94 protein-coding genes and 5 pseudogenes (2 of these 99 cut by a window edge) are annotated in these 115,343 nt (G+C 63.7%); 61 read left to right on the top strand and 38 right to left on the bottom strand.

From position 1 onward, the window contains the following. Together ACOJB8_RS05510 and ACOJB8_RS05505 are read right to left on the bottom strand one after the other, a co-directional pair. Positions 1-240, bottom strand: partial view of an NAD-dependent succinate-semialdehyde dehydrogenase gene (locus ACOJB8_RS05510; protein ID WP_368619646.1) — the 5' end (the start) only. Its footprint begins 1,221 nt before the window's first position; 240 of the gene's 1,461 nt are visible here — the first part of the coding sequence; it begins with the start codon at positions 238-240; its stop codon lies beyond the left edge, outside the window. A gap of 9 nt (positions 241-249) precedes the next feature. After that, entirely contained in the window at positions 250-1,398 is a 1,149-nt protein-coding gene (locus ACOJB8_RS05505; protein WP_069267194.1) for an aromatic ring-hydroxylating oxygenase subunit alpha, read from the bottom strand. A 397-nt stretch (positions 1,399-1,795) separates the two neighbouring features. Between ACOJB8_RS05505 and ACOJB8_RS05500 the strand changes: the two genes are divergently transcribed. The 6 genes and pseudogenes from ACOJB8_RS05500 (at position 1,796) to ACOJB8_RS05475 (ending at position 9,021) form a co-directional block, all read left to right on the top strand. Continuing rightward, complete coding sequence (locus tag ACOJB8_RS05500) at positions 1,796-3,241, top strand: purine-cytosine permease family protein (RefSeq protein ID WP_475011390.1); 1,446 nt, start codon at positions 1,796-1,798, stop codon at positions 3,239-3,241. A gap of 33 nt (positions 3,242-3,274) precedes the next feature. Continuing rightward, the gene (locus ACOJB8_RS05495) at positions 3,275-4,417 is read left to right on the top strand and encodes a porin (RefSeq protein WP_475011644.1); all 1,143 of its coding nucleotides are present in this window, start codon (positions 3,275-3,277) and stop codon (positions 4,415-4,417) included. Then, positions 4,417-4,554 (top strand): annotated as a pseudogene (locus ACOJB8_RS05490) (LysR family transcriptional regulator); the annotation flags it as partial. The gene ACOJB8_RS05495 and the pseudogene ACOJB8_RS05490, both read left to right, overlap by 1 nt. Positions 4,555-4,608: 54 nt before the next feature. Continuing rightward, entirely contained in the window at positions 4,609-5,826 is a 1,218-nt protein-coding gene (locus ACOJB8_RS05485; protein ID WP_342948077.1) for an aromatic ring-hydroxylating oxygenase subunit alpha, read from the top strand. Between the two features lie 274 nt (positions 5,827-6,100). Then, positions 6,101-7,690, top strand: coding sequence for an amino acid permease (locus ACOJB8_RS05480; RefSeq protein ID WP_342948076.1), 1,590 nt, complete (start codon positions 6,101-6,103; stop codon positions 7,688-7,690). 62 nt (positions 7,691-7,752) lie between these two features. Next, on the top strand, positions 7,753-9,021 hold the full coding sequence (locus ACOJB8_RS05475; protein ID WP_475011386.1) for an NAD(P)/FAD-dependent oxidoreductase: 1,269 nt from the start codon (positions 7,753-7,755) through the stop codon (positions 9,019-9,021). Positions 9,022-9,171: 150 nt separating this feature from the next. On the opposite strand, the gene ACOJB8_RS05470 is transcribed toward ACOJB8_RS05475, so the two are convergent. Next, complete coding sequence (locus tag ACOJB8_RS05470) at positions 9,172-9,315, bottom strand: alpha/beta hydrolase fold domain-containing protein (protein ID WP_428995980.1); 144 nt, start codon at positions 9,313-9,315, stop codon at positions 9,172-9,174. A gap of 228 nt (positions 9,316-9,543) precedes the next feature. Between ACOJB8_RS05470 and ACOJB8_RS05465 the strand changes: the two genes are divergently transcribed. Then, positions 9,544-10,962, top strand: a complete 1,419-nt coding sequence (locus ACOJB8_RS05465) for an MFS transporter (RefSeq protein WP_475011385.1) — start codon at positions 9,544-9,546, stop codon at positions 10,960-10,962. Further along, positions 10,959-12,203, top strand: coding sequence for a metal-dependent hydrolase family protein (locus ACOJB8_RS05460; protein WP_475011384.1), 1,245 nt, complete (start codon positions 10,959-10,961; stop codon positions 12,201-12,203). Before ACOJB8_RS05465 ends, ACOJB8_RS05460 begins: the two co-directional genes overlap by 4 nt. 57 nt (positions 12,204-12,260) lie before the next feature. Here ACOJB8_RS05460 and ACOJB8_RS05455 read toward each other — a convergent pair whose 3' ends face one another. Both ACOJB8_RS05455 and ACOJB8_RS05450 read right to left on the bottom strand, forming a co-directional pair. Then, complete coding sequence (locus tag ACOJB8_RS05455; RefSeq protein WP_475011383.1) at positions 12,261-14,000, bottom strand: glycerol-3-phosphate dehydrogenase/oxidase; 1,740 nt, start codon at positions 13,998-14,000, stop codon at positions 12,261-12,263. Between the two features lie 15 nt (positions 14,001-14,015). Continuing rightward, entirely contained in the window at positions 14,016-15,533 is a 1,518-nt protein-coding gene (locus ACOJB8_RS05450; RefSeq protein WP_475011381.1) for an FGGY-family carbohydrate kinase, read from the bottom strand. 181 nt (positions 15,534-15,714) lie between these two features. Here ACOJB8_RS05450 and ACOJB8_RS05445 point away from each other — a divergent pair, with 181 nt between their 5' ends. From ACOJB8_RS05445 to derI, 12 genes are all read left to right on the top strand, one after another. Beyond that, the gene (locus ACOJB8_RS05445; RefSeq protein ID WP_475011379.1) at positions 15,715-16,692 is read left to right on the top strand and encodes a sugar-binding transcriptional regulator; all 978 of its coding nucleotides are present in this window, start codon (positions 15,715-15,717) and stop codon (positions 16,690-16,692) included. After that, entirely contained in the window at positions 16,692-18,314 is a 1,623-nt protein-coding gene (locus ACOJB8_RS05440; RefSeq protein WP_368684996.1) for an FGGY-family carbohydrate kinase, read from the top strand. The genes ACOJB8_RS05445 and ACOJB8_RS05440 overlap by 1 nt, the downstream gene beginning before the upstream one ends. A gap of 20 nt (positions 18,315-18,334) precedes the next feature. Beyond that, positions 18,335-19,843, top strand: coding sequence for a glycerol-3-phosphate dehydrogenase (locus tag ACOJB8_RS05435; protein WP_475011377.1), 1,509 nt, complete (start codon positions 18,335-18,337; stop codon positions 19,841-19,843). Between the two features lie 47 nt (positions 19,844-19,890). Beyond that, positions 19,891-20,823: a sugar phosphate isomerase/epimerase family protein gene (locus ACOJB8_RS05430; protein ID WP_368729186.1), complete on the top strand. Its 933-nt coding sequence runs from the start codon at positions 19,891-19,893 to the stop codon at positions 20,821-20,823. A gap of 12 nt (positions 20,824-20,835) precedes the next feature. Beyond that, positions 20,836-21,858 (top strand): dihydroxyacetone kinase subunit DhaK, encoded by a 1,023-nt coding sequence (locus ACOJB8_RS05425; protein WP_475011374.1) that lies wholly within the window; start codon positions 20,836-20,838, stop codon positions 21,856-21,858. Further along, positions 21,855-22,508, top strand: coding sequence for a dihydroxyacetone kinase subunit DhaL (gene dhaL, locus ACOJB8_RS05420; protein WP_475011372.1), 654 nt, complete (start codon positions 21,855-21,857; stop codon positions 22,506-22,508). The genes ACOJB8_RS05425 and dhaL overlap by 4 nt, the downstream gene beginning before the upstream one ends. 51 nt (positions 22,509-22,559) lie before the next feature. Continuing rightward, on the top strand, positions 22,560-23,216 hold the full coding sequence (locus ACOJB8_RS05415; RefSeq protein ID WP_475011371.1) for a DUF2291 family protein: 657 nt from the start codon (positions 22,560-22,562) through the stop codon (positions 23,214-23,216). Continuing rightward, positions 23,213-24,769, top strand: coding sequence for a sugar ABC transporter ATP-binding protein (locus ACOJB8_RS05410; protein ID WP_475011368.1), 1,557 nt, complete (start codon positions 23,213-23,215; stop codon positions 24,767-24,769). Before ACOJB8_RS05415 ends, ACOJB8_RS05410 begins: the two co-directional genes overlap by 4 nt. 27 nt (positions 24,770-24,796) lie before the next feature. Continuing rightward, positions 24,797-25,888 carry an ABC transporter permease gene (locus tag ACOJB8_RS05405; RefSeq protein WP_475011364.1) on the top strand — a complete coding sequence of 364 codons (1,092 nt, stop codon included), beginning with the start codon at positions 24,797-24,799 and terminating at the stop codon, positions 25,886-25,888. Between the two features lie 69 nt (positions 25,889-25,957). Beyond that, positions 25,958-26,908 (top strand): D-ribose ABC transporter substrate-binding protein, encoded by a 951-nt coding sequence (locus ACOJB8_RS05400; RefSeq protein ID WP_069267210.1) that lies wholly within the window; start codon positions 25,958-25,960, stop codon positions 26,906-26,908. A 110-nt stretch (positions 26,909-27,018) separates the two neighbouring features. After that, complete coding sequence (locus ACOJB8_RS05395; RefSeq protein WP_069267211.1) at positions 27,019-27,780, top strand: triose-phosphate isomerase; 762 nt, start codon at positions 27,019-27,021, stop codon at positions 27,778-27,780. A 43-nt stretch (positions 27,781-27,823) separates the two neighbouring features. Then, positions 27,824-28,279, top strand: coding sequence for a D-erythrulose-4-phosphate isomerase (gene derI, locus ACOJB8_RS05390; protein WP_069267212.1), 456 nt, complete (start codon positions 27,824-27,826; stop codon positions 28,277-28,279). 32 nt (positions 28,280-28,311) lie between these two features. On the opposite strand, the gene ACOJB8_RS05385 is transcribed toward derI, so the two are convergent. Together ACOJB8_RS05385 and ACOJB8_RS05380 are read right to left on the bottom strand one after the other, a co-directional pair. Further along, on the bottom strand, positions 28,312-28,968 hold the full coding sequence (locus tag ACOJB8_RS05385; protein ID WP_069267213.1) for a methionine ABC transporter permease: 657 nt from the start codon (positions 28,966-28,968) through the stop codon (positions 28,312-28,314). A 42-nt stretch (positions 28,969-29,010) separates the two neighbouring features. After that, positions 29,011-29,826 carry a MetQ/NlpA family ABC transporter substrate-binding protein gene (locus ACOJB8_RS05380; RefSeq protein ID WP_475011360.1) on the bottom strand — a complete coding sequence of 272 codons (816 nt, stop codon included), beginning with the start codon at positions 29,824-29,826 and terminating at the stop codon, positions 29,011-29,013. Positions 29,827-30,119: 293 nt separating this feature from the next. On the opposite strand from ACOJB8_RS05380, the gene ACOJB8_RS05375 reads away from it, so the two are divergent. Continuing rightward, a complete protein-coding gene (locus ACOJB8_RS05375; RefSeq protein WP_256094936.1) occupies positions 30,120-30,848 on the top strand; it encodes a basic amino acid ABC transporter substrate-binding protein in 729 nt (242 codons plus the stop codon). Between the two features lie 62 nt (positions 30,849-30,910). Beyond that, positions 30,911-31,693 (top strand): amino acid ABC transporter permease, encoded by a 783-nt coding sequence (locus ACOJB8_RS05370; RefSeq protein ID WP_069267215.1) that lies wholly within the window; start codon positions 30,911-30,913, stop codon positions 31,691-31,693. A 63-nt stretch (positions 31,694-31,756) separates the two neighbouring features. Here the strand turns inward: ACOJB8_RS05370 and speB are convergent, their stop codons facing one another. Further along, complete coding sequence (gene speB, locus ACOJB8_RS05365; RefSeq protein ID WP_368729177.1) at positions 31,757-32,710, bottom strand: agmatinase; 954 nt, start codon at positions 32,708-32,710, stop codon at positions 31,757-31,759. A 326-nt stretch (positions 32,711-33,036) separates the two neighbouring features. On the opposite strand from speB, the gene ACOJB8_RS05360 reads away from it, so the two are divergent. From ACOJB8_RS05360 to ACOJB8_RS05310, 11 genes are all read left to right on the top strand, one after another. Next, entirely contained in the window at positions 33,037-34,731 is a 1,695-nt protein-coding gene (locus tag ACOJB8_RS05360; RefSeq protein ID WP_475011353.1) for a 5-guanidino-2-oxopentanoate decarboxylase, read from the top strand. Continuing rightward, entirely contained in the window at positions 34,728-36,221 is a 1,494-nt protein-coding gene (locus tag ACOJB8_RS05355; RefSeq protein WP_475011351.1) for an aldehyde dehydrogenase family protein, read from the top strand. Before ACOJB8_RS05360 ends, ACOJB8_RS05355 begins: the two co-directional genes overlap by 4 nt. A gap of 146 nt (positions 36,222-36,367) precedes the next feature. After that, entirely contained in the window at positions 36,368-37,465 is a 1,098-nt protein-coding gene (locus tag ACOJB8_RS05350; protein WP_342948060.1) for an ABC transporter substrate-binding protein, read from the top strand. A gap of 5 nt (positions 37,466-37,470) precedes the next feature. After that, positions 37,471-38,397, top strand: coding sequence for an ABC transporter permease (locus ACOJB8_RS05345; RefSeq protein ID WP_475011349.1), 927 nt, complete (start codon positions 37,471-37,473; stop codon positions 38,395-38,397). Continuing rightward, a complete protein-coding gene (locus ACOJB8_RS05340; protein WP_475011348.1) occupies positions 38,394-39,236 on the top strand; it encodes an ABC transporter permease in 843 nt (280 codons plus the stop codon). Before ACOJB8_RS05345 ends, ACOJB8_RS05340 begins: the two co-directional genes overlap by 4 nt. Positions 39,237-39,277: 41 nt before the next feature. Then, a complete protein-coding gene (locus ACOJB8_RS05335; RefSeq protein ID WP_475011346.1) occupies positions 39,278-40,351 on the top strand; it encodes an ABC transporter ATP-binding protein in 1,074 nt (357 codons plus the stop codon). Positions 40,352-40,438: 87 nt separating this feature from the next. Continuing rightward, positions 40,439-41,233, top strand: a complete 795-nt coding sequence (locus ACOJB8_RS05330) for a transporter substrate-binding domain-containing protein (protein ID WP_475011641.1) — start codon at positions 40,439-40,441, stop codon at positions 41,231-41,233. Between the two features lie 43 nt (positions 41,234-41,276). Beyond that, positions 41,277-42,035, top strand: a complete 759-nt coding sequence (locus ACOJB8_RS05325) for an amino acid ABC transporter permease (RefSeq protein WP_475011344.1) — start codon at positions 41,277-41,279, stop codon at positions 42,033-42,035. After that, positions 42,035-42,691: an amino acid ABC transporter permease gene (locus ACOJB8_RS05320; protein WP_069267222.1), complete on the top strand. Its 657-nt coding sequence runs from the start codon at positions 42,035-42,037 to the stop codon at positions 42,689-42,691. The genes ACOJB8_RS05325 and ACOJB8_RS05320 overlap by 1 nt, the downstream gene beginning before the upstream one ends. A gap of 39 nt (positions 42,692-42,730) precedes the next feature. Beyond that, entirely contained in the window at positions 42,731-43,456 is a 726-nt protein-coding gene (locus ACOJB8_RS05315) for an amino acid ABC transporter ATP-binding protein (protein ID WP_321922437.1), read from the top strand. A 34-nt stretch (positions 43,457-43,490) separates the two neighbouring features. Continuing rightward, positions 43,491-44,387 (top strand): LysR substrate-binding domain-containing protein, encoded by an 897-nt coding sequence (locus ACOJB8_RS05310; RefSeq protein WP_069267224.1) that lies wholly within the window; start codon positions 43,491-43,493, stop codon positions 44,385-44,387. Between the two features lie 25 nt (positions 44,388-44,412). Here ACOJB8_RS05310 and ACOJB8_RS05305 read toward each other — a convergent pair whose 3' ends face one another. The 9 genes from ACOJB8_RS05305 to ACOJB8_RS05265 all read right to left on the bottom strand — a co-directional run bounded on the left by ACOJB8_RS05305 (position 44,413) and on the right by ACOJB8_RS05265 (position 55,104). After that, positions 44,413-46,053 (bottom strand): Na/Pi cotransporter family protein, encoded by a 1,641-nt coding sequence (locus tag ACOJB8_RS05305; protein WP_475011343.1) that lies wholly within the window; start codon positions 46,051-46,053, stop codon positions 44,413-44,415. Positions 46,054-46,124: 71 nt separating this feature from the next. Next, on the bottom strand, positions 46,125-46,922 hold the full coding sequence (locus tag ACOJB8_RS05300) for an ABC transporter permease subunit (protein ID WP_368619674.1): 798 nt from the start codon (positions 46,920-46,922) through the stop codon (positions 46,125-46,127). Continuing rightward, a complete protein-coding gene (locus ACOJB8_RS05295) occupies positions 46,906-47,802 on the bottom strand; it encodes a 2-aminoethylphosphonate ABC transporter permease subunit (protein ID WP_069267227.1) in 897 nt (298 codons plus the stop codon). Before ACOJB8_RS05295 ends, ACOJB8_RS05300 begins: the two co-directional genes overlap by 17 nt. Beyond that, complete coding sequence (locus tag ACOJB8_RS05290; RefSeq protein WP_475011341.1) at positions 47,795-48,949, bottom strand: ABC transporter ATP-binding protein; 1,155 nt, start codon at positions 48,947-48,949, stop codon at positions 47,795-47,797. The genes ACOJB8_RS05295 and ACOJB8_RS05290 overlap by 8 nt, the downstream gene beginning before the upstream one ends. Next, positions 48,949-49,980 (bottom strand): 2-aminoethylphosphonate ABC transporter substrate-binding protein, encoded by a 1,032-nt coding sequence (locus ACOJB8_RS05285; protein ID WP_069267228.1) that lies wholly within the window; start codon positions 49,978-49,980, stop codon positions 48,949-48,951. Before ACOJB8_RS05285 ends, ACOJB8_RS05290 begins: the two co-directional genes overlap by 1 nt. Positions 49,981-50,069: 89 nt before the next feature. Further along, the gene (gene phnY, locus ACOJB8_RS05280) at positions 50,070-51,518 is read right to left on the bottom strand and encodes a phosphonoacetaldehyde dehydrogenase (protein WP_475011339.1); all 1,449 of its coding nucleotides are present in this window, start codon (positions 51,516-51,518) and stop codon (positions 50,070-50,072) included. An 88-nt stretch (positions 51,519-51,606) separates the two neighbouring features. Beyond that, positions 51,607-52,878: a phosphonoacetate hydrolase gene (gene phnA, locus ACOJB8_RS05275; protein ID WP_475011338.1), complete on the bottom strand. Its 1,272-nt coding sequence runs from the start codon at positions 52,876-52,878 to the stop codon at positions 51,607-51,609. 11 nt (positions 52,879-52,889) lie between these two features. Beyond that, the gene (locus tag ACOJB8_RS05270; RefSeq protein ID WP_475011337.1) at positions 52,890-54,050 is read right to left on the bottom strand and encodes a 2-aminoethylphosphonate--pyruvate transaminase; all 1,161 of its coding nucleotides are present in this window, start codon (positions 54,048-54,050) and stop codon (positions 52,890-52,892) included. 232 nt (positions 54,051-54,282) lie between these two features. Beyond that, positions 54,283-55,104: a DeoR/GlpR family DNA-binding transcription regulator gene (locus ACOJB8_RS05265; protein ID WP_475011336.1), complete on the bottom strand. Its 822-nt coding sequence runs from the start codon at positions 55,102-55,104 to the stop codon at positions 54,283-54,285. Positions 55,105-55,394: 290 nt separating this feature from the next. Here ACOJB8_RS05265 and ACOJB8_RS05260 point away from each other — a divergent pair, with 290 nt between their 5' ends. The 6 genes from ACOJB8_RS05260 to ACOJB8_RS05235 all read left to right on the top strand — a co-directional run bounded on the left by ACOJB8_RS05260 (position 55,395) and on the right by ACOJB8_RS05235 (position 64,179). Continuing rightward, positions 55,395-57,875 carry a GcvT family protein gene (locus ACOJB8_RS05260; protein WP_475011335.1) on the top strand — a complete coding sequence of 827 codons (2,481 nt, stop codon included), beginning with the start codon at positions 55,395-55,397 and terminating at the stop codon, positions 57,873-57,875. Between the two features lie 71 nt (positions 57,876-57,946). Further along, a complete protein-coding gene (locus tag ACOJB8_RS05255; RefSeq protein WP_069267234.1) occupies positions 57,947-58,810 on the top strand; it encodes a LysR substrate-binding domain-containing protein in 864 nt (287 codons plus the stop codon). 83 nt (positions 58,811-58,893) lie between these two features. Beyond that, a complete protein-coding gene (locus tag ACOJB8_RS05250) occupies positions 58,894-59,283 on the top strand; it encodes an NUDIX hydrolase (protein WP_342948045.1) in 390 nt (129 codons plus the stop codon). 200 nt (positions 59,284-59,483) lie between these two features. Then, positions 59,484-62,423, top strand: coding sequence for a molybdopterin oxidoreductase family protein (locus ACOJB8_RS05245; RefSeq protein WP_475011333.1), 2,940 nt, complete (start codon positions 59,484-59,486; stop codon positions 62,421-62,423). Positions 62,424-62,438: 15 nt separating this feature from the next. Continuing rightward, complete coding sequence (locus ACOJB8_RS05240; protein ID WP_475011330.1) at positions 62,439-63,173, top strand: 4Fe-4S dicluster domain-containing protein; 735 nt, start codon at positions 62,439-62,441, stop codon at positions 63,171-63,173. A 52-nt stretch (positions 63,174-63,225) separates the two neighbouring features. Beyond that, complete coding sequence (locus ACOJB8_RS05235; protein ID WP_475011328.1) at positions 63,226-64,179, top strand: dimethyl sulfoxide reductase anchor subunit family protein; 954 nt, start codon at positions 63,226-63,228, stop codon at positions 64,177-64,179. 20 nt (positions 64,180-64,199) lie between these two features. On the opposite strand, the gene ACOJB8_RS05230 is transcribed toward ACOJB8_RS05235, so the two are convergent. After that, positions 64,200-64,964 carry an IclR family transcriptional regulator gene (locus tag ACOJB8_RS05230; protein WP_342948041.1) on the bottom strand — a complete coding sequence of 255 codons (765 nt, stop codon included), beginning with the start codon at positions 64,962-64,964 and terminating at the stop codon, positions 64,200-64,202. A 216-nt stretch (positions 64,965-65,180) separates the two neighbouring features. On the opposite strand from ACOJB8_RS05230, the gene sauS reads away from it, so the two are divergent. The 3 genes from sauS to ACOJB8_RS05215 all read left to right on the top strand — a co-directional run bounded on the left by sauS (position 65,181) and on the right by ACOJB8_RS05215 (position 69,757). Beyond that, entirely contained in the window at positions 65,181-66,635 is a 1,455-nt protein-coding gene (gene sauS, locus ACOJB8_RS05225; protein WP_475011327.1) for an acylating sulfoacetaldehyde dehydrogenase, read from the top strand. Then, complete coding sequence (locus ACOJB8_RS05220; RefSeq protein WP_475011326.1) at positions 66,632-68,299, top strand: AMP-binding protein; 1,668 nt, start codon at positions 66,632-66,634, stop codon at positions 68,297-68,299. Before sauS ends, ACOJB8_RS05220 begins: the two co-directional genes overlap by 4 nt. A gap of 75 nt (positions 68,300-68,374) precedes the next feature. Continuing rightward, entirely contained in the window at positions 68,375-69,757 is a 1,383-nt protein-coding gene (locus tag ACOJB8_RS05215) for an MFS transporter (RefSeq protein ID WP_475011324.1), read from the top strand. Positions 69,758-69,851: 94 nt separating this feature from the next. Here the strand turns inward: ACOJB8_RS05215 and ACOJB8_RS05210 are convergent, their stop codons facing one another. The 4 genes and pseudogenes from ACOJB8_RS05210 to ACOJB8_RS05195 all read right to left on the bottom strand — a co-directional run bounded on the left by ACOJB8_RS05210 (position 69,852) and on the right by ACOJB8_RS05195 (position 75,057). Next, the gene (locus tag ACOJB8_RS05210) at positions 69,852-70,769 is read right to left on the bottom strand and encodes an NAD(P)-dependent oxidoreductase (RefSeq protein WP_069267243.1); all 918 of its coding nucleotides are present in this window, start codon (positions 70,767-70,769) and stop codon (positions 69,852-69,854) included. 132 nt (positions 70,770-70,901) lie between these two features. Beyond that, positions 70,902-72,221, bottom strand: a complete 1,320-nt coding sequence (locus ACOJB8_RS05205) for an MFS transporter (RefSeq protein ID WP_342948036.1) — start codon at positions 72,219-72,221, stop codon at positions 70,902-70,904. A 184-nt stretch (positions 72,222-72,405) separates the two neighbouring features. Further along, a pseudogene (locus ACOJB8_RS05200) lies at positions 72,406-73,996 on the bottom strand (GMC family oxidoreductase); the annotation flags it as partial. A gap of 197 nt (positions 73,997-74,193) precedes the next feature. Next, positions 74,194-75,057 carry an IclR family transcriptional regulator gene (locus ACOJB8_RS05195; protein ID WP_368619735.1) on the bottom strand — a complete coding sequence of 288 codons (864 nt, stop codon included), beginning with the start codon at positions 75,055-75,057 and terminating at the stop codon, positions 74,194-74,196. Positions 75,058-75,389: 332 nt separating this feature from the next. On the opposite strand from ACOJB8_RS05195, the gene ACOJB8_RS05190 reads away from it, so the two are divergent. From ACOJB8_RS05190 to ACOJB8_RS05175, 4 genes are all read left to right on the top strand, one after another. Then, positions 75,390-76,805 carry an NAD(P)/FAD-dependent oxidoreductase gene (locus ACOJB8_RS05190; RefSeq protein ID WP_475011317.1) on the top strand — a complete coding sequence of 472 codons (1,416 nt, stop codon included), beginning with the start codon at positions 75,390-75,392 and terminating at the stop codon, positions 76,803-76,805. Positions 76,806-77,428: 623 nt separating this feature from the next. Then, a complete protein-coding gene (locus ACOJB8_RS05185) occupies positions 77,429-78,898 on the top strand; it encodes an amino acid permease (RefSeq protein WP_475011316.1) in 1,470 nt (489 codons plus the stop codon). Between the two features lie 44 nt (positions 78,899-78,942). Beyond that, positions 78,943-79,953 (top strand): AAA family ATPase, encoded by a 1,011-nt coding sequence (locus ACOJB8_RS05180; protein ID WP_370684314.1) that lies wholly within the window; start codon positions 78,943-78,945, stop codon positions 79,951-79,953. Beyond that, positions 79,950-81,677, top strand: coding sequence for a cobaltochelatase CobT-related protein (locus ACOJB8_RS05175; RefSeq protein ID WP_475011314.1), 1,728 nt, complete (start codon positions 79,950-79,952; stop codon positions 81,675-81,677). The genes ACOJB8_RS05180 and ACOJB8_RS05175 overlap by 4 nt, the downstream gene beginning before the upstream one ends. Before the next feature lie 60 nt (positions 81,678-81,737). On the opposite strand, the gene ACOJB8_RS05170 is transcribed toward ACOJB8_RS05175, so the two are convergent. From ACOJB8_RS05170 to pdxR, 5 genes are all read right to left on the bottom strand, one after another. Beyond that, positions 81,738-82,499 (bottom strand): TSUP family transporter, encoded by a 762-nt coding sequence (locus ACOJB8_RS05170; protein WP_475011313.1) that lies wholly within the window; start codon positions 82,497-82,499, stop codon positions 81,738-81,740. After that, positions 82,496-83,536, bottom strand: a complete 1,041-nt coding sequence (gene pta / locus ACOJB8_RS05165; RefSeq protein ID WP_475011312.1) for a phosphate acetyltransferase — start codon at positions 83,534-83,536, stop codon at positions 82,496-82,498. Before pta ends, ACOJB8_RS05170 begins: the two co-directional genes overlap by 4 nt. Before the next feature lie 166 nt (positions 83,537-83,702). Next, positions 83,703-85,514, bottom strand: coding sequence for a sulfoacetaldehyde acetyltransferase (gene xsc / locus ACOJB8_RS05160; RefSeq protein WP_069267250.1), 1,812 nt, complete (start codon positions 85,512-85,514; stop codon positions 83,703-83,705). 158 nt (positions 85,515-85,672) lie between these two features. After that, the gene (locus tag ACOJB8_RS05155; RefSeq protein ID WP_342948028.1) at positions 85,673-86,077 is read right to left on the bottom strand and encodes a nuclear transport factor 2 family protein; all 405 of its coding nucleotides are present in this window, start codon (positions 86,075-86,077) and stop codon (positions 85,673-85,675) included. 151 nt (positions 86,078-86,228) lie between these two features. Continuing rightward, entirely contained in the window at positions 86,229-87,779 is a 1,551-nt protein-coding gene (gene pdxR, locus ACOJB8_RS05150) for a MocR-like pyridoxine biosynthesis transcription factor PdxR (protein ID WP_475011308.1), read from the bottom strand. A 569-nt stretch (positions 87,780-88,348) separates the two neighbouring features. On the opposite strand from pdxR, the gene ACOJB8_RS05145 reads away from it, so the two are divergent. The 3 genes from ACOJB8_RS05145 to ACOJB8_RS05135 are packed head-to-tail and all read left to right on the top strand — an operon-like array spanning position 88,349 to position 90,991. Next, the gene (locus tag ACOJB8_RS05145; protein WP_406954079.1) at positions 88,349-89,173 is read left to right on the top strand and encodes an ABC transporter permease; all 825 of its coding nucleotides are present in this window, start codon (positions 88,349-88,351) and stop codon (positions 89,171-89,173) included. A 24-nt stretch (positions 89,174-89,197) separates the two neighbouring features. After that, a complete protein-coding gene (locus ACOJB8_RS05140) occupies positions 89,198-90,217 on the top strand; it encodes a taurine ABC transporter substrate-binding protein (protein WP_475011306.1) in 1,020 nt (339 codons plus the stop codon). Positions 90,218-90,253: 36 nt separating this feature from the next. Beyond that, the gene (locus tag ACOJB8_RS05135; protein ID WP_475011305.1) at positions 90,254-90,991 is read left to right on the top strand and encodes an ABC transporter ATP-binding protein; all 738 of its coding nucleotides are present in this window, start codon (positions 90,254-90,256) and stop codon (positions 90,989-90,991) included. Positions 90,992-90,999: 8 nt separating this feature from the next. On the opposite strand, the gene mdtD is transcribed toward ACOJB8_RS05135, so the two are convergent. Beyond that, complete coding sequence (gene mdtD, locus ACOJB8_RS05130) at positions 91,000-92,403, bottom strand: multidrug transporter subunit MdtD (RefSeq protein ID WP_475011304.1); 1,404 nt, start codon at positions 92,401-92,403, stop codon at positions 91,000-91,002. Positions 92,404-92,550: 147 nt separating this feature from the next. Between mdtD and ACOJB8_RS05125 the strand changes: the two genes are divergently transcribed. From ACOJB8_RS05125 to ACOJB8_RS05090, 8 genes and pseudogenes are all read left to right on the top strand, one after another. Then, a complete protein-coding gene (locus tag ACOJB8_RS05125) occupies positions 92,551-93,411 on the top strand; it encodes a LysR family transcriptional regulator (protein WP_069267257.1) in 861 nt (286 codons plus the stop codon). A gap of 384 nt (positions 93,412-93,795) precedes the next feature. Then, the gene (locus ACOJB8_RS05120) at positions 93,796-95,289 is read left to right on the top strand and encodes an ISNCY family transposase (RefSeq protein ID WP_475011302.1); all 1,494 of its coding nucleotides are present in this window, start codon (positions 93,796-93,798) and stop codon (positions 95,287-95,289) included. A gap of 207 nt (positions 95,290-95,496) precedes the next feature. Then, positions 95,497-96,195 (top strand): annotated as a pseudogene (locus ACOJB8_RS05115) (ISNCY family transposase); the annotation flags it as partial. A 219-nt stretch (positions 96,196-96,414) separates the two neighbouring features. Next, positions 96,415-98,094, top strand: coding sequence for an OmpA family protein (locus ACOJB8_RS05110; protein WP_342950014.1), 1,680 nt, complete (start codon positions 96,415-96,417; stop codon positions 98,092-98,094). A 35-nt stretch (positions 98,095-98,129) separates the two neighbouring features. After that, on the top strand, positions 98,130-99,722 hold the full coding sequence (locus tag ACOJB8_RS05105; RefSeq protein WP_342950013.1) for a hypothetical protein: 1,593 nt from the start codon (positions 98,130-98,132) through the stop codon (positions 99,720-99,722). A 20-nt stretch (positions 99,723-99,742) separates the two neighbouring features. Continuing rightward, entirely contained in the window at positions 99,743-100,594 is an 852-nt protein-coding gene (locus ACOJB8_RS05100) for a hypothetical protein (RefSeq protein ID WP_475011301.1), read from the top strand. Positions 100,595-100,635: 41 nt separating this feature from the next. Continuing rightward, positions 100,636-100,956 (top strand): hypothetical protein, encoded by a 321-nt coding sequence (locus ACOJB8_RS05095; protein ID WP_342950011.1) that lies wholly within the window; start codon positions 100,636-100,638, stop codon positions 100,954-100,956. A gap of 15 nt (positions 100,957-100,971) precedes the next feature. After that, positions 100,972-101,112, top strand: a complete 141-nt coding sequence (locus ACOJB8_RS05090) for a hypothetical protein (RefSeq protein ID WP_368685036.1) — start codon at positions 100,972-100,974, stop codon at positions 101,110-101,112. A gap of 107 nt (positions 101,113-101,219) precedes the next feature. On the opposite strand, the gene ACOJB8_RS05085 is transcribed toward ACOJB8_RS05090, so the two are convergent. Then, positions 101,220-102,824 (bottom strand): esterase/lipase family protein, encoded by a 1,605-nt coding sequence (locus ACOJB8_RS05085; RefSeq protein WP_475011298.1) that lies wholly within the window; start codon positions 102,822-102,824, stop codon positions 101,220-101,222. Between the two features lie 820 nt (positions 102,825-103,644). Between ACOJB8_RS05085 and ACOJB8_RS05080 the strand changes: the two genes are divergently transcribed. Continuing rightward, entirely contained in the window at positions 103,645-105,039 is a 1,395-nt protein-coding gene (locus ACOJB8_RS05080) for a matrixin family metalloprotease (protein WP_475011297.1), read from the top strand. A 314-nt stretch (positions 105,040-105,353) separates the two neighbouring features. Here the strand turns inward: ACOJB8_RS05080 and ACOJB8_RS05075 are convergent. Then, positions 105,354-105,575 (bottom strand): annotated as a pseudogene (locus ACOJB8_RS05075) (Tn3 family transposase); the annotation flags it as partial. A 141-nt stretch (positions 105,576-105,716) separates the two neighbouring features. Beyond that, on the bottom strand, positions 105,717-106,340 hold the full coding sequence (locus tag ACOJB8_RS05070; RefSeq protein ID WP_475011295.1) for a LysE family translocator: 624 nt from the start codon (positions 106,338-106,340) through the stop codon (positions 105,717-105,719). A gap of 484 nt (positions 106,341-106,824) precedes the next feature. On the opposite strand from ACOJB8_RS05070, the gene ACOJB8_RS05065 reads away from it, so the two are divergent. Both ACOJB8_RS05065 and ACOJB8_RS05060 read left to right on the top strand, forming a co-directional pair. Then, positions 106,825-107,283 carry a hypothetical protein gene (locus ACOJB8_RS05065; protein WP_475011293.1) on the top strand — a complete coding sequence of 153 codons (459 nt, stop codon included), beginning with the start codon at positions 106,825-106,827 and terminating at the stop codon, positions 107,281-107,283. A 21-nt stretch (positions 107,284-107,304) separates the two neighbouring features. Continuing rightward, positions 107,305-107,712: pseudogene (locus ACOJB8_RS05060) on the top strand (kelch repeat-containing protein); the annotation flags it as partial. 233 nt (positions 107,713-107,945) lie between these two features. Here the strand turns inward: ACOJB8_RS05060 and ACOJB8_RS05055 are convergent. Further along, on the bottom strand, positions 107,946-108,719 hold the full coding sequence (locus ACOJB8_RS05055) for an SDR family oxidoreductase (protein WP_069267258.1): 774 nt from the start codon (positions 108,717-108,719) through the stop codon (positions 107,946-107,948). Positions 108,720-108,812: 93 nt separating this feature from the next. On the opposite strand from ACOJB8_RS05055, the gene ACOJB8_RS05050 reads away from it, so the two are divergent. Continuing rightward, a complete protein-coding gene (locus tag ACOJB8_RS05050) occupies positions 108,813-109,448 on the top strand; it encodes a TetR/AcrR family transcriptional regulator (protein WP_069267259.1) in 636 nt (211 codons plus the stop codon). A gap of 12 nt (positions 109,449-109,460) precedes the next feature. On the opposite strand, the gene ACOJB8_RS05045 is transcribed toward ACOJB8_RS05050, so the two are convergent. From ACOJB8_RS05045 to ACOJB8_RS05020, 6 genes are all read right to left on the bottom strand, one after another. After that, a complete protein-coding gene (locus tag ACOJB8_RS05045; RefSeq protein WP_475011290.1) occupies positions 109,461-110,495 on the bottom strand; it encodes an XdhC family protein in 1,035 nt (344 codons plus the stop codon). Positions 110,496-110,544: 49 nt separating this feature from the next. Beyond that, positions 110,545-110,928, bottom strand: coding sequence for a BON domain-containing protein (locus ACOJB8_RS05040; protein ID WP_069267261.1), 384 nt, complete (start codon positions 110,926-110,928; stop codon positions 110,545-110,547). A 27-nt stretch (positions 110,929-110,955) separates the two neighbouring features. Beyond that, positions 110,956-112,101: a porin gene (locus ACOJB8_RS05035; protein ID WP_368619684.1), complete on the bottom strand. Its 1,146-nt coding sequence runs from the start codon at positions 112,099-112,101 to the stop codon at positions 110,956-110,958. 63 nt (positions 112,102-112,164) lie between these two features. Further along, on the bottom strand, positions 112,165-113,451 hold the full coding sequence (locus ACOJB8_RS05030; RefSeq protein ID WP_475011288.1) for an MFS transporter: 1,287 nt from the start codon (positions 113,449-113,451) through the stop codon (positions 112,165-112,167). 148 nt (positions 113,452-113,599) lie between these two features. Then, on the bottom strand, positions 113,600-114,253 hold the full coding sequence (locus tag ACOJB8_RS05025) for an SRPBCC family protein (RefSeq protein ID WP_475011286.1): 654 nt from the start codon (positions 114,251-114,253) through the stop codon (positions 113,600-113,602). Next, a protein-coding gene (locus tag ACOJB8_RS05020) for an alpha/beta fold hydrolase (protein WP_475011284.1) crosses the window boundary here: on the bottom strand, positions 114,241-115,343 show its 3' portion. It continues 472 nt past the right edge of the window; the window shows 1,103 of its 1,575 coding nt (coding positions 473-1,575); its start codon lies off the right edge, out of view; it ends in the stop codon at positions 114,241-114,243. The genes ACOJB8_RS05025 and ACOJB8_RS05020 overlap by 13 nt, the downstream gene beginning before the upstream one ends.

Genomic DNA, 115,343 nt, shown 5'->3' with positions numbered 1-115,343 from the left:
CCAGTTGCGCAACAGGCGCGCGCGCTCCTTCGCGGTGGTGGCGCGCCAGGCCGGGAAGGCGCGGTGCGCGGCTTCGATGGCCGTGCGTGCTTCCGGCGCGCCCATGTTCGGCACGTTCGCGATGCGCTCGCCGGTGGAGGGGTTGTGGACCTCGAGCGTGGCGCCGTCGTCGGCGCCGCGCCACTGGCCGTCGATATAGGCCTGCTCGCGCAGCAGGCCGTGATGTTGAAGTTTCGTCATGCCGGCCTCTTAGTCCTGATACTGCTGCGCGAGCAGATTGTGGAAGTGCGCGATGCCGTGCTCGCTGATGCCGCTGCGCTGCTTGTCGACCATGATGCGGCCCTGGCCGCGATAGCCACGCGACTTAAGGCCTTTCTGCACGCTTTCCACGAGGCGCAGGTCTTCCGGGCGGAACACGGTGCGATACCACTCGATCAGCTTTTGCTGCTCTTCCGTCGGTTCGTCGTTCAGGAAGTAGATGTCGTAGTGCTGGAGCGTGACTTCGGCGCTCATCGGGAATTCATAGATGACCGTCATGAAGTCGCTGCCCGGCGGCACGTTGAACATCGTGCATGGCCACGCCCAGTAGCCGCTGAAGCTCGGGTCCTTCACGGACGGATCGAGCTTGAACGAGCGCTCCGACGATTGCGCATGACCGAATTGCACCGTCCAGTTGCCGTGCAGCGTGTGCGTGTACTGGTCGATCTTCACGGAGTCCGAGAAGCCGGGATGAGCCGGGCCGCAGTGGTAGCACTCCAGATAGTTATCGACGATCGACTTCCAGTTGGCCGGCGTTTCGGTCACGAAGCGGGCAGCCAGCTTGAGGTCGTCGATCACCGGGCAAGCCTTGCGCAGGCTGGCTTCGAGGCCCGGCAGCTGCGCTTCCACGCCTTGTGCGTCCGGGTTCAGGTTGATGAACACGAAGCCTGCGTATTCCTCCACGCGCACCGGCACGAGCGTGGAGTTCTCCTTGTCGAACGACTCCACGTGATCGCAGTTGTTGGCGTGCGCGAGCGCGCCGTCGAGCTTGAACGCCCAGGCGTGGTACGGGCAGGTGATGACGTTCTTCGCCTTGCCGCTGCCTTCGAGCAGTTGGTGGCCACGGTGCGGGCAGACGTTATAGAAGGCGCGCAGGACGCTGTCCTTGCCGCGCACGAGCAGAATGTTTTCGCCCACCACCTCGCGCGTCACATAGGCGTTCGTCTCGGCCAGCTCGCTGCGGTGCGCGACGCAGATCCACGCGTTCTCGAAGATCTTCTGTTCTTCCGACTTGTAAACCGCCTCGGAGGTGTAGTAGCTCGCCGGGATGGTCCAGGCGAGTTCCGGGTTGGCGCAGAAGTCGGCCGGAAGTTTCGGCTGTTCGGGTGTCTTGTGGAATTCGATCGGGAGGTAGGTCATGGGGTCCGCCGCACTGGGATTGGTTAACTAGAAGTTACGATGAAACTATAAGTTAACGAAAATATAAGTGAAATTTCGGCGGCAGTGGATCAGGGTTATCCCTTGACGTTGTCGGAGATGGCTCTTCGTTGATGCGCGGGGCCTATTCTTGTTCTTGTAAATCAACGTCCATTGACGTTTGGCAAAGCAAATCGATTTCTCCCCGGGCGTCAATAGGAGGATGCGATAGTGCGACGAATCTCTCTACGGTGCGTAACATTGTTAACTGATGGTTTTAGATTAACCGCAGGATAACCGCGCCGTGTCTGGAAACTGGAACCTCTGGTATCGGGGCCGGCGTGGAAAGCGCAGCCGCGTCATGCGGGGCCGCGCGAGCCACCCCACAACTGGAGGAGACATGTCCCAAGAGGCAATAGCCGAAGCGCTGGCCAACGAGCCGTCGCGCGCCAAATCCCGTATCGAATCACGCTCGATCGACTACGTGCCGCTCGCCGAACGCAAGGGCCGGGCGTGGCACCTGTGGCCGGTATGGTTCACGGGCGATGCCAATCTCGCGACCATCGCGGCCGGTGCGATCGGCATCAGCATGGGCGGCAACCTGCTGTGGAGTGCGATCGCCATCGTGCTCGGCAACGTGCTCGGCACTTTCTTCATGGCGTTCCATTCGAGCCAGGGCCCGCAGCTCGGGCTGCCCCAGATGATCCAGTCGCGCCCGCAGTTCGGCTATATGGGCGCGTTGCTCGTGTGGGTGGTCGCGCTCGTCACCTATATCGGCTACAACTCGTTCAACCAGCTGATGGCGGGGCAGACCGCGCATCATCTGCTGGGCACGGAACCGCATCTGAGCTACATCGTCTTCACCGTGATTGCGGTCGCGCTCGCGGTATTCGGCTACGACCTGATCCACAAGGCGCAGCGCTGGCTCGCGTTCGCGCTGCTCGCCGCGCTCACGATCTTCAGCATCGGCATATGCGTGAAAGTGCCGTTCCCCGCGGGCCAGCTGAGCTTCGCCGGCTTCAAGACCACGCCGTTCCTCGTCCAGCTCTTCTCGGCGGCGGCTTATCAGCTTTCGTGGTCGATCTACGTTTCGGACTACTCGCGGTACTTGCCGCCCAATACCGGTGTGCGTGCCACCTTCTGGTGGACTTTCCTTGGCGCGTTCATCGGCGGCGTCTGGATGATGCTGGTGGGCACTGCCGCGGCGGCGCTCAACGCGCAGATCGAGATTTCCGATGCGGTTCAGCGCGCGGGAGACATGATCTTTCCGGGCTTCGGCACGGTCACGCTGCTGCTTTCGCTGCTGGGGCTGCTCGCCATTACCGGCCTGAACTTCTACGGCGCGTCGCTCACGCTGCTCAGCATCACCGACTCGTTCAAGCCGCTCAAGTCGAACGCGACCAAGCGCGTGGTGAGCCTCATCGTGGTAGCGCTCACGGCGACATCGCTCGCGTTCGCGGCGTCGGACAACTTCATGGGCAAGTTCGGCGATTTCCTCGGCATTCTCGGTTACCTGTTCACGCCGTGGACCGCGATCAACCTGGTCGACTTCTTCATCGTGCGTCACTCGCATTACTCGGTGCGCGAGATCTTCAACCCGCGCGGCATTTACGGCCGCTGGAACTGGCGCGGCCTGACCGCCTACGCGGTGGGCTTCGTCGCGATGATCCCGTTCTTCAAGACGGAGCTTTACACCGGCCCGGTCGCCAATGCGCTTGGCGGCACCGACATCGCGATGCTCGTGGGCCTGCCCGTTGCCGCGCTGGTTTATCTGTGGACCTGCCGCTCGCTCGACATTGAAAAAGAACGCCAACTCGTGCGCGAAGCCGACCGCGGCCTGAACTGACTGCGCCACCACAGCGACTACAACATGAAATCGATGAATACAATGCGGCTTGCCGCACTGCATGTGGCTGCGCTCGCGCTCGCCGCGCTTCCGGTGGCAGCCCGTGCACAAAGCAGCGTCACGCTCTACGGCGTGCTCGACGCGGGCGTCACCTACGTGAGCAACGCCGGCGGTTCGTATCAGGTGAAGTTCGACGACGGCGTTTCGTACGGAAACCGCTGGGGCCTGCGCGGAACCGAGGATCTGGGCGGCGGCCTGAAGGCCGTCTTCAAGCTGGAGAGCGGCTTTCACATTGGCAACGGGCAGCTCACGAACGGAGGATCGCTTTTTGGCCGCCAGGCTTATGTAGGTCTGCAAAACAACTGGGGTACGCTCACGTTCGGCAACCAGATCGACATGACCCAGGAGTTCGTCTACCTGTACAACGCCTCGTCATGGGCGAGTGGCTACGCCATCAACCAGGGCGACTTCGACCGCATGAACGGCGACCATCTGCCGAACGCCGTGAAGTTCATGTCGAACACGTTCGGCGGATTCCAGTTCGGCGGCATGTACTCGTTCAGCAATACCCCGGGGGACTTCCATACGGGCAGCGCGTGGAGCGTGGGCGCGCAGTATCAGCACGGCGCGTTTTCGATGGGCACGGCCTATACGCAGTTGAACAACCCGTCGGGCATCTACGCGTTCGACCCGTACAACATGATCGGCGTGCGCACGTTCTTCGGCAGGCCGACCGTGAGCGTCGATCCCGCCACGGGCGCCGTCAGCTCGCTCTATGCCAACACGCCATTCCCCGTGGACAAGCAGGGCGCCTTCGGCGTCGGCGCGAGCTACGTAGTCGACAAGGTCACGCTGATGGGCGCGTTCACGTACACGCAGATCAAGGCGTTCGGCGAAAGCGAGCACATGCAGGTCGCCGAGGGCGGCGCGAACTGGCAGATCACGCCGGCGGCAAGTCTCGTGGGCGGCTATCAGTACACGCACTTCGACGGCCATCACTGGAACCAGCTCTCGGCGGCGATGCATTACCTGCTTTCGAAGAGCACGGACGTCTACATCTCGGGCGACTGGCTGAAGGCGTCGGAAGGCGTGGATGCGGTGATCGGCTACAGCTTCACGCCGTCTTCCACGACCACGCAGGCCGATGTGCGCATCGGCCTGCACCATACGTTCTGATGAAGCCAGCTGCCAACCCGGAACTGGACGACCTGCGAGTCTTCTGCACGGTCGCCCGCAAGTCGAGCTTCAGTGCGGCCGCCGACGCGCTCTCCGCCTCGGCGGCAGTTGTGAGCAAGCGCGTCGGGATACTCGAAGCTGTGGGTGCAGGCGAACGTCTCGTGGAATCCGACTAAAAAGGAGTGTTTGGCGTGATCGATTTTACCCATGTTCGTTCGTTGCTCGAGGCGAGGCGCGAAGGCTACAGCCTCGCAGGAGACTTCTATACGGACCCTGCGATGCACGAACTTGACATCGAGGCGGTCTTCTCGAACGAATGGCTGTTTGCGTGCAACGTGGCCGAAATTCCGCGCGAAGGCGACTACATCACGCTCGATATCGGCAAGACCTCGGTGGTCGTGCTGCGCGGGAAGGGCGGGGACGTCGGCGCGTTCTTCAACACCTGCCGCCATCGCGGTTCGCTTCTGTGCACCGAGCCGGCGGGGCACGCGAAGCGGCTGGTCTGTCCGTATCATCAGTGGGTCTATGAGCTCGACGGCAGCTTGCTGAGCGCGCGCCAGATGCCCGCTGGTTTCGATCGCAGCGCGCATGGCCTGCGTCCGGTTCATGTCGAGGTCATCTGCGGGATGGTTTATGTCTGCATCGCCGACACGCCACCCGATATCTCTCGCTTCAAGGCGGCGGTCACGCCGTATATCGCGCCGCACCGGCCGGATCGCACCAAGGTCGCCTTTTCCATGACGCTCGTGGAGGAGGCGAACTGGAAACTCGTCATCGAGAACAATCGGGAGTGCTATCACTGCGTAGGAAGTCATCCGGAACTGCTCGCCACGCTGATTGAATTCGCGCTGCCGGACGACCCGCGCGCGAACCGCGATTTCCAGTTCCTGATGCAGGAAAAGACGGCACTCTGGGATCATCTCGACTTGCCGCATGTGCCCGCGGATGGTGGAACGGAATTTCGCTGCATCCGATTGCCGTTCCATCGCGGCGCGGTGTCGTTCACCGCAGACGGGCGCCCTGCATGCAAGAAGCTGCTGGGCGGCCTGACCGAGCCCGATATCGGATCGGTGCGGATGTTCAGGGTTCCGAACAACTGGAACCACTTCCTCTCGGACCACATCATTCATTTTCGCGTGCTGCCCTTGTCGGCCACGCAGACTGCGCTCAAGACGATCTGGCTCGTGCACGAGGATGCCGTAGAAGGCGTGGACTACGACATAGAGACGCTCACAGCGGTATGGCGCGCGACGAACGAGCAGGACGCCACGCTGGTGACGCACAATCAGCGCGGCGTGAATTCGAAAGCGTATGCGCCGGGGCCTTATGCGCCTTCGGAGTTCATGCTGACCAACTTCACCAACTGGTACGCGCGGAAACTGGCGGAGTACGTAAAAGGAGCGCGGTGAGCGATTTCGCAGGCTTGATGAAAAAAGTGCATCAATTAGTTCTTAAATATCGTTTGTCGCCTGCGTTTCCCAATCCCTATACTCGGTCCGGCGTTGCGTGTGTGCTGCACACCGCAGGCGCATTCCCGGCCGCTTCGTTTCAGGCGTGCGGCCACCCCAAAAAAATGAAGACGGCACGTACGTCGGTCGGTCCCGTGCGTGAACCCCGCAAGAGGGCAGCGGAAAGGCCAGACGTGCTTCGCCTCTGAAAGTCGACATGGAGACAGCGCACGTCATGCGTTCACAATCCGGTAAGAATACTGAGAATTCATCCAGCTCGAGCCCCCGGAAGCCCAAACTCCATCGCAGCCTGCAAGCGCGCCACCTGCGCATGATCGCCATTGGCGGCTCCATTGGCACGGGCCTGTTCGTGGCCACGGGCGCATCGATATCGCAGGCAGGACCCGGAGGCGCGATCCTTTCGTATATGGTGATCGGCCTGATGGTCTACTTCCTGATGACGAGCCTCGGCGAGATGGCGGCGTTCATGCCTGTTTCGGGCTCGTTCGCCGCGTACGGTGCAAAGTTCGTCGATGAAGGCTTCGGTTTCGCCATCGGCTGGAACTACTGGTATAGCTGGGCCGTGACGATCGCCGTCGAACTGGTCGCGGCGCAGCTCGTGATGGGCTACTGGTTCCCGCACGTGCCGGGCATCTGGTGGAGCGCGCTCTTCCTGGCTGTGGTTTTCTCGTTCAACGCGTTGTCGGTTCGCGGCTTCGGCGAGGCCGAGTACTGGTTCGCGTTGATCAAGGTGCTGACCGTGCTTGCGTTCATCGCGATCGGCCTCCTGATGATTTTTGGCATCCTGCATGGCGGCCCCAGCAACGGCTGGGAAAACTTCACGATCAAGGATGCGCCGTTTGCCGGCGGCTGGAGCGCGATGCTCGGCGTTGCCATGATTGCGGGCTTTTCGTTCCAGGGCACGGAGATGATCGGCGTGGCGGCGGGTGAAGCAGAAAATCCGGGCTCGACGATTCCGCGTGCAGTCAAACAGATCTTCTGGCGCATCCTGCTTTTCTACGTGCTCGCGATTTTCGTCATTGGCGTGCTCGTTCCCTACACGGATCCCAACCTGCTGAAGAGCGACGTGACCGATATCGGCGTGAGTCCATTTACGCTCGTCTTCCGGCGCGCGGGTCTTGCGTTCGCGGCCGGCGTGATGAATGCGGTCATCCTCTCCGCCGTGCTGTCCGCCGGCAATTCCGGCATGTACGCGTCGACCCGCATGCTGTACAACCTCGCCATGGAAGGCCGCGCGCCGCGGCTGTTCGCGAAGCTCTCGGCAGGCGGCGTGCCGCGCAACGCACTGTATGCGACGACTGCGGTCGGGGCACTGTGCTTCCTCTCGTCGCTCTATGGCGATAAGACGATGTACCTGTGGTTGCTGAACTTGTCGGGTATGGCGGGATTCATCACGTGGCTCGGCATTGCGGTCAGCCATTATCGATTCCGCAAGGGATTCCTGAAGCAGGGCTATCGCCTCGAGCAACTGCCGTATCGCGCGAAATGGTTCCCGTTCGGCCCGATTCTCGCCGCCGTGCTGTGTACCGTCGTCACGCTCGGCCAGAACTATCAGGCTTTCCTTGCCAATAAGATAGACTGGGTAGACGTGGCCGCGACCTATATCGGCCTGCCGCTCTTTCTCGTGGTCTGGTTGGGCTACTCGATCGTGCGCAAAAGCAGGCTGGTTCGCTACGAAGACATGGAGATCGCGCCGTGGATCGAACGCCAGATGGCGGCTTCGTCCGAGACTTCGTCGAGCGCCGGTTATCCTGGCAGCATCGCTATCCAGGCGAATCAGGTGAAGGCGGCTTCGGACGTTTGATCCAGTACTGCGGCGTCGACTTTCTCCTGTCTTCCTTTCGCACATCGAAATTCTGTAATCGCATGAAAAATTACTACGAATCCACCGTCTCTCGCCCGTCCTACCCGCAACTGAGCGGCAAGACAGATACGCAAATCTGCATTGTCGGCGGCGGCCTCGCCGGCCTGAATACCGCGCTCGGGCTAGTCGAGCGCGGCGTGCGCGACGTCGTCGTGCTCGATGCCGAGCGCGTGGGCTTTGGCGCATCGGGCCGTAACGGCGGCTTCGTGTTCGGCGGTTACAGCCTCGATAATGCCGATCTGCTGCGCACGCTCGGGCACAGCCAGGCGCGCTCCCTGTACCGCCTCACGGTCGACGCCGTGGACCTGATCCGCACGCGCATCGCGCGCTACGGCATCGATTGCGAGATCGTCGATCGTGGCGTCATGCTTGCGAACTGGTTCGATGATCCGTCGCGGCTCGACGCCACGCGCACGCTGATGAAGCGCGATTTTGGCGTCGACTGGGAGCCGGTGACGAAGGACGCATTGCGCTCGCAGTTGAAGACCACGCGTTATCACGGCGGACTCTTCGAGCCCAACGCTTTTCATTTCCATCCGCTGAAGTACGTGCTCGGTGTGGCGAACGCCGCTGCGCAGGGCGGCGCCCGAATCTACGACCAATCGCCGGTGCGCGCGATCGAGCGGAACGGCGCGGGCTTCGTCGTGCGCACGCCACATGGCAGCGTGACGGCGAAGGATGTCGTGTTCGCCGGCGGCGGCTATGCGCGCGGCGTCGCACCGCGTATCGAGCGCGCGGTATTGCCGATCGCGACCTACGTGATCGCCACCGAGCCGCTCGGCGCACGCCTGGCCGATGCGATCGACGCGCCCTACGCAGTCTATGACACGCGCTTCGCGTTCGACTATTACCGGCCGCTGAAGGACACGCGCATTCTTTGGGGTGGCCGGATCTCGGTGCTCGACCGCGGCCCGGAAGCCATCGCGCGATTGCTCAAGCGCGACCTCGTACGCGTGTATCCGCAACTGGCGGATGTGAAGATCGAACACGCGTGGGGTGGCTTGATGAGCTACGCGCGGCACAAGATGCCGCAAATCGGTCGAGACGCCGACGGCGTCTGGCATGCCATCGCGTTCGGCGGCCACGGCATGGCGCCCACCACGGTTGCGGGCGAGACGCTTGCCGACGCCTTGGCGCTGGGCGTGCCGGTGCCCGAAGGCTTTTCCGCATTCAGCCTGACGCGCACCTTCGGCCTCGCGGGCCTCGCGGCCGCACAATTGACGTACAGTGCTTTCCAGGCGCGCGATGCGCTGGCTGGATACCGCCACTGAGTCCCGCATTCACTTCGCGCAACCCGATGCCTGCTGCGAGGCCGGGTTGCCTGCGCGGGTTACGTATTCGACGGCGTCAGTGAATACAGGAGCCGATGCGCCGATTCGTGAAGAAGAATGAGCGCCCGTTTATTGGGCATTCTTCACGACTCAAGGCAGCATGCAGCCATGCAGCAATCCGCGCCCGAGATGAAACTGCGCGGCAACGCCTGCTGCATGCAACCGCTCGACGTAAAAATTGCCATCGTCACGCAAGGGATCGAATTCGGCCACGGCCACGAAAGCCGGCGGCATGCCGGCGAACGACGCTATGGCACGCCTGTATCAGGCTTTTATCGAGGCGATAGCGCACTTCCTGGGCCCGCTGGAGCCGTACACTCAGCCGCTCCGCGCGCGGGGTGTGCCGCTGTGCTGGAATCCGCATGTTCGGTGCGGTTTGTTGTCAAGACGCGTCTATTTCGGCTCCCTATACTCGCCTGACATTGCCCGGCGCCACGCCACTCCCCCTTCTGGAGGCAAGCCATGTCGACGATTCCAGCACGCATAGAACGCATGCCGTATTCGAGCTTTCATCGGCGATTGTTGTGGCTGGGAGGGCTGGGCTATGTGTTCGATGCGATGGATGCCGCCGTGCTGGCCTTCATGCTGCCGGTGCTGCGCACGCAGTGGCATCTGAGCAGCGTACAGACCGGCGTGCTCGGCAGCGGCACCTTCATCGGGTATTTCTTCGGCGCCGCGCTCGCCGGCATCCTCGGCGACGTGATCGGGCGACGCACGGTCATGGTGTGGGCGCTGATCATCTACTGCATCGCTTCGCTCATTAGCGCCGGGGCGCAGGACTGGCCGTTCTTCATGGCGATGCGCATCATAGCCGGTGTCGGCACCGGCGCCGAAAGCGCCATCGTCGCGCCGTTTCTCTCCGAGTTCGTGGCGCGCAAGTATCGCGGCACGTTCACCGGCAGTCTGGCGGCGTTCTTTTCATTCGGTTTCGTCGCCGCCGCCGTACTCGGATATCTGGTCATCCCGCTGGCCCCCGATGCCTGGCGCGTCGTCTCGGTGATCACCGCGCTGCCGGTCGTCATGCTGCTGTGGTGGCGGCGTGCATTGCCGGAGTCGCCGCGCTGGCTCGATACGCGCGGCAGAACCGCCGAAGCCGAGGCGATCGTCGACAAAATGGAAGCGGAGGTGCGCGCCAGCGGCTTGCAGCTCGAACCGCTGCAACCGCACGAGCCAGCCGCGCCGGCGACCGCGGGGCGCGGCACGCCGCTCGGCAATCTCAAGGCGCTCTGGTCGCGCGAACTGGCGAGCATTACCGCGATGGCCTGGCTCATGTGGCTGTCGATCACGTTCAGCTACTACGCGTTCTTTACGTGGATTCCCGGTTTGCTGGTGCAAAGCGGCATGACCATCACGCGCAGCTTTTCGTATTCGCTCGTCATGTACCTCGCGCAAATCCCCGGTTATTTTTCGGGTGCGTGGCTCAATGAAAAGATCGGCCGCCAGGCCACCATCGCGAGCTACATGGCCTTGGGCGGCCTCTCCGCGCTGGGACTCGCGCTCACGCACGGCAATGCCGAAATCCTGACCGCGGGCTTCCTGCTGTCGTTCTTCATGAACGGCACGTATGCCGGTGTCTACGCTTTCACGCCCGAAGTGTTCCCGACCGACGTTCGTGCGACCGGCATGGGCGTCGCTTCGGCAATCGGGCGCCTGGGCGCGATCGCCGCGCCGATCCTCGTTGGCTATCTCTACCCGCGCCTCGGCTTTGGCGGGGTTTTTGGCGCCACGACGCTGGTGCTGATCATCGGCGCGCTCGCCGTTCTGATCATGGGCGTACCCACGCGCGGCCGCTCGCTCGAAGAAATTGCCGCCATGCGCATGAAGCTCCCGGAGTCGGCGCATGACACGCTCGCGCGAGGCAACCAAAGGAGGAACGTATGAACCGCATCCTGTTCAAGAACGGTGCTTTGCTCGATCCGCTGCAAGGCGCTTTGCAGCCGGGCCACAATCTGCTGGTGGAAGGCGACACGATCAAGGCAATGTCGACACAGCCGATTGACGTGCACGACGCGCAGATCTTCGATCTCGCAGGAAAGACCCTCATGCCGGGCCTGATCGACCTGCACGCGCATATGGTCGCGACACAGTTCGACTTGCCGGCCCAGGCACGAATGCCCAACGTCTTCGTCACGCTCAAGGCGATTCCGATCATGCGCGGCATCTTGCGGCGCGGATTCACGACCGTGCGCGATGCGGGGGGCGCCGGCTTCGCGCTGAAGCAATCGATCGAAATGGGCCTCGCTCAGGGGCCGCGCCTGTTCGTTGCCGGGCGCGCGCTCAGCCAGACCGGCGGCCACGGCGACGTGCGCGCGCGCTCGGACTTCATCGTCGGCGACGCGCCGTGCAACTGCTGCGTGCGCGTCGGGGCCTTGAGCCGCGTGGTCGATGGCGTCGACGCGTTGCGCCGGGCCGTGCGGGAAGAACTGCAGATGGGCGCCGACCAGATCAAGATCATGGCCTCGGGCGGGGTCGCGTCGCCGACCGATCCGGTCGGCGCGCTCGGTTACTCGGAGGACGAGATCCGCGCGGTCGTCGCCGAAGCCCACGCGCGCGGCACTTACGTGATGGCGCATGCCTATACGCCCGAATCGATGCAGCGTGCGGTGCGCTGCGGGGTACGCACCATCGAGCACGGCAATCTGATCGACGCACCGACCGCCGCGCTGATGGCCGAGCACGGCGCGTACGCGGTGCCCACGCTGGTGGCCTACGAAGCGTTGCATCTGGAAGGGGAGCGCTACGGCTTGCCCCCCGAGAGCGCGGCCAAGATCGACATCGTGCGCGAGGCCGGCTTGCAGTCACTGGAAATATTCAAACGCGCCGGGGTCAAGATGGGCTTTGGCACCGATCTGCTCGGCCCATCGCATCGCATGCAAAGCGACGAGTTCACGATTCGCGCGCAAGTCCTGACGCCTGGGGAGATCATCAGCAGCGCCACCACCATCGGCGCCGAAATCCTCGGCATGACGGGCAAGCTGGGACGCCTGGCACCGGGCGCCTATGCCGACGTGCTGGTGGTCGATGGCGATCCGCTGCGCGACCTGAGCTGCCTCGGCGGCCAGGGCGATCACATTCCGCTGGTGATGAAGGGCGGACACGTCGAGTTCAACGAATTGCGTTGAAGCGGTCAAGGCATGCTAGCCGAATTGGCAGACAGGCTGGCACTTGTGCGGACATCACTAGTGAATATTCCGGGTTGCAATCTCGCCGCTGGAAAGCACAACTCCATGCCGCTCACACGCAGTTTCACGCGTCGCATCAATTTCCTGCAGCGTGCGTGCCGAATCCCATCCTAGCGCCTGTGCTGCAATCGCGGAGACTTCCAGCAACAATGCGTTCGTCAGATGCCCTGAGATCGCAATGGTCGTGCGGCGGAACACCAGATCCGCGAGATGCGTCACCATATCTTGCTCGCAAAGGTATCGGATTTCATGGGTCGTATACGCCGCCTCGCCCGTGAGCGAATGATCCGCGCGTCCGTTCTGCGCATGCGCGCAGTACGCGGCGACCGCCGCAGCCGCTGTGCCATAGCGGGCGAAAAGCGTCTCGGCCCGTGCGGCCGGAAGAGTGTGGCGTTGTGCGAGCGCGCCGATCCACGCGTCCCGTTTGCCTGCATCGTGCGGATAATCACGGCCGCCGCCGATCGGCTCGTGGCGCGTGCTGATCCTGCGTGAGCGTTCGAGGCGTCCGAGCACATCGTCGGCGACGGATTCCGCAAATCCGCGAAAGGTCGTCCATTTGCCGCCCACCAGCGACAGCACCGAGATCTGCGTACCCGGCAGGTGATCGACGTGCACCACATGATCGCGGCTCACATCGCCCGGATTCGCAGCGTCTGAATAAGGCAGTGGCCGCACGCCGCTATAGCGGAAGGCGATATCCGATTGCTTGAGATCCACACGGGGAAAGACTTCGCGCAAGACGCCGAGCATATAGGCGACCTCGTCGTCCTCGCAGCGCACGCCGTCCGGATCGTCGAACCGGATATCGGTCGAGCCGATGAGCAGCTTGTCCATGAACGGATAGATGAGCGAAATGCGGCCGTCCTTCGAGCCGTAGTACACCATGCGGCCGCGCAGTTGCGCATGGAGTTCGGGATGGTCGACGATCAAATGCGACCCCTTCGCTCCGCCGATATATTTCCGCTCGATCCCGAGCGCAGCATTGACGCTGTCGATCCACGCGCCGCCCGCATTGACGACGATCGCGGGCTCCGTGGCAATGCGTTCTTGCGTCACGAGATCACGCAGCCATACGACGCCGCTCTCCACGTGATCGACACTCACGTAATTGGCTGCGGCGGCGTGCTCGCAGGCAGCGAGACCATCGGCGACGAGTTCGAAGTTCAGCCGTTCGGCTTGCGTCACTTTGGCGTCGTAATACGTGGCAGTCGCCTTGATCGCAGGATCGAGCAGCGGCAGGCTTTGCAGCGACTGCTTTCTGAGCGCGAAACGGTGCCGCGGCATCGTGCGGTCATGCCGGCCGAGAAAGTCGTACATCGCCAGACCGATCTTCGAGATGACCGCGCCGCGATCGGCGAGCTTTGCCTTCATGCCGAAGAAGCGGCGCGCGGACGCGATCATGCCGCCGAAGTACGAGTGAATCGGCAATACGGTTTCGAGCGGCCGCACAAAGTGCGGCGCGTTTTTCAGCAGCAGGTTGCGCTCCAGCGTGGATTCGGCCACGAGGCGAAACTCGCCGGTTTCGAGGTACTTCACGCCGCCATGGATGAGCCGCGACGGCGCGCTGCTCGCCCCCGAAGCGAAATCCGTCTTGTCGATCAGCAGGCAGTCGACGCCTTGCAATGAGAGGTCGCGAAAGAGGCCCGCGCCGTTGATGCCGCCACCGACAATCAACACGCTGACCTTCGGCCGCTGCCTCACGCGGTCGAGAAAGAATTTGCGGTTTCGTTCTATCATCGTTGCGCTCCCCTTTCAGTGCGCGATGGCCGCATGATCGAGCGCGGGCCACAAAGGCTGCATGGCTGCCGTGAGCCGCGACCAGAGCGCATACGCCTCGTCGAGTTGGCCATGTCGTTGGGTGTCCGGAACGTACGTGTGCGCGACCCGGCACGCGCGCGCGGTCGCTTCGGAAAGCGAGGCGAAAACGCCCACGCTGACACCGGCGCAGAGCGCAGCGCCAAGCGCGCTGGCCTCCCGACTCTCGGGAATATCGATCGCGACGCCGAGGACATCGGCGAATAGCTGGGCAAGCAGGGGACTCGACGAGCCTCCGCCAGTCAGCCCGGCCCGACGCGCAGGAAACGCGCTCGTCAATGCTTCGACGTGCCAACGGTGATTGAACACCATGCCTTCGAGCACGGCCCGCGCCAGATGCGCGCGACGATGCCACGAGCGTATGCCGAAGAACGACGCACTCGCCGGTTGCTCGAACGGCGAGCCGAACAGGAACGGATGAAACATGACCGAACTCGGCTCCGCGAAGGCCGCTTGCACTTCGTCGCCGATCAGGTCGAACAGCGAGCAGCCGCGCCGCGCGGCTTCCTGCGTTTCGTGCTGAAAGAGTTCGCGCAACGCCCAGTCGATGTTGCTCGATGAAGCAGGCGAGATGGACATGTTCATCCACTGGCCGGGGCGCGTGCCATTGCGGCATGACCAGCGCGGATCCCGTTGCGGTCGATCGGAGAGGATTTCGTTGATGCTGAACGTGCCCGCCGTAATCGAAACAACACCCGGCTCGATGTTGCCCATGCCGAGCGCGCTCGACGTGACATCGTGCAGCCCGCAGGCAACCGGCGTGCCTTCCTTCAGACCGGTCTGCGCGGCGGCCTGCGCGGTGATCCGGCCAGCGGCCGCCGCCGAAGCGATGATCTCCGGCAGCGCATGACCGATCGACGTCAGGCCGTAGAGCGCGAGGACTTCGTCGCTGTAAGTCTGGGTGTCGACATCGGTGAAGGAAGAACTCGCTTCGGTCGGATCGGTGGCCGGCACGCCGGTCAGGCATAGACGAAGCCAGTCCTTGCAAAAGAGCACGTGGCCGATCTTCGCAAAGCGTTCCGGCTCGTTGAGCTGGATCCACTTGAGCAAGCTAACGGCAGCGTAGGGATAGGGCTGCTGTCCCGTCAGCGTCAGCGCTTTTTCGAGCACGCCTGCCTCACGCCAGCGCTCGGTTACCTCGAATGCGCGACTGTCGAGCGACAGTACACCCGGTCCGAGCGGCGCGCCGGCGCTGTCGACGAGATAGAGCCCGTCGCCGTGCCCGGTCACGCCCACGGCCGCAATCGAGTCCGGCGGAATCTCGTGCAACGCATCGCGGATGGCGCCGCAGGCCGCTGCCCAAACCTCTTGCATGTCCCGTTCGACGTGTCGCGCGCGCGGTTGGCGCTGCTCGACCCGCCGGCTTCCCACCGCGACGGTGCGTCCGGATGTGTCAAAGACGACGGCCTTGGTGGCGGTCGAACCGCTGTCGACGCCGAGTAAATAGCGCTCCATCGTGTCTCCATGCTGTTTTTTGATGCGTTGCAACAGCTTCCTTTCGGCCCATCGAGCAGGCGAAGACCACCCAGGGTTATCGCGGATGGCAGCCGGGGAAAGGAATGCTTACCTTGAGGTCACTGAAATAAATTTCAACACACGAAAAAAATATCACTCTTCGTGGGTGCATGGAGACAACATGACGAAAATCGCCGGAAAACGTGATGCCGAGGACAGCCTTGCGATACGCGCGGCCTGGTTGCACTACGCAGCCGGGCAGACCCAGGCCGATGTCGCGTCCCGACTCGGCGTGAGCAGCGTCAAGGCGCACCGGTTGATCACGCGCGCCAATCAGAGCGGCGCGATCAAGTTCACGATCGACGGCGATGTCGCCGAGTGCGTCGTGCTCGAAGCCGAACTGGCCCAGCGCTATGGCCTGAGTTATTGCGAAGTGGTGCCGGATCTGCACGAAGGCGACTTGCCGTTGCGTGCGTTGGGGGTCGCGGGGGCGTACTTCCTGCAACGCGAGATCGCGGCGCGCCAGGAAGGCGTGATCGGCATCGGACACGGGCGCACGCTCGCCGCCGTGGTCGCGAACATCCCGCGCATGGACGCAGGCACGGTGCGTTTCGTGTCGCTGCTCGGCGGCGTGACGCGCAAGTACACCGCGAATCCGTACGACGTCATCCACAAGCTCGCCGACCAGACGGGCGCGGTGTCGTACGTGCTGCCGCTGCCGTTTTTCGCCAATACCGCGGAGGATCGCGAGGTGCTGCTCTCGCAGCGTGGCGTGCGCGAAGTATTCGATCTCGCGGCGCATGCGGATTTGATGGTCGTCGGCATCGGCTCGGTGGACGAGGACGCGCAGCTTGTCGCGTCGCAGATGATCGAGCCGGCCGAAATCGAGGAAGTGCGCAGCAAGGGCGGCAAGGGCGAACTGCTCGGCCATTTTTTCAGCGACGCCGGCGAATCCGTCGAAACGTCGCTGGCGGCGCGCACGGTCGCGCCTCCGTTGGCCGATCTGACGAGCCGGCGCATTGTGGCCATTGCCGGAGGCGCGTCGAAGATCGCGGCCATCCGCGCCGTCCTGAAGAGCGGACTCCTTAGCGGCTTGATCACCGACGAGGCCACGGCGCTGGCGCTGAATGGCGACCCTGTCGCGACGGAAGCGCCGTGATGGACAAGGTCATGGGCACAGTCACGGGCAACGCGGCACGAGATCTCCTCGTCGGCATCGACGCGGGCACCTCGGTCATCAAGGCCGTGGCCTTCGATTTGTCGGGACGGCAGATTGCCGTGGCCTCGCTGCCCAATCGCTACACGACCAGCGCCGATGGCGCGGCGACCCAGTCGCTGGCGCAAACCTGGGCCGATTGCGCGCAGACCTTGCGCGATCTCGGCGAGCAGGTCGAGGGCCTCGCGCAGCGCACGCAGGCGCTGGCGGTCACGGGCCAGGGCGATGGCACGTGGCTCGTCGGTGCGGACAATCAACCCGCAAGCGACGCCTGGCTGTGGCTCGATGCGCGCGCCGCGAACACGGTGCGCGCCTTGCAGGAAGGCCCCGCAAGTCGCGCGCGCTTCGAGGCGACCGGCACCGGGCTCGCCGCATGCAGCCAGGGCGCGCAGATCGCGCATATGGCCGCGACGATGCCGGACGTGCTGGCGCGCGCCGAAGTCGCGCTGCATTGCAAGGACTGGCTGTATCTCAATCTCACCGGCGTGCGCGCGACCGATCCGTCGGAGGCCAGCTTCACCTACGGCAACTTTCGCACGCGCCGCTACGACGATGCGGTCATCGACGCACTCGGCCTGAGCGCGCGGCGCGGCTTGCTGCCCGAGATTATCGACGGGACCGAACTCACGCATCCGCTCTCTGCGCAGGCCGCAGCCGAGACGGGCCTGCTGGCCGGTACGCCCGTGTCTCTCGGCTTCGTCGATATCGTGCTGACGGCGCTGGGCGCGGGCATCCACACCGAAGGCGCGGCGGGCGCGAGTTGCTCGATCGTCGGCTCTACGGGCATGCACATGCGGGCCATGCGCAACGAGAACGTGCATCTGAACGCGGAAGGCACGGGCTATGTCATCGCGTTGCCGTTGCCGGGCATGTCGGCGCAGGTGCAGTCGAACATGGCGGCCACGCTGAACGTCGACTGGGTGCTCAATCTCGCCTGCGATCTGCTCACGCAGTTCGGCACGAGCCTCTCGCGCAGCGACCGGATCAAATGCATCGACGGCTGGCTGCAGGAAGGGCGGCCGGGCTCGCTGCTGTATCACCCGTATATCTCGGATGCGGGCGAACGCGGGCCGTTTGTCGAGCCCAACGCGCGTGCGGACTTCATTGGACTGACGAGCGAAAGCCGCTATCCGGACCTGGTCCGCGCCGTGGTCGAAGGGCTCGGAATGGCCGCACGCGACTGCTACACGTCGATGGGCATACCCATGCCTGACGAGCTACGCCTGACCGGCGGAGCGACGCGTTCGCGCGCGTTGCGCGGCGTGCTCGGCGCCGTGGTCGGCGCGCCCACGCGGATCTCCACCCGCGAGGAAGCGGGCGCGGCCGGTGCGGCCATGATGGCTGCGGTTGCGCTCGGCGTGTACCCGAACATGAATGCGTGCATCGCCGAATGGGTGACGCCGCTGCTGGGACGGCCCGAGTCGCCCGATGCGGAATTGACCCGCTTGTACGCGCAACTTTTTCCCGCGTATCGCAAGGCACGCGAGGCGCTGGTGCCGACGTGGGCGGAAACGGCTCGATTGCTGAAATCCCGGCATCGGCCAGTTTCCGCAAGCCTCAACTAACGTCGAACATGGAACGTGAGATGAGCGAGAAGGACATGGTGGACCTGTGTGTCATCGGCGGCGGCATCAACGGCGCGGGTATCGCGCGCGATGCGGCGGGCCGCGGGCTGTCGGTAATGCTGTGCGAGAAGGACGATCTCGCGCAGGGCACGTCGTCGCGTTCCGGCAAGCTGGTTCATGGCGGCCTGCGTTATCTGGAGTACTACGAATTCCGGCTCGTGCGCGAGGCGCTGATCGAGCGCGAAGTGCTGCTCAACGCCGCGCCGCACATTATCTGGCCGCTGCGTTTCGTGCTGCCGCACAGTCCCGGCGATCGTCCCGCCTGGCTCGTGCGCACGGGCCTGTTCCTGTACGACCATCTTGGCGGCCGCAAGAAGCTGCCGGGCACGCGCTCGCTCGATCTGTGGCGTAACCCCGAAGGAGCGCCGATCAAGGACGAGTACCGCAAAGGCTTCGAGTATTCCGACTGCTGGGTCGATGACGCGCGCCTGGTGGTGCTCAACGCCGTCGATGCCGCCCGGCGCGGCACCGAAGTGCTCACGCGCACCGCGTTCGTTTCGGCGCGGCGCGAGGGCGGGACGTGGCGCGTGGAACTGCGCGACGCGCGCAACGGCGCGACGCGGGTGGTGAGCGCGCGGGCGCTGGTCAACGCGGCCGGACCCTGGGTGTCCGAAGTGATCGGGCGCGCGGGCGCGCAGTCGACGCGCAAGGTGCGGCTCGTCAAGGGTAGCCATCTCGTCACGCCGAAGTTCTGGGAAGGTCCGCATTCCTACCTCGTGCAGAACCACGACAAGCGCGTGATTTTCATCAACGCATACGAAGGCGACAAGGCGCTCATCGGGACGACCGACGTCGCCTGGTATGGCGCGCCGGAAACGGTGGCGATCACGAACGACGAGATCGACTATCTGCTCTCGGCGGTAAACCGCTATTTCAAGCATCCGTTGCGCAAGCAGGACATCGTGGAGACATTCTCGGGCGTGCGCCCGCTCTACGACGACGGCAAGGGCAATCCGTCGGCGGTCACGCGCGATTACGTGTTCGACCTCGACGTTAGCGGCGGTGCTCCGCTCCTGAACGTCTTCGGCGGCAAGATCACCACCTTCCGCAAGCTCGCCGAGCACGCGTTGCAAAAGCTGCAGCCGACCTTCCCGAAGATGGGCGCGGACTGGACCGCAGCCGCGACGCTGCCGGGTGGCGACATCGAAGGCGCCGACGTGCCGCGTTTCATGGCGAAACTTCAGGCGCAGTACGAATGGCTGCCGCGTGACCTGTTGCGCTATTACGTGCAGACGCACGGCACGCTGACGGCCCGGGTGATCAACGGCGCGACCTCGCTTGCCGGTCTGGGCCAGCAATTCGGGCCGAGCTTCTATGAGGCGGAGGCACGTTATTTGATGGCTAACGAATGGGCTGAGTCGGCCGACGACCTGCTCACGCGGCGCACCAAGCACGGCTTGCACATGAGCGCCGCGCAAAAGGCCGCCTTCGGCGTCTGGCTCGACGGCCTCGTCAGGAAATCCGCGTAAGCAGGCGGGCCCCAACCCCGAGGCAACCCATAGGACACGAGACGAACATGGCATTCACACTCGCACTGAACACGAATCCGCTGGTGAACCGCTTCGCGGAGCCGGCCGACCTGATCGATGCCATTGCGCACGACATGAAGATCCGTGACGTGCAGTTGACTCACGAGTTCATCAATCCGTCGTGGCCGGCAGCAACGACACGCAGGCTGACGCGCGAGATGCGCGCGGCGATGACGCGTACCGGCGTGCGCATCACGTCGGGCATGACGGGGCCATACGGGCGGCTGAATCACTTCGGTCATCCGGATGCCGATGTGCGCCGCTATTACGTCGACTGGTTCAAGACCTTCGCGGATATCACCGCCGACCTGGGCGGCGATTCGATCGGCACGCAGTTCGCCATCTTCACCTACAAGGACTTCGACGACCGGGCGCGCCGCGACGCGCTGATTCAAACCGCGATCGATTGCTGGGCCGAAGTCGCCGAACATGCGAAGGCGGCGGGGCTGAAATACGTGTTCTGGGAACCCATGTCGATCGGCCGCGAGTTCGGCGAGACCATCGCCGCGTGCATGGCGCTGCAGGACAAGCTGAGCGCCGCGAACATGGCGATTCCCATGTGGATGATGGCCGATATCGACCACGGCGACGTCACGAGCCCCAATCCCGACGACTTCGATCCGTATGCGTGGGCGCGCGCCGTGCCGCGGGTGTCGCCGATCATTCACATCAAGCAGTCGCTGATGGACAAGGGCGGTCATCGTCCTTTCACCGCCGAGTTCAACGCGCGCGGCCGCATTCAGCCCGAACCGCTGATCAAGGCGCTGCACGAAGGCGGTGGACGCGACAACGAGATCTGCCTCGAACTGTCGTTCAAGGAGCGCGAGCCGACCGATCGCCAGGTCGTCGAGCAGATCGCCGAATCCGTGGCGTTCTGGGCTCCGCATTTCGATTCCGGCGTTGCCGATCTGAATATCTGAGGAGATCCGACGATGCACGGCGCGAGGACACAGAAACTGATCAACGACGGCGACGCCGCCGTCGACGAGATGCTGGAAGGCATCATGGCTGCCCACGGCGATCTGCTCACGCGCAACGACAGTGCGCCGCGCGCGATCGTCGCACGCAACGGGCCGCGCGCCGGCAAGGTGGCGCTCGTGATCGGCGGCGGATCGGGCCATGAGCCGACGTTTCTGGGCTTCGTCGGCAAGGGGTTGGCCGACGCGGCGGTGATCGGCAACGTCTTTGCGTCGCCGCCGCCGCAACCTGCCGTGGATGCCGCGCTCGCCGCGCATGGCGGCGCGGGCGTGCTGTTCATGTACGGCAACTACGCCGGCGACGTGATGAATTTCGACATGGCCACCGAGATGCTCGAACTCGAGGGCGTCGAGGCGCGCACGGTGCCGACGACCGACGACATCGCCTCGGCGCCGCGCGAGAAGCGCGCAACGCGCCGCGGCGTGGCGGGCAACGTGTTCATCTTCAAGGCGGCGGGCGCCGCTGCCGATCTGATGATGCCGCTCGACGAGGTGGAGCGCGTGGCGCGTCATGCCAACGCGCGCACCTACACATTGGGGGTGGCGCTCGCGCCGTGCTCACTGCCGCAAACGCGGCGTCCGAACTTCGAGATCGCGGCCGGTGAAATGGAAATCGGCATGGGCATTCACGGCGAGCCGGGCATGCGCCGCGAGACGCTGCGCACGGCCGACGCGATCACCGACGAAATCATGGATGCGATCCTCGCCGAGATGGACGCGGCAAAGGGCGATCGCGTTGCCGTCCTCGTGAACTCGCTCGGTTCCACGCCGCTCATGGAGCTGTACATCCTCAACCGCCGCGTGGCGCAGCGGTTGAAGGAAGCAGGGCTCGTGGTGCATCGCACGCTGGTCGGGCCGCTTTGCACGTCGCTCGAAATGGCGGGCGCGTCGATCACCGTGATGCATCTCGACGACGAACTCCAGCGCCTCATCGATCACCCGTGCGAATGCGCGATGTTTCAGCAGAGGGCTGCATGACGCCCGCGCTGACGACCGCCGATATGGCGCGCCTGTTCCGCGAACTCGCGGACGCCACCGCAAAGGCGCGCGACGAGCTTTGCCGGCTCGATGGCGCGATCGGCGACGCGGACCACGGTATCGCCATGGAGCAGGGCTTCACTGCCGCCTCGAAAGCGATCGAGGTGCTGCCGGCGGACGCCACGCTCGCAGATCAGTTGAACGCGGCGGCCAAGGGTTTCCTGAACGCGGTGGGCGCTTCGTCGGGACCGCTTTATGCCACCGCGTTCATGCGTGCGGCCAAGCTTGCCGGTGCGCGGCAGGCACTGCCACTGAACGAGGCGCCAGGCCTGATCGTCGCGATGGCAGAAGGCATCCGCTCGCGCGGCCGGGCCGAAGTCGGCGAAAAGACCATGGTCGACGCCTGGGCGCCCGCTGCGGAGGCGATCGAACACGGCATGGAGGAGGGCTTGCCGGTGCGCGAGATCATGACGCGCGCGGGCGAGGCGGCAACGGCGGGCGCCGAATCGACGATCGCGATGGTCGCGACCAAGGGTCGGTCGTCGCGTCTCGGTGAACGCAGCATCGGGCACATGGACCCGGGCGCGGCGTCGGCCGCGATGGTGGTGAATGTGATCGTAGAAAACTGGAGGAGACATGGCACGGATTGAATGGGCAGGCGGCCGGCAAAGCCGCGGTACCGACGCAACGGAGGTGAGCCAATGAGCGCCATTGCTCCATCGACGAAGGGTCACGGCGGGCACAAGGCTCGCCTTGTGATCGAAGTGGTATTGCTGGTGATCTTGCTGGTTGCGATGGCGATGAGCACGAAGGTCGTGAAGATCGGCTCCAGCGCGGACTCGCAGACCCAGGAATTCGAACCGGCCGCCTACGGCAAGAAGCAGTTTCCGAAAACTCAGGCCGCCATCGAAAAGCGCGCAGTCGATGCCGCCACGCTGGACGCGGCCATCGCCAAGGATCAGGACGCGGCGGGCAAGCAGTACGGTGTGGCCGGCGGCGGCGTGGGGCCCGAGATCTCGGTGAAATTCACCGGTGTAGCGGGCAAGGAAGATGCGGGCGTGTACGAAGTGAAGGTGCCGGGTTTGCCTGACTCGCTGGTCGTGCGCGTGCAAACAGGACCGGCAATCAACGGCACGGATCTGCGCGACGCCACCGGCGACATCAGCTTCGGGCAGTTCACCAACCAGATCGACTACCAGAACGCGGGCTACGCGATCAATGCGGAAATGAAGAAAGTGGTCCTGTCGAAAGTCGATACGACCAAACTGACCGGCAAGACCGTCTCGGTCGTCGGCGTATTCCAGCTGATCAATCCGAACGGCTGGCTCGTCACTCCTGTGAAGCTGGACGTCAAATGAACACCGCGACCCCTATCACGACACCTGCCGCAACGAAGGACGGCGTCCTGCTGTCCGCGCGCAACATCGTCAAGTCTTACGGCGGCGTGCATGCCCTGAAGGGCGTGAATTTCGAGATCCATCGCGGCAAGGTCACGACGCTGTTCGGCGAGAACGGCGCAGGCAAGTCGACCCTGATGAAGATCCTGTCCGGCGTGGAAAAGCCCACGTCGGGTGAGATCGAACTTGACGGCGAGCGGGTCGCCTTCGCCTCGTCGAGCGATGCACGCGATCACGGCATTTCGATCATTCACCAGGAGTTGAGCCTCGCGCCCAATCTGAGCGTGCGCGACAACATCTTCATGGGCCGCGAGCTGCGCACGCCGACCGGCGTGGACTTCGCCGAAGAGGCGCGCCAGACGCAGGCACTGATGGTCGACCTCGAAGAAGAGATCGACCCGATGACGCTGGTCCACGACCTGCGCCTCGGCCAGCAGCAGGTGGTCGAGATCGCACGTGCGCTCTCGGTCGATTCGCGCATCGTCATCATGGACGAGCCGACTTCCGCGCTGAGTGCCTCCGAGGTCGAGGTGCTCTTCAAGGTGATTCGCGACCTGACGAGCCGCGGCGTGTCGATCGTGTACATCTCGCACCATCTCGAAGAGGCGCTGCAGGTCACGGACTACGCCGTGGTCCTGCGCGACGGCAGGATCACCGCCACGGCGCAGCGCAAGGACATCGACCTCGGCTGGATCGTGCGCAACATGGTCGGCGAGAATTTCGATCTCGGCTCGCCGCCGACGGGTTACGCGTTCGGCGACGTCGCGCTCGACATCGACGACATCAGCGTCGCCGACGAATCGGGCACGGGCACCTCGGTGGTCGATCATCTGTCGCTCGAGGTGCGCGCGGGCGAGATCGTCTGCATCTACGGCTTGATGGGTGCGGGCCGCACGGAACTGCTCGAAGCGGTGGCCGGCCGCACGCACCTGCCTGTCACGGGCGGCAAGGTGCTGCTCGAAGGCGAGGATATGGCGTCGCTGAGCATTGGCGAGCGCATCGCGAAGGGCCTCGTGCTGGTGCCGGAGGACCGGCAGCGCGATGGCCTCGTGCCGACCATGAGCGTGGGCTCGAACATGTCGCTCGCGAGCATCCGCTCCTTTGTGAAGGGGTTCCTGATGTCGGCTGGCGCCGAGCGCGAACTCGTGGGCGAATCGATCCGCAACGTGCACGTCAAGACCTCGGGAGCGGGGGCGTCGATCCGCTCGCTCTCGGGCGGCAATCAGCAAAAGGTGGTGATCGGCAAGATGCTGGCGACCGGGCCGAAAGTCATCCTGCTCGACGAACCCAGCCGCGGCATCGACATCGGCGCGAAAGCGGAGGTGTTTCGCCTGCTCGCGGAGAACGCGAAGCAAGGTCTGGCCGTGGTCTATTCGACTTCGGAAGTCGGGGAGTGTCTGAGCGTCGCGCACCGCATCATCGTCATGCGGCGCGGCAAGATATCGGCCGAATTCGGACCGGATGCCAACAAGGACGACATCATGGCCGCCTCGGGCGAAGCCGTGGTTGTCTGATCGTAGCAATGCCAGGAGACATTCAACATGAACCATGCCGCCAAAACACCGAGATCCAGTCGCTTCGGCGGAGAAGGGCTTGACTTCGGCAAGATCCTGCTCGAAGGACGTGCGTTTTTCGCGCTGATCGCCATCGTCATTATCTTTTCCTTTCTGTCACCAAATTATTTCGCACTAGAAAACTTCCTGACGATGGCCTCGCACGTGGCCATTTACGGGATCCTTGCGATCGGCATGCTGCTCGTGATCATCAACGGAGGGATCGACCTCTCGGTCGGCTCCACGCTCGGACTCTCCGGTGTCGTCGCGGGATTCTTCATGCAGGGCGTGACGCTGAATATGCTCGGCGTCGTGGTGTATCCGCCGGTCTGGGTGGTGGTCGTGCTGTGCTGCGCGCTCGGCGCGCTCATCGGCCTCGTCAACGGGGTTCTCATCGCGCGCTTCCGGGTGCCGGCCTTCGTCGCCACGCTCGGCGTCATGTATGTCGTGCGCGGGTTCGCACTGCTGATGACCAACGGGCTCACCTACAACAACCTCGGTGGACAGGCAGACCTGGGCAATACCGGTTTCGACTGGCTTGGTTTCGACCGGCTGTTCAACGTGCCGGTGGGCGTACTGATTCTGGTGGCGATCGCAGTGCTCTGCAGCATCATGCTCAATCGCTCGGCATTCGGCCGCTGGCTCTACGCCTCGGGCGGCAATGCCCGCGCGGCGGAACTCTCCGGCGTGCCGGTAAAGCACGTGCAGATCAGCGTGTACATGCTCTCGGGCACCTGCGCGGCGATCGCCGGTCTGATTCTCTCCTCGCAGCTCACCTCCGCCGGTCCGACGGCGGGCACGAGCTACGAGCTGACGGCCATCGCGGCAGTGGTGATCGGAGGCGCGTCGCTGATGGGCGGCACCGGCAATATCCGCGGCACGCTGCTCGGCGCATTCGTGATCGGCTTTCTGTCCGACGGTCTCGTGATCATCGGCATTTCATCTTACTGGCAAACCGTATTCACCGGCGCGGTCATCGTCCTCGCGGTGTTGCTGAACGCCATTCAATATCGCCGCCGTGTCAAGCGTCCCGCGCCGACCGGTGGACAACTGGCTTCTTCGCAAGGCGGCAAGGCCTGAGCCATACGGCCGGCAAGCGAGAAGTGAATTGACGCTTTTCACCATCATCCACTGAGGAGGAGACAACTCATGACCTTCAAGACAAAGACCACGATCCTTGCGGCCCTGGCCCTGGCCGCACCCTTGTTCGCCGGACAGGCTCAAGCCGCCGGCCTCATCAGCATCATCGTCAACGATCCTGCGAACCCGTACTGGCTGGCCGAAGGCAACATCGCTTCTGCCGAAGCCAAAAAGCTCGGCTACACCGCGAATGTTTCCGCGTCGAAGGGCGACACGAATACCGAGAGTCAGCAGATCGACACCGCCATCACCAACAAGTCGGTCGCGATCATTCTCGACCCGGCCAACGCGAGCGGTTCGGTTGGCGCCGTGAAGAAGGCGATCGCCGCGAAGATTCCGGTGTTCCTCGTCAATGCGGAAATCAATCAGCCGGGCCTCGCCAAGGCGCAGCTGGTGTCGAACAACGCTCAAGGCGCCGCCCTGGGCGCCCAGCAATGGGTCAAGGACGTCGGCTCGAAAGACAACTACGTCGAACTGCTCGGCGCGCCGTCCGACAACAACGCCGCGACGCGCTCGAACGGCTACAAATCGGTGCTGAGTCAGTATCCGGATCTGAAGATGGTGGGCTCGCAAGTGGCCAACTGGGATCGCACACAAGGTTTCAACGCCACGCAGAGCCTGATGCAGGCGCATCCGGACGTTATCGGTGTCATCAGCGGCAACGACGAAATGGCGCTCGGCGCGATCGCCGCGCTCAAGCAGGCAGGCAAGCTCAAGAGCGTGAAGGTCGGCGGCTTCGACGGTTCGCCCGCAGCAGTCGACGCGGTCAAGGCCGGCGAGTTGCAATACACCGTGCTGCAGCCGGTCGCCGAGTTCTCGGCCAAAGCGGTGCAGGAAGCAGATCAGTACCTGAAAACCGGCAAGACGGGCGCATCGAGCGAGAAGCAGCTGTTCGATTGCGTGCTGATCACCAAGGCGAACGCGTCGAAGTACACCGCGCCGTTCGTGCTGTCGAAGTGAGTTGACTGGCGTATTGATCACTGTGCCGGACTGGCGGGTCGAGCCACTCCCGCCGGTTCCGGCGCGACATGCGCTGTGAGACGTGAGCGCATAGGCGCAACAAGGTAACCATGACTGATTCCCTCTTTTGGGTCGGCACGAGCTGGAAGATGAACAAGACGCTGGCGGAAGCGATCGCTTTTGCCGAGCGCATGTTTGCCAGCCCCGACGACCCGCGAATTCAGTGCTTCGTGATTCCGCCTTTCACCGCGATTCGGGAAGTCAAATCCATTCTTGCGGAGACCGACATCAAGGTCGGCGCGCAAAACATGCATTGGGCCGAGCACGGCGCCTGGACCGGTGAGATAGCGCCGCCGATGCTGGTCGATTGCGGCATGGACCTCGTCGAACTCGGTCATTCCGAACGGCGCGAGCATTTCGGCGAAACTGACGACACCGTTGGCCTCAAGGTCGAGGCAGCCGTGCGCCATGGGCTGACGCCCTTGATCTGTGTTGGCGAGACGCTCGCCGACAAGCAAAGCGGCCGCGCTGCAGAAGTGCTGGCTGGCGAGGTCCGCGCTGCGCTGGCAAGACTCAGTACGGAACAGCGCGCAGCGCCGATTCTGCTCGCGTACGAGCCGGTGTGGGCCATTGGCGAACGTGGTGTTCCCGCCAGCCCCGAGTACGCCGATGCGCGACAGGCGGAAATCATTCAGGTCGCGCAGGCGATTCTCGGCCGCCGCATCCCGTGCCTGTACGGCGGCTCGGTCAACCCCGACAACTGCGCGGAGCTCACCGCCTGCCCGAATATCGACGGGCTCTTCATCGGCCGTTCGGCGTGGGATGTGAGCGGGTATCTGGACATATTGAAGCGCGTCGGGGCAGTGCTCTGACCTCGATGCGGGCTTGCCAACCCTTATTCTCAAGGAGATCGTCATGAAAGTGGCCATTGGAGGCGACAGTGCCGGAGTCGGATTGGCCCGGGTGCTGGCCGACTATCTGAAAGATCGTTTCGACGTTTTCGAAGTGTCGAGCAACGAAGCGAATCCGAACGAGTTTTACGCCAATCTCTCGGACCGCGTGGCGTCGGGCGTGATCAGCGGCGCATATGACCGCGCGATTCTCGTGTGCGGCACCGGCATCGGTGTCAGCATTTCGGCGAACAAGGTGCCGGGCATTCGCGCCGCGCTGTGCCACGACACCTATTCGGCGGAACGCGCGGCGCTCTCGAACAATGCGCAGATCATCACAATGGGTTCGCGCGTGATCGGGCCGGAGGTGGCCAAGGCCATTGCCGACGCGTTTCTGGACAACACGTTCGACGAAAACGGGCGTAGCGCGGGGAACGTCGCGGCGATCAACGAAGTGGATTCGAAATATCACCACCGGTAACTCGACGGATTTCCCAGCGCGGCTGGGTGTCGTCAGCGCTTGCGATCGACACGGCGCGCAAAATACTCGCCGACCAGCTGAATCACCGATACGAGCGCGACCAGAATAAAGATCACGACGATCATTACCTGGGTCTCGTAGCGTTCGTAGCCATAGCGAATCGCCATGTCGCCAAGGCCGCCGCCCCCGACGGCGCCAGCCATCGCCGACATGTCGATCATCGCGATTGCCGTTACCGTGACGCCGCCGAGAATGCCCGGCAGCGCTTCGGGCAACAGCACGTGGTGGACGATCTGGGAGCGTTTGCAGCCCATCGCGCGCGCGGCTTCGATGAGCCCTGGCTCCACGCCCCCGAGATTGACCTGGACGATGCGCGCAAAGAACGGAATCAGGTTCGCGCTCAACGGCACGACGGCAGCCCACGCGCCCAGCGTCGTACCGACAATGAAGCGCGTGACCGGCAGCAGTGCAACCAGCAGGATGATGAAGGGGATCGCGCGGAACATGTTGATGGCGGTCGAGAGCGCCTTGTGCAGTAACGGTCGCGGATAAAGTCCGCCTGGTGCGCTCACCGTGAGCACGATCGCGAGCAGCATGCCAGCGACGATCGCGATCAGCATGGAGGCACCCACCATGAGCAGGGTCTGCAGCAGGGCCTGCACGTAGCGGTCAGCCAGGGTTGGCGACATAACGTTTCACCTCGATGGAAGCATGCGCAGGCATGCGCAATATCAGAATGCGGGAATCACCGACCCATTGAAGTGTGTCTGGATAAAGTGTCTGACTTCCTCTGACTGATACGCCTTGACGAGCTTCGGCACCCACGGCGCGTTGCGGTCCTGCTCGCGCACCGCGATGATGTTCACGTAGGGGTTGTGTTCCTTGTGCTCGACGGCGATGCCGTCACGCGTGGCGTACAGTCCCGCCTCGGACGCCACGTTATTGACGATGGCCGCGGCATCCACGTCGGGCAGCGAGCGCGCCTGGACCAGCGGGTCCGCCTCGACGAAATTCAGCTTGCGGGGGTTGGAGCGCACGTCCTGTAGCGAAGCGGTGCCGGTGTAGGGATCGAAGCCGTCGCGCAACGTGATGAGCTTGTGATCGCGCAGGATCACGAGGGCCCGGGTCTGGTTGCTCGGGTCGGCAGGAATGCTGACCGTTGCACCGACAGGAAGCGCCTCGAGCGACTTGTACTTCTTCGAATAGAAGCCGATGGGCGAAATATACGTGTCGCCAGCCGCCACGATCTTGTAGCCGCGCGACTTGACCTGATCGCGCAGATACGGAATGTGCTGGAAGGAATTGGCGTTCAGATCGCCGTTGTTCAGCGCCTCATTCGGGCTCGCGGTACCGCTGATGACGATGGCCTCCACGTCTAGCCCGTCCTTTTTTGCAACCTGCGTGACGACCTCCCAGATTTGCTCGTCTACGCCACCGGCCACGCCCACCTTGAGCGGCGTCGGCGCGCCGGCGGAGTAGGCGGGACCGCTGGCAAACGGCAGCACGAACGCGAGCGCGGCGAGAATGGGCAGAGTGCGTCGAATCATGAAGATGGCTCCGGGGTGAAAGGATGAGTTGATACGCCGGGCCATTATAGGAACGCGGATCTGCGTGGCACTACGAATGGATTGTCGAATGCTAATGACGCGCGGCGGTCCACCTATAGCCAGCAGGCCTGCTTAACGTGACGCGTTACGGTTGCCATGCGCCGCGATCGAAACGGGATGTAGACGAATTTTGGCTGATAGGCTTTTTAGTGGTTTGCTATATACTTTTCCAACTTTTCTTGTCCCGGGGCGACGACGCTGTGAAAAAAATCCTCCTCACCCTTGCCGCCTCGGTGGCAGCCTGTGCCATCTGGTCAGTCGCCGCGCACGCGGAAGACCGCGAACTGGTTGTGGCATCGAGCGCGACCTATACACCGTTCGCGTTTGAAAACAAGGACAAGCAGATCGTAGGCTTTGACATCGACATCATCGACGCGATCGCGAGGCAGCAGCATATGAAACTGCGTATCGTGAACACGCCGTTCACGAGCATCTTCGCGTCGCTCAACAATGGCGACGTGGACCTGGTCATCTCCGGCGTCACGATCAACGATAAGCGTAAGCAGAGTTTTGACTTCTCGGCGCCGTATTTCGACGCACGCCAGCTGATCGCGGTGCCGAAGAACAGTCCTGTGAAGTCGCTGAAGGACCTGGATGGCAAGAAGGTCTCCGTGGTGAGCGGTTCCACGGCCGACGATGTCATGAGCCGTGAGGTGGGCAAGACCAACCCGAATATCCGACGTTTCGAGAGCACGCCGCTCATCATTTCCGAACTCGCCTCAGGTGGTGTAGACGCGGCAATTGGCGACAACGGTGTCATTGCGTACCGGGTATCGCAGAATCCTGGCCTCAAGACCGTGGAAGACGCGAATTTCCCCAAGGAATACTACGGAATCGTGGTCCGCAAAGGCGACAAGGCCCTGCTGGACAAGATTAACGCCGGGTTGGCTGCGATCCGCGCAGATGGCAGCTACAACGTGATTTACAAGAAGTGGTTCAACCAGGACTTCAAGCCGCAATAATGGCGTGATGCACCGGCGCGCGCCGGGCCCGCCCGAGCTTCAGCCTTTTATTGAAAGCGAGCATGGAAGACAGCAATCCGGTCATGTGGTTCGGCTGGTTCCGCCCGGACATCCTGGTGGAGTACAGGCAACTGTTCTGGGAGGGGGCGTTGGTCACCGTTGGCACGACGGTGGCCTGCGTGCTGATGGGCTGCGCCTTGGGCCTCTTGTTGGCGCTCGCGCGGCTTGCCGACGCGAGGCATCAGCCGTGGCGGGCGGCGTGCAAATATGTGCTGCGCTGGCCGTCGACGGCTTATGTGAGTTTCTTTCGCGGCACGCCGTTGTTCGTGCAGATCTTGCTGATGCATTTCGCGGTGATGCCGGTGTTCATCCATCCGGTGCACGGGCTGTTGATCAGCGGCGATCTGGCTCGAACCTTGAAGCAGAATCACGGGGCGCTGATCTCCGGCGTAGCGGCGCTGACGCTGAATTCCAGCGCCTATATCTCCGAGGTGTTTCGCGCAGGCATCCAGTCGATTGCGATCGGCCAGAGGCAGGCGGGCCAATCGCTGGGCATGACGCACGGGCAGATGATGCGTTATGTTGTGATCCCCCAAGCCTTCCGGCGCATGCTGCCTCCACTGGGCAACAACGTGATATCGCTGCTCAAGGACACGTCGTTGATCTCGGCAATCGGTCTCGGTGAGATGGCCTACGCTGCACGCACAGTGGCCGGCGCTTACGGCCGCTATTGGGAGCCTTACCTGGCGATTGCCGCAGCATACTGGCTGATGACGTTGGCGCTGACAATGGGCCTGCGCAGGCTGGAGGATCACCTGGCGCGAACCGATCACGTCGCACGATAATCCGATATCTAAAGACTGACGGCAGCAGAGCGGGGTCGCCGCCAAGCTTCGCGATATCCCGAGTCACGCGCGGCGCTTCACACCCGGCAGTACGCAAAGCGCTTCATAAGCGAGATTGGCGGCAAGCAGGGCGGTGGTGCCGAACGGATCGTACGGCGGGGCGACTTCGACCACATCCGCGCCCACCAGGTCGAGCCCCCATGCGCCACGAATGATTTCGAGGGCTTGCGGGACCGTCAGTCCTGCGATCTCCGGCGTGCCGGTACCGGGCGCGTACGCCGGGTCGATGCCGTCGATATCGAAACTCAGATACACCGGCCCTCCGCCAACGCGCTCGCGCACCTCTGCCATCAGCGGTTCGAGCGAGCGGTTCCAGCACTCCTCGGCCTGCACTACGCGAAAACCCTGTTCGCGACACCAGTCGAAGTCTTCTGCGGCGTAGCCGGTGCCGCGCAGACCGATCTGCACCACACGCTGGCAGTCGAGCAGCCCTTCCTCGACCGCGCGGCGAAACGGTGTGCCGTGCGCAATCTTCTCGCCCATCATCGTGTCGTTGACATCCGCGTGCGCGTCGACGTGTATCAGGCCGACCTTGCCGTGCTTGCGATGAATGGCACGCAGGATCGGCAGCGTGATCGTATGGTCGCCGCCTAGCGTGACCGGCGTAGCGCCGTGGCTCAGGATGGCGTCGTAGGCCGTCTCGATCCGTGCGATCGAATCGGGGAGGTTGTACGGATTGATCGCGACATCGCCGATATCCGCGACGCGCAGCGAATCGAACGGCGCGGCGCGTGTCGCCATGTTGTACGGGCGCAGCAACACCGATTCGGTGCGAATCTGGCGCGGCCCGTAGCGCGCGCCGGTGCGATTCGATGTGCCCAGATCGAACGGCACGCCAACGAAGCAGGCATCGAGCCCTTCGGCGTTCTCCACGTTGGGCAGTCGCATCATCGTCGCGATCCCGCCGCAGCGCGGCATCGCGTTGCCGCCCAGGGGCTGGAAATATTCCATGTTCACGATTCGCTCCAGTTGCATTCAGTCGGATGCTTAAAAAGCATTCGGTGAATGCATTTTCTGCGCGAGGCGGGACACGAACAATCGAAATAATTTCATGCGACGCATGTCCTCCCGTCATGGATCGGCGTAAACCCTCGCACCTCGCCGTGCATAGGCGGGTTTTCCTCAGGTCATGCAAGAAGCTCATGCACCGCATGAAAACATATCGATTGTCCGCGCCGCGCGGCGCCGCCGAGAATGGTTTGGACAACGACGCAGATGCGTGTGCATAGGCCAATCGGGCCGGCATCTGCATCGGACGGTACCAACCAGGAACGCGACCATCCATGAACTATCCGGAATTCACCGCCAGCTTCGAGGAAGCCGGCGCGCGGCCAATGCAATGGCCCCATACAACGGGCCAAACCTGCGGCGAGGCACTCGTCACCCTGCTCGAAGGATACGGCGTCCAGTACGTGTTCGGCATTCCGGGCGTGCATACGGTCGAGCTTTATCGGGGTCTCGCCGCTTCGTCCATCCGCCACGTCACGCCGCGCCATGAACAGGGCGCGGGCTTCATGGCGGACGGCTATGCACGCGTGACCGGGAAACCGGGCGTGTGCTTCATCATCACGGGGCCTGGCATGACAAACATCGCGACCGCGATGGCACAGGCGTATGCCGACTCCATTCCGATGCTGGTGATATCGAGCGTGAATGCACGCCGCGAACTGGGCAACGGAGACGGACGCCTGCACGAACTGCCATCGCAGCGCGACGTATTCACTGGGCTCACCGCGTTCTCGCACACGCTGCTCGATGCTGCGGAACTGCCCCAGGTGCTGGCCCGCGCATTCGCCGTTTTCGGCGGCGCGCGGCCGCGTCCGGTGCACATCGAGATTCCGCTGGACGTAATCGTCGCACCCGCTCGCGGCATGAACCTGATGCCAGTCGTCCTGCCAGCGAGGCCGGCGGGGTGCCCGGTGGCCCTCGCTGCGGCGGCAGACCTGCTTGCCACGGCGCGCCGTCCACTGATTCTCGCTGGCGGTGGCGCGCTGCACGCCGCGGCCGAACTGCAGGAACTCGCCGAGCGCCTGCAGGCGCCGGTTGCGCTGACGATCAACGCCAAGGGCTTGCTGCCGCCCGAGCATCCGCTGTTGCTCGGCTCGACGCAATCGCTGCCGCCAACGCGGGCGCTGGCCCGCGAAGCGGACGTCGTGCTCGCGGTCGGCACCGAGTTGGGCGAAACCGACTACGACGTGGTGTTCGACGGCGGCTTTTCGATCGAGGGCCGGCTGATCCGCATCGACATCGACGCGCAGCAACTGATGCGCAACTTCAGTCCCGACGTGGCCATCCCCGCCGACTCGCGGCAAGCGCTTGGCAGCCTGTCGACGCGGCTGCATGAACGCATCATGTCGGCGCGTCAGCGCGAGTGGGGCGCGCAGCGGGTCGCGCTCGCGCGGCAGGCCGTGGAGGCCGGCTACGACGCGCCGACACGCTCGCAGAAGCGCCTTGTCGACACGATCACTGCCGCGTTACCACACGTCATCATCGCGGGCGACTCGACCAGTCCCGTGTATGCGGGCAACTTCGTGCACGACGCACCGCAGCCGCGTTCATGGTTCAACTCGTCGACTGGCTACGGCACGCTGGGCTATGGGCTTCCCGCGGCGATTGGCGCGAAGCTCGCGGCGCCCGATCGCCCCGTGGTTTGCCTGATCGGCGACGGCGGTCTGCAGTTCACGCTGCCGGAACTCGCGAGCGCCGTGGAAGCCAGGGTACCCGTGGTGGTTCTCTTGTGGAACAACTTCGGCTACGGCGAGATTCGCCGCTACATGACGGCGCGCGACATCGTGCCGGTCGGCGTCGATATCCACACGCCGGATTTTCTCGCACTGGCGCGCGGTTTCGGCTGCGTGGCGGCTCGCGTGGATACGCCCGATGCGCTTGCTGCCGAGCTGCAGCAAGCCGTATCGCGCGACATTCCGACCGTGGTCGAAGTGAACGAAGCCGACTGGTTTGCGCGGGTGCCGGCATGAAGCAGCATGAAGGGTTCGAGCTGCGTACGCAGCTCTACATCGACGGCTTCTGGTGCGCGGGCGAGGGCGGGCGGCGTCTGACGGTCGTCAACCCATCGACCGAAGAAACGATTGCCCACGTCGAGGCTGGCAACGCCGCCGATGTCGATTGCGCGGTGCGTGCCGCCGCGCGGGCCTTCCGCACCTGGAAGAAGACAACCGCCGCGCAGCGTGCAACCTTGCTGCGTGCGATCGCCAGCGGCGTGAGCGACCGGCGCGAGCATCTGGCGGCGCTGCAGTCGCTCAACAACGGCAAACCGCTGGAGGAAGCGCGAATCGACGTGAGCGACGTGATCGCCACGTTCGAGTACTACGCGGGCCTCGCCGAACAACTCGACGCAGTCGGCGAGTCCGTGGTTGCCATTCCCAGCGACGACTATCGGGCGAGCGTCCGGCGCGAGCCGGCGGGCGTGGTCGCGCTGATCGTGCCGTGGAATTTCCCGATGGTCACGACGGCGTGGAAGCTCGCGCCTGCGCTTGCGGCCGGCTGCACCGTCATTCTCAAGCCATCCGAAATAACGCCCCTGCCTGAGCTGGAGCTTGCGGCAATCATCGCGGAGGCCGGTGTGCCGAGAGGCGTGGTCAACGTCGTGACGGGCACGGGCACCGAAGTCGGGGCGCCGTTGGCGTCACACCCGCTCGTCGCGAAGGTTTCCTTTACCGGCAGCACTGCGGTTGGGGCGCAGGTCATGAAAACCGCTGCGGATACGATCAAAGGCGTGAGTCTGGAACTGGGCGGAAAGTCCTCCATTATCGTGTTCGCCGATGCGGACCTCGATCTCGCCACCGACCTCGTTGCGGGCGGCGCGTTCTTCAATGCCGGCCAGATGTGCTCGGCCACTTCGCGCGTACTGGTCGAGCGACCGATAGCGGACGCACTCGCGGCGCGGCTCGCCGACCGCGCAACGCGCACGGTCGTCGGCGATCCTTTCCAGCCCGGCGTGCAGATGGGGCCACTCACCAACCGCGCGCAGTACGACCGCGTGCAGCGCTGCATCGCGCACGGCAAGGCCGACGGCGCGCGTCTCGTGATCGAAGGCGAGGCGCCAGCCGGTCCCGGCTACTTTGTGAAACCGACGATGTTCGTCGATATCCCGGCCGAAAGCCCGCTGTGGCGCGACGAGATCTTCGGCCCCGTGCTGTGTCTGCGCAGCTTCGATACCGAGGACGAGGCCATCGGCGCGGCCAACGATACCGAGTTCGGCCTGGTCGCCACGGTCGTCACGCGTGACGCCGGGCGGGGCAGGCGCGTGGCGGCCGAACTGGAAGCGGGCGTCGTCTGGATCAACGCGCCGCAGGTCATCTTTCCTCAGACCTCATGGGGCGGCTACAAGCGCAGCAGCATCGGGCGCGAGCTGGGTCCGTTCGGGCTCGCCGCCTTCCAGGAAATCAAGCAGGTGCTCATGCCTGCCGGGGCCGCCGCGGCTCCGGAAAACGTTCGCGGTGCATGAGCTTTTGTCATGGCGCGCATGCAGAGATTTCGTTTGTTGCGGGTTTTTGACGCACGTAGAGTCCATTCACGCAGCACGTTCGCGTGATTTTTGGTAATGGCAGCGCGCATTGGGCAGCGCCCATACGGTTCAATCAGGAGATGACCATGCAGGGGATCAAGCTGGGGAGAAGGCAGGCCATTCAGGCAATCGGCACGGCTCTGGCGGCATCGGCCTTGCCCATGCCATTCATCAGTACTGCCAGGGCACAGGAAAAGAGCTATGCGGGCAAGACCCTGCGGCTGCTCACCTGGTCCGACGACACCGGCGCAGCGGCCTTGCGCAACATCGCCGCCACGTTCAGCCAGAAGACCGGCGCGCAGGTCATCGCCGACCGCGCCGATGGCACCTCCGGCATGGTCGCGAAACTCAAGGCGGCCGGCGACCGGCCGACCTACGACGTGATCACGCTTGCCGGGGTCGGCGCCTCCGGTCTCGCCGATGCGGGCCTGCTGATGAAGCCGGATCTGAACAAGCTGCCCAACCTGAAAGACGTCGCGCCGCAATACCGCACGGGCGCCAATGGATTCGGCGTCGGCTACCTGCTGTGGTCGGACGGCCTCGTCTACAACACGTCCACCGTGAAGGCCGCCCCCTCGACGTACGAAGCCCTTTGGGATCCGAAGTATGCGGGACGCCTGTTCCTGCCGCCGCCCGAGTGGGCTGAAGCGGTCGATCTCGCGATCATCGCCGCGAAGATGGCGGGCGGTTCGCAGCAGAACATCGATCCGGGGTTCAAGAAGCTCGCCCAGTTGAAGGACCGCGTGCTGACGCTCGGCGAAAACCCGAACCAGGTCGCCGACCTGTTCCGCACCGGCTCGCTCGACATCGGCGGCATCTATGCACCGGCATTCTTCCCGGAGCAGATCCGCAAGCCCGAGTACAAGATGGCCGTGACCTACGGCATGAAAGAGGGCTTCGCAACCCAGCTGATGTTTACGGTGATTCCGAAGTCGCATCCCGGCGATGTCGATCTCATCCATGCCTTCATCAATCATTCGCTCGATGCCGGCGTGCAGGGCCGCATGGCCGCCGACGTGCTCAACGGTCCGGTGAACTCGCGCGCGGTCATTCCCGCCGAAAGCCGCGCCTTCGTGCCGTCGCCGCAGCAGATCGCCGAGAAGGCCGTGCTCCACGACGACAAGGCGCTCGCCGCGTTGCAGCCTGCGTGGATCAAGCGCTTCACCGAGATCTTTTCCGCGTAAGCGCCATGTCAGCCCTCTCTTCACATCGCGCGGGCACGCCGGCGCAGGCCGGCGAATCGACAGCCCAGCCCGGCACCGCAACGGCGCTGCCGCGCGTGCCGCCGTTGCTGCTGCTCGCGCCGATCCTCGCGTTTCTCGCCGTGCTGATCGCGGCGGCGCTCGCCGTGCTGCGCATGAGCTTTGGTGTGCCAGGCAACGAGTGGCATGCCTTCACGCTGCAGAATTACGTCGACCTCGGGGACGCCTACTTCCTGCGCTCGCTCTGGCTGACCTTGCGGCTGGCTTTCCAGAGCATGATCGTCGCCGTCGTGCTGGCGATTCCCGTGGCACTCGCGATGGCGCGTACGCAGTCGCGCACCGCGCGGCGCCTCCTGCTGGCCGGTGTGCTGCTGCCGCTGCTGGTCAATCTGCTGCTGCAGGGCTACGGGTGGCTCGTGATGCTGGGGCCTGCGGGCCTCGTCAATCACGTGCTCATGGCCACCGGCCTGATCGGGCGTCCGGTGTCGTGGCTGTATCGCGAGAACGGCGTGCTGCTCGGACTGATTCAAACGGCGTTCCCGCTCGCCGTGCTTCCCATCTCGAGCGCGATGCGTGCGGTGTCGCGCTCGTACGAAGAGGCGGCGGCTACCCTCGGCGCAAGCCGCTGGCAGACGCTGCGCCACGTGATGCTGCCGCTGGCGATGCCTGGCATCGTCTCGGGCGCGCTGCTCGTGTTCGCCTATAACGCCAGCGCGTTCGCGGTGCCATTGCTGCTGGGCGGACGCCGCGTGCCGATGCTCGCCGTGCTCGTGCACGATCAGGTCGCGCCGTTGCTGAACTGGCCGGCCGCGTCTGCCTCGGGTGTCGTTCTGATGGCCGCGACGCTTGCGGTGATGGCCATCTCGCAACGACTGGTGCGCAACCTGCAACGCCACGCGGAGTCCCGCTCATGAATGCCTTGCGTATTCCCCTGACGATGCCCGGCCGCCTCAGCCGCCTGACCGGATGGTTCGCGACGATCGTGCTCTTTCTCGCCGCGCTGCCGATTCTGACGATGATCACGATGTCGTTCGGCAATTCGGACACGCTCGAATTTCCGCCACAGAGCTTCGGCCTGCACTGGTATCGGGCCGCATGGCACACGTTCGTGTCGCCCGATGCGAGCGACGTGCTGTCCATGGGCACGGCGCTCACGACGAGCCTCATCGTCGCGGTCTCGACGATGTTCATCGCCGCCGCCGTTTCCGTGCCCGCTGCCTACGCGCTCTCGCGCTACCGCTTTCGCGGCAAGGCCGTGATCGAGCAACTGGTCGCGCTGCCGCTCGTCTATCCGCTCGTGATGCTGGGGCTTTCGCTGCTGCTCGTCTTCAATGTCCTGCCGGTGGAACTGGGCATGGGGCGGCTCGTCATTGCGCACGTCATCCTGGCGCTGCCGTTCACGGTGAAGAACTGCGCGGCATCGGTTGCGTCGATCGGACCGGAGTTCGAGGAAGCCGCCTGCGTGATGGGTGCGAGCCCGCGGCGTGCGCTCGTCGACGTCGTGCTGCCGCTCATGCGTCCCGGCATTCTCGCGGGCATGCTCTTCGCATTCATCATTTCGTTTAACGAATTCACGGTGACGTTCTTCCTCTACGGCATCAACACGATGACGCTGCCTGTCTGGCTCTACAGCCGCACCGTTTCGTCGCTCGACCCAACCGTGTTTTCGTTCGCGGTCTTCATCGTGCTGATCGACTTCGCCTTGATCTGGCTGCTCGAAAAGCTCGTCGGCGACGAAGGCGTGGCGCTCTGATCGCCGCCCCTCACGCGGTCCCCGGGCACAAAGGAACTCTCATGACTCATCTGTCTTTGCAGGCCATCACCAAGCGCTTTCACAACGCGTTCGCGGTCGACCACGTCGATCTCAACGTTCCGGACGACAAGCTGGTGTGTTTTCTCGGGCCTTCGGGCTGCGGCAAGACAACCCTGCTGCGTATCATCGCGGGCCTGGAGACGCCGACTTCCGGATCGGTGATATTCGCGGGGCGCGACCTCACGCAGGTGCCGGCCAACCGGCGCGACTTTGGCATGGTGTTTCAGTCGCTCGCGCTGTTCCCGCATATGACCGTTGCCGCCAATGTCGCCTATCCGCTGCGTTTGCGTGGCGTGGACAAGCGCGCACAAGCGAAGCGCGTGGCCGAACTGCTCGACCTGATCCAGCTTCCGCACATGGCGAACCGGCCCGTTACGCAGCTTTCCGGCGGGCAGCGCCAGCGCGTGGCGATTGCGCGTGCGATTGCCTCGTCGCCGAAACTGCTGCTGCTCGACGAGCCGCTTTCGGCGCTCGATGCGAAGCTGCGTGAAGCGATGCAGGTCGAGATTCGCCTGCTGCAACAGCGGCTTGGCATCACGACGATCATGGTCACGCATGACCAGCGCGAAGCGATGACGATGGCCGACGAGATCGTCGTGATGCAGAAAGGGCGCATCGCCCAGGTCGGCAGGCCGCTCGACATCTACCGCGATCCCGTGAATGAATTCGTGGCGGACTTCATCGGCCTCGGCAACATCTTGCCCGTGACGCTCGAAGCCGACGCCGGCATCGCGCTGCCGGGCGGCCAGCGGATCGCCGTCAATGCCGCGATGCGCGCGCCGGAGCGCTCGGGCGACATCCGCCTGCTGATTCGTCCGGAAGACGTGTGTGTGCGGCCGATGACTGCGAATCCCGGTCCGAACGTCGTGGCCGGCAAGGTGACGTTTGTTCGCGACGTGGGCGCGCAGATCGAAGCGACGATCGATTGCGACGGCTTCACGCTCACTGCCGCTACCACCCCCCGCGAGACGCCGGACCTCGAAGTGGGGCGACCCGTGCTCGCCGAGATGCCGGCCCACGCGTGCAGGCTGATTCCGGCGCATACCGCGCACTGAAATTTCGCGTCGAAATTTTTTACCCCCCAAAGAAGCAGTTGGAAGGAGACATCCGTCATGAACACCACTCACGTCACCACGAACCCCATGCAGCGCCTCGCGGCTCGCACCATCGCAGCCTTCGCGCTTGCCGGCATGGCCGGCCTCAGCGCGTTCGCGCCGCTCGCGCATGCGGACGCGCTCGACACGATTGCGAAATCGGGCGTCGTGCGTGTCGGCGTATTCGAGGACTATCCGCCGTTTGGATCGATCGGACCCGACATGAAGCCGCAGGGCTACGACATCGACGTGGCCAATCTGATCGGCAAGGCCCTGAATGCGAAGGTCGAACTCGTGCAAGTGACGGGCGACAACCGCATGGCCTATCTGGCGGATCACAAGGCGGACATACTGCTTTCAGTTGGCCAGACGCCCGAGCGCGCGAAGGTCATCGACTTCTCGCAGCCGTATGCGCCGTACTATCTCGCGGTATTCGGGCCGAAATCGCTGGCGGTGAAGAATGCCGGCGATCTGGCCGGCAAGACGGTCGCCGTCGCGCGCGGCACGCTCGAAGATCTGAGCGTGTCCAAGGTGGCGCCGCCTTCCGCGGTCATCAAGCGCTTTGACGACCCGAACGGCGCGATTTCCGCATTCCTCTCCGGTCAGGCCCAACTGCTCGTGGTTGGCAATGACGTTGGCGCGACCATCATGGCCCGTCATCCCGCCAACGATCCGGAGCAGAAGTTCTCCTTGTTCAGCTCGCCAGACCACGTTGGCCTGAACAAGAACGAGCCGCGCCTGAAGCAGAAGGTCGACGACGCCATCGCGGCCGCAAAGAAGGACGGCTCGATGAACGCCATCTCGCTCAAATGGCTGCGTGCTCCATTGCCGGCCAGTCTTTGATGCGCTCCGGCTCCCGCTTACCTGAACGACAGACGGCGCAGCGATGACTTACACATTCGACTTTAGTGACTTCGGTCTTTACGCGGGTATGCTCGCGCGCGGCGTGGAAGTGACGCTAGGCCTGACGGCGGTCTCGACCGTGTTGGGCGGCCTGCTCGGCATTGCCGGCGCGAGCCTTGCCGTTGCGGGCCCGAGGTGGGTGCGCGCGCTGGTTGCGTCCTACGTCGAGCTGATTCGCAATACGCCTTTTCTCGTGCAGCTTTTCTTCGTGTTTTTCGGGCTGCCGGGGCTGGGCGTGCAGATCAACGAGATGCAGGCAGCGATATTGGCGATGACCGTGAATCTGGGGGCCTATGCGACCGAGATCGTGCGCGCCGGCATCGACTCGGTCCCTCGCGGCCAGCGCCAGGCGGCCATGGCGCTCGGCTTGCAGGGGCGGCAGGTTTTCCGCCATGTCGTGCTGCCCCAGGCGCTCGCCAACGTCTTCCCGGCGCTGCTGGGCCAGGTGCTGATCGTGATGCTCGGCTCGGCCGTCGTCTCGCAGATTTCCGTGCCCGACCTGACGTACGCAGCCAACTTCATCCAGTCGCGCAACTTCCGCTCGTTCGAGAGCTACGTGATCGTCACGGTGATCTATCTCCTGCTGTCGATCGTGCTGCGGCTGCTCATCAACCGGCTCGGCAAGGGCCTCTTCGCCGGACGCACGGCACGCGGCGCCGGCGCCACGCGCACAACCCTGCGCGCGTGGTTTTCCGGTCGCGCCCGCATGGCGGCGTCCGGTCTTTCGAAGGAGCGTCCGTAATGGTCGAGTTCACTCTCTGGGACATCGCGCGCAATCTGCTGCTGGCCGCGCGCTGGACCGTCCTGCTCTCGCTTTGTGCGTTCGTTGGAGGCGGCATCGCGGGCCTCGTGCTGCTGGCGATGCGCGTGTCGCCGTTGGCCTGGCTGCGTCGCATCGCCGTGCTGTACGTCGAACTGTTCCAGGGCACGCCACTGCTGATGCAGCTCTTTCTCGCGTTCTTCGGGCTGCCGCTCGTGGGAATCGAAGTGTCGCCGTGGCTCGCCGCAACGGTGACGCTCACGCTCTACACGAGCGCCTACCTGGCCGACATCTGGCGCGGCTGCGTCGAAGCCGTGCCACGAGGGCAGTGGAGCGCCGCGGCCAGCCTCGGCATGACATGGCCTCAGCAACTGCGTTACGTCGTCTGGCCGCAGGCATGGAAGATCGCCGTGCCGCCCACGGTCGGCTTTCTCGTGCAGGTGGTGAAGAGTACGGCGCTCACCTCGATCATCGGCCTGACCGAGCTGACCAAGACCGGGACCATGATCACGAACGCCGTGTTTCGTCCGTTCCCGATCTACGCGATGGTCGCGCTGCTGTACTTCGCGATGTGCTTTCCGCTCACGTGGTACGCACGTGTGCTCGAAGGCCGCCACCAGCGTGCCCGTCACCGCTGAACGCATGAACTTCAACGCTTTTCAGAAGCAGGTTTCCACATGATTACCATTAGCAACGTATCGAAGTGGTACGGTCAGTTCCAGGTGCTCACTGACTGCACGACGGAAGTGAAAAAAGGTGAAGTCGTCGTGGTATGCGGGCCGTCGGGCTCGGGAAAATCGACGCTCATCAAGACGGTCAACGGCCTCGAACCGTTTCAGAACGGCGAGATCAGGATCAACGGCGAGTCGGTCGGCGACAGGAAGACCAATCTGTCGAAGCTGCGCTCGAAAGTGGGCATGGTTTTTCAGCATTTCGAACTCTTCCCGCATATGTCGATTACCGAAAACCTCACGCTCGCACAGGTGAAGGTGCTTGGCCGGCACAAGGACGAGGCCGCGCAAAAGGCCCTGGGGCTGCTGCATCGCGTGGGCTTGCGCGCTCACGCGGACAAGTTTCCTGCCCAGCTCTCCGGCGGTCAGCAGCAGCGTGTCGCAATCGCCCGCGCGTTGTCGATGGACCCGATTGCGATGCTGTTCGACGAGCCAACCTCGGCACTCGATCCGGAGATGATCAACGAGGTGCTGGACGTGATGGTCGAACTCGCCCAGGAAGGCATGACGATGATGTGCGTCACGCACGAGATGGGCTTCGCGAAGAAGGTGGCGAATCGCGTGATCTTCATGGACCAGGGGTGTATCGTCGAAGACGATCTCAAGGAGGCGTTCTTTGCGCAGCCGAAGTCCAGTCGCGCGAAGGACTTCCTTTCAAAGATCCTTCACTAGCCTGCTTCCGTCAAACCGGAAACGCGAATCCCCCATGCGACGCCTTCCTCCACTCAACGCACTGCAGGTATTCGAAGTGGTCGCGCGCCACCGCAGCTTCACGTGTGCTGCAGAACACCTGTGTCTCACGCAGGGCGCGGTGAGCCGACAGATCCTCTCGCTGGAGGACTACTACAAGTTTTCGCTTTTCATCAGAGGAAAGAAGGGGCTCACGCTGACGACCGAAGGCGAGATGCTGCTGCCCGTCGTGAGGGAGGGCCTCGCGCGCATCGAGGAGACGTCGGCGCGCTTGACGCGGCAGCGCACCGATCTCGCCATGAAGGTGCCGACCTGCATCATGCGCTGGATGTTGCCAAGAATCATGCGGTTTCAGGGCGAGCACCCAGACTTGCTGGTGCAGATTACGGCAACCTGGCAGCATGACGTCGACTTCCAGGCCGAGCCGTTCGACGCCGCGATCATCTACGGTTCGTCCCCAGGCGCCGATGTTCACGCGGTGCCGCTCTTCGACGAGCAGATCACGCCGGTATGCGCGCCGGAACTGCTGAACAGCAAGCCGCTCGCACAGTTCGACGATCTCTCGCAATTTACGCTGCTGCATCCGACGCGAGACCATCGTGACTGGAGACAGTGGCTCGATCAGGTTGGTGCGACCCAGGTGGACGCAAACATGGGTCCGAGTTTCGAAACGCTCGATCTGGCCACAAACGCGGCCATGCAAGGCTTCGGCATTGCGATCGGCGACCGCACGCTGGTCGACGACGACCTCGTGGCGAAGCGGCTTGTCATGCCGTTCGACACGGTAATCGAAACGGGCGCGCGCTATTACTTTGTCTATCCCGAGTGCGTGGCACATCAGCCGAAAGTGAAGCTCTTCAGCGAGTGGATGGCACGCAATCACCAACGACAACCGGCGATTGCGCCGGTATAGCAACCGCCAGGCGAGCGGCGCCCCCTCAAACCTGCGCCGCCGCTTCATCCGCTTTGTCGCGTTCCAGCAAAGGATAAGCGAGCGCGCAAATATGTGACTGGATGCGCACGAGATCGCGCAGCACGTCGAGATGCAGCGAACTCGAGGCCAGGCTGTCCGGCTGGCCGTCGCGCAACCGTTCGAGGTGGCGTTCGCGCGCCGATCGTTCGAGTTGCCTCAGGGCCTGCTTGTCGGCGATGAGCTGCGCGGCGGTTTGTGTGCGCCCCGACACGAGCAGGGCCTGGGCGCGGCGAAAGCTGTCGATCACCGAGTCATGCAGCATGCGCAGCTCTTCGGTGCCTTCCGCCGAAAAGCTCAGCTGCATCTTGATCTTCTTCTGTGCGATCTCGAGCAGATTCTTGTCGATGATGTCGCCGATATGCTCGAGATTGATCACGGCGGTCATGATGTCCGATGCCCAGCGCCGGTCCTCTTCGCTGAGCGACTCGCGGGTCAGTTCGGTGACGTAGCGCTTGATCGCGTCGTGGAGCACGTCCACGGTGTCGTCACGGCTCGCGACATCGCTCACTGCGCGGCGGTCATTGGCAAGCAGCACCGGCACGCTCTCGCGCAGCATCGCCTCGACGATCTCGCTCATTCTGATCACTTCGCGCGCCGCGCACGCCAGCGCCAGCGGCGGAGACTGCAAGGCGCTTTCGTCGAGGTAGCGCGGCGAGCACGTATCGTCGCCCGCAGCGGGCGAGGGCATGATGCGCTCCAGCAGACGCGCTACCGGATCGAGCAGTCCGATGAACACGACCGCGATGGCGACGTTCAGGCCAGTGTGAAAATCGGCGATCGTGCGGCTGGCGTCGCCGGGCAGCGTGTCGAGCAGGCGCGCGAGCGGCGAGCACACGGCGAGCAGCAGCACGCACACGCCGCCGCGCAGCAGCAGGTTGCCGGCGGGCAGCCTGCGGCGGCTGAGATCGTGCCCCTTCGCCGCCTCGAAGTACGGATTGAGCGCGCTCCCGACGTTCGCGCCGAGCACCATGGCGATCGCGATGTCCAGAGGCACGGTATGCAGCTTCGCGAGCGACATCACGAACAACACGACCGGAATGCTCGAATGCGCGGCCCACGTGAGCACGCACGCCAGCGCGGCGTTGAGCACGGGCTCGCCGGACAGCGCGCCGAGTACCGTACGCAGCGCGGGCGCGGTTTCCGCGGGCTGCACCGTCGAGACGAGCAGCGTGAGCGCGAGCAGCATGAGTCCGAGCCCGATCGATGCCCGGCCGATATCGCGGTTGCGCGAGCCCTTGCCCCTTTCGAACAAAGCCATGCCGATGAGCAGGCACGCGGGCGAAATCCAGCTGAGGTCGAGCGAGAACGCCTGCACGATGAGCGTCGAGCCCACGTTCGCGCCGAGCATCACGGCGAGTCCCGTCACCGCTCCCATCAGGCCGCGCGCCGCGAAGGACGACGCGATCATGCCAGTTGCCGTACTGCTCTGCAGCGCGCCGGTGATCGCGAGTCCTGCACAGAATGCATTGAAGCGGTTGCCGAGGCTGCGCGCCATGAAGCGCCGCAGCGAGGCGCCGAACGCGCGCATGAGCCCGGACTCGACCATGTGCAGGCCCCACGTGAGCAGGGCGACACCGCCCGCGAGATGAAGCACGATCAGGATCATCCGGCGCCTCCTTTGTGTTGTTTTCGGCTACACGGCCTGCACGCCTGCCTCGATTGCCTCCTCGAGTATCATCAGCGCACCGCCGCTTTGGTCGAGACGCGCGAGAGCGCGAGCAGCACGAGCAGCGTGCCGCCTCCCAGCACCATCGTGAGGGTCGACGCATCGAAGATCGCACCACGGTCGGACAGCGCGAAGATGCCCACGGGCAGCGTGACCCAGCCAGGTGGATAGATCATCAGCGTCGCTCCCAGTTCGCCCATCGACAACGCGAAGCTCAGGCTGAACGACGCGAGCAGATACGGTGCGATGAGCGGCAGTGTCACGCGGGTCAGCTGGTAGAACGGCCGCGCGCCGAGGCTTTCGGCGACCTCGCCGTACTCCGGCGCCAGTCGCGCGAGCCCCGCCGACACATTGCCGTACGTGAACGCCGAAATCAGCAGGAAATGGGCGAGAAACACGATCGACGCCGTGCCGTTGAGCAGGACGGGCGGCTGGCTGAACGCGACGAGCAATCCAAGCCCGATGGAAACCGACGGCACCGCGCTCGGCACGAAGAAGACGACGTCGAGCACGCGTCTCGGCATCCCCTTCATACCGCGCAACGCGAGTGCCGCCCATGTGCCGCTCACGAGTGCCGCCGCACTGGCGAGCGCCCCGGTGAGCACGCTCACGCGCAACTGGTCGGCCGAATCCGTGTGGAACACCCGCGCGTAGTGCGCGAGCGTCAGGTGGCTCGGCAGAATGCCGTTCCACTGTCCGCTCACGCTGGCGAGCGCGATCATCGCGACCGGCAATCCATAGATCGCGGCGAATAGCAGCGCCGTCGCACTCCAGGTCGACACCTTTGCCCATTTAGCCCAAAGCAGCACGGCGACCTCCGCAAAGTGACACGACTGTCCGGTAGCAGGCGTAGAGCCCGAGCGACAGCGCGATATTGATGACGGCGATCACGCAGGCCGTGGTGTAGTCGAACTCCTGAATCGCCTTGCCGTAGATGAGCAGCGGCAGGGTGATCACGTCTTTCGCGCCGATGAACAGCACGATGCCGAACTCGTTGACGGTCAGCAGCAGGCAGAGGCTGCCGCCGGCGAGCAGCGCGGGCAACGCGGCGGGCAGGATGATCTGCCGGATGATGCGCAGCGGCTTCGCGCCGAGACTGCTCGCCACTTCGATCTGCGCGTTGTCGATCTGCGAGAAGCAGGCAAGCAGCGGGCGCATGATGAACGGCGTATAGACCGTCACCTCGGAGAGCACGACGCCCCACTGCGTGTACAGGAAGTCGACGGGCGGCAGGTTCAGGTGGAAGAACGTCATCAACGACTGGTTCAACAGACCCGCCGAGCCGTACACGAACGTGAAGGCGAGCGCGACGAGAAAGGTTGGCAGTGCGATGAACGTATCGATCAGCCGACCGACGAAGCGCGCGCCGGGAAACGGCACGAATGCGATCACGAGCGAGAACACGAAGCCCAGCACGAGGCAGCCCACCGACGCGCTGACCGCGATGGCGATCGTGTGATAAAGCCCGCTCAGGAACTGTCGCGAATGCAGCACGGCGGCGAAGTTCGCGAGCGTGAGCGTGTGAGTGCTGGAGTCGGCCCCGCCGCCCAGGGCCTGCAGCGCGATGAGGCCGAACGGGTAGAAGAAGATTGCCGCCAGCACTACGAGCGGCGGCGCGATCCAGAGGCCGCGCCAGCTGGCCGGGGAGCGGCCGGCCGGCGCGGGCGGCGCAATGACGAGATCAGCCATGGCCTTCGACCTCCGGTACGAGCGTGACGTCCGCGGCGTCGAAGTGAACGGACATCGCCGTGCCGGGCTCCGGCGGGCTTTCGAGCGGCGCACGCGTAAGACGTAGCGCTTCGCCGCCGACATCGAGCACGACGCTGTGCAGTTCACCAAGCCATTGCACGCTCTGCACGACGCCCGTCACGCGATTGGACGCTTCCGTGCGCGGCCTGAAGTGCAGATCGTGCGGCCGCACGCATACGTAACACGCGCTGGCGGCGGGCAGGCCGTGATGATTGCGCCCGACGATCGAAAAATCCCCGCAGCGCACCCGCGCGTAGCCGTCGATCGTGGGCACCAGCTGCTGCGCCGGCAACACGTTCGCACGCCCGAGGAATTCCGCCGCAAAACGGTTCGGCGGATGCCGGTAGAGCCCCTGGGTCTCGCCGTGGGCCACCAGCTTGCCGTCGCGCATGATGCCGATGTGGTTCGCGAGTGTGAGCGCCTCGGTCTGATCGTGCGTCACATAAAGCACGGTCAGCGAGGGCAGGCTGCGATGCAGCTTCGCCAGCTCGTCGAGCATCGAGCGCCGGATCTGCGCGTCGAGCGCGGAGAGTGGCTCGTCGAGCAGCAGCACCTGGGGCTGGATCGCGAGCGCACGCGCGATTGCCACGCGCTGCTGCTGGCCGCCGGAGAGCTCGCGCGGATAGCGCTTCGCATACTTCGACATGCCGACGAGGCCGAGGCACTCGGGCACCCGCGTGCGGATCGCGTCCGCGTCGGTGCCGCGTGCACGCAGGCCAAAGGCGACGTTGTCTTCCACGCGCATGTGCGGAAACAGCGCGTAGTTCTGCACGACCATGCCGATGTTGCGTGCATACGGTGGCAAACGCGTGACGTCGCGCGCGCCGATCACGATGCGTCCCGCGCTCGGCTGCACGAAGCCCGCGACGGCCCGCAGCGCGGTCGTCTTGCCGGAGCCCGAGGGGCCGATGAGCGCGACGATCTCGCCGGGCTTCACGGTGAGCGTGAGCGAGTCGAGAATAGTCTGGCCGCCGTACGTCACCGAGACATTCTCGAAGCCGATTCCGCTGGCGCCGTGCGCGACCGCCGCCGGCACCGCGGGGGCCTGCGGCGCAGGCCCGCGTTCCATGGTGAAGGTATTGGCCATTAGTTGCTCGAGATCGCCTGGTTGTAAGTTGCCACGTCGGACTTCAGGTCGTGCATGACCTGGTTCCAGTCGGGCTCCCAGATTTCGACGCCCTGCAGCATCGCGCTGAGCGTCTTGAAGTTGGCGTCGGTGGGATGCACGTCGGTGCGCACGGGCATGCCATAGGCGGACTTGCTCACGTCCTGCTGGGCCTCGGCGCTCAGCAGGAAGTCGATCAGCTTCTTGCCGTTGTCCGTATGCGGCGCGCCGGCGACGAGACCGATGTAGTAGGGCAGCGAGAACGTGGCGCGGCGCCCGCTCGGGCCGGCGGGGAAGAAGACCGAAATGTTCGGGTTGTCGCGCATCTGCGAGAGGTTCATCTGCAGATCGCCATTGGCGACGTAGAGTTCGCCCTTGTTCACGAGCGCCGTGAGCTTGCCCGTGGACGCCGACGGCCCGAGGTTGTTCACCTGGAGCTTGCGCAGATACGCGAAGCCGCCGTCCTTGCCGTCGAACGCGTGGAAGGTCTGCAACATCAGCGCGGTACCGTCACCGGCCTGGCCCGGCGTCGAGTACTGCACCTTCTGCTTGAACTGCGGAGCGAGCAGGTCCGTATAGGCCTTGGGCGCACTCTTGAGCACTGCGGAGTTGTAGATGAACGTGGGGTAGTTGTCGACCATGGCGACGTACAGCCCCCTGGCATCCTTGTCGCGCGCGGCGATCTTGTCGGCGCCAGCCGGAGAGTAGGGTTGCAGCAGGCCGTCGGCCGCGGCCTTCTGCATGAACGGCGGCAACGTCACGAGCACGTCGGCCTGAATATTCGACTTCTCCTTGCCGAGACGATCCACCACACCGCTCGACCCGGCCTCGATATATTGCACCTTGATGCCCGTTGCCTTCGTGAAGGCTTCGAACTGGTTGCCGAACCAGCTGGGCGTGCCGTCGTGAAGACCGTCCGCGCTGTAGAGGGTCACGACGCCGGATTGTGCATGCACGGAGCCCGCTGCGAAGGCGAAGGCACAGGTCACCGCGGCGATCAGTTGAGTTTTCATATTCAACCTTCCTTGAGTTCGGATGCTGAAAAAAACCTCGTAGGGCCGCGCGCTGGCGGCTTGCATCGCAATCCTGCCGGATGCTGCAGTCACTCCCAGGGCATGGACCAGGTCCTGACGTTGGTGTAGCTCTTCATCGCCTCGACCATGCCTTCCTTGTAGCCGTTGCCGGAGTCCTTGATGCCGCCGAACGGCGACATTTCGGTGCGAAAACCCGGCACTTCCCAGACGTTCACGGTGCCGACCTCCAGCTCGTTGACGAACTTCGTGGTGTAGTCGAGGCGGTTCGTGCAGACGCCCGAGGAGAGGCCGTAGGCGGTCGAGTTCGAGATGCGGATGACGTCTTCGATCTGGTTGGGAACCCGAATGATCGGGATGACCGGGCCGAAGGTCTCCTCGCGCACGAGTTCGCAGTCGTAAGGCACGTGATCGACGACGGTGGGGGCGTAGAGCGCGCCCTGGCGGGGGGCGCCGTAGAGCACGCGTGCACCGTGCGCTTCGGCGTCGGCCACGCGGCGCTCGAACAGTTGCGCGGCCGCTTCGTTGATGACCGTCCCCACGTCGACACTGGGGTCCATCGGGTCGCCGCACTTGAGCTTCTTCGCGTGCACGAGCACTCGCTCGACGAAGGCATCCGCCACGCTTTCCACCACGAGAATGCGCTTGACCGCCGTGCAGCGCTGGCCGGAATTCCTGGTCGCGCCCGTCACCGCAAGCAGCGCGGCGCGGTCGAGGTCGGCGTCTTCCATGACGATGAGCGGGTCGTTGCCGCCCAGTTCCAGCACGGTCCGGCGGTAGCCCGCGTGCTGTGCGATGTACTTGCCTACGCGTACCGAGCCGGTGAACGTGACCAGGTCGCAATGCGGGTCCGTGATCATGCTGTCACCCATCGTGCGAGGATTGCCGGTGACGACGCTCAGCATCTCGGGCGGCAGGCCCGCTTCGTAGAGCACGTCGGCGAGCGCGAGCGCGGTGAGCGGCGTGAGTTCGGTGGGCTTGAGCACCACCCGGTTGTTCGTTGCGATGGCCGGCGCGAGCTTGTGGCTCACCATGTTCAGCGGATGGTTGAACGGCGTAATGGCGGAAATCACGCCGAGCAGCGGCAGACGCGTCGTGAAGATCTTGCGGTTCTTTCCGTTCGGGCTGATGTCGCACGAGTAGACTTCACCATCGTCCTTGATCGTGAGTTGCGCGGCAAACGACCAGACATCGTAGGCGCGGCTTGCTTCGTAGAGCGAATCTTTCCAGCACAGACCCGACTCCGCGGTGATGAGGCGCGCGAAGTCCTCCTTGCGGTCGCGCAGCGCTTCGGCGGTCGTCTGGAGGATGCGCTGCCGCTCGAAGCGCGTGAGGTGCGGGCGCGCGGCGTGCGCTTTGGCGAACGCTTCCTGCACGTGTTCGGGACGGCCCGCGGGCACGGTGCCGACCACTTCGTTCGTGTAGGGGTTGAAGACTTCGATCACTTCGTCGGTCGAGACCTGCCGGCCGGCGATGCGCATGGACTCCTGCTTGAATGCGGGTTTGGTCATGACGTTCATCGCATACCTCGTTCTATGATCCGGTTGGGCGCGCCCCCCTCGCGAATGCGAGCGGCGGCGTGCGGGGGCCTTCGTGTTGATACGTGTGTCAAGCGGCGGCGGCTTGTGCGACGTGGTTCAGCGCGACATCGAAGATGTCGAAATTGCGCAGCGCGCGGCCCTGCGGCCAGTCGGTCTTGCGGTTGACAATGAGCGGCACGTCCTGCTCAGAGATCCCGCCATGCGAGCGCAACGGCTCGGTCAGGCCGGAAAAGTCGTGGCGCGCGGCGCTCGTGCCGAACACCTTGGCGCGCGTGCCGACCACGACAATGTCGCCGATCCGGTCGGGCGGCAGCTCGAAGCGCTCGCATGCGGCATCGCTCGTCAGGGCGAGTTCCACGCCCTCGGTGTTGCGCAGCTTGTCGAGGAGCGTGGCCGCGCCTGCCGTGTCGGTGCCCTCGGGCAGGTAGACGGTGGCGAACGAGCCGAGCGCGCCGTGGTGCGCGACGTAGGGATCGGTGATCGGCAGGATCACGCGCGCGCGACCCTTCCCGGTCCACTCGTCGAACAGATCCTGGAGGTAGAGCACGTCCGGCTCCCCATTCGCGCGGTGCTTGTCGTTCATGCCGTGGTCCGCCGTGATCGCGAGTAGGCAGCCTGCGGCGTCGAGTTCGCCCACGTAGCGGTCGAACATTGCGTAGAAGTCGTTGGCTTTCGGCGCTCCAGGTGCTGCCTTGTGCTGCACGTAGTCGGTCGTCGAGAGATACATCAGGTCGGGGCGAAACGTATCGAGAAGCTTCACGCCGGCGGCGAACACGAACTCGGAGAGATCGGCGGAGTATACGTCGGGCAGCGGCTTGCCAACGAACGCGAGCACATCGCCGAGACCGTTCTGCTCGCGTGTCGCGTGATCGGCTTTTTCGGCCGAGAACGCGATGGCGCGGCCGCTCGCGAAGTCGAGCCCCTTGCCGAGCAGCGTGCGCAGTTTGTCCTTCGCGGTGACGACCGCCACCTTCGCGCCGGCGTCGTGGAACGCCGCGAAGATCGTGGGTGCGCGCAGGAAACGCGCGTCGTTCATCATCACTTCTTCGCCGCTCGCACGGTCGTAGAAGTAGTTGCCCGCAATACCATGCACTTTAGGTGGGCGGCCCGTGAGGATCGAGAGATTGTTCGGGTTGGTGAAGCTCGGAATCACGCACTGCGCAATGCGGCTCGTGCCGGTGCGCAGCAGCTTGGCCAGATGCGGCGCGCGGCCTGCCTTGATGGCCTCCTCGATATACGCCGGCTCGGAACCGTCGAGGCAGATCACCACGACGGGCGCGGCGGGAAAGCGGTATTCGCGACCGTTCACGGCCACTGCGGTGTCATTCAGCGTGCTCATTGCATCTCCATTCAGGCTGTTTTTTCGATCTGACCGACCATGCCCATTTCCTCGAGGACTTCGCCGATCGCGGCGAGTGCGGCGCGCATTTCCTTTTCGCCGATCCGGCCAATACAGCCGATGCGGAACGAGTCGGCCACGGTCAGCTTGCCCGGATAGATCACGAAGCCGCGCGCCTTCAAACTTTCGTAGAACTGCGCAAAGACGAAGAGTGGGTCCTCGGGCATATGGAACGTGACGATGATCGGCGCCTGCAGCGTGTCCGCGAGCAGCGGCCTGAAGCCGAGCGCGCGCATGCCGTCGAGCAGGATCCGGCAGTTGTTGCGATAGCGTCCCCCGCGACCGGCTACGCCGCCTTCGGCATCGAACTCATCGAGCGCCTGGTGGAAGGCAACGATCACGTGCGTGGGCGGCGTGAAGCGATACTGGCTCGTCTTCTCCATGTTGAGCCACTGGTCGTGCAGGTCGAGCACGAGCGTGGTGGCGTTGCCCTGTGTGCGCTTGAGCGCTTCGACGCGGCAGATCACGAAGCCGAGGCCCGGGACGCCTTCGATGCACTTGTTGGACGATGCGGCGACCGCGTCGATGTGCATGGCCTGCACGTCGATCGGCAACGCGCCGAAGGCACTCATCGAATCGACGAGATAGCCCTTGCCGTATCTGGCCGCCAGTGCGCCGATCTGCGCGATGGGGTTGAGAATGCCCGAGGTCGTCTCGCAGTGAACGGTGAACACGTGCGTGATGGACGGGTTGCTCGCCAGCAGCGCTTCGACCGCGGCGAGGTCAGGCGGCGTGTCCTCGGCCGTTTCGTGCACCACGGTCCTGCGCCCGGCGATATCGAGAATGTGCTTCGCCCGCTTGCCATAGGCGCCGTTGATCAGCACGAGGACCTCGCCGTCGGCGGGCACGAAGGTCGTGAGCATGGCCTCGACGGCGAAGGTGCCAGAACCTTGCATGGGCACCGTCGCCCAGTCGTCCGAACCGTTCGCTATCCTGACGAGTCGCGTGAGCACTGAGCGGTTGATTGCGATGAAGTTCGCATCGCGCGAGCCCCAGTCGTGAACCATTGCCGCTTTGACGGTGCGCGAGGTGGTGAGTGGACCGGGCGTAAGGAGCAGCGGATCGCCGGTTTCTGAAGCTGCAGGGGAGGAAGCCGTGGAAGATGCCGTCATGGGGTGTCTCCGTGAAGGTCTGTTCTGACTGTCTGACTGCGTGTTGAAGTCACTTTAGGCCGCGCAACAAAAACAGTCAATACGCCACTATTTGCCACAACACCAGGGGATACGCGGATGCGTTGGCAGCGATTGCGTCAGATGCGGCGCGGCAAGCGGCAGCGCGACCCGGCACTACGTGCGCGCAGAGGAACGATGTGGAGAGGGATGGGCAAGCGCCCGTGTGTGCGGCTCAGCGCTCGCCGCTCGCGACGATCACTCGCCACTGCTGCAGTTCGAACGCACGAGCGATACGCGGCGGCGGCGGCGCATCGACGACGACGCCTGCGATGTGCGGCACGGGCGTGATTCGGACGGGCGTGCCGTGCTCGAACTTGGTGTGGTCGGCGAGCACGTAGACCGCCTTGCCGGCGTTCATCATCAGATGCCGCTGCTCGGCGGCGAGCCGCGAGTAATCGGTGAATTCGCCCTCCGGCGAGATACCGCTCACGCCGAGAAAAACAAGGTCGACGCGATAGTGGGCGAGCGCGGTCATCGTCTCGATGCCGAATGCCGCTTCGTCGTTCGGCTCGATGTCGCCACCGAGCACGATCACTTTCACGCCGGGCGCGCGGCACAGGAGCAGGCCGATCGGCAGGCTGTTGGTGATAACGGTGAGGTCGCTGTGGTTCGTGAGCGCAGCGGCGAGGCCCAGCGTGGTGGAGCCCGAATCGAGCAGCACGACCATGCCGTCGGCGACGAGCTGCGCCGCCGCGGCGCCGATGGCCGCCTTGCCCGCAGCGTTCGCCGCTTCGCGCGTGGCAAGCGACGGTTCGTCAACCGCGCGCTTCGCCGCGCCGCCGTGGACGAGACTCAGGCGGCCCTGTTCCGCGAGCGCCTTGAGGTCACGACGGATCGTTTCGCGCGAGACGCCGAGCGTCATGCTCATGTCGGCGACACTCACTGAGCCGCTCGCATCGAGGCTTTGCAGAATGTAGTCGGTGCGTCCGACGGCGAGACGGCGGTTCAGCGGCATGGGTGGAGCAAGGGGTGGGGCGGCGCGGTCATCTGGCATGGTGTTGCCTTTCAGGAAAGGAAAGCGCGGCGGTGCCCGTGAACTGGACGCACGAGGATAAGCCACAAAATACCACAAATTGCCGAGCGATTCGTTCCTCTCGAAGAGGGGTGAATCGTCGTTGTATTTTCGCGGGTGCGCGATGCCACGCCGCCCAGACCAGGCAAATATCCCCCATCAAGCGCGCCCGTCTTGTGGCAAATTGAGTTGTTTTGTGTGGCATCTTGTTGCATTATTTGGCCTGGTAGCTGTCCTCGCAACGCATTTCACTCCGCATCGAGGCCCACCCTATGCCTACCCCTGTCCCTGCGCATGCGCGCGTCGTGATCATCGGCGGCGGTATCGTCGGCTGCTCCGTGGCTTACCATCTCGCGAAACTCGGTTGGAGCGACATCGTGCTGCTCGAACAGGGCGTGCTCTCGTGCGGTACGACGTGGCACGCGGCGAGTCTGGTCGGCCAGTTGCGCGCGCAGCACAGCATGACGAAGCTCATTCGCTATTCCACGACCCTTTATGCCGAACTCGAGGCCGAAACGGGGCTGGCCACCGGCTGGAAGCAATGCGGGTCGCTCTCGGTGGCGCGCACGCCGGAGCGGATGACCCAACTGAAACGCACGGCCGCGTCGGCGCGCGCCTATGGCGTGACCTGCGACGTCATCGGGCCGCGGGAGGCGGGCGAGTTGTGGCCAGTGATGCGCGCCGACGACCTGCTTGGCGCAGTCTGGCTCCCGGGTGACGGCAAGGCGAATCCGACTGACCTGACGCAATCGCTCGCGCGCGGCGCGCGCATGCGTGGCGCCCGCGTGGTCGAGAACACGCGAATCACCGCCGTGCACACGGCCGCCACGCGCGCGGGGCGAGTCGTCACCGGAGTCACGTGGCGCAACAAGGACGGCGACGAAGGCACGTTGCAGGCGGATCTCGTCGTGAACTGCGCAGGGCAGTGGGCGAAGGCGATCGGCCGGCTGGCCGGCGTCACGGTGCCCCTGCATTCGGCGGAGCACTATTACATCGTGACCGAGCGCATCGCGGGCGTGCATCCCGATTTGCCCGTCATGCGCGACCCCGACGGCTTCATCTACTTCAAGGAGGAAGTGGGCGGCCTCGTAATGGGCGGCTTCGAGCCGAATGCGAAGCCGTGGGGTATGAACGGGATTCCGGAGAACTTCGAGTTTCAGCTGCTGCCCGACGACTGGGATCAGTTCGAAGTGCTGATGGAAAATGCATTGCAGCGTGTGCCGGCGCTTGAAACCGCGCAGGTTCGCCAGTTCTACAACGGGCCGGAATCGTTCACGCCGGACAACAATTTCATTCTCGGTGAGGCGCCCGAGTTGCGCGGCTTCTTCGTGGGCGCGGGTTTCAACTCGATGGGCATCGCCTCGGCGGGCGGCGCCGGCATGGCGCTGGCCGAGTGGATCGTGGCCGGCGAGCCGACCATGGATCTCTGGCCCGTGGACATACGCCGCTTTGCGCGCTTCAACGGCAACGACACCTGGCTGCACGACCGCGTCAAGGAAACACTAGGCCTGCACTATGCGATGCCCTGGCCAAATCGGGAACTCGACACGGCGCGGCCATTCCGTCGCTCGCCGCTCCATGCGCTGCTCGCCGCCGATGGCGCCTGCTTTGGCAGCAAGATGGGCTGGGAGCGCGCGAACTTCTTCGCGCCAAAGCCCATCGAGGCGCGCATCGAGTACGCGTTCGGCCAGCCGAACTGGCTGCCGTGGAGCGGCGCGGAGCACCGCGCCTGCCGCGAACGCGTCGCGCTGTTCGACATGACGTCGTTTGCCAAGCTGCTCGTCAAGGGGCGTGACGCGGAAGCTGTCCTGCAGGGCATCGTCGCCAATGACGTAGCCGTGCCGGTCGGCACCACGATCTATTCCGGCATCCTGAACGATCGCGGCGCTTACGAGTCGGACGTCACGCTCACGCGCCTGGCGGAAGACCAGTATCTCGTCGTCACAGGCTCCGCGCAGGCGACGCGTGACTTCGACTACCTCGAGAAGGCGATTGGGCACGAGCGGCACTGCGTGCTCGTCGACGTCACCAGCCAGTACGCGGTGCTTGCCGTGATGGGGCCGCACTCGCGGGCACTGCTGCAAAGTGTTTCGAAAGCAGACTGGAGCCCCGCGGCGTTCCCGTTTGGTCAAAGCCGCGAGGTCGATATCGGTTACGCGACCGTGCGCGCAACGCGCGTGTCCTACGTCGGCGAACTGGGCTGGGAGCTATACGTTCCCGTCGAATTCGCCGTAGGCGTCTACGAGACGCTTCATGCGGCGGGCGAAGCGTACGGCCTTGTGAATGCGGGCTACTACGCGATCGAGTCGTTGCGCCTCGAGAAGGGCTACCGCGCGTGGGGCCGCGAACTCTCGCCCGAGCACAATCCCTTCGAAGCCGGGCTCGCATTTGCATGCAAGCTCGACAAGGACATCGCCTTTCGCGGTCGCGACGCACTTCTGCGGCTGCGCGACCAGCCCTTGCAGCGTCGGCTCGCCGTCTTCAGCGCCGACGGCGCAAGCGATCGCATGCTATGGGGCGGCGAGGGCATTCTGCGCGACGGCAAGCCGGTCGGCTCGGTAACGTCGGCCGCCTTCGGCTACACGCTCGGCTGCCCGGTTGCCATGGGCTATCTCTCGCGCCTGGACGGGCCTGTCGATGCCGCGTGGCTCGCCCAGGGGCGCTATACGATCGACGTGGCGGGAGAGCCGATTCCGGCGACGCTGCATCTGCAAGCGCCATACGACCCGCGCTCGTTGCGCACGAAGAGTTGACTGAGTCATTGCGGGCAACTGAAGGGCTGCACGCGAGCGGGTCAACGGCATCGTCCTCCCAGGGTGGCAACATGCATTACGCGCAATTGCGGGCATTTCATGCGGTGGCGGAGCAGGGCGGCTTTTCGAAGGCCGCCCGTGCGCTTGCGCTGACACAGCCGGCGATTTCCGATCACGTGCGGCGCCTCGAACAGGACTATGGCGTACGACTTTTCGAGCGCACCGCGCGGGGTGTCGAACCGACGGACCTCGGCCGGCGCCTCTACGCGGTGACGCGCCAGATGGTGGCCTGCGAGCGCGATGCCCGCCGCCTGCTCGAAGCCGCGGGCGAGCTCGAGTCGGGCGAGCTTTCCCTCGTTGCCGATGCACCGGACCTGGCGATGAGGCTGATCGGCGCGTTCCGGATGCGCCATCCGGGGATCGTGGTGAAACTCTCGGTGGCCAACGCGACCGAGTGCATGCAGCGCGTGCTGGCCGGCGTTGTCGATGCCGCGATCTCTGCCGCGCGGGTCGTGCATGCCGGCCTGGAAACGCGGGTGCTGTGCGAGGCGCCGCTTGCCGCCGTCGTTCCTGCCAGCAGCGCGCTCGCCACACAGGCAGCGCTCAGCTACGAGGCGCTCGTGCGCGAACCGATGATCTTCCGCGAAACGCAATCCGTCACGCAGCAACTGCTCGAAGCGGAGCTGGTGCGCAAGGGCCTGCAAGTGCGTCCCGTGCTGTACGTGGAAGGTCGCGAAGCATTGCAAACCGCCATCGCGCAGGGCGTTGGCGTGGGTGTCATCGCGCGTACGGAGTTCGGTGGCTCGCCGGGCGTCCGCGCGATTGCGCTTGCCGACTGCCGGGTCCGCATGATCGAGTCGCTGGCGCGGCTCGCCGACCGTCCGGCGTCGAACCTCCTCGATGCACTGTTTAGTACCGACCCCGTATCGACCTGACTTCGGGCTCGATGCTTGCTACCCGAGGCGGAACAACGATCGACTCATACGAAACAGAGGGCCTCTATCATCAAACGCGAAGCATGAAAGAACGAGCAACTGTCGTGTGCTGGCAGCAAGGACGGATTCTCCTCGTCGAACGGGGGCGATCGCGATGGTCGCTGCCCGGCGGCACGATCAGGCGCGCGGAGTCGCCGGCGGACGCTGCCGTACGTGAACTCAATGAAGAGACGACGCTCGAGGGCTGCGAGCTGGGATACCTGTTCCAGTTTGGCGGACTCAACAAGCGGCACCACGTCTTTTTCTCCGTGCTGCACGACGACGCGAGACCTATGCCGAATAACGAGATTCTAAGGTGCCGATGGTTTCGTCCCCAGAAGGTCTCTACGCTGATTACCAGCGTGCCGACACGGGAAATCGTCGATCTCCTGTTCGGTCATGAAGCGGAGCAACCCACGCTGGTCCGCGCGTAAAGCGCTGCGCCGCCGCGTTCCCCGCAGCCCTGTCCAGCTTCGAATCCAGACGCCAATCCCCGCGCGCGGCCCGCAACTATCGGGCGGGCTGATGAATGAGATCGCAAATTGCGAGTTTTTCTATTTGCCGCTCATTTATACGATATTCATTGTCCGCACAGTGTTTGTGCGGCCGCACCGCAAGCGCATCTGGAGGAGCGATGGAACATCAGCCCCGCACGCAGAACGAAAAGCTCGAGGTCAAGACCACGACATGCTACATGTGCGCGTGCCGCTGTGGCATACGCGTGCATCTTCGCGACGGCGAGGTTCGGTATATCGACGGCAATCCCGAGCATCCGCTTAATCAGGGCGTAATCTGCGCCAAAGGCTCGTCGGGCATCATGAAGCAGTATTCGCCGGCGCGCCTCACGCAACCGCTGCTGCGCAAACCGGACGCCTTGCGCGGCACCGCCCAGTTCGAGCCCATCTCGTGGGAAGCGGCGTTCGACATGCTGGAAAAGCGCCTCGCGCATTTGCGCGCGACCGACCCGAGGCAATTCGCGCTCTTCACGGGCCGTGACCAGATGCAGGCGCTCACAGGCCTGTTCGCCAAACAGTTCGGCACCCCAAACTATGCGGCCCACGGCGGCTTCTGCTCGGCGAACATGGCGGCCGGCATGATCTATACGATGGGCGGCTCGTTCTGGGAGTTCGGTGGACCGGACCTCGACCGCGCGAGGCTGTTCTTCATGATCGGCACGGCGGAGGACCATCACTCGAATCCGCTGAAGATTGCGATTTCGAAGTTCAAGCGCGCGGGCGGCCGCTTCATCGCCATCAATCCGATCCGCACGGGCTACGCGGCAATCGCCGATGAGTGGGTGCCTATCCGTCCCGGCACGGATGGTGCGCTGTTCATGGCGCTCATGCGTGAGCTGATCGAACAGAATGCATATGACCGCGAGTTCGTCGAGCGCTATACGAATGCCGGTGAACTGCTCGATATGCGCGCCGACAGCGATACGTACGGCCTGTTCGTGCAGGACCCGGCGGTCGAAGTGCGCAATCCGCTGTTTCCGCAGAATCACCTCTGGTGGGACGCCGCGAGTCAGCGCGAAGTGCCGCATCATGCGCCGGGCGTGCGTCCCGCGCTGGAAGGGCGCTATACGCTCGCAGACGGCACGCCGGTCGCGCCATCGTTCGGGTTGCTGCGCGAGCAGGTTGCCGACTGCACGCCCGAGTGGGCGGCGCAGATCACCGGCATTCCCGCCGCCACGATCCGCCGGCTGGCTCAGGAAATGGCCGATGTCGCGCGCGATCAAAAGGTCACGTTGCCGATTCAGTGGACCGACGCCTGGGGCGAAACGCACGAAACCGTGACGGGTGCGCCCATTGCCTTCCACGCCATGCGCGGGCTCGCCGCTCACTCGAACGGCTTTCAGTCGATACGCGGCCTCGCCGTGCTGATGTCGCTGCTCGGCACGATCGACCGGCCCGGCGGTTTCCGGCACAAGTCGCCGTATCCGCGCGCCGTGCCGCCTTCGGCGAAGCCGCCCAACAGCCCCCACGACGTGAAGCCGAACACGCCGCTCGCGAATGGTCCGCTGGGCTGGCCCGCCGCGCCGGAAGATCTGTTTATCGACGCCAAGGGCGAGCCCGTGCGCATCGACAAGGCGTTTTCGTGGGAGTATCCGCTCGCCGTGCATGGCTTGATGCATAGCGTCATTACGAACGCGTGGCGGGGCGATCCGTATCCCATCGATACGCTGTTGATCTTCATGGCCAACATGGCGTGGAATTCGTCGATGAACACGGTGGAAGTCCGCAAGATGCTCGCGGACAAGCACGAGAACGGCGAGTACAAGATTCCGTTCATCGTGGTGTGCGATGCGTTCCAGTCGGAGATGACGGCCTTCGCCGACCTGATCCTGCCCGACACGACCTACCTCGAACGCCACGACGCGATGTCGATGCTCGACCGGCCCATTTCCGAGTTCGACGGTCCGGTGGACTCCGTGCGCGTGCCCGTCGTCCCGCCGACGGGCGAATGCAAGCCGTTCCAGGAAGTGCTCGTCGAGCTGGCGAGCCGCCTGAAGCTGCCGGCTTTCACGACGCCCGAAGGCACGCGCAAATACCGCGACTATCCGGACTTCATCATCAATCACCAGACGGCGCCGGGCTCCGGCGTGGGCTTCCTGATCGGCTGGCGCGGCAAGGACGGCGAGAAGGCGCTGGTTGGCGAACCGAACCCGCGGCAGTGGGAGGAGTATGCGAAGCACAACTGCGTCTACCACTACACGCTGCCCGAGTCGCTGCAGTACATGCGCAACTGCAACGGGCCTTATCTGGACTTCGCTGTCGAAAAGGGCTTTCGCAAGTTCAACGAGCCGATCGTCATCGCGCTTTACTCGGACGTGATGCAGAAGTTCCGGCTCGCCGCCCAAGGCAAGACCAAGGGCCGGCAACCGCCCGAGCATTTGCGCGCGCGCATCGAGCAATACTTCGACCCGCTGCCGTTCTGGCATCCTCCGCTCGAGCACGACGCGACCGATCACGCGCAGTATCCGCTCGCGGCCGTCACGCAGCGTCCCATGGCGATGTACCACTCGTGGGACTCGCAGAACGCCTGGCTGCGGCAGATTCATGGCGAGAACTATCTGTACATGAATCCGCGCACGGCGGCGGCGCAGGGCATCGAGGACGGCGGCTGGATCTACGTCGAATCGCAATGGGGCAAGGTGCGGTGCCTCGCGCGCTACAGCGAAGCGGTCGAGCCGGGTACGGTCTGGACATGGAACGCCATCGGCAAGTCGGCGGGCGCATGGAATCTCGGACCCGACGCCAACGAGTCGCAGCGCGGCTTCCTGCTGAACCACCTGATCGCCGACGAGATTCCCGTCAAACGCGCCGGTCACACGCGCACGTCGAACTCCGATCCGATCACGGGGCAGGCCGCATGGTACGACGTGCGCGTGCGCATCTATCCGGCGGAGGCGCACGCCGACCACACGCTGCCGCAGTTCGCCCCCATGCCCGCGCTGCCGGGCGCCGTCGGCACCGGTGGCGCGGGGGGCTTCATCCATCGCGTCGTGCAAACGTATTTCGCCGGGCGCGGCGAGTTTGCCGAGCGTCTTGCGAAAGCCGCGCAACGCAAGTGAAACGGAGAGCATGCGATGACACAGATGGCGCTCGTGATCGATCTGAACGTCTGCGTGGGCTGCCACGCGTGCGTGACGAGCTGCAAGGAATGGAACACGTCGGGCGAGGCGGGCAGTCTCGCCGACTTTCGCCCGTATGACGCCGATCCATCGGGCACGTTCTTCAACCGGGTGCAGACGTTCGAAGCGGGCGAGTTTCCGCTTGCCGACACCGTTCATTTTCCCAAGTCCTGCCTGCACTGCGAGGACCCGCCGTGCGTGCCGGTCTGTCCGACCGGGGCAAGCTACAAGCGCAAGGAAGACGGCCTCGTGCTGGTCGACTACGACCGCTGCATCGGCTGCAAGTACTGCGCGTGGGCCTGCCCCTACGGCGCGCGCGAAATCGACGAAGCGCGCAAGGAAATGACCAAGTGCACGCTGTGCTCCGACCGCATCGACAACGAAGCGCTGCCGGAGCGCGACCGCAAGCCCGCGTGCGTGCTCGCGTGCCCGACCTCGGCGCGCCTCTTTGGCGACATTCACGATCCGGAGTCGGTCGTGTCGAAGGCGATCCGCGAACGGGGCGGCTATCAGCTGATGCCCGAGTGGGGAACCCGGCCGTCGAATCACTATTTACCGCGTCAACCGGTGACGTCCTGCGGTAGCGGCTCGTGTTCGTGCAAGACAGCGGGCGCGGGGGAGACCGATACGCTGGAAGCGCAGGTCGAACACGGCGCGCTCAATCTCGCGTCGGTCGCCACGCGCGTATGAGCACGCCAGCGCGCCCGCATGGCGCACCCCGAATCGTAGAGTGGAGAACGGTATGAATCCGGCATTTTCCGTGGTCTTTCTCACCACGCTGAGCGGCGCGGGCCAGGGCTTGCTGATCGCGCTCGTCGGCGTGGAGCTGGCGCAACGGCTCGGCTTCGGCGACGTGGCAGCGGTTCCGGCGATGTTCTATGTCGTCGGTGCGGCGCTTTCGTGCGCGCTGGGCGCATTGGGGCTCGTGGCGTCGTTCTTCCATCTCGGCCATCCCGAGCGGGCTTGGCGGGCCATTGCGATGTGGCGTACCTCGTGGCTGTCGCGCGAATGCCTTTGTCTTCCCGCGTTTCTGGCCTGCACGTTTGCCTATGGTCTCGCGCACCTGCTAGGGGCCCCGTTTTCCCTGGCAATAGGGGGCGTGGCTGTCGTCGCGAGCCTGCTGCTGTTCGTGTGCACCGCGATGATCTACGCCTGCCTGCGCTTTCTCCAGGAATGGGCGACGCCGCTCACGCTGGTCAATTTCGTCTTGCTCGGCTGCGCGTCCGGCTTCACGCTCGCAACCGCGTGCGCCGCGAGATTCGCACCGGCCATGGCGGTGCCGCTCGCCGTCTGCGCATGCGTGTTGACGCTGGCGGGCTGCGCGTCGCGCACGGCCTCGCTGGTCCGCAATGCGCGTCTGCGTCCGAAATCGACTGTGCAAAGTGCGACCGGCATTCGCGCGGAACGCGTCGAGCAGAAGTCGCGCGGGTTTACGGCAGGCGCCTTCAATCTGCGCGAGTTCTTTCACGGCAAGACGCCAGGCGCGCTCAAACGCATCAAGTGGACGTTCCTGATCGCGGCGTTCCTCGCTCCTTTCTGCCTCGTGGCGATCGGCGGCGGCATTCGATCCGTTGGACTCTCGTTCGCGGTGTTTTGCCTGGCGGCTGTGATTCAGTACGCGGGCCTGGTGGCGGAGCGCTGGTTTTTCTTTGCTGAAGCGCGGCATCCGCAGAATCTCTACTATCAGCGTTCATAATTCGCGCGCTCCACGTCCCTCTACTCGCGGAACGTTTTCGCGGTTTCCGTTGCGGCATGCCTCAGGTCGGGCACGAAGGCGAGCAGGTCGTCGAGCGCGACGCGCCCAACCGGCGCCTGGACGGCGATTGCCGCGCACGCACGGTTGCGGTCCAGCATCACGGGCACGGCGATCGCGATCAAACCCTGTAAATGCTCCTGATTGTTGATCGCGAGCTGCCGCCGGCGCGTCACCGCCAGCTCTTTGCGCAACGCTTCGCGGTCGGTGATCGTTTGCTCCGAGTGGGCGCGCAGCGGCAGCGTGTCGATCATACGGTCGCGCCGCTCCTTGGGCAAAAAGCTCAGTAGCAGCTTGCCGCTTGCCGAACAGTGCAGCGGCACGTGCGAGCCCGGCTGAAGATGCATGCGCAGCGGCCATTCGGTCTCCACGCGGTCGACATAGACCACGTCGTTGCCGGCGAGCATGGTGAGATTGCAGGTCTCGCCAATCTTTTCGACCAGCTGCTCGAGCAGCAAGTGCCGCGCCGCCGCCGGCCCCGCGTGCATCAGCACGTTCACCGCCATCATTCTCACGCGTGCCGAACATTCGTAGAGCTTGTCGTTGGCGCCGCGTGTGACGAGCCACGCGTCGGTGAGCTGGGCCAGGATTCGGTGCACCGTCTGCTTGGGCAAGCCGAGCGCATCGACCAGATCCGTCATCGCCAAAGGACGGCCCGCCTGGGCTAGCGTTTCCAGCACGCGAAACGCGCGCACTGCCGCCGCATTCGATTGGTTCGAGGTGGACACGCTTGTCTCCTGCGTCGCTTGCCTTGTGCGATCGACGCTAGCTTCCCGTCATTGTGCATCTTCCAATGCGATTTTCGGGACTGGTGAAAGTCCCGAAAATCGCATATTCCGCGCCTTGATAGTCGTGCGTCTTTGATTGCGCGGGAATCGGGACTCGCATTCACGCGCCGATGAATAGATTGGCAGTACAGCCAATTATTTGATCGGAGCGCGCCGATGAATGTGAGAGAGACCGTCGCCAACGCCGCCGGTGCGGGCAAACCCGAGGCGCCCGCCCCGCAGATCGCCGCGCTCGTGGCGCGTGCGCGTGCGGCGCAGCAAGCGTTCGAGTTCGCCGGACAGGCAACCCTGGACACCGCTGCAGCAGCAGCCGCGTGGGCGATCATGGAGCCCGGCCGAAACCGCGAGCTAGCCGAGCTGGCGGTGCGCGACACGGGACTCGGGAACGCCGACGACAAGTTCCGCAAGAACTACCGCAAGACGCTCGGGCTGCTGCGCGACCTGCATGGGAAAAAGACCTGCGGCGTGATTGCGCGTGACGAGGCCACAGGCATCGTCGAAATCGCGCGCGCGGTGGGGGTAGTCGCGGCGATCACGCCCTCCACCAATCCGGCCGCGACGCCCGCCAACAAGATCGTCAACGCGCTCAAATGCGGCAATGCGGTGATCGTCGCGCCTTCGCCGAAGGGCTATGGCGCGTGCGAGGCGCTCATCGGCTTCATCCACGCCCAGTTCGCCAAGGCGGGGCTGGACCCGGCGCTCGTGCAGATGCTGCCCGCGCCCGTGGACAAGGCCGCCACCGCGGCCCTGATGCGCGACGCCGACCTCGTCGTCGCGACGGGCTCTCAGGCCAATGTGCGCATGGCCTACGCCAGCGGCACGCCGGCCTTCGGGGTAGGGGCCGGCAACGTGGCGTCGATCGTGACGCGCACGGCGAACCTTCGCGATGCGGCGTACAAGATCGCCGCGTCGAAGACCTTCGACAACGCGACGAGCTGCTCGTCGGAGAACAGCGTCGTGATCGACGAGGCGGTTTACGACGCGATGCTGCACGAACTCGCCGCCTCTGGCGGCGTGCTGCTCGACGCGCAGCAGAAGGCGCAATTGCAGGCGGCGATGTGGACCGACGGCAAGCTCTCGTCGCGTTGCACCGCTAAATCCGCGGCGCAGATCGCGCGCGCCGCCGGCCTCGACGAGGTGGCAGAGGTCGCGGCGCACACAGGCGCGTTCCTGATGGTCGAGGAGAGCGGCATCGGCGCGGCGCACCCGTTTTCGGGCGAAAAGCTCGCGCCGGTGCTCACGGTCTATCGCGCGCGCGATTTCGACGCTGCGGCGGATATCGTGCGCAGCCTCTACGCGTATATGGGAGCGGGTCACTCGGTCGGCCTGCACACCGACGATCCGGATCAAGCCGTGACGCTGGGTTCGACGCTGCCGGTGGCGCGCGTGATCGTCAACCAGGCGCATTGCTTCGCGACGGGCGGCAACTTCGACAACGGCCTGCCGTTCTCGCTCTCGATGGGCTGTGGGACCTGGGGGCGCAACAACTTCTCGGACAATCTCGGCTTTCGCCAGTACCTGAATGTCACGCGCGTGGCGTACCCCATCACGGAGCGCGTTCCCGAGCTCGACACCTTGCTCGGCGACTATTTCCGGAGGTTCGGCCCATGAGCGCGCCCGCCACGATCCGCGCGCTGATCGAAACCCGCGCCACACAGTATCCGGACAAGCCCTTCCTGCTGGCCGCGCCCGACGAAGGCGCCAGCGAAGACGCCGGCGCAGTCGCCGAGAGCGCCACGGCAGGCGCGACGTTGACCTTTGGCGCGCTGCTCGAGCGTTGCCGCACGCTCGAGAGCCGCTTTCGCGACGCCGGCCTCAAGCCGGGCGATGTCGTTTCCGTGCTGATGGGCAACGGCATCCAGACTGCCACGCTGCTGCTCGGCGCGATGTACAGCGGACTGATCGCGCATCCGCTCAACCTGCTTTGCCAGGCGTCCCAGCTTGCCTATATCGTCGAGCACTCGGATACGCGGATGATCTTCGCGAGCGCGCAGACCAGCGGCGCCCTCGCAGCGGCGCTCGCCGCGCTGCGCGAGCAGGGCATGTCGCGCCACATCGCGCTCGTGCGCACGCAGCCGGATGCCGTTGCGTTGCCGGTGCTGCCCGCACTCGAAACTGTGGCCGCCCATGAGGCGAGCGCTGTGCCGACGGCGGCGAGCCTCGCGGGCCTCCCGGCCCTGGAATCCGCGCCCGTGGAAGAAGCCCGGTCCGGGCCCGATGCGGCCGACATCGCCCTGCTGATGTACACCTCGGGCACGACCGGCGCGCCCAAGGGCGTGCTGCTCAGCCACGCAAGCCTCCATGCGAACGCGCGCAATATCAGCCTCGAGCACCGGCTCGCCGACGACGACCGCGTGCTGGCATCGCTGCCGCTCTATCACATCAACGGGCTCGTCGTGACCTTGCTTGCGCCGCTCTGGCACGCGGGCTCGGTCGTGCTGACGCCGCGTTTCTCCGGGCGCACGTTCTGGCGCGACGCCGCCAGCTACGGCTGCACGTGGATCAACGTGGTGCCGACCATCGTCGCCTATCTCCTCAACGGCGACGAACCGAGCGGACTCGACCTCTCGGCGCTCAAGTTCTGCCGCAGCGCGTCGGCCGCGCTGCCCGCCGACCATCATCGCGCGTTCGAGGCGCGCTTCGGTATCGGCGTCATCGAAACGATGGGGATGACCGAGACCGCCGCGCCTGTCTTTAGCAATCCGTACGATGCATCGCGGCGCCGCATTGGCAGCATCGGCCTGCCATCGGGCGGCGAAGCACGCGTGATCGACCGTGACGGCCGTGAATGCGGACCGAACGAGTGCGGCGAAATCGTGCTGCGCGGCGCCCAGGTCATGCGCGGCTACTACAAGCGCGGCGAGGACACGGCGAAGGCGTTCACCGCCGATGGCTGGCTGCGCACCGGCGACCTGGGCTATCGCGACGACGAAGGCTACTTCTATATCAATGGCCGCTCGAAGGAACTGATCATCAAGGGCGGCGAGAACATCGCGCCGCGCGAGATCGACGAGGCGCTGCTGCGCCATCCGGGCGTGCTCGACGCGGCGGCCGTCGGCGTGCCCGACCCCGCCTATGGGCAGGAGATCGTCGCGTTCGTGGTGGCGCGCGAGGCGCACTGGCAGGGCGCGCCCGACGCGGACGCCCTGCGCGAGCACTGCCTGCGCGAACTGGGCCGCTACAAAACACCAAAAGAATTCCGCTTCGTGAACGAACTGCCGCGCGGCCCCTCGGGCAAGGTCCAGCGGCTGAAGCTCGTGACGCCCTCGGGCTGATACACGACCGCGCCTCGCGCGCCTACGCGCGCATCCGACCCGGCGACACAAAAGAGAGACTCAGGAGACGACGACATGAAGCAGCACGCGCAGCGCGTCAAGACGCGCCATATCATTCTCGCGGTCATGTGCCTGATGTACTTTATTTCGTACATCGACCGCGTGAACATCGCGGTCGCGGGACCGCTGATCCGCCACGAAATGGGCCTGAGCGCGGTACAGCTCGGCCTGGTATTTTCCGCATTCGCCTATCCCTATGCCGTCATGCAGATCATCGGCGGCTGGCTTTCGGACAAGTTCGGTCCGAAGATCGTGCTCACCGTGCTTTCGTTGATCTGGGGCGCGGCGACGCTCGCCACGGGCTTTGCCGGTAGTGTCGCGATGCTCGTGGGGCTGCGCTTCGCGCTCGGCGTGGGCGAGGGCGGGGCGTTCCCCACGGCCACGCGCGCTTTCACGTACTGGATGCCGGTGGGCGAACGCGGCTTCGCGCAGGGCATCACACACAGCTTCGCGCGCCTGGGCGGCGCGGTCACGCCGCCGCTCGTGCTCGCGGTGGTCGTGGCAGGCGGCTGGCGCGACGCGTTCATCCTGCTCGGCATCGCGAGCCTCATGTGGACGGTGCTCTATCTGTTCGTGTTCACGAATTCGCCGGAACAGAACCGGCGCGTCACGCCCGAAGAGACCGCCGAGATCGGTTATTGCAAGGGCGACTGCGACCGCGCGAAGCGCGCGGCGACGCCGTGGCGCAAGCTCGTGCGGCGCATGTGGCTCGTCACGTTCGTCGACTTCTGCTATGGCTGGCTGTTGTGGGTCTATCTCACATGGCTGCCGTCGTATCTGAAGGAGTCGCGCGGCTTCGACCTCAAGCAGCTCGCGCTCTTCACGGCGCTGCCGCTGCTCGCGGGCGTGGTGGGCGATACGCTCGGCGGCGTGGTCTCCGACCGGATCTACAAGTTGACGGGCCGGCTGCGCTTCGCGCGCTGCTCGGTGCTCGTGACGGGCATGGGCGGCTCGCTCATTTTCCTGCTGCCGATGGTGTCTGTCGCGAACCCGATAGTCGCGGTGCTCTACCTCTCCGCTTCGTTCTTCTTCCTGGAGATCACGAATCCGGTGCTGTGGACGCTGCCGCTCGATATCGCCGGCAAGTACGCGGGTACGGCGGGCGGCATGATGAACACGGGCTTCGGCATTGCGGGGATGGTGTCGCCGGTCGTGTTCGGCTACCTGATCCAGCACACCGGCAGCTACAACGTGCCGTTCATGATCTCGGCCGGATTGCTGGCGCTGGGCATCGTCGCGGCGCTCTTCATCGATACCTCACGCACGGTCGAGGCCGACGAGGAACGCGAGCGGCGCATGGGCCCGGAAGAGGCAGGGGCCTTCGCGTTCCTCGACAGCATGCCGACGGTGCGGCTCGAACGGCACACGCTGCGGCGCCCGCTGCGCTGGTGGCGCTGAGCCTCGCGGGGTGTGAGGCGTGAGGCAGGGCATGCGGCGGCCCTGAAGGCACCCAGGGGCTTCCGGTGCCTTGCGAGGGCCGCGCGGGTACGTCTTATGCGCCGCCGTCGAGCTTGCGCAGGCGCCAGATGAGGCTCGACGTGTCGAAGCGGCTGCCGCCCAGGCGCTGCACGTCGCCGTAGAACTGGTCGACGAGCGCCGTGACCGGCAGCGCCGCGCCGTTGCGCTTGGCTTCGTCGAGGCAGAAGCCGAGGTCCTTGCGCATCCAGTCCACGGCGAAGCCGAAGTCGAACTTGTTGGCCATCATGGTCTTGCCGCGGTTGTCCATCTGCCAGCTCGCGGCGGCGCCCTTGCCGATCACGTCGAGCACGAGCGCCATGTCGAGCCCGGCGCGCTCGCCGAAGTTGATCGCCTCGGAAAGCCCCTGCACGAGGCCCGCGATGCAGATCTGATTGACCATCTTGGCGAGCTGGCCGGCGCCCGCCGCGCCCACCAGCGTCACGGCCGCCCCGTAGTGGGCGAGCGTGGGCTTCGCGCGCTCGAAGGCCGCGGCTTCGCCGCCGCACATGATCGTGAGCTTGCCGTTCTGGGCGCCCGCCTGGCCGCCCGACACGGGCGCGTCGATGAAATGCAGGCCATGTTCGGCGGCTTGGGCCGAAAGCTCGCGCGCCACGTTGGCGGAGGCGGTCGTGTGGTCGGCAAACACGGCGTCGCGCGCCATGCCGGCGAAGGCGCCGTCCGTGCCGAGCGTGATGCTGCGCAGGTCGTCGTCGTTGCCGACGCAGGCGAGCACCAGATCTGCGCCCTGGGCCGCTTCGCGCGGCGTGGCGGCCGCGCGGCCGCCGTATTCGGCGACCCATTGCGCGGCCTTTTCAGCGGTGCGGTTGTAGACCGTGACGTCGAGCCCGGCCTTGGCGAGGTGACCGGCCATGGGATGGCCCATCACGCCGAGGCCCAGGAACGCGACACGGCGTACCGGATTGGGGGCGGACGAGGATACGGATTGGCTCACAGTGGCTCCTTGGGGTGGGGTTTGAGGCTGGGGCGCTCTCATTATCTCAGCTATCGGCGCGGCGCCTGGGCGGCGTCGGCACGAGGCGGCGCCGGCCTGGACTCAACCTGGACTCAAGGATAGGGCCCCTCTTCACCGCACCCCGCTGATGGCGAGATGCCGCGTGTGATGGCGGCGGCCCACCCAGGCGGCCGAGAGTGCGCTCACGAGACCCGCGAACATCGTGTAGAGGCAGATGAGCCACGGATCGCCGCCGTTGCGCTGCAAGAGCCAGGTCGCGATGATCGGGCTGATGCCGCTGGCGAAGATGCCGGAGAACTGATAGACGAACGAGATGCCGGAGTAGCGCACGTTGGCATCGAACAGCTCCGCGAAGAGCGCCGCCTCGGGCCCGTAGACCGAAGCGTAAATGACGCCCAGCGGAATGATCACGGCGATCCACACGAACACCGGCGAGCCGCCGCTGTGCTTCATGAGCCAGAAGCCGAAGAACGACGACAAGCCCGTGAAGAGCGAGCCCCAGAAGTAGATGCGCGTCCTGCCGACGCGGTCCGAAAGGCGGCCAAAAAACGGAATCGTGAAGATCATCGTGAAAGCGGCCGCCATCACGGCGAGCAGGGCGTCGGTGCGCGAGAGTTTGAGCGTCTGCGTGAGATAAGCGATCGTGAAAACGGCGAAGACGTTGAAGAACACACCGTCGATGAAGCGTGCGCCCATGCCGGCGAGTACGTTGCCGGGATAGCGGCTGAGCACCTCGGCGATCGGCACGCGGACTTCGGCGCCCTGTTGCTTCACGCGTTCGAACTCCGGCGTTTCCAGCACACGCAGGCGGATATACATGCCGATCGCCACGAGCGCGAAGGAAAGGAAGAACGCCACGCGCCAGCCCCACGCGAGAAACTGCGCATTGCTGAGCACGGACGAAAGCAGGGCGACCACGCCCGACGCGAGGCAGAGCCCGATCGCGAGACCGATCTGCGGAATGCTCGCATAGAGGCCGCGCTTGCCTTCGGGCGCGTATTCGAACGACATCAGCACGGCGCCGCCCCATTCGCCGCCAAGGCCCAGGCCCTGCGCCACACGCAGGACGAGCAGCAGCGCGGGCGCCCACAGGCCGATCTGCGCATAGGTCGGCACGGTGCCGATCAACACGGTGGCGACGCCCATGATCGACAGCGTCAAGATCAGCATGCTTTTGCGGCCGAGCCGGTCGCCGAAGTGACCGAACACGATGCCGCCGAGCGGACGGCTCAGGAAGCCCACCGCGAAGGTGCCGTAGGCGAGCATCGTCGAGATGAGGGGATCGCCGCTCGGGAAATAGAGCTTGTTGAAGACGATGCCGGCGACGACGCCGTAGAGGAAGAAGTCGTACCACTCGATGGTCGCGCCGATCAGGCTCGCGACGACCACGCGCCTCATCTGCCTGGCGTCGGTGCGGGGCAATGCGTTCATGGCTGTCTCCTTTTTGGGCGCACCCGGTGCGGTGCGGTCCCTTGAAAATCAGGTTTTTTCTTCAGGTATCCTTTGTTTGCTGCGTGTCGTTTCGGTGCTGCATGGACTACTTGCCTGAGCCCCTGAATGTGATGACTTCCGGGGTGGGCCTCGGCATGCTCCCGTTGCGGCTCGGTGAGGCTCGCGTGGTCCTCGAGAATCATGTCGGCGGCTTTCTCCGCGATCATGATCACGGGGGCGTTGGTGTTGCCTGAGACGAGCTCGGGCATGATCGACGCATCGACGACGCGCAGCGCAGCGACGCCATGCACACGCAGGCGTTCGTCGACGACCGCGCTCGCGTCGCGGCCCATCTTGCAGGTGCCCGCGGGGTGATAGATGGACTGGCTGAACTGGCGCGCCGCATCGAGCAATTCGGCATCGCTTTGATACCGCTCGCCGGGCACGAACTCGGACACGATGTGCGGCGCAAGCGCCGGTGCGGCGGCGATGCGGCGCGCCACCCGAATGCCGCCGATCACGACGGGATGGTCGCGCGGATCGGACAGATAGTTGGCGCGGATGGCGGGGTACTGGAGCGGGTCGATGGAGCGGATTTCGACGCTGCCGCGGCTATGGGGCCGCAACTGGCAGACGGACGCAGTGAACGCCGAAAAGGGATGCGCGCCCTGGCCGGGCTTGTCGGCACTCAGTGGCTGCATGTGGAACTGGATGTCGGGGCGCTCGACCGCAGGGCTCGATCGCGTGAAGATCGCCACCTGGCTGGCCGCCAGCGTGAGCGGCCCGGTGCGCCAGAGCGCGTATTGCAAGCCGATCCATGCCTTGCGCAACGGGTGGTTGACCTCGTCGTTGAGCGTGCGTTCGCGCGTGCGGAACACGAGCCGCACTTGAAGATGGTCCTGCAGGTTCTGGCCGACGCCCGGCAAATCGTGCAGCACGGCAACGCCCGCATTGCGCAAGACGTGCGCAGGGCCCACTCCGGAGTGCTGAAGAATTTGCGGCGAACCGATCGCACCCGAAGCAAGAATGACCTCGGTACGCGCCCGTGCGCGCTTTTTCACGCCGTCCTGCAGATACTCCACGCCGACCGCGCGGCGCCCTTCGAACAGGATCCGGGTCGTCTGCGCCCGCGTTTCCACGATCAGATTGCTGCGTTTGCGTGCCGGTTTGAGAAAGCCCTTCGCGGTGCTCCAGCGAAAGCCGTTATAGGCCGTCTGCTGAAAGTAGCCGACCCCTTCCTGGAACTCGCCGTTGTAGTCCTGATTGAGCGGGATGCCGATTTCCTGTGCGGCGGCGATGAAATGATCGGCGATGGGGCGGCGCAAGCGCAGGTCGGAGACTTTCAGCGGTCCACCTACGCCGTGCCACGCGTTCGCGCCGCGCTCCTGGTCTTCGGACTTCCTGAAATACGGGAGAACGTCCGCATAACTCCAGCCGCGATTGCCGAGCGCCGCCCAACGATCGTAGTCCTCACGCTGCCCACGCACGTAGAGCAGGCCGTTGAGCGAGCTGGATCCGCCAAGCACCTTGCCACGCGGCCAGTCGATCTGCCGGCCGGCCACGCCTTCGTCCGGCTCGGTGCGATAGCACCAGTCGAGCGTGGGGTTGTGCATGGTCTTGAAGTACCCGACCGGCACGTGGATCCACGGATTGTTGTCCTCGCCACCCGCTTCGAGCAGCAGCACGGCGTTGCGCGCGTCGGCACTGAGCCGGTGGGCAAGCACGCAACCGGCCGATCCGGCGCCGACGATCAGGTAGTCGACCTCATGGTCCATGAATCCCGTCTCCTCGAAATCCAGGGGCGGCATGACGCGCCGCGTTTTCGGATCAATGTCGGGGAAGGGGATGCCGACCGCAAGCGGCGATCGTGCGTACGGGCCGAAAGTGAAACGGAAACTGCCGAAACGGAATCAGAAAGCCACGGCGCTGCGCGTACCTTTTGCCGCCGAAGCGGCGCTGCGCCGGGGCCCGCTCAGGCGAGCGAGAGCCCCTGGAGCAGCGGCGCGAGCCGGCTCGCCGTCTGCTTCATGCGGCCCACCGACTCCAGCAGTTCCTCGAGGGTCGCGCGCGCGGTCGGGGCATGCACGGCGAGCGCGGCGAGCACGCGTTTGCTGGCGGGGTCGCGCACGGGCACCGCGATCGCCACCATGCCGCGCACGAACTCTTCGTTGTCGATGCCGATGGCGCGCACCGCGAGCTGTTCAAGCTCGGCCGCGAGCGCCTTGGGGGCGGTCAGGGTGCGGTGCGTCATCTTCGTCAGCACGAGGCGTTCGAGCAGCGCGTTGCGCTCGAGCACGCTCATCTGCGAGAGAAAGAGCTTGCCGCTCGCGGTGCAGTGCAGCGGAACATGCATGCCCGGACGCATCTCCATGCGCAAGGGCTCCGTCGTCTCGACACGCTCGATATAAAGCACGCGGTCGCCGTCGAGCGCGGTGAGATTGCAGGTTTCGCCGAGCGATTCCACGAGGGTGCGCAGCAGCACGCGGCACGAACGCGTGAAGGTGTTGTTGGCGAGCGTGGCGAGCGCGAGCTGCGCCGCCCGCGGGCCCAGCGCGATGCTGCGGTCGTGCCCGCGCGAATCGGGCATATGGATCACGTAGCCGCGCGCCTCGAGCGAATCGATGAGCCGCAGCAGCGTCGCCTTGGGAATGTGCAGCCGCGCGGACAACTGTGAAAGCGTGTACGGCTGGCCCGCGGACGCCAGTTGCTCCAGCACCACGAGCGCGCGCAGCACGCGGGCGTCGTCCGCCGACGTCTCTTCGCGCAGCGCGGGGGCGTGGTCTTGCGCCCTGATTTGCGGTGGGGTTTGCGTCGTCGCTCGCGCTGTGTCGCGCATCGGTCTCCTCCTGAAGAGCATGGAAATGAAACGAATTGTTCGAGTTTCCGGGCTTTTTTCAGTATGAGCGCAAAGTTCGCGGCGTTACGTAGCGGATTACCCCGATATGTCATGCAAATGATTCCCGCGCCGTATCAGGCCGCTGTACCAGGCGATACCGGTCCACTGGCTCTACCTGCGCAATTCTGGTCTGCCTAGAATTTTTCCCAACAGAGCGCCAAAGAACGACGACAGCTTTGCAAGGAGACAGGCATGACGAACAGGCAGTCGGCAGGAACCGCTCTCGCAGCGGAGCGTGCAAGCGTCTTCACGAAGCCTGTGGAGCATTGATCATGGGATACAGCACAGTCGATCCCACCGCCGCCGGCTTTGCCGCGAGCGATTGCGGCTCCACGAAGTACGACCCCAGGTACGATCCGCTCGTCTCGCCGGGCCCTGGCGTCGGCAAGGATTACGCGCCGACCTACTGGGTCGCGACGGCGGGCAGCCCGCCGCCCGACGACGGGCCCGTCACGAAAGATCTCGACGTGGATGTCGCGATCATCGGCGCGGGCTACACGGGGCTCGCCACGGCGCTCTGCCTCGCACGCGAGCATGGCATCAAGGCCGTGGTGCTGGAGGCGAACCGCACGAGCTGGGGCTGCAGCAGCCGCAATGGCGGACAGGGGCAGAACGCCTCGGGCCGCCTCTCGCGTTCGCAATGGATCGAGCGCTGGGGCAAGGATATCGCCCTGAAAATGCACGACGAGATCCAGCAGGGCTTCGATCATTTCAAGGAGCTCGTTGCCGAGATCGACTGCGATCCGCAGCCGGGCGGTCACTTCCTGATCGCCCACCGGCCGCGCATCATGGCGAAGCTCGCCGCCGAGGCGAAGGTCTGGAAGGACGTATTCGGCTACCCGTCGGAGCTATTGAGCGCGCAGACGTTTCGCCGCGAGTTCGTCGACGACCACGAGGCGGCCGGCGCGCTGCACGAGCCCGAAGGGATCGGCATTCACGCGCTGAAGCTGGCGTTCGGTTATCTGCGCCTCGCACGCGCTGCTGGCGCGAAGGTCCACACGAGCAGCCCGTTGATGGGATGGGAGACCATCAACGGCGTGCATCACTTGCGTACGCCGGGCGGCATCGTGCGGGCGCGGGCGGTTGGCATTGCGACTGGTGCATACACGGCGCAGACGCTGCATCCCACGCTGCGCAGCAAGGTCATGCCGATTCTCTCTAACTCGATGGTTACGCGTCCGCTTACCGAAGCCGAGATTGCCGCTTGCGGCTTTCGGACGACTCAGGTGCTTACGGATACGCGCACGTTGCGCTTTTACTATCGGTTCTTGCCCGATAGGCGATTGCAGATTGGTAGCCGCAGCGCGATTACCGGTGAGGATGCGCCTAATCCGCGGCATCTCGATCTGCTCAAGGAAGGCATGGCGCGCAAGTTTCCGGCGCTGCGTGGCGTGCAGATCGATTATTCGTGGTGGGGGTGGGTCGATGTGAGCCATGACATGATGCCTCGGGTGTGTCAGCCCGATCCGCGGCAATCGGTGTTTTACGCACTTGGCTATGGGGGTAACGGCGTGTCTTATTCTCAGCAGGCGGGGAGGCGGCTTGCTGAGCGTATCGCGGGTAAGGGTGGACAGCTTACGCTGCCGATTTTTACTACGCCGTTGCCTGGGCATCCGTTTGCGCCGTTCCGGCGGATCGGGCAGAGGATGCTTTATTTGCAGTATTTCAGGCGGGATGAGAAGACTTGAGGTTTGGGTTTTGGGTTTTGGGCTTTCTTGTGTTCGCGTCGGTCTGCATGCGTTGCCCCTGTGCGGGGCGGCACCTACTTTCTTTGCGGCGGCAAAGAAAGTAGGCAAAGAAAGCCGCTCACACCGCCAGCGCCTGCCACAGTTCACATCTCGACGTACATGGTGAATGGCTCCGGAGCGTCTGTCACCTCTCGCCCCCAAACGGAGTGACAAGGCGCTCATCCTTCCGGCGGCGCTCCGCGCGCCGAAGGGCATAACCAAACACCAACGGGGCACGAGTTTTCGCGAATGCACATTCATGCCCCCCGGTTTCCCTTGCAGACCCAACCGCAGCGCGCGAAGCGAGCAGCGGGATGAATGAGCGCCTTGTCACTGACATTGAAGGTGCGAGGCGACAGACGCTCCGGAGCCATTTACCATTTATGGCGAGATGTGAACTGTGGCAGGCATTGGCGGTTTGAGCGGCTTTCTTTGCCGCCGCAAAGAAAGTAGGTGCCGCCCCGCACAGGGGCAACCCAGGCAGACCGACGCGAAAACAAGAAAACCCACAAAACCCAAAACAAAAAAAAAGCGCCACCCAAAAAGGCGCGCCGAAAACCGAATCCGATATCTGTGGAGGTGACATGCAACCCCCGAAGGAAAACCAGGAACTGAAGTGCGGCCTAAAGCAGCGCCACATGACGATGATCGCGCTAGGCGGCGTGATAGGCGCCGGCCTCTTTGTCGGCAGCGGCGTCGTGATCCAGCAAACCGGCCCCGCCGCCGTGCTCTCCTTCCTCATCACCGGCGGCCTCGTCGTGCTAGTCATGCGCATGCTCGGCGAAATGGCCTGCGCCATGCCCGCAGTCGGTTCGTTCTACGAATATGCACGCCTCGCCTTCGCCACCTGGCGCGGACCGGGCAAGCTGGCCGGCTTCCTCACCGGCTGGATGTACTGGTACTTCTGGGTCATCGTGGTCGCCGTCGAGGCGGTGGCAGGCGCCAAGCTCGTCCAGTTCTGGCTACCCGACGCGCCCGCGTGGCTCATCAGCCTCGTATTGCTCGTGCTCCTGAGCGCAACGAACCTGATCTCGGTGGGCAGCTACGGCGAATTCGAATTCTGGTTCTCCTCGATCAAGGTCGCGGCGATCATCGTTTTCCTCTTTCTCGGCGGCCTCTATGTCCTTGGATTGTGGCCATCGTCGCTGCATACGACTGCCGTATTGCCGACGCTGTTCGGCCATGGCGGCCTCATGCCGAAGGGCATCGGGCCGGTGTTGAGCGGTGCCGTCGCGGCAACGGGCTTTTACTTCGGCGCGGAGATCGTCACGATCGCGGCGGCCGAGGCGCGCGAGCCCGCCAGGGCCGTCGCGAAGGCCACGAACTCGGTCATCACGCGCGTGCTCGTGTTCTACGTGGGTTCCGTGCTGCTCGTGGTCGCGCTCGTGCCGTGGAATTCGCCGGCCATGTCGACGCCCTATGTGAGCGCGCTCCAGGTGATGGGCTTGCCCGCCGCCGCGAACATCATGAACGCGATCGTGCTGACCGCCGTGCTTTCGGCGCTCAATTCGGGGCTTTATGCGGCCTCGCGCATGCTGTTCGCGCTGACCCGTCACGGCGACGCACCAGCGGCGCTCGCGAAAGTCAACCGTCGTGGCGTGCCGGTGCGCGCGATCCTGCTTGGCACCGTGTTCGGCTATGTGTCGGTCGTGATGTCGTACGTGTCGCCGGATACGGTGTTCGCGTTCCTCGTCAACTCGTATGGCACGGTCGCGATCTTCGTCTATCTGCTGATCGCCCTGTCGCAACTGCGCCTGCGCAAGCGCCTCGATCAGGCAGCCGTTGGCGAACTGCGCGTGAAGATGTGGTGCTTCCCCTACCTCACGTGGGTGGCGATTGCCGGCATGGTGGGCATTCTCGTCGCGATGGCGTTCATCCCCGAGCAGCGCAAGCCGCTCTGGCTTGGCGTGGCGAGCCTCGCCGTGCTGCTCCTCACCTATGCATGGTTGCAGCGCCGCGCGCGCATCCGCGAGCGTGCCCGCGAGTACGCGCCTTCCTTCGCGACGTGGCCGCCCGCCGCAACCGGGACGGGCGCGGGCCGCTACGGCAAATGAATCCGCAGCCTGCATGCAGTCATGAACGTGACAAGGAGAACGCGATGACCACGGAACGCGCGATGGAGGGCCCGGACCGCCTGGTGTCGGTGCGCGAACGCTTCGGCTTCGATTCGAATCTCAGGGTGCCGGCCTTCGGAGGCGAGCGCGACGCCCACGTGCCGGACGTCGATGAGGCCTATCGCTTCAACCCCGAAGTCACGCTCGCGATACTCGCCGGCTTTACGCGCAACCGGCGGGTGATGGTGCAGGGGCTCCACGGCACGGGCAAGTCCACGCATATCGAACAGGTCGCCGCGCGCCTGAACTGGCCCTGCGTGCGCGTGAATCTCGACGGCCATATCAGCCGGCTCGATCTCGTCGGCAAGGACGCGATCGTGGTGCGCGACGGCCGCCAGGTCACGGAGTTCCAGGAAGGCATCGTGCCGTGGGCGCTGCAGCGTCCGGTCGCGCTGATCTTCGACGAATACGATGCGGGGCGCCCCGACGTGATGTTCGTGATCCAGCGCATTCTCGAGCGCGACGGCAGCTTCACGCTGCTCGACCAGAATCGCGTGATCCGCCCGCACGCCCACTTCCGCCTTTTCGCGACCACCAATACGATCGGCCTCGGCAATCTCAACGGCCTGTATCACGGCACGCAAATGCTGAATCACGCGCAGATGGACCGCTGGAACGTGGTCGCCACGCTCAACTACCTGCCGCGCGAGGAAGAGGCCGGCATCGTGCTCGCCCGCGTGCCGGAGATGACCGACGACGCGGGCCGCCAACTCGTCGATTCGATGATCAGCATGGCGGCAATGACGCGCAAAGGTTTCGCGACCGGCGATCTCTCCACGCTGATGTCGCCGCGCACCGTGATCGACTGGGCCGAAAACTGCCAGATTTTCCGCGATCCCGCGCTGGCGTTCCGGCTCACGTTCCTGAACAAGTGCGACGAGGCGGAGCGGCCGATCGTCGCCGAGTATTACCAGCGCTGCTTTGGCGTCGAGCTGGACCCAGCGTCCACAGCGAAGGGCGGGGAGGGCGGCGAACCGCGGGAGCCGCGCGCGTGAGAACCACGCCCACACCCGAGGCTGTGCGCACCGCGCTGCGGCGCGAGTCGCTATGCGCGGCCGCCGTGCGCGCGCTCACCGGCGACGCCGCGCTTCACTATCGCGGCGGCCTGCTTTGCCGCGAGTCTCGGCCCTTTCCGTTCTATGCGCCGCATCTGCGCAGCAACGTCTACGAGGACGAGTTCGCCTCGCTGCGCGGTGCCGCGGACGCGGCCGCGCAACGGCTTCGCCATTCCGACGCGGCTTTGCACCGCCTGCTGGCTCCCGAGGCGCCGACCGAGCGTCTGCTGTTCGATCTGTTCGAGCAAGTGCGCTGTGAGGCGCAATTGCCGCCCGGCATGCCGGGACTCGCGCACAATCTGCGGCACCGCTTCGAAACGTGGTCGCGCGCGTATTGCCGGGCGGGCTTGACCGAAGGCCATCTCGGCATCCTGCTCTATACGGTGGCGCAGATCGTCTGGTCGCGCGTGAGCGGCTGGCCCGTGCTCGACGAGACCGAGGATCTGATCGAAGCGACGCGCGCCGGCATCGTGCCTGCAATCGGCGTGCAGCTTGCGGGGCTGCGTGCGACTCGCGCAGATCAACGCGCCTATGCGGAGCATGCGCGCGAGCTGGCGCGCCGCGTCGCGATGATGCTCGACGATGCGCGCGCGGCAAATGCAGGGGACGACGCCGAGGAAGCGCGCGCACCCGACGACGCCTTGACGTCGTTCTCGCTGTGGGTCGACTTCGACGAAACGAGTGTCGAGCTGCCCGCACTCGCGCCGACCGGCGTGAGCCGCGTGCTGGCCGAAGCGGCGAATGGCTATCGCGCATACACGACGCAGTACGACCGCGAGATCCGGCCCGCCACGCGCGTGCGCGAAGCGCTGCTGCGCGAGTATCGCGAGCGGCTCGATGAGCGCATCGCCGCGTGCGGCATCAACGTTGCGCGCCTGGCGCGCGCGCTGCAGACGGCGATTGCGGTGCCGCAGCGCGATGGCTGGCTTTTCGGCGAAGAGGACGGCCGCATCGACGGCAGACGCCTCGCGCAGGTCGTCAGCTCGCCCGCAGAGCGCCGCGTGTTCAGGCGCGAGCGATTCGAGCCGCGCAGCGATTGCGTAGTGGGCTTCCTGATCGATTGTTCGGGCTCGATGAAGGCGCATATCGAGCCCGTCGCGATGATGGTCGATCTGCTCGCCCGTGCATGCGAGCAGGCGGGAATCGCGACCGAAGTGCTCGGCTTCACGACGCTCGCCTGGAACGGCGGCCGTGCGCGTGCGGACTGGCTCGCGGGCGGGCGGCCACCGCATCCGGGGCGCCTGAACGAGACCTGCCACATGGTGTTCAAGTCCGCCGACGAGAGCTGGCGGCGCGCTCGCCCGGCCATCGCCGCGCTGCTCAAGGCGGACCTGTTTCGCGAGGGCGTGGACGGGGAGGCCGTCGAATGGGCATGCGCGCGGCTCGCGGGCCGCGCCGAGGCGCGGCGCATTCTCGTCGTGATTTCGGACGGCAGCCCGATGGACACGGCCACGGCGCAGACGAACGACGCGTTCTATCTCGACAATCACCTGAAGGAGGTGGTCGCGCGCCACGAGGCAATGCGCGACGTCGACGTGATCGGGCTCGGTGTCGGGCTGGACCTCAGTCCTTACTACCGACATTGCGTTGCGCTCGACTCCGCTGAGCCTCTGGACAAGAAGCGGCTGGTCGCTCTCGCGCAATGGATCGGTGCGCCGCGTTAGTGCGATGGAGGCACCCTGTGCACAGGTGTCGATTCCTGCGCGGGTCATCCGCAGCTCACATCAAACCAACAGTTCCTTCATCGCACATAGCACGAGCGAAGCGCCAATGATCATCAGCACGCCGAACGCCAGCCTGCGCATCGCGAGGGAAGACAGCGGCGGCGGGTAGTGGCGCGCCGCGAGCGTCATCAGCATCACGACCGGCGCGGCGAGCGCGGCCTCGATGCAGATCGAAGCGGGAAGCTCGCCCTCCCAGGCGCTGAACATCACACGTACAAGCGACGTCACCGTGAAGAGCCGGATCAACGCGCAACGAATCTCGATCAGCTTGAGCGGCTGGCGATAGAACTGGAAGATGAGCGGCGGCCCGGACACGCCGAACATGCCGCTCAGCAGGCCGCCGAATACGCCGCTCACGAAAAAGCTGCGGTTCCCCGAGCGTTGGGCGAGCGGCACGGGCCGCAGCGCGGCGCTCAAACCGCCATACAGCACGACGGCGCCGAGCAGCAATTGCAGCATGCCGGAGGCCGAGGCGCTCAGGTAGTCGAGCACCATCACGCCCACTACGACCGAAGGCAGCACGCCGAGCGTCGCGGCGCCCACGGCCCGCCAGTCGATATGGTGGAGCTTGCCGGGCAGTGCGGTCGCGCTGTTCGCGAGCGTAACGAGGCTCAGCAGGGTGGCGATGCTTGCGAGCGGCGCGAGGCTGAAGCCGCTCGTGGCGCCCATGACGATCATGCTAAGGCCGAAGCCTGTGATCGTCTGAAAATAACTGGCTGCGCCGATGACGGCGATCAGCACCAGGACCTTCTCATGCGTCATGCTGCGTGGGGTTCCTTCGAGTGAGTGACGTCGCGTTGGCGGGCCGTCTGCGCCTGGACCGCGGTGGTGGCGATCACGTAATAGATATCCTCGGGGCAGCAGCCGCGAGAAAGATCGTTGGCAGGCCGGTTCAGGCCCTGCATCAGCGGGCCGATGGCCTTTGCGCCGCCAAGACGCTCGGCGAGCTTGTAGCCGATATTGCCCGCATCGAGATTCGGGAAGACCAGCACGTTCGCGTGGCCGCCGCACTGCGAGTGCTCGATCTTGCGCTCGGCGATCTCCGCCACGAGCGCCGCGTCGAGCTGCACGTCGCCGTCCACGCAAAGGGCGGGGCGCTGCTCGTGCACGCGCCGCGTCGCCTCGATCACCTTGTCCACGTTCGCATGGTGGGCGCTGCCGCTCGTCGAGAACGACAGCATCGCGACGCGCGGCTCTTCCATCAGCAGGCTGCGCGCGCTGTCCGCGGCGGCCATGGCGATCTCGGCGAGCTGTGCGGCGTCGGGGTCCACCACGAGCGCGCAGTCAGAGAAGATCAGGCCGCCTTTGTAGCGATGAAACGGCTCGCACAGCATCATCAGGAAGAAGCTCGAGACGAGCTTGAACGACGGCTCGACGCCGATCAGCTGGATGGCCGCGCGCACCACGTCGGCGCTCGTGTGAACGGCGCCCGCCACCGAACCGTCCGCGTGGCCGAGACGCACCATCAGGTTGGCGAAGACGAGCGGCTTCGCGGCCTCGTCCCACGCGAGCGCGGGCGTCATGCCCTTGGCACCGCGCAGCGCGACCAGTTCGTCGGCGAAGGCCGCGCGCCATGGGCTCTTTTGCGGATCGACCAGCGCGATCTCGCCGAGCTCGACTGACTCACGCGCGGCGGCCGCGCGAATCGCGCCCGGGTCGCCGACGAGCATGATGCGCGCGATGCCCTCCTGGTGCGCGCGCGCCGCGGCGGCGACCACGCGTGGGTCATCGGCTTCGCACAGCACGATGCGCATGGGCACGAGGCGGGCACTTTCGACGATACGGTTCAGGGCTTTCATGGTGTCATGGGCTCATGGACGCACAAACGGACGGACTCACGCCAGCAACTGGCGTGTCCAGACGAAAACCGGCCACAAGCGGATGCTCCGCCTGCGGCCGGCGATCGGAGGCAGCCCGCGCGCACCTGCTTGCAACGTAAGGCGCGCGCGGGCTGCGGCTGGCCCTTCAGACGAAGTCCTTGTACTTGTCGAGCAGGCGCACGGGCTTAGAGAGCGCGTCGCGGCGGAACGGATCGCCGAGTTCGCGCGTGCACATGATCTCGACGATGGTCGTCTTGCCCTGGTTCATCTGCAGATCGATCGCGCGCTTGAGCGCCGGGCCCACGTCCTCGAGCTTGTCCACCACGATGCCTTCCGCGCCCATCGCCTTCGCAATGCCGGCGAAGCTCGGGCTGTCCAGCTCGCCCGCCACGAAGCGGCGATCGTAGAAGTCCACCTGGTTCTTCTTCTCGGCGCCCCATTGGCGGTTATGGAACACAACGGCCGTCACCGGAATGTTGTGGCGCACGCAGGTGAGCGTTTCCATCAGGCTCATGCCCCAGGCGCCGTCGCCCGCATACGAGATCGCGGGGCGATGGGGCGCGGCCACCTTCGCGCCGATGATGGTCGGGAACGCATAGCCGCAGTTGCCCCAGCTCATCGCGGCGAACAGGCTGCGCGGCTTGTTGAAGCGCAGATAGCTGTTCGCGACGGAGTTGATGTTGCCGATGTCGGTCGACACCATGACGTCCTCGGGCATCGCCTTCTCGAGTTCGCGCAGCACCTGGCGCGGATGCAGATACTCGCCGCCTGTCGGCGTGCGCTCGTGCTTCTGCTCTTCGATCATGTCGAGGCTGTAGGCGTCGCGCTCGTGCGTCCACGAGTCGAGTTCCTTTTCCCACGCGGCCTTTTCGGTGGCGATCTGGTCGGCGCGCTCGGCGCGGTTGGCGTCGCTCGCGAGGGTGCGATTCGCGAGGCGCTCGGTCAGCGCCTGCGCCGAAGCCTTCGCGTCGCCGCAAATGCCCACCGAAATCTTCTTCACGAGGCCGAGCATCTTGTGATCGGCGTCGATCTGGATGATCTTCGCGTCTTTTGGCCAGTAGTCCATACCATGTTGCGGCAGCGTGCCGAACGGTCCGAGGCGCGAGCCCAGCGCAATCACGACGTCCGCGCGCGAGATCAGCTTCATCGCGGCCTTCGATCCCTGGTAGCCGAGCGGGCCGCACCAGAGCGGATGATTCGCCGGGAACGAGTCGTTGTGCAAGTAGCTGTTCACGACGGGCGCACCGAGCCGTTCGGCGAGCGCCTTGCACTCCTCGATTGCATCGCCCATCACGACGCCGCCGCCCGAGATGATGACGGGGAACTTCGCGGCCGCGATCAGATCCGCCGCTTCGTTGAGGCTTTCGTCGCCGCCGGGGCCGCGGTCGAGCCGGCGCGGCTGCGGAATCTCGGCCTTGATCTTGCCGTAGAAGTAGTCGCGCGGAATATTCAGCTGGGTCGGGCCCATTTCGGACATGGCGCGGTCGAAGCAGCGCGCGGTGTACTCGGCCATGCGCGCGGGGTTCGTCACGTGGCCCTGGTACTTCGTGAACTCCTGGAACATCGGCAACTGATTCGCTTCCTGGAAGCCGCCGAGGCCGATGCCCATCGTGCCTGCCTCGGGCGTGACGATCACGACCGGGCTGTGGGCCCAGTAAGCCGCCGCGATGGCCGTTACGCAGTTGCTGATGCCGGGACCGTTCTGGCCGATCACGACGCCGTGGCGGCCCGATACGCGCGAGTAGCCGTCGGCCATGTGCGCCGCACCCTGCTCGTGAACCACAGGAATGAGGCGAATGCCGGCGGGCGCGAAGATGTCCATCGCATCCATGAACGCGGAGCCCATGATGCCGAACATGTCGGTCACGCCGTTGGCCGCGAGGGTTTCGACAAAGGCCTCGGACGGGGTCATGTCCTGCGGGCCGCTGGCCGTCTGGGTAGGGGTCTTTTCGCTCATCAACTGTCTCCGGGTTATCGTTTGACGGAATGCCGTGGTTTGAATGCTATTCGGCGCCCGATGAGGGTCAAGGGATTCCGTCCTTGAGGGGTGAATCTGAAATGGAATGGAACGATTCGTTTCAAAACACTGGCGACCGCTGCGCCGCTGTACGCGGGTCAGGCGGACTGCTTCGGCCGTTCCTTGCGGAACGCGCGCTTCACGGCGATCAGGCCGTCGCGGAACTCGAAGAGATCGCAGCCTTCGGCCTCGATCCGCCAGCCTTCCGCATGCGTGCCACTGAACAGCCATTCGGATACGCCGCGTTGGCCCGCGACGTAGTGGCGGCCCTTGCCCCAATGGGCGTCGGGGAACGTGCGGAAGACCGCTTCGAAAGCAGCGCGCACCGCCTCACGCCCGACGAAGCGGGTGCCATACACTTCGGGACCGCCGGCCGCATCGAACACGCAGTCTTCGGTCATGAACCGCATCAGCGCGTCGGCGTCATGACGGTTGAAGGCATCGGAAAAGGCGGCGAGCGTGTCGGCCGTGACGGCGGGTTGGGCGCTGAGCGTGTCTGCCATACGTGTCTCCAGTGGAAAAGCTGGTGCCGTTCGGTGCGCGAGGACTCGCGCGCGGCACGGTATAGCGACACGTTAGGGTTTGCGAGGCGAGGGCGGTAGCACCAGTGCGGAGCTTTCGCCTGGGCCAGCGCCCGGAGACTTCCTGAGAGACTCAAGCGGGCCGCTGCTTGCGCACAACCTCGGCGAGCGCGCGCACGCCGGGTTCGATTTTCTCGAGCTTGATGGCGGAGAAGCCCATACGGAACCATGGGCTGTGTTCGGCCTCGTCGGCGAAGAACACGCCGCCGGGCTCGATCAGGATGCCGGCCTCGCGCGCATCGTCGGCAAGGCGTGCGGAGTCCAGCCACGCCGGCCCCTGGACCCAGCACGAGGCACCACCGCCGATCGGCACGTATCGCACCTCGGGCAGATGGGTGTCGAGCGCCGCCATCAACGCGCGGGCGCGCTCCTTGTAGGCATGCGCGAGCCGGCGCAGGAGCGCGTCGTGGTGTCCGAGCGCGAGGAACGTCGCGAACGCGCGCTGGATATAGGCCACCGGGTGGCGGACCATGAGGCGGCGCAGCGCGCGCAACTCGCGCACGAGTTCCTGCGGGCCGACCACGTAACCGAGACGCAGGCCCGGGGCGAACGTCTTCGAAAGGCTACCCACATAGATCACGCGATCGGCCGTGTCGAGGCTCTTCAAGGCGGGATGCGGCGTGCCGGAAAACGTGTTCTCGCTCTCGTAGTCGTCTTCGATGATCACGAAGTCGTGCTGCTGGGCGAGTTCGAGCAGCGCCTGACGGCGCGCGACGGGCATGGTGGCCGTGGTGGGGCACTGATGGCTCGGCGTGACGAACACGTAATCGCAACGGGCGAGCGAGTCGCGCAGGCGCACCGGGTCGATCCCTTCGCCGTCGATCGGCAATTCGAGCAGTTGCGCGTTGCGATTCACGAAAATATTGCGTGCATCGGGATATCCCGGATTCTCGAAGCCGACCGTCGTGTTCTTGCCGCAGAGCAGGTCGGCGACGAGATAGAGCGCCTGCTGGCAGCCGTTCGTGATGATGATCTCCTCGGGCATGGCGAACACGCCGCGCCGCGGCAGCACACGCGTGCGGATCTGCTGGATCAGCGACTCGTCATCGCGTTCGATCAGGTCGGGCGCCCAGTTGCGGATCTCCATAATCGAGAGCGCTTTCAGGCAGCACTCGCGCCAGTCGTTGGTCGGAAAGAGCGATTGATCGAACTGCCCGTAGATGAAGGGATATGCGTAGTTCTGCCAATTGGCGGGTTTGACGATGTTGCGCTGGGCGGAGGGCGGGCGCACGATGCGCGAATTCCATGAGGGTGGGGCACGCAAGCCGGCGTCATGGGGCTCGACGACGTCGGGCTGCTGCACTCGTTGTTGCACGCGCTGTTGCACGGTTACGCCGTGCAGGCCCTCCAGCATCTCGGGGTTGACGAAGTGGCCGCTGCGTTCGCGCGACACGAGATAGCCTTCCTCCACGAGCATCTGGTAGGCGAGCACCACAGTGTTGCGCGCCACGCCGAGCTGCTCGGCCAGCTCGCGGCTCGAAGGCAAGGCGGAGTCCGGCGGCAGTTGCCCGTCGAGGATGGAGGCCACCAGCATCTCGCGGATCTGGTGCTGCAGACTTGTCTTCGACTCCGATGACCGTCGGAATTGCTGTGCCCACAGGGCGGACGGGGTACGGGTCGGCATGCTGGCTCCTGTGATTGATGGCGGCGGCGAGACAACGTTTGAGCAACCGTATTGCAGCAAAATCGGCCAGTCAATCGACACACGATATTCAACACTGGCCGTGCAAGTCGATTAGGTAAATTTCGGAGCGACGGTTTGCGACAAGACGGTCAGCGCTGCGCTTTCGGAAAGAAACTCGAGATAGACGCGCACGCCAGGCCCTTGCTGCGGCGCAGCGCGACCGGCTGGCGGGCGTTGGGGCGGCGCGCACGCGGAGTAAAAATAATCGGAAGAAATCGGCTGGACGGTGCTTGCGGCGCTTCGGGAAAGCGGCAGACAGCGGTCATCCGCCACTGGCCCCATCGGAACTTCCTGCCTGGTACTACCCGCCGTTTTATTGATTGAGAATGCTTGACTAAACGGGCGAGTTCGCGAGTGCGAAATGAAAGAAGCCGAAATTCGCCCTGGTAGCCGCTGACTATACTTGAATTGAGGCGGAACCCGAAGCGGACGTGGAACTTCGCGCTGGCGTGCGCATAGTTTTTCAACTTGAGGAGACGGCGGTGAGAGCCCTACCCAGACTAAAGACGATGAAGCATCAAGCGGATTCGTCGATCGAGCCGGTCATCAAGATCCGCCGCGGCCACGGGAAAATGAATGCCTGGTGGCTAACCACTGCAGTGCTCGTGATGTGCGTCGTGCTCTGGCAGGCCGTATCGATGGCGCGCATCTTCCCGCCCTTCGCGCTGCCCTCGCCGGTGGCGGTATGGCAGGCCTTCGTCGAAATCGTCCACAACGGGTACGGCGGCCAGTCGCTCGTCAGCGACATCCTGATTAGTTGCTTTCGCATCGTTATTGGTTTTGTGGGCGCGATTGCGATCGGCGTACCGATCGGGCTGCTGATGTCACGCAACAAGATCGTGTTCGACATCATCGATCCGCTGCTGCAGTTCGTGCGGCCGGTTCCACCGCTTGCCTATATTCCGCTGCTGGTGGTGTGGTTCGGCATCGGCGAATTGCCCAAAGCCATTCTGATTCTGGTCGGCACCATTCCTGTAATCATCATCGGCACGATGTCGGGCGTGAAAAGCACGCCGCCGCTGCGCATCGAGGTTGCCCGCACGCTCGGCGCGACCAACGCACAAATCTTCCGCAAGGTCGTGCTGCCCTCGGCCATGCCGGAGATCTTCACCGCGATGCGCGTGGGTATCGGCGTGGCGTGGACCTGTCTGGTCGCCGCGGAACTGATCGCGGCGAGCAGCGGCCTTGGCTGGCTCGTCCAGTTCGCCGGACAGGCCTTGCAGGTTGCCATCGTGATCGTCGGCATCGTGATCATCGGGTTGATCGGATATGCAATGGAGCTGGCGATTCGCAAGATCGAAAATATCGTCGTACCGTGGCGCGGACATAACTGATCGGGTGAGAGGAGGAGACGACACATGAAAAAGAGGCAATGGGTCTATGGCATGAGCGCGGCTGTGCTGGCGAGCAGTTGTCTGGTTCCTGGCGCGGTGCATTTGCAGAGCAAGCCCGAGGTGATCATCGGCTACGAGGACAACGGCGCCGATCCGTACATGGTATCGATGGCCGAGCATCTGTTCGAAAAGCAGATGAACGCCGATGTCCAGTACAAGCTCTTCAGTTCGGGGCCGGCGGCGATGAGTGCATTGGCATCGAACAGTCTCACGTTCATGTGCGGACTGGGCGTGCCGCCGCTCGTCACGGCGATCGCACAGGGCTTGCCGATGACCATCGTATACAACCAGGAGCGCTATACGAATGCGGCCGGCATCGTGGTCAAGCCGGACAGCGGCATCCACGACGTCGCGGGGCTGCAAGGCAAGAAGATCGCGATCGTCGCCGGCTCGCAGGCCTCGTTCGAACTGGCGACCTTCCTGGCTGCTGCGCATGTGCCGTATGCGTCCGTCACCCAAATCAACATGGCGCCGCCGCAGATGCGCACCTCATGGGTGACCGGTGCAATCGATGCGGCGATCGTCTGGGATCCGGTATTCAGCGCGCTGCGTACGTCTGGCGGCAAGGCGATCAAGACGGACGGAGACTTGCCGCGTGAAGCCTCGAGCTACAACGTCTGTATCGCCAACTCTGACTGGGCGAAGGCGCATCCGGACCTGGTCCGCGGTTTCGTGGCGGCGCTCGACCAGGGCTATCAGGTGACGATGAAGGATCGCGACAAGGCGCTCGCCGAGATGGCGAAAGCAACGGGCGTGACGGTGCCGGTGGCGACGAGCGAACTCGCCGGTTATGAGCTGTTTTCCGGCACCGATCAGACCACGCCGAAAGTCATGGGCCTCGACGCGGGCGTCAAAACCTCCGCCACGTACCTGACTCTGGTGAATACGGCCAAGGTGCTGAACTCGATTGGCCGCATTCCGAGCGTGCCGGCGAGTTTCGACAACAACGTCGCGCCGCAGTACTCGAAACATCTGGCGCATTGATCCATTGACTGTCTGACTGTCGAGCAGGAGACGAACTTGAACATCGTCATCGATTCTCTGTACAAGACGTTCGGCGCCACATCGGCACTGGAAAACATCAATCTGCAGTTCCGGGGCGGCGAATTCATCACCGTGCTCGGCGCCTCGGGCTGTGGAAAGACGACCTTGCTGCACCTGCTCGCCGGTCTGACTTCGCCCACGAAGGGCAACATCTATATCGATGGCGAGATCAAGGACCAGCCCGGGGCCGACCGAGTCGTCGTATTCCAGCAGGCCGGCTTGTTTCCGTGGCTCAGCGTGGCAGAAAACATCGAGTTCGGGCCGTCACTGCATGGGGTGCCCAAGGCGCAACGGCACAAGGAGTCGGCGGACATTCTGCGCATCATCGGTCTGGAGTCTTTCGCACGACACAAGCCCTATGAGCTATCGGGCGGCATGCAACAGCGCGTGGCAATCGCGCGGGCGCTCGTGATGAAGCCGAAGGTGCTGCTGATGGACGAGCCCTTCGGCGCACTGGATGCGCAGACGCGCAGTTCCATGCAGACGTTCTTGACCGCACTGTGGGAGCAACTCCACTGCACGGTGGTCTTCATCACCCATGACATCGACGAAGCGATCTTTCTCGGTACGCGTCTCGTCGTGCTTTCGGCGCGGCCGGGGCGGGTGGCACTCGACGTGCCCATCGAACTGGACAGACCGCGTACGCCAGAGGTCGCATTCGAACCGCACTTCCTGGATCTGAAGAAGTGCGCGATGGGCATTCTCGCGCACTGATCGCGCGCTCAGCGGCGAGCGGCCGTCGACGCCATCGCGGAAGGCGCAGCGGCGACGCGCGTCTGCGTGTCGATGCGGCGGAAGACCAGGGCGGAGATCAGCGTGATCGCGCCCACGCCGGCGAAGCTCATGCGAAAGCCGGGCGCAACCGATCCCCACTGTGCCTCGCCAAGGCTCACGAGCGCGCCGCCGATGGTGACGCCGAGTCCCATCGCGAGCATTTGCACCATCGAAAAAAGGCTGTTGCCGCTGCCGGCGTCTTCGTGCGAGAGGTCCTTGAGCGTGACGCTGTTCATCGCCGCGAACTGCATCGAGTTGGCCGCGCCGAAGATGGCCAGCACGACCATCTCCACCGCAACGGGCGTGCCGCGCGAGATCAGTGCGAACGCAACGATCGATGCGCCAACGATCAGCGTGTTGACCAGCAGGAACGTCTCGTAGCCGTAACGGCGGATCAGCGGCGCAATCCAGCGTTTGGCGACCGTCCCTGCGAGCGCGGCGGGCAGCATCATGAGGCCCGAGCGCAGCGGCGAGTAGCCGAGCTCGAGCTGCATGAGCAGCGGCACGAGAAACGGCACGGCACTCGAGCCGACGCGGCAGACGAGATTGCCGATCAGGCCGACGCTGAAATTCGGCTCGCCGAACAAGCGCAGCTTGAAGAGCGGTTCGCGGTGGCCGCGTGCATAGGCCACGTAAGCGAAGGCCGCCGCGATGCCGACTGCGAAGAGCCCGGCAGACCACGCGGCGCGATGCGTCTGGACCGGCGTGTCGAAGGCCAGCGAGAACGCAATCATGCACAGCGACACGAGTGCACATCCGGCGAGATCGAATGGAGGCGCCGCAGTGCTCGACGCGTTAGGCAGATAGCGGTGCACGGCGAACACGCCGGCGAGGCCGATCGGCACGTTGATCAGGAAGATCCAGTGCCACGAGATCGCCTGCACGAACCAGCCGCTGAGCGTCGGGCCGACGATCGGCCCCACCTGGCCCGCCACCGAAATGAGCGCGAGCGCCGAGACATACTGCTCGCCGCTCACCGCGCGCAGCACCGCGAGCCGGCCGATCGGCATCAGCATCGATCCACCGATGCCCTGCAGCACGCGCGCGACCACGAGTTGCGCGAGGGTGTGCGCACTCGCGCAGCATAGCGAGCCGAGCACGAAGATCAGAATCGCGACGAAGTAGACGCGGCGTGTGCCGAAGCGGTCGGCAAGCCAGCCCGAAGCGGGCGTGAGCATGGCCATGGTCAACGTGTACGCGACGATGACCGGCTGCATCACGAGCGGTCTTACGCCAAGACTGCGCGCAATCGAGGGGAGCGCGGTGTTGACGATCGTCGTGTCGAGCGTCTGCATGAAAAAGCCCGCGGCGACGATCCATAGCAGCGCCGTGTGGCTCGAATTTTTGTTCATCTGGAACTTCTCGGCGCGCCGCGTGAGGGGCGGGAACGGCTTTGCGGCGCAATTGTCATCAATGGCGTCATGATATTGTTACCGTCGCTCATCGGGAACCCCAGTAGAGACTTTGACTGTCATCGGCATTGCCGATAACCATCCGCCATGCTCAATCCCATCTGGCTCAGGACCTTCGAAGCGGTCGCGCGCTGCCACAGTTTCACAGAAGCGGCGCGCCAGCTCGGCCTCACGCAGTCGAGCGTGAGCGACCACGTACGCCGGCTCGAAGAGTCGATCGGCCGCCGCCTGTTTATCCGCGACACACATTCGCTTGCCATCACGTCCGATGGCGAGGCGATGCTGGCGCATGCCGGCAGCATCCTGCAGGCGATCAACCGCGCCGAATCGCAGTTCCGCGCGCCGCGCCTGCGCGGGCGGGTGCGGCTCGGCTGCTCCGACGACGTTGCGCTCGGCCCGCTGCCCGCCGTGCTGACGGCGTTTCGCAACGCGCATCCCGACGTGGAGCTGGAAATCACCATCGGCATGACGGGCCGGCTTTACGAGCTGCTCGATTCCGGCGCCATCGACCTGATGGTGGGCAAGCGGCGGCTGGGCGACAAACGCGGCACGGTGCTCTTCACCGGACGGCTCGAATGGCTCGCGCGCGCCGGCACGACGATGGATCTCGCGCAGCCGCTGCCGCTCATCCTCGTCGCCGAGCCGAGCGTGACGCGGGCCGTGGTGCTCGACGCGCTTGCGCAGACTGATTTCCGCTGGCAACTGGTATGCACGAGCAGCAGCCATTCGGGCTGCGTGGCGGCGGCGCGCGCCGGCCTCGGCGTCACTGTGCGGCCCCAATACCTCGCCGCGCGCGGACTGGCGCCGCCCGTGAACGTCGCGAGCCTGCCGGCGCTGCCCAACGTCGAATTCATCGTGCTCGCGGCAAAGCGGCTTTCCCGCCCGGCGCAAACGCTGCTGCAGCTCATGCACGACAGCGACTTGCGGGGCTCGTGGATTGGGGAGTGAGCGCGAGGCGGGAGGGGTGGGAATGCGGGGTGGTGCGCGGATCAGGTGCCGCCGGATTCGAACGCGCTTTCCGCACGCAGCACTTCGACGAACGCTTGTTGGACGGCGGTGCCGAGCCAGTCGGTGCGGCGCTGAGTTTCGGCATCATGCGCGCGCTGCTTGTTTATCGGCGCAAGAGCCGGGGGTTGCGAGTTTGATGGGGCGTGGCTGCGTCTGGGTGGAGGTGTCCCACAGCGCATTTTATGTTTTATTTAACATAATATAATTTATCGAATTTTTAATTGTGGGGGCTACGTCCTAATGTCGTGTTCTGGCTATTTACAGATGTCGTGTTTTTGAGCGCTGGCAAGCTGGCAGACTGCTGCAACCGCTGCGGGGCCTGCCATGAAGCCGGACACGACGCTGGTGAGTTTGAGCATGCGCGAACTGGACAGACTGAAGGTTATACAGGCCATCGTTGAGACGGGCCTCAAGCCCGGCCGTGCCGCCGAACGGCTGGGTCTGACAGTACGTCAGATCGAACGGCTGGTGATCCGGTACCGGGAGCACGGGCCGTCTGGCGTGGCCTCGGGCCGGCGCGGTCAGCCAGGTAACCGCAAGCTCGACGAAGGCCTGGCGTTGCGCGCCCTGATGATCATCCGCGAGCGCTACGCCGATTTCGGGCCCACGCTGGCCTGCGAGAAGCTCCGGGAATGCCACGGCATCCAGCTGGCGAAGGAGACGTTGCGCAAACTCATGATGGACGCAGGACTATGGGTTGCGCGCCGGCAGCGGCCGCCGAAGATCTATCAGCCGCGCGCACGGCGTACGTGCCTGGGCGAGCTCATCCAGATCGACGGCAGTGAGCATGCGTGGTTCGAGGACCGGGCGCCGCAATGCACGCTGCTGGTGTACGTGGACGATGCGACGAGCCGGCTGATGGAACTGCACTTCACGCAGACGGAATCGACGTTCAGCTACTTCGAGGCAACGCGCGCGTACATCGAGAGCTATGGCAAGCCGGGCGCGTTCTACAGCGACAAGGCCAGCGTATTCCGCAACACCAGCGCCGAGCGTACCGGACGCAGCGTGACGCCGTTCGGTCGCGCGATGTACGAGCTGAACATCGACACGATCTGCGCCAACAGCAGCTCGGCCAAGGGCCGCGTGGAGCGCGCGCATCTGACGCTGCAGGACCGCCTGGTGAAGGAACTGCGGCTGCGCGGCATCAGTACGCTGGCCGAAGCCAATGCATATGCGCCCTCCTTTATGGCCGCCTACAACGCACGCTTTGCCAAGCCGCCGAAGAGTGAGTTCGATGCGCACCGGCCGCTGCGGGCCGATGAGAGCCTCGATACGGTGCTGACGTGGCGCGAACCGAGGAAGGTCAAGAAGTCGCTGACGGTGCAGTACGACCGTGTGCTGTACCTGCTGGACGATACACCGGAGAACCGCAAGCTGATCGATCGGTATATCGAGGTCTGGGAGTATCCGGACGGACGCATCGAGCTGCGGGCGGATGGCCGCGTGGTCCCGTACCGCGAATACGACAAGCTGACCGAGGTGGATCAGGGCGCAGTGGTTGAGCACAAGCGGCTAAGTCACGTACTTCAGGTCTCGCAGGTGATTCAGGCCCAGCGCGATAACGAACGGATTGGTAAAGCGCCTTCGCGAACGCACCGTGGGGACTCGACCCGAACGGAGCGCAAGCAAGGCCACGCGCGCAGGAAGAAGCAACGCGAATTTACACAGGCCGACATCGAGCAGGTGATCGTCGACCTGGCCGGGCAAAAGCAGCCTTCGCAGGCCCAGCGCAAACCAGGTCATCGATCAGCAGGCGTTAATGGAACAGGGGCGAATGCCCTGCCCGTTCATGATCCGATCTTCGACACTGCGTGAGCTGCAACCCGTGAAAGACAAAACCTGAACCCCGCAAAAGCGGACACTTGAACTTGGCCGGGAAGCGGACATCTGAAAATGGCTTTGACATAATATGTTCGCAAACATCTAGAAACATCATCACAGGTCGACAATGACCTTCAACGCATGCGTGCTGGCCGCCTGCGATCCGGCGCACGCTCAGGCTCAGCCGTTCAGCCGCCTGGCCTGATGAGGGCTGCGGGCCTGTGGATCCCGCGCCGGGAACGTCCGCCGCGGTTGCACCAGCCGCGTAACCGTCGTGCGTGTCTGGGTGAACTCATCCAGATCGACGGCAGCGATCATCGATGGTTCGAGGCGCGCGCTGCGGCCTGTACGCTGCTGGTGTTCATCGATGATGCGACCGGACGGCTGATGACGCTGCACTTCACGCAGACCGAATCGACCTTCCGCTATTTCGAGGCGCTGTCGAAGTATCTGGCCGTGCACGGCAAGCCGGTGGCGTTCTACAGCGACAAGGCCAGCGTCTTTTACGTGAAGCAGCGCTCGCAGACGGCGGGCAAAGGCGTTACGCAGTTCGGGCGGGCCCTGTATGAGCTGAACGCCGAGGCGTTCTGTGCGAACACGAGCCAGGCCAAGGGCCGCGTGGAGCGCGCCAACCTGATGCTGCAGGACCGGCTCGTGAAGGAACTCAGGCTGCGTGGCATCAGCACGTGCGAGGCGGCCAATGCCTGGGCGCCCTCCTTTATCGCCGGCTTCAATCGGCGCCTCGGCAAGCCACCCAGGAGCGACTACAACGCGTACCGGCCGGCGCCTGCCGATGAGGATCTGGAGCAGATCCTTGCCTGGCGGCTCCCGCGGCGCGTGACGAAATCGCTCACGGTGCAGTATGACCGGATGCCATGCAAGGCGCATCACATTCCAGCGCAACCCGTTCCACATGCCTCGAAGTACACGTCGCGGCTGCATTGCGGTCCATCGTTGTTCGACCTGCTCTTCATTCTTTGAACATTATGCGACTAAAGATTACGTCTTATATGCCGTTAATCCGGGCTCGTGTGCAGAGACCTGGTATTCAACCAGGGCTGGCGCTTGCTGGTCGGTCAGGTAGAGAGGCCTGCCCTTCGGATCCATATAAGGACTTGAATGACGATTCGCAGCCCCATCGTGCTGGGTGTGGTTTTGTGTCTTTCGGGTTGTGCCATCAACCCGCAAACCGGACAGCCAGAAGTCGCCCCTTCCGTTAAAACCCAGTTCAACAGCATTTTCAATAGCGAAGACCCCTGCTCGCACAACGACCGGAACATAGGAATTGCCGTCGGCGCAGTAGCAGGCGGCGTTATCGGGTATCTGGCCAATGGCGCAAAGGGTGCAGCCGCAGGTGTGGTACTTGGGGCTGGCGGTGGTTTCCTGGTAGGTCACGCTTTGGACGCGCGCCGCTGCGAGCTGTACAGGATTGCGCAGGCGAACGGTCTGAAACTAGCATCGGCCCCAATCACACAGGGCAAGCCAGGCGCGGCCAATTCCGCCGACAAGCCGGCCACAGTCGGGCTCGATGTCCAGCTTGAGAACAAATCGGACGAGTTTGTAGCAGGCAGCGCTGAATTGACGCCGCAGGCTCGCAAATACCTCGCGCAGATCGCGAACCAGTATTCACCCAAAACGCTGCTGGCAGCGCTGCCAGCTGACGCGACGCCCGAGCAGCGCGCGCAGGCAAGCGCACGGAAGGTCTTGATCGTCGGACATACCGACGAAAGCGATTCGTCGCTCGGCGCGGATCCTGCGGCACTATCCCAGCAACGGGCGAAAGCTGTCGCCAAAGTGTTCGTCGATCAGGGCGTCCCCGTGCAGAACATCTTCTACCAGGGTGCGGGCGATACGTTGCCGATCGCTCCGAATGCGACAGATCAGGGACGCGAGGAAAACCAGCGCGTGCAGATTGTGGACGTCCCGACGGAAGCAGACCTGCAACAGTTCCTGTCTAACCGCACGGCCGACCCCGCCAACTATCGTTTCGCCAGCGCGAGCATAGCCGCCCTGAAAGATGTGCCATCGGGCGAGCGCAAAAACGCGGTCAACGCTACCGCTTCGGATCTCGCCGCAACGGATAAACCGGCGGTCAAACCGCGATCGAAAGCGACATCGGTCACGAAAACAGCCAACGCGGGAAGCGACACGACTGAAGCAGGAACGAATCCGCCTGTCGTATCCGCTGCGACTGCGTTTGCTGCCCGGTCGCACAGCGCTCCGTCAGCAAGCGGATCGGGATCGGACTACAACTTTGGTGGCGCACCTACGGCAGGCGGTGGCATACCGGTGCGGCTCGGCTCAGCACCCGGAAAGTCGTCATTCAGTCTGATCAGTAACGCCAACGCCGGCTCGCCGATGACGCTCAACTCTTGCCTCGGCGACCGCCCTCACAGCGCGTCTGCCGTGCGCAATCTCGCGACTGACCAGGTGCTGAACGTTCGTGAGTATCTGCCCGGATTCTACGGCGCGCCCTGGGCAGCAGGACTTGGCGGCAATCTGGTCGCATTGCTCAACGTCCGCGTGCCGAGCGATGCCGGCAGTCCCGTCCCGGAGCCGGAACTGAAGATCTACAAGGACTATGCCGGCAATGCGAAGCAGAAACCTTCGTACTCGGCACGCGTTCCCGTGAACGTGTACCGCGGCAGCGACGCCACGCTCTACCGCGTCTTCGTGGGCGGACCGATGCAGTGCATGGATCTTGTCGTGCCCGTCAGCAAACCCCGCGCGACGGGCAACGTTTACTACACGAACCGGACGGTGGCATACACCGCATCGGGCGATTTCGCACTTCACTAAAACCAGCCAACAACTAACAATTCCGGGGCTCGAACGTGATAACCGATTTTCTCCAGGCTTTTGTCTCCACCATCGTGTGGTCGCTGCCGCTTCTGATTGCGGCCGTCGTGACGGTCTTTTTCGTGTGGAAGCGCTATACCGACGATCTCTGGTGGGCCGACTTCTGGGTCTGTGTGCCGCTCGTCGGCAAGATGCGTCGCTGGAAGCAGCAAACGCATGGCATTGAAAACGTCGCGACGTGGAGGGACGCTGGCCTGCCGCCCGCAGAAGAATCGCTGTGCTCCACCTATATCGACAAGCTTCCGAAGGTGGATCAGAAGGTGTTCGAGCGTGCAAGCGAATATCTGAAGATCACTCACCAGAACGGCCGCTCGCCGATGTCGGCTGTCATGTTTGGCGCATTGATCCTGTTGACGATCGCAGAAGCGGCGGGTACAGGGATGCTGATTGCGCCCTTCGTCGCGAGCGAAATTACGGGCAACCAGATGGTCTGGATCGGCTATGTGATCGCAACCGTGATGGCAGTCGGTTTGCTTGGACTGACGCACGCAGCGGGCGCGGCAGTGTACAAGCGCTCGGCTATCAAAAAGGCGCTCGGTTCAGTGAATGCGACGGTTGAGGGTTACACGGGTCACAAGATCAGTAGCGGCGACGACCAGCAGATCGACAAGGACGCGTCGCCAAAAGTGCGCTTCGGCAGCCGCGTGCTGGAGGGGGCGCATGATCGCGGCAGCCTCGTTGTGCCGATCGTCGCCATTACGTTGCTGGCAGTCCTGCTGGCCGGCATCACGTGGATGCGGATCAAGGGTCTGCAGATCGAGATGACCAGTCACGTCGCCGATCATGGTCAGCTGGCAGCGGATAGCGGCAGCAATCCCTTCCCTGCAGTGCCAGGCCTCGACGCCTCGACCCCGCTGCCGACTGACGTCGCTGACTCATCGCGCGCCGCGCAGCAGAACGTCGACCACGAACTGAGTAGCGAGATGTTCAGCCAGGGCATCGCTGGCGCGATCGTACTCGCGATCATCTACGTGATCACACAGGCACTCGGTTTCTTCCAGGCGTTCGGGAGCTCGTTTATCGGCGATGGCAAGAATGCGTATCGCCAGACGTACGGCCACACCAGCTTTCAGAGCTACCAGGCAAAACACATCAAGCCTGCCCTCGATCGCGGCAACATGCGATTAACGGAACTTCGCGCACATCTCGGCCGCGAGGTGCCGAAATACCGCGAGAACGTGTCGAAAATCAGTTGCAGAGATTACTATGACCGCAAGGTGCGGGAGGAAGCGCGCCCCGCGGCAGACGTAGACCAGGTTCAGCAATTCGAGGCACCCCGCGTGTCGCCGCCACCTGCGCAGCGAGCACAACAGACCATCACTCCGGAATCCGTCAATGTCGCACAGGCGGCTGAGGCACTCCCGCTCTTCAACGACGTTGCGCGAATTGCGGAACGCATCCTTGACGAGCCCGATCAGGAACGCCGCAAGGTGATTCTCGACATTGCCGCAGAGGGCTCGTCTGAGCGCCGCAGTTCGATTCTCGCCGCCGTTCAGGCTCTCAAGGCACATCGCAAGGCGGCAGCCGAACAGGCACGCCTGGAAGACGACATCCTCGGAGATATCTGATGCGCCGATCGACTCAGGCCTTGCGCTCGCTTGCGTTCGGCGCCAGCTTCGCGTTTTCGGGTGTGCTACCCGCTCACGCCGGTCTTACGAACGACGTCCCCAGTTGCTATGCAGCGAACAAGATCGCTGCGCCACAGGTTCAGTACGACCAGCTCATATACGTGCTGGTCGACCAGACGGTCCAGCTCGATGCCACGTTGCAGAAGTCAGTGCTCGACAATGTCCAGGGGATGCTCAAGCCAGGTACGAAGTTCGTCATCGCTGAGTTTTCTGCGTTCTCGCAGGGCCACTATCTGAACGTCCTCCATACGGGCGTTATCGAACGTCCGATTCCTGCGAGCGAGGAAGGCAACGTCGTCATGAGCCGCCTGCGGGACTTCCACACCTGCATGCAGCAGCAACTGGTATATGGACAGAGGTTGGCGCTCGCAACGACCGCCCAGGTTTTGAAGTCGGGGACATCGACCCTAGACCAGTCGGACATCCTGATGGCACTGAAGAGCGTTTCATCCGCTGTTGCACAAGAGAAGGCCACACATAAGCTGGTCTTCGTTGTGACAGACGGACTGGAAAACTCCAGCGTCACGAGCTTCTATGCGCGTAACGCGGTGCGCCACATCAACCCCGCCGTCGAACTGAAGAAGGCGCAGGACAACAATCTCTTCGGCGACTTCGGTTCGGCACGCATTTACCTTCTCGGTGCGGGCGTCATGCAGCCGGCCGCCAATGGATCGACTGCCGAGCGTAACGGCTACCGGGATCCGAAGACGCTGATGGATCTGAAGCAGTTCTGGAGCGGGTATTTTTCGCGCTCGAACGCACAACTGGTCGAGTTTGGCGCACCAGCGCTCCTTGAGCCACTGTCCTGGTGAGCCACACGCGAATAGAACCAATTGGGGTAAGCGTCCGAATCGTGCAAAATCTGGCGCTTTCTCCGGAAAAGCGCCGACTGTTCAACGAATTGCTAGTTCGTCAGCAGCGCAAGATCCGCGAGCTCGCGCTGCCTTGCTACAAGCGGCTTTGCAGGCTATCACCGCCAGATTTTGCACGATTCGGACGATTACCCCAACACGAGAAGATCGGCAAACTGGCGGAGCTGCTGGCGGAAAACCGCGACCGCTTCTCGTACATGAACTGGGGAGAACAGCGGCACTTCTGGGGCGCGTTCAAGATGGATGCGCCCGGCGACGCGAAAAATACGCGGCGGCTTTTCGGCTTCCTCGTGAACAAGTAAAGTAACGACGCCATTGTGTTCGGCGAGATGTATTCGGCCGAAGGCGGGTTCGCGAGCGGGGCCATCGCCTCGGCCACGAATGGCATGCAGAAACTGATCGTGCGGCACGACGGAACGCTGCCGCAAAACTCACCGTTCCACCAGGACCTGCTGTAGACCGGCGTGGCGCGTAAAAGCGGTGCGCGAAGAGGCGTTGCGGCGCGCCTTCGCGCATTGCGTGCGACGCAGTGGCAACGAGCCGGCGTATGGACCTTTATCGTCGCTCATGCCCAAGGGCTGGCAATGAACTTCAACGCCCCTTTGAACTTGATTCCGGCACCGCCTACGATCGCAATGCGTGCAACGAGCGGAGTGGGTGATCCCGCATTCAGCGGTTGCAGCGTGAGCGGCGTCTTCGTGGACGGCGCGCCCGTGGACGTCTGTTCGCTCTCCCACCAGTAAGACGCGGTCCAGGGCACGTGACTCGTGTCGAGTTCGACGATCACCGCATCCGCGTAAATGCTGCTGCCTTCGAAATGATCCACAGTGGCGTCTCGACCATCGATCTGATAGTCAGGTGTACGTACGGACAGTTGCACGCGGTACGCCACGGTAGGGTTCTGCGGGTCGAGCTTGCCCCAGTCCGCCATGAAGATTGTGGAAAGCGCCTTCTCCAGCGCAGGCGTCTTGCCCCGTTGCGCGCGCACGTCGCTGTGCTCGAGCACGGCTGACGAGTCTTCTTCCGCAACACGGCGCGTGAGGAACCAGCGCTTGTTGCGCAGCGAAATGAGCACGTCGACCGGATACTTCGCTTCGAGCGTGCCAGCGGCATCCGCATCGGCGAGATCACCGGCCGGCATGACGATGTCGTCCACTTCGAGCCATACGTCGACACGATAGTCGCCAAACAGGAAACGCTGGAGGTTCTGATAACCCTCCTCGCTGTTGACAATGCCAAAGTAGCCCGAGTGGCTGCGATACACAAAAGCCTTGGCGCACGGCCTTTCCACCTGAGTGCCATCCGCGGCAACGGTGAACCCTTTCAGATCGGCATTCTGAATGCGAACGAGCCCGTCGCTGCCCTTTCCGACGAACGTGCGCGACAGGCCCATGCCGACCTCGTAGTCGAGGCGGTTCGTGCCGATCAACGTGAAGATATTCGCGGGGTCGAGCGGCGTAGCGGGACAGCGGGCAACGTCGTCGGTCTGGGTTTGCCAGGTCGGAACGAGCCCAAGATACTTGCCCATCACAGGACGGCTGAACGTGTCGATTTGATGGCTCGTGAAGAAGCTCGGCACATTGAATCCGCCGAATTCGATGCCGTTGTGCGGAGTCGCATACGTGAAGAGTTTTTTCACGGTCGTACGAACGTTATTCGGATCGCACTGCGGATTTTGCAGGAAGGTCCGCGCGACGAGCCCGCCCATGGAATGCGCAACGAGAAAGCAGCGGAACTGCTCGGGCGTTGCGTAAGCACCTTCCGTCTTGAGCACCAATGTACGCAAACGGGCGATGAGATCGCTAAGCTTTCTCGCGAAGTCCTGGATCGGTGGTACGACACCGTTGCCGAGAAGCGTCGACGCTGGATCGTAGTAATGGAAGATCACAATCGAGCGGCGCGGCATCGGCTCATCGAACGTCGGGCTTGAAAGATCCATCCCTTCGCTGATCACGTTCACATAGTCATGATTCGCCACGAGCCGCACGACGGGCGACTCGAACACGAAACGCGCTGCGTCCGTGGCGCCGGGACGCGCTCGATAGACAGTCGATCCCGAATTGAAGCCGCAAAATGGGTCTGCCGTGGTTTCGTCGATGTCCGACTTGTTCATCGCGAATCCACGAATGTAGATGATCGGGTGATACGACTCGGCATTGGCTGATGGCATGGGAGGCTCCGTCGGAGTTGGTCTTGCCTTCGATCGTTTGCAGACCAGCATCGGGAAAGAAAGCGACGATTCAAATCGCGCTGGCATCGGCATGCCGGCGGGCTCGATGCGAACAGGCGTTGCAGGTCATGCGCACAAGGGAAGACAGTTCGCGCGTTTCTGCTCTACGCGCTGAGGCAGGCCGTCATGCGACTGCGTATTTACATTTGCCATTCAGTTTTCATTCACTTTATCAATAGGCAAGCAAATTTAAAGGTCGATTTTTTCACCCTTGCGTTCGGTTCCGAACAGATGGATTACGCAAGACGGTAGTGCTGCCTGAGGGCAGACATGGGAACGCCCTGCTCGCGTGGCTTCGCAAACATCCAACATCCCGCTGCACGAATGATTGGGATCTTCCGGGCACGTGACGGTGGCAGCGTGTGGAACAAGACTTGAAATAAGATTGAAATGTTTCTATTGTGGAAATGAAACTATTCTGACGTGAAACCGATGCGTTCCGGGAATTCAATGATATCCAATTAATCAGGATAACGAACGTATTTAAAACGACTGAGAGGCTGAATTGAACCGTCGTGACTTCATACTCGGCAGCGCGGGTTGGTGCGGCTGCTGTGCAGCAGCGTCCGCGCAAGGCGTAACGGGCGCGGGTCGCCAATTTAACACGGCCAGTGGCGTGAGGGAAATTGCTCCAGCGCGGCAGCCGCACATTCAGCGGGATTTATCGGTCCGTAGCGTTGCGCCTCCTTCCGGCCGAGTGCTCTGCGGCTCGACCGATCCGCGCCCGGGTCCTGGTGGCCTCGTCCCCAAAGCATATGGATTGAAGGGCGGCGACTGGGCGAGGAAGTCGGCGTTCAGCTGGTCGTTTTCAGGCAACGTGCCTGGTGTTGGCGGCAGCAACGTGGTGGTCCCGATTCTCAGAAGAGCCTTAGGCACGTGGTCAACGGCCACGCCGCTCTTGAGCTTTGCGCAGGTCACAAACGGGGCCGACATTCGCATCAATGTGGGTCTGCTCGGCCCCAACATCGCGGGCCTTACCACACCCGACGGCAGACAGATCACCATTACCAACGGCTTCGCGTTTGCGCCTACGGCGGCCTCGGGCTCGCCTAGCTTGCTGAATGTCGTCACACATGAGATTGGCCACGCGCTCGGTCTGCTGCACGCCAATACGGGCAATTCCATCATGTTCCCGACGACCTCCGCGCAAGAAACGCTCAGTCGCGACGACTTCGACGGTATTCGGGCGCTGTATGGATGGCTGGGCCAAACGCCGCTCAACTTCACGACCGAACAGGCGCCCGCGCTCTGCGTATGCGGCGACACGCTCGCGATGGTGTGGCGCGGAGGCGGCGACAATCGCAATATCTGGATTGCGACTTCGGACGACGGTTTGCATTGGACTCAGCAGCGTGCATTCACCGATGTCGGCACGATAGGCGGCCCCGCTCTCGCGTGGGATGGCTCGCGCCTCTGGATGGTGTGGCGCGGCACCGGCAATGATCAAGGGCTCTATTTCAAAACGAGCCGCGACTTCTTCGTTCACGACAATCCCGCCCAGGCGCCGCTGTCTTTCGCGGGTTCGTCGCATGGTCCTCGAATCGCGATCGTCCGGGGTGTTCCCACGATGGTGTGGAAAGGCATCAACAACGATCACCAGATTTACTTCTCCGAATTCCGCTCGGGACGCTGGCAGGGTCAGCAGATTATTCCCGGAGTAGGTACGGCGGCCGCGCCCGCTATCTGCCAGGACATCAATGGCGGAATCCGCCTCCTGTGGCGAGGCGTGCCGAATGATCAGGCGCTTTACACGACTGCGGCGCCTCCAGGCAGTTACGCGTGGGCGCCGCAAAGCACGTTGACGTGGTATTTGCTCGGAAATGGCACAACGGTGCCCGTTAGCAGCGGCACTGCGGGTTCGTGGGGCGGTCCGAGTCTCACCGTCGAGACGTCACAGCCGAATTTCACCACTTCCGGCGAGTCCGTTATTCATGCCGCGTGGCGCGGGATAGATGGCGACCAGGGCCTCTATTTTTCCCAACTGGCGCGCGATCAAACAGGCGCCGCCGGCGAGTCGCTCAATTGGTCCAGTCAGGCGAAGATTCCGAACGTGGGCAGCTCGCAACCGCCTTCCATCGTCAGCTTCAAGCGCCAGTTGGTCCTAGCGTGGAAAGGCGTCGAGAACGATACGCGGGTCTACGCAATCTCTACGTGATGTAACGGCCGATATCCCCTCTTCGGCGCGCGCTCAGCCCTGCTTTCGCGGCGCGGACGTGAGCGCGAGCGCCGAGCGCTCGACGGCGTCGGCTATGGTGTGCCTTTGATTTTCGTGCAGGTTTCCGGTTAGACGTACCTAAGCCGGGCGGGGCTCTCCCTTGCGGCCCGTTATAAATTCCTTTTCGAATCAGGCATCTTCTGACTACCCTTTGCGGGGTAGCATGACGATAGGAGCCCGATTGTTCAATCGGTGATGTGCGCCGAAATTGCAGACGCCGCCTGCAATTTCGACTCAATGCTCGGGACTTCAGCTCAGGCCCGAGGACTGGCGGTCGAAACGTGCGGATCACTGTCGAGACTTGGAAGGATTCGGCGCGCGTACCGAGCCACCGGGAAATTGAACGTCCCGCGCAAATTGATTCCTTCCAGGTGGGTCGGCGCGATTCGCCTTAACTGTTCCGATTCCAGTGGCTTGCCCGTGGCAGCCTTAATTTCTTCAAGAACGCGTTGCATGTGCGCCAGATTCCGCGCGAGCGCGTACGTGCCATGACTGGGCTGTCGAAGCCCTTGAATTCGAGCTGAAGCAGCAGGCGGTTCCGTAGACGAAAATGAAAGCGGCCCGGTTGTCGATGACAGGCGGGCCGTGTTGGCTCTGCTCACGTTTCCGTGACCAACTTACAGCTTCTCCGTCGCGAGCTTCGCACCTAACCCGATGAATAAAGCGCCCATTGCCTTCGTCAGCCAGGACGAGATGGTCTTGTTTCGCCGAAGCGCATGTGTCATTCGGGACGCAAGAAATACATAGGCGATACTCGTGCTGATCCCAACGGTGTTGCCGATCACGCCCAGCTCGAAGAGGTGTGTGACCGGTCGAGGATCATGCACGCTCATGAATTGAGGCAGTAGTGCAGTGTAGAACAGAGCGACCTTCGGGTTTAGCACGTCGCTGAGAAATCCCTGCCAGAAGACATGCCGTAGCGTACTCTTCCCACTGCTCTCCTGGAGCGCGAATCCGCCATTGGCGCGCAATGCGCCCCAACCGAGATATACGAGATAAGCCGCGCCGGCGAACTTCACGACAGTAAATGCCGTCGCCGACGCGAGAACCAGGGCAGACAATCCCGTCACCGCTGCCAGCAAATGAATGTAGGCACCAAGGTTGATGCCAAAAGCTGCACATAACCCTGCAGCCCGCCCCTGCGCAATCGTGCGGCCCAACAGAAATATCATATCGGGGCCGGGCACGAGGCAGAGCACAAGACTCGCACCGATAAAAAGCATGTACGTATGCCAACTCATTCTGTAGTCCGCCATTTGAACAAGCTATGAAGATCCGGTCTCTGACAGACAGCGCTATCGCTGTCTTCACGTGCCTCGAAAACTACCATGAAATTCGGCACCGTCGCCGCGCCGTCAAAACTGTAGCTTCGCGAACGGGTACCTCGGAACGTTACTGTTTCCGACCGCCGCGTCATCCAAGGCGCAGCCGCAAGGTATCCGAACGTCTGTCCGGGGGCGCAGGTTGTCGGCCATGCATGTGGTGCACTATGCTTTTTCTATGTGGAACTGTCCGGTCTGTCCACCAACGAGGGTAGCAAACGAGGCGCGCCGTCAGAAGTGACGAAATCGCTGCTCGAAAGCAGACCTCATGCGCGCCCACTTCTCAGTCACAGCGATTCAACTGGCGAATCCGATTCGCCACAAGCGATACACTCGAACAGGGTTTTAGATCGTACTTGCCACAAGCGTTATCCTCGAACAGGTGTCGAGACGGAGACACACGATGAGCCGATTTCTGTGGACGCAGAAACTAGACGTCGCTCCCATGGGCACCCGTGAGGGAGTTGCGATGTCCTTCGATAGCGAACGTTGTCGCACGGTCCTGTTTGGGGGCGTCACATTGGGAACCGGCGCGCTCTGGAAAGACCTTAACGATACGTGGGAATGGGACGGCTCGAACTGGACGCAGATGGCTGATTCGGGACCGGCAGCTCGCGCGTATTCGGCCATGGCGTACGACGCCGCAAGAAAACAGAGCGTCCTCTTCAGTGGAAATCTTGGAACCGTCGACACGTGGGGATGGGACGGACGGAACTGGACACAGTTGGCGGACTCAGGACCCGGCGCGAGCTCAAGCTCACCGATGGTGTATGAGGCTCAACGAAGGCAGATTTTGCTCTATAACGCCAACAGCGGTTCGCCCGAAACCTGGGGTTGGAATGGCGCCGTTTGGACCCAGTAGGCAGACACAGGGCCATCCGCCCGGGTTGAGCACGCAATGGCCTATGACACCCAGCGAGACCGTACTGTGCTCTTTGGTGGAAAAAGTGTTGATAGCGGCAAATATTTTGGCGACACCTGGGAATGGGATGGCGCGACGTGGACCCAGGTCAGCGAATTTGGTCCGCCGCCGTGTATTGGCGCCGCGCAGGCCTTCAAGGGAGACAACGTAGCTCTGTTTGGCGGTGCATCGTCCACACAGGACCTCGGAGCCACGTGGACGTGGGACGGGAAGCATTGGACGCTTCGACAGGATTTCGGACCGCAGCCGAGGCTCAATCATGGTCTGGTCTACGATACCAAGCGAGAGACGCTGGTCCTGTTCGGCGGGAGCGCTCAATACCACGCCATAGTTTTCGGGGATACCTGGGAGCACGCTGGGATCGAGTAGTTTGAGGCATATCGAGCATAACTATTTCGACATCCTAACGTAATTTGACATAATTTTAAAAACCCTTTCATTTGTTGTCACAGCTTTTTTGTAATGTCGTGTTCTGGCTATTTGCAGATGTCGTGTTTTTGAGCGCTGGCAAGCTGGCAGACTGCCGCAACCGCTGCGGGGCCTGCCATGAAGCCGGACACGACGCTGGTCGCACACTGGTGCGGCCTTCATGTCAGAGGGACTTAGAGCCGGGCACCGCCCGTCGCGTCGATCACCTGCCCCGTCGTCCAGCGTGCCTCATTCGATGCGAGGAACGTGACGACATCAGCGACATCAACAGGTTGACCCACTCGTGAGAACACCGACATGGCCTCCGCGCCGGCACGTGCCTCCGGCACCTTGATCCACGCCGCATTCATGTCGGTCTCCGTGACGCCCGGCATGACCGCATTCACCGTGATGCCACGAGGACCGAACTCAGGGGCAAGCGCCAGCGTCAGCGTTTCAATCGCACCTTTCGAAGCGGCGTAGGCGGGATGCGTTGGAGCCGCGACACGCGTAAAGCCCGTCGAAACATTGATAATTCGCCCATTGTCGCGGATGTGATCTGCAATAGCCTGGATCAGGAAGAACGGTGCCTTGAAGTTGATCGTCAGGACCTCGTCGAATGCGGACTCACTCGTCTCAGACAGGCGGATGGCCGGTGCCACGCCAGCATTGTTGACGAGGATGTCTAGCCTCGGCTCGCCCGTGGCGTCGATGGCAGCGGCCTTGAACTGTTCCCAGATACTGTCCGTTGCTTCCTTTCCGCGACTTAGGTCCGCTTCGATCGCGACGGCTTTCGATCCGAGAGCTTCGATTTCACGGATGGTGGCGTTCGCCGCATCCCGATTGGCGCCGTAGTGCACGCCGATGAGCGCAGCCCCCTCTTTCGCAAATGCCAGGGCTACGGCATGGCCGATGCCACGCGAGCCTCCCGTAATCAGGGCCACCTTGTTTGAAAGCTTTGCAGACATCGACCACTCCTTCCTGACTGAATTAGTAGTGGTCACTATAATATTGACGTCGAAACACGCTTGTCAACGATTTTTATAGGACTCGATATAAAAATGAGTGAACCCGCCCGGAAACGCGGCAGGCCGAGGTTGCTGGACCGCGACGTGGGACTCGATGTCGCCGCTCGGCTGTTCTGGGAGCATGGATACGAGGGCACCTCGATCGCCGATCTGACCGAGGCCATGGGTATCCCGCCGCCGTCCCTCTACGCAACCTACGGCTCGAAGGAGGACCTTTACAGACAGGCGCTCGACCATGTCAGCGAGCGTGAAAACAAAGCCGTGCTGGAAGCGCTAAGCGGAAAGTTGCCGGCGCACGATGCGATAGCGTTCTATCTGCACGACGCTGCGGCACGCTTCACCGACCCGGGAAGGCCGCGCGGCTGCATGATTTCGACTGCTGTTCTCCAACACGCCGAAAAGAGCGAGTCGGTCGCCCAATTGGTCTCCGCGCGACGGGAGCTTGGGCTGCAGACCATCAAGGTACGCTTCGACCGTGCCGTCGCTGAGGGCGAACTTGCCCCGGATACCGACACCGAAGCGCTCGCACGCTTCTATGCCGCAGTGGTGCAAGGCATGTCCGCGCAAGCCTGTGATGGGGCATGCAGGGAAAGACTGAAGCGGCTGGCTGATATTGCGATGTCTGCATGGCCTTCGCCTCCAGTTCGCCGCCGGAAGCCGGTTTCATGAGAGAACCCGCTTTCACCAAACACGATCCAGCGCACTGATCGGTGTGCCATCATTCGTGACTGCCTTTGCCGTCTTCCCACGCTCGACCCTAAGGATTGCCGGCAGCGACACACGATTCTTCGCGGCCGTTACTTCTGCGAGAATCGATATCGCGATTTCGGGCGGCGTGCGGCTGCCGATATAGATCCCGGCCGGACCGCGCAACCGTGCAAGTTCTGCGTCGCTCAGATCGAACTCTTTAAGCCGCTCGCGCCGTGCAGCATTGTTGCGCCGCGAGCCAAGCGCACCGACATAAAACGCGGGTGTCTTCAGCGCTTCCATCAGCGCGAGATCATCGAGTTTAGGGTCATGCGTGAGTGTAATGATTGCACTGCGTTCGTCGGGTCTCATTTCCAGGATCGTATCGTCAGGCATCGTGCGCACGAGTTGCGTGCCGGGTACATTCCATGTCTGCACATACTCCTCGCGTGGATCGCACACCACCACCTGATAGTCGAGTCCTGTCGCGACCTGGCATAAGTAGCGCGATAGCTGTCCCGCGCCAATAACGAGCATACGGTAACGGGGCCCGTGAATCGTCGTCAGATGCATCCCGTTGAAGTGCACACCGTCAGTCGTCCCCGGTGGCCCAAGTGTGACGGCACCCGTTATCATGTCTAGCGTGCGCGCCACCAGTTCGCCACGACTGAGCGCTTCGTGCAGGGCCTGAATACGGCTTTGCCGCGTAATCGGCTCAAGCACGAGTCGCATCGTGCCACCGCAAGGCAACCCGAACCGATGCGCTTCCTCGGCACTAATGCCGTATTCGACCACCTCCGGCACCCCTTGCGCGACGCCGTACCGACGCACCTGGTCGATGAGATCATCTTCGATACAGCCGCCTGAAATGGAGCCCACCACACGACCGTCATCGCGCAGGACAAGCATCGCCCCCTCCGGGCGAGGCGACGAACCCCAAGTCTTCACGACCGTAACAAGCAGCATTCGGTGGCCCGCATCAAGCCAGTGCATCGTAGCTTCCAGCACCTCGAAATCGACACTGTTCATGCTCACATTCTCCTACGGTACGCAGTCGAGCCGCGTCATGCACGTGCGCCTACTGACTGCCGAACGGCGTTTTGACCGTCAGCCGGTTGGTCACGGACCTCACGCCGGGAACGCCCCGCGCGATCTCCGTCATCTCACCAATGTGTGAGGCATCAACCACCGTCCCGTCGAGCGTCACCGCGCCGCGCTTCACCACCACACTGATGGCGCCCGCGTCGATCTCCTCGTGCTGTGCGATTGCCGCGTAGACCTTGCGGCGCAGCGCAAAATTGTCCTTCCGGCTACTCGTCTGCGTGACGCTGCCGGAGGCTTCGGTCGCTGTGCCTTTCGACACGGTGCGCGCTTCGCTCTCGCTGGCCTGCGCCCAGACGTGAATAGATGTTGATCCAACCAGCAACCCGACAGCGATTTTCAGTGCCCTGCTTGTCTTCATTCATTGCTCCAATCAGCCACGGTGGGATCAGAAGGTGTGCCGAATGCCAATCATCGCGGCGGTGCTGGAGGTACCCTCAGGAACCGGCGCGGCGTAGGCGATCGCCTGGCTCATCTTGCCCCGGTTATTGACATGGCCAACCTGTACATAGGCGATGGTGGTCCTGGACAAACTGTATTCGGCGCCCACCGCGTACGCATCCGATTGATTGGATGAAACGTTGCGGTCCTTGAGGTAATAAAAGCCAGAGGTGACCTTGAAAAACGGCGTGAACTTGTAGCCGAGCCCCGCGGAAATCATCTCGAAGTCGGCCTGACCGCTGTTCGCCGGATCCTTGCCGATGCTGTATGACGTCGATACTGACAGGTCGTGGAACGTGTACATCGCGCCGAAATAGTAAAAGCGATTGTTATCGCGCCCGGTGGACGGTGCCGTGATGATCGCGCCGATTGCTGTCGTCGTGAAGGGATTGCTGTCGTGGCCGTTGTAGTAAGCAGCCGAGAGATTGAGACCGTAGTTCGAATACCTGAGCACGGCAGACTCGCGCGTGCCACCCTGGGATTGACCGGCGACGCCACCCGGCGCATATTCGAGTCCCAGCGATAGACCGTGAAATTTCGGCGACTGGTAAACGATCGCGTTAGAGTCGTACAGCGCACCGATCGCTCCGTTTGTACTGGTGCCCTGCCAGCCTGCAGCCTGATTCATGCCAAGCCATGCGGTGAGGATACTGCCGAAGAATTGCGCGCCCCGTACGTCGGTGTCGGCCATCGCAAATATTATCGGCACGAACTGACGGCCCGCGTCGATCGAACCGAAAGGACCGGAGATGCCGATCGTCGCTTGCTGGTTGAAGATTGCGCTGACGCCCGGTGTGTCGGACAGTCCGAACTTCCCGTTGGTACTGGTGAATGCTCCCTGGAGCTTGAAGTTGACCTTGTAACCACCGCCAATGTCTTCAACGCCCTTGAGCCCCCAGAAACTGGTGAAAATTCCCGCGTCCTTGAGTGCGTATAGGTGGCCGAGATTCATTTTCGACTGGAAATTTGGCGCATTCGCGCTTTGATACAGCAATCCCGTATCGACGGCGCCATACAGCGTCACCGACGATTGCGCGTGTGCCGCGACCGTCCACACAAAGACCGTCGAGGCGACGATCACTTTCATTTTCATGCTGTCTCCAATGTCATATTTTTTGGTGGATGCGGCCACGCTTCGAACTTCCACGTCGTCTTTTCAGCCCGTTTCCGGCCCGAAAAATATGGCGGCCAATCCCATTCCGAATACGGTTGCGAGAGTGATTCCCACCACACGGAATCCCAGATTCGCCGACGCAAACGACACGAGCAACGGTCCGAACGCGGTAAAGAGACGGGCCATATTCCAGGCGAAGCCTTGTCCTGTGGCGCGAACATGGAGCGGAAAAAGCTCAGTCAGGTACAGAGCGACGATCCCAAATCCGCCCATTGCGAAGAAACCGAATCCAAGCATTGAGAAATAGAACGTCCCCAGTGTTTTCGCCGCTCCAAAAAGGACAACGACTGCAATCCAGGCGCCAGCACAAAACACTGCGTAGACGATCCGTCGGGAGACACGCGGCATCAGACTGACGAGGAGCAGAATCGAGGCGTATCCAAGCACCGCACCGGCGTTGGTCGCCATGAAAGCGATGCCCGTCTGTCGCGTGAATTCCGCGCTGCCGGCGGATGGGAAGAACTCTCTCAGCAACGTGGGAAAGATGATGGATGCCCCCCAGCCACCGATCATCATTGCCGAGGCAATGAGCGTTCCGACAATGGTTCGACGGCGCAACGGGCTGCCAAATATCTCCGATATCGAACCCATTTTCGGACCTGCGTGACGCATTGCGGCCGCACGTGACTGCTCCCAACTCGCCGATTCCGGTGTGATGAACCGCAGGCCAAGGCTCGCGAGTGCCGGTGCCGCCCCCACGCCAAGCACCCAACGCCATCCAGCGCCTGAAAGCAGGATCGCGAGCGCGGAGGCGGCAACCAGCCCCGCCACATTGGCAACCTGCATCACCTGAACGGCCTTCGCCCTGTGTTTTTCTGGCCAGGTCTCCACGACAAGCGCGGCGCCGGCGGCCCACTCACCACCGATTCCAAAGCCCGCCAGCATCTGAAACAGGAGGAGTTGATACCAGTCTCGCGCGAAGGCACCGGCTGCCGTGAATACCGAATAAATCAGCATCGTGTCGAGCATCACTCGCGCTCGCCCGAACCGGTCTGCCACGATACCGGACAGAATCCCGCCGATGCCCCAGCAAAGCAGTTTCGCGCCGACAATGAGCCCTCCAATCCGCATGACGCTGCCCTGTGAAGCCCCGAGCAGGTCGTGAAGGGCCGGAACCATGATCATGGTGAACAGGTAGAGATCCATTGCATCGAACATCCACCCCACAAACGCGGACGCAAGTACAATCCAGGCGGCCTTGCCCACGACAGGAGCACCAACATTGCTCCCATGGTCTGTCGACTCGAAAGGAGTCGAGTTCGTTTCCATCTTCCCATCTCCTGCTTTGCACTACTTATGATTAGACAAACAGTTCCGGACACTTCGATGGCATCGCGTGCTGGCATGACAGGGTTCAGTAGAAGCGGCTGCCGTTTGCCCGCCTGACCAAACTGATCAGAAACATGAACGAAGGGAACTATGACGAACGCGGTCTGGCAAACCACCGCCTGCACTTCAAAACCAGCATTTTCCACAACAAGCCGAGTACGGAAATCTCGTTCGTTGAGCGTGCTGAGTTGTCGCTGCGTGTTGCCGCCACGGGTTCTCTGTCTCCAGTGGATGTCGAAGCGAACGCGTTTGTGTCGTCCAGGGGCAACGCTGTTTCAGCCTGCCGGTCCGCAAGTTTCTCCAGCAAATTCGCCGCGAATTGACGGACCATCTGTTCCGATACGGCATTGATGATTCCAACTCCGCGGCCATACTGCGCCACCTGCCCCGCCATCTGCACACTGGTGCGAACGTCAACCTGGGTGCCGGCGGCTTCATTGAGGCGTGATAGAGAAAACGTGGTCACCGTATTGGCCGATCCGCGGTTTTTGGTCTCCTGCCATGTGGCCTCAACGGTCGCCGTATGCGCGTCACCCCACGGGGCGCTCAAGGTGACCTTGCCGGAGAACTCCATCGCGATTGGACCCAGCTTGACGCGAATCAGCCCCCTGTACGTGTCCTTGCCGAGTGTGTCCGTGAGCGTCGCACCGGGAAAGCAGGACACCACCAGCGGAACGTCGAGTAGTGCGTTCCAGGCGTTCTCGATAGTCGAGTCGACCGAAAAGCGATTTACGATCTCCATACTTCTCCACCTTCATCCGTGTATTGCTCAAACTGGCTTAATAAAACGTCCGCGTACGCATCGGGCGCGTCGACACATGCAAGGTGCCCGGCAGCGCGCAGCGTCCGTTCCTCCGCCCCATGGATTCCTTGCGTCAACTGCGCCGATACGGTTCTGGGTACACTTCCGTCGAGTTCGGCGTTGAGCACGAGTGTCGGGACCTCGATGTCGCACAGAAGACTGGAGACGTCATCCGTGGCAATGGCGTGCAATATCTCCAGGTAATCCTTTGAAGCGATGGCCGCAATCTGCTGGGCAAGTCGCTCCCGCTTCGGGTACGCCGTGTTTCTGTGGAGGGTCTGCTCCACGTACATGCGCGCAAAGAGATGCATTGGCAGCTTTTTCAACATCCCTTCGGTTGCTGCGAGCCGCTTGGCTACCGTCGGTCCGGAAACGCTTGCGTAAGCACTCGACAAGACCATGACAGCCACGCGTCGACCCAGCTTCGCGGCAACGCGGATTGCAGTGAGTCCCCCCATCGAGATACCCACCAGGCCAAAACGGTCGAGACCGATGGCCCCCGTCACCGCAACAACGTCGCTGGCAACCGCGTCTGCATTCCACGCGCTTCGCTTCGTCGAGTCGCCGTGACCGCGGGCATCTATTGCCACGACTCGATAATTCGCGGTGAGTGCGGGCAGAATATCGTCCCACAGCGCGCTCGATGTGCCGAGACTATGGAGCAAAACGACCGCGGGCCCGTTGCCGATGTCGATATAGGCAATGCGCTCGCCGTCGACGCTCAGAAACCGCTTGTCGTGGGACGGCGCGAACGGCGCTGTCACGTCGAGGCGAGCCGCAATCGATTCCGCCAGAACGTCGGCGGCAAGCTTTGACGAATCCGGGCCGGCCGATTCGCGCAGGAAGGTCTTGATTCCGAGTAATGCCTGCGGAGCCCGGCTGTTCATGAACGCGATGAAATCGTCCTGCGCGTTGTCCAGTTCCCAAGGAGCGACTATTTCGCCGATGAGCCCATACTCCAGAGCGGTCGTCGCGTCGATGGGCCGACCCGTCAAAACCAGACGCGAAATCGCCTTGACATGGACACGCG

The organism is Paraburkholderia sp. BR10141 (assembly GCF_056155635.1).
Note: the sequence above shows the minus strand (reverse complement) of the source record. Positions and strands in the feature narration are given on the sequence as shown.

What these genes read in the sequence shown, in the direction of transcription:
- ACOJB8_RS05505 (WP_069267194.1), bottom strand. Translation starts at nt 1,398, where the DNA reads ATGACCTACCTCCCGATCGAATTCCACAAGACACCCGAACAGCCGAAA.
- ACOJB8_RS05500 (WP_475011390.1), top strand. Translation starts at nt 1,796, where the DNA reads ATGTCCCAAGAGGCAATAGCCGAAGCGCTGGCCAACGAGCCGTCGCGC.
- ACOJB8_RS05495 (WP_475011644.1), top strand. Translation starts at nt 3,275, where the DNA reads ATGAATACAATGCGGCTTGCCGCACTGCATGTGGCTGCGCTCGCGCTC.
- ACOJB8_RS05480 (WP_342948076.1), top strand. Translation starts at nt 6,101, where the DNA reads ATGCGTTCACAATCCGGTAAGAATACTGAGAATTCATCCAGCTCGAGC.
- ACOJB8_RS05475 (WP_475011386.1), top strand. Translation starts at nt 7,753, where the DNA reads ATGAAAAATTACTACGAATCCACCGTCTCTCGCCCGTCCTACCCGCAA.
- ACOJB8_RS05470 (WP_428995980.1), bottom strand. Translation starts at nt 9,315, where the DNA reads ATGCCGCCGGCTTTCGTGGCCGTGGCCGAATTCGATCCCTTGCGTGAC.
- ACOJB8_RS05465 (WP_475011385.1), top strand. Translation starts at nt 9,544, where the DNA reads ATGTCGACGATTCCAGCACGCATAGAACGCATGCCGTATTCGAGCTTT.
- ACOJB8_RS05460 (WP_475011384.1), top strand. Translation starts at nt 10,959, where the DNA reads ATGAACCGCATCCTGTTCAAGAACGGTGCTTTGCTCGATCCGCTGCAA.
- ACOJB8_RS05455 (WP_475011383.1), bottom strand. Translation starts at nt 14,000, where the DNA reads ATGATAGAACGAAACCGCAAATTCTTTCTCGACCGCGTGAGGCAGCGG.
- ACOJB8_RS05450 (WP_475011381.1), bottom strand. Translation starts at nt 15,533, where the DNA reads ATGGAGCGCTATTTACTCGGCGTCGACAGCGGTTCGACCGCCACCAAG.
- ACOJB8_RS05445 (WP_475011379.1), top strand. Translation starts at nt 15,715, where the DNA reads ATGACGAAAATCGCCGGAAAACGTGATGCCGAGGACAGCCTTGCGATA.
- ACOJB8_RS05440 (WP_368684996.1), top strand. Translation starts at nt 16,692, where the DNA reads ATGGACAAGGTCATGGGCACAGTCACGGGCAACGCGGCACGAGATCTC.
- ACOJB8_RS05435 (WP_475011377.1), top strand. Translation starts at nt 18,335, where the DNA reads ATGAGCGAGAAGGACATGGTGGACCTGTGTGTCATCGGCGGCGGCATC.
- ACOJB8_RS05430 (WP_368729186.1), top strand. Translation starts at nt 19,891, where the DNA reads ATGGCATTCACACTCGCACTGAACACGAATCCGCTGGTGAACCGCTTC.
- ACOJB8_RS05425 (WP_475011374.1), top strand. Translation starts at nt 20,836, where the DNA reads ATGCACGGCGCGAGGACACAGAAACTGATCAACGACGGCGACGCCGCC.
- dhaL (WP_475011372.1), top strand. Translation starts at nt 21,855, where the DNA reads ATGACGCCCGCGCTGACGACCGCCGATATGGCGCGCCTGTTCCGCGAA.
- ACOJB8_RS05415 (WP_475011371.1), top strand. Translation starts at nt 22,560, where the DNA reads ATGAGCGCCATTGCTCCATCGACGAAGGGTCACGGCGGGCACAAGGCT.
- ACOJB8_RS05410 (WP_475011368.1), top strand. Translation starts at nt 23,213, where the DNA reads ATGAACACCGCGACCCCTATCACGACACCTGCCGCAACGAAGGACGGC.
- ACOJB8_RS05405 (WP_475011364.1), top strand. Translation starts at nt 24,797, where the DNA reads ATGAACCATGCCGCCAAAACACCGAGATCCAGTCGCTTCGGCGGAGAA.
- ACOJB8_RS05400 (WP_069267210.1), top strand. Translation starts at nt 25,958, where the DNA reads ATGACCTTCAAGACAAAGACCACGATCCTTGCGGCCCTGGCCCTGGCC.
- ACOJB8_RS05395 (WP_069267211.1), top strand. Translation starts at nt 27,019, where the DNA reads ATGACTGATTCCCTCTTTTGGGTCGGCACGAGCTGGAAGATGAACAAG.
- derI (WP_069267212.1), top strand. Translation starts at nt 27,824, where the DNA reads ATGAAAGTGGCCATTGGAGGCGACAGTGCCGGAGTCGGATTGGCCCGG.
- ACOJB8_RS05385 (WP_069267213.1), bottom strand. Translation starts at nt 28,968, where the DNA reads ATGTCGCCAACCCTGGCTGACCGCTACGTGCAGGCCCTGCTGCAGACC.
- ACOJB8_RS05380 (WP_475011360.1), bottom strand. Translation starts at nt 29,826, where the DNA reads ATGATTCGACGCACTCTGCCCATTCTCGCCGCGCTCGCGTTCGTGCTG.
- ACOJB8_RS05370 (WP_069267215.1), top strand. Translation starts at nt 30,911, where the DNA reads ATGGAAGACAGCAATCCGGTCATGTGGTTCGGCTGGTTCCGCCCGGAC.
- ACOJB8_RS05360 (WP_475011353.1), top strand. Translation starts at nt 33,037, where the DNA reads ATGAACTATCCGGAATTCACCGCCAGCTTCGAGGAAGCCGGCGCGCGG.
- ACOJB8_RS05355 (WP_475011351.1), top strand. Translation starts at nt 34,728, where the DNA reads ATGAAGCAGCATGAAGGGTTCGAGCTGCGTACGCAGCTCTACATCGAC.
- ACOJB8_RS05350 (WP_342948060.1), top strand. Translation starts at nt 36,368, where the DNA reads ATGCAGGGGATCAAGCTGGGGAGAAGGCAGGCCATTCAGGCAATCGGC.
- ACOJB8_RS05345 (WP_475011349.1), top strand. Translation starts at nt 37,471, where the DNA reads ATGTCAGCCCTCTCTTCACATCGCGCGGGCACGCCGGCGCAGGCCGGC.
- ACOJB8_RS05340 (WP_475011348.1), top strand. Translation starts at nt 38,394, where the DNA reads ATGAATGCCTTGCGTATTCCCCTGACGATGCCCGGCCGCCTCAGCCGC.
- ACOJB8_RS05335 (WP_475011346.1), top strand. Translation starts at nt 39,278, where the DNA reads ATGACTCATCTGTCTTTGCAGGCCATCACCAAGCGCTTTCACAACGCG.
- ACOJB8_RS05330 (WP_475011641.1), top strand. Translation starts at nt 40,439, where the DNA reads ATGCAGCGCCTCGCGGCTCGCACCATCGCAGCCTTCGCGCTTGCCGGC.
- ACOJB8_RS05325 (WP_475011344.1), top strand. Translation starts at nt 41,277, where the DNA reads ATGACTTACACATTCGACTTTAGTGACTTCGGTCTTTACGCGGGTATG.
- ACOJB8_RS05320 (WP_069267222.1), top strand. Translation starts at nt 42,035, where the DNA reads ATGGTCGAGTTCACTCTCTGGGACATCGCGCGCAATCTGCTGCTGGCC.
- ACOJB8_RS05315 (WP_321922437.1), top strand. Translation starts at nt 42,731, where the DNA reads ATGATTACCATTAGCAACGTATCGAAGTGGTACGGTCAGTTCCAGGTG.
- ACOJB8_RS05310 (WP_069267224.1), top strand. Translation starts at nt 43,491, where the DNA reads ATGCGACGCCTTCCTCCACTCAACGCACTGCAGGTATTCGAAGTGGTC.
- ACOJB8_RS05305 (WP_475011343.1), bottom strand. Translation starts at nt 46,053, where the DNA reads ATGATCCTGATCGTGCTTCATCTCGCGGGCGGTGTCGCCCTGCTCACG.
- ACOJB8_RS05295 (WP_069267227.1), bottom strand. Translation starts at nt 47,802, where the DNA reads ATGGCTGATCTCGTCATTGCGCCGCCCGCGCCGGCCGGCCGCTCCCCG.
- ACOJB8_RS05290 (WP_475011341.1), bottom strand. Translation starts at nt 48,949, where the DNA reads ATGGCCAATACCTTCACCATGGAACGCGGGCCTGCGCCGCAGGCCCCC.
- ACOJB8_RS05285 (WP_069267228.1), bottom strand. Translation starts at nt 49,980, where the DNA reads ATGAAAACTCAACTGATCGCCGCGGTGACCTGTGCCTTCGCCTTCGCA.
- phnY (WP_475011339.1), bottom strand. Translation starts at nt 51,518, where the DNA reads ATGAACGTCATGACCAAACCCGCATTCAAGCAGGAGTCCATGCGCATC.
- phnA (WP_475011338.1), bottom strand. Translation starts at nt 52,878, where the DNA reads ATGAGCACGCTGAATGACACCGCAGTGGCCGTGAACGGTCGCGAATAC.
- ACOJB8_RS05270 (WP_475011337.1), bottom strand. Translation starts at nt 54,050, where the DNA reads ATGACGGCATCTTCCACGGCTTCCTCCCCTGCAGCTTCAGAAACCGGC.
- ACOJB8_RS05265 (WP_475011336.1), bottom strand. Translation starts at nt 55,104, where the DNA reads ATGCCAGATGACCGCGCCGCCCCACCCCTTGCTCCACCCATGCCGCTG.
- ACOJB8_RS05260 (WP_475011335.1), top strand. Translation starts at nt 55,395, where the DNA reads ATGCCTACCCCTGTCCCTGCGCATGCGCGCGTCGTGATCATCGGCGGC.
- ACOJB8_RS05255 (WP_069267234.1), top strand. Translation starts at nt 57,947, where the DNA reads ATGCATTACGCGCAATTGCGGGCATTTCATGCGGTGGCGGAGCAGGGC.
- ACOJB8_RS05250 (WP_342948045.1), top strand. Translation starts at nt 58,894, where the DNA reads ATGAAAGAACGAGCAACTGTCGTGTGCTGGCAGCAAGGACGGATTCTC.
- ACOJB8_RS05245 (WP_475011333.1), top strand. Translation starts at nt 59,484, where the DNA reads ATGGAACATCAGCCCCGCACGCAGAACGAAAAGCTCGAGGTCAAGACC.
- ACOJB8_RS05240 (WP_475011330.1), top strand. Translation starts at nt 62,439, where the DNA reads ATGACACAGATGGCGCTCGTGATCGATCTGAACGTCTGCGTGGGCTGC.
- ACOJB8_RS05235 (WP_475011328.1), top strand. Translation starts at nt 63,226, where the DNA reads ATGAATCCGGCATTTTCCGTGGTCTTTCTCACCACGCTGAGCGGCGCG.
- sauS (WP_475011327.1), top strand. Translation starts at nt 65,181, where the DNA reads ATGAATGTGAGAGAGACCGTCGCCAACGCCGCCGGTGCGGGCAAACCC.
- ACOJB8_RS05220 (WP_475011326.1), top strand. Translation starts at nt 66,632, where the DNA reads ATGAGCGCGCCCGCCACGATCCGCGCGCTGATCGAAACCCGCGCCACA.
- ACOJB8_RS05215 (WP_475011324.1), top strand. Translation starts at nt 68,375, where the DNA reads ATGAAGCAGCACGCGCAGCGCGTCAAGACGCGCCATATCATTCTCGCG.
- ACOJB8_RS05205 (WP_342948036.1), bottom strand. Translation starts at nt 72,221, where the DNA reads ATGAACGCATTGCCCCGCACCGACGCCAGGCAGATGAGGCGCGTGGTC.
- ACOJB8_RS05195 (WP_368619735.1), bottom strand. Translation starts at nt 75,057, where the DNA reads ATGCGCGACACAGCGCGAGCGACGACGCAAACCCCACCGCAAATCAGG.
- ACOJB8_RS05190 (WP_475011317.1), top strand. Translation starts at nt 75,390, where the DNA reads ATGGGATACAGCACAGTCGATCCCACCGCCGCCGGCTTTGCCGCGAGC.
- ACOJB8_RS05185 (WP_475011316.1), top strand. Translation starts at nt 77,429, where the DNA reads ATGCAACCCCCGAAGGAAAACCAGGAACTGAAGTGCGGCCTAAAGCAG.
- ACOJB8_RS05180 (WP_370684314.1), top strand. Translation starts at nt 78,943, where the DNA reads ATGACCACGGAACGCGCGATGGAGGGCCCGGACCGCCTGGTGTCGGTG.
- ACOJB8_RS05170 (WP_475011313.1), bottom strand. Translation starts at nt 82,499, where the DNA reads ATGACGCATGAGAAGGTCCTGGTGCTGATCGCCGTCATCGGCGCAGCC.
- pta (WP_475011312.1), bottom strand. Translation starts at nt 83,536, where the DNA reads ATGAAAGCCCTGAACCGTATCGTCGAAAGTGCCCGCCTCGTGCCCATG.
- xsc (WP_069267250.1), bottom strand. Translation starts at nt 85,514, where the DNA reads ATGAGCGAAAAGACCCCTACCCAGACGGCCAGCGGCCCGCAGGACATG.
- ACOJB8_RS05155 (WP_342948028.1), bottom strand. Translation starts at nt 86,077, where the DNA reads ATGGCAGACACGCTCAGCGCCCAACCCGCCGTCACGGCCGACACGCTC.
- pdxR (WP_475011308.1), bottom strand. Translation starts at nt 87,779, where the DNA reads ATGCCGACCCGTACCCCGTCCGCCCTGTGGGCACAGCAATTCCGACGG.
- ACOJB8_RS05145 (WP_406954079.1), top strand. Translation starts at nt 88,349, where the DNA reads ATGAAGCATCAAGCGGATTCGTCGATCGAGCCGGTCATCAAGATCCGC.
- ACOJB8_RS05140 (WP_475011306.1), top strand. Translation starts at nt 89,198, where the DNA reads ATGAAAAAGAGGCAATGGGTCTATGGCATGAGCGCGGCTGTGCTGGCG.
- mdtD (WP_475011304.1), bottom strand. Translation starts at nt 92,403, where the DNA reads ATGAACAAAAATTCGAGCCACACGGCGCTGCTATGGATCGTCGCCGCG.
- ACOJB8_RS05125 (WP_069267257.1), top strand. Translation starts at nt 92,551, where the DNA reads ATGCTCAATCCCATCTGGCTCAGGACCTTCGAAGCGGTCGCGCGCTGC.
- ACOJB8_RS05120 (WP_475011302.1), top strand. Translation starts at nt 93,796, where the DNA reads ATGAAGCCGGACACGACGCTGGTGAGTTTGAGCATGCGCGAACTGGAC.
- ACOJB8_RS05110 (WP_342950014.1), top strand. Translation starts at nt 96,415, where the DNA reads ATGACGATTCGCAGCCCCATCGTGCTGGGTGTGGTTTTGTGTCTTTCG.
- ACOJB8_RS05085 (WP_475011298.1), bottom strand. Translation starts at nt 102,824, where the DNA reads ATGCCATCAGCCAATGCCGAGTCGTATCACCCGATCATCTACATTCGT.
- ACOJB8_RS05070 (WP_475011295.1), bottom strand. Translation starts at nt 106,340, where the DNA reads ATGAGTTGGCATACGTACATGCTTTTTATCGGTGCGAGTCTTGTGCTC.
- ACOJB8_RS05065 (WP_475011293.1), top strand. Translation starts at nt 106,825, where the DNA reads ATGAGCCGATTTCTGTGGACGCAGAAACTAGACGTCGCTCCCATGGGC.
- ACOJB8_RS05055 (WP_069267258.1), bottom strand. Translation starts at nt 108,719, where the DNA reads ATGTCTGCAAAGCTTTCAAACAAGGTGGCCCTGATTACGGGAGGCTCG.
- ACOJB8_RS05050 (WP_069267259.1), top strand. Translation starts at nt 108,813, where the DNA reads ATGAGTGAACCCGCCCGGAAACGCGGCAGGCCGAGGTTGCTGGACCGC.
- ACOJB8_RS05045 (WP_475011290.1), bottom strand. Translation starts at nt 110,495, where the DNA reads ATGAACAGTGTCGATTTCGAGGTGCTGGAAGCTACGATGCACTGGCTT.
- ACOJB8_RS05040 (WP_069267261.1), bottom strand. Translation starts at nt 110,928, where the DNA reads ATGAAGACAAGCAGGGCACTGAAAATCGCTGTCGGGTTGCTGGTTGGA.
- ACOJB8_RS05035 (WP_368619684.1), bottom strand. Translation starts at nt 112,101, where the DNA reads ATGAAAATGAAAGTGATCGTCGCCTCGACGGTCTTTGTGTGGACGGTC.
- ACOJB8_RS05030 (WP_475011288.1), bottom strand. Translation starts at nt 113,451, where the DNA reads ATGGAAACGAACTCGACTCCTTTCGAGTCGACAGACCATGGGAGCAAT.
- ACOJB8_RS05025 (WP_475011286.1), bottom strand. Translation starts at nt 114,253, where the DNA reads ATGGAGATCGTAAATCGCTTTTCGGTCGACTCGACTATCGAGAACGCC.